108 protein-coding genes and 2 riboswitches (1 of these 110 cut by a window edge) are annotated in these 111,534 nt (G+C 69.3%); of the genes, 63 read left to right on the top strand and 45 right to left on the bottom strand.

The window, feature by feature from the left end:
• Positions 1 to 657: the 3' portion of an SAM-dependent methyltransferase gene (locus ACZ5IK_RS33685; RefSeq protein ID WP_465491409.1), read on the top strand. Its footprint begins 192 nt before the window's first position; the window shows 657 of its 849 coding nt (coding positions 193-849); its start codon lies beyond the left edge, outside the window; it ends in the stop codon at positions 655 to 657.
• A 58-nt stretch (positions 658 to 715) separates the two neighbouring features.
• Here the strand turns inward: ACZ5IK_RS33685 and ACZ5IK_RS33680 are convergent, their stop codons facing one another.
• Complete coding sequence (locus ACZ5IK_RS33680) at positions 716 to 1,852, bottom strand: S1 family peptidase (protein WP_465491408.1); 1,137 nt, start codon at positions 1,850 to 1,852, stop codon at positions 716 to 718.
• A gap of 240 nt (positions 1,853 to 2,092) precedes the next feature.
• Positions 2,093 to 2,809 (bottom strand): TioE family transcriptional regulator, encoded by a 717-nt coding sequence (locus ACZ5IK_RS33675; protein ID WP_465491407.1) that lies wholly within the window; start codon positions 2,807 to 2,809, stop codon positions 2,093 to 2,095.
• Positions 2,810 to 2,867: 58 nt separating this feature from the next.
• Between ACZ5IK_RS33675 and ACZ5IK_RS33670 the strand changes: the two genes are divergently transcribed.
• Positions 2,868 to 3,428, top strand: coding sequence for a putative immunity protein (locus ACZ5IK_RS33670; protein WP_465491406.1), 561 nt, complete (start codon positions 2,868 to 2,870; stop codon positions 3,426 to 3,428).
• On the opposite strand, the gene ACZ5IK_RS33665 is transcribed toward ACZ5IK_RS33670, so the two are convergent.
• Positions 3,425 to 3,901: a DUF6194 family protein gene (locus ACZ5IK_RS33665; RefSeq protein ID WP_465491405.1), complete on the bottom strand. Its 477-nt coding sequence runs from the start codon at positions 3,899 to 3,901 to the stop codon at positions 3,425 to 3,427. The two genes, ACZ5IK_RS33670 and ACZ5IK_RS33665, sit on opposite strands and share 4 nt — an antisense overlap.
• Positions 3,902 to 3,963: 62 nt before the next feature.
• On the opposite strand from ACZ5IK_RS33665, the gene ACZ5IK_RS33660 reads away from it, so the two are divergent.
• Positions 3,964 to 4,674 carry a MerR family transcriptional regulator gene (locus ACZ5IK_RS33660; protein ID WP_465491404.1) on the top strand — a complete coding sequence of 237 codons (711 nt, stop codon included), beginning with the start codon at positions 3,964 to 3,966 and terminating at the stop codon, positions 4,672 to 4,674.
• Here ACZ5IK_RS33660 and ACZ5IK_RS33655 read toward each other — a convergent pair.
• Together ACZ5IK_RS33655 and ACZ5IK_RS33650 are read right to left on the bottom strand one after the other, a co-directional pair.
• Positions 4,671 to 5,132: a peroxiredoxin gene (locus ACZ5IK_RS33655; RefSeq protein WP_465491403.1), complete on the bottom strand. Its 462-nt coding sequence runs from the start codon at positions 5,130 to 5,132 to the stop codon at positions 4,671 to 4,673. The genes ACZ5IK_RS33660 and ACZ5IK_RS33655 overlap by 4 nt on opposite strands.
• Before the next feature lie 44 nt (positions 5,133 to 5,176).
• Positions 5,177 to 5,428: a hypothetical protein gene (locus tag ACZ5IK_RS33650; RefSeq protein WP_465491402.1), complete on the bottom strand. Its 252-nt coding sequence runs from the start codon at positions 5,426 to 5,428 to the stop codon at positions 5,177 to 5,179.
• Positions 5,429 to 5,545: 117 nt separating this feature from the next.
• On the opposite strand from ACZ5IK_RS33650, the gene ACZ5IK_RS33645 reads away from it, so the two are divergent.
• From ACZ5IK_RS33645 to ACZ5IK_RS33630, 4 genes are all read left to right on the top strand, one after another.
• Positions 5,546 to 6,349: a class I SAM-dependent methyltransferase gene (locus ACZ5IK_RS33645; protein WP_465491401.1), complete on the top strand. Its 804-nt coding sequence runs from the start codon at positions 5,546 to 5,548 to the stop codon at positions 6,347 to 6,349.
• Between the two features lie 127 nt (positions 6,350 to 6,476).
• Positions 6,477 to 8,039 (top strand): adenylate/guanylate cyclase domain-containing protein, encoded by a 1,563-nt coding sequence (locus ACZ5IK_RS33640; protein WP_465491400.1) that lies wholly within the window; start codon positions 6,477 to 6,479, stop codon positions 8,037 to 8,039.
• 335 nt (positions 8,040 to 8,374) lie between these two features.
• On the top strand, positions 8,375 to 8,989 hold the full coding sequence (locus tag ACZ5IK_RS33635; RefSeq protein ID WP_465491428.1) for a papain-like cysteine protease family protein: 615 nt from the start codon (positions 8,375 to 8,377) through the stop codon (positions 8,987 to 8,989).
• A gap of 9 nt (positions 8,990 to 8,998) precedes the next feature.
• On the top strand, positions 8,999 to 9,772 hold the full coding sequence (locus tag ACZ5IK_RS33630; RefSeq protein WP_465491399.1) for a hypothetical protein: 774 nt from the start codon (positions 8,999 to 9,001) through the stop codon (positions 9,770 to 9,772).
• Here ACZ5IK_RS33630 and ACZ5IK_RS33625 read toward each other — a convergent pair.
• The 4 genes from ACZ5IK_RS33625 to wecB form a co-directional block, all read right to left on the bottom strand.
• Positions 9,759 to 10,709: an XRE family transcriptional regulator gene (locus ACZ5IK_RS33625; protein ID WP_101608977.1), complete on the bottom strand. Its 951-nt coding sequence runs from the start codon at positions 10,707 to 10,709 to the stop codon at positions 9,759 to 9,761. The two genes, ACZ5IK_RS33630 and ACZ5IK_RS33625, sit on opposite strands and share 14 nt — an antisense overlap.
• Positions 10,710 to 10,806: 97 nt before the next feature.
• Entirely contained in the window at positions 10,807 to 11,994 is a 1,188-nt protein-coding gene (locus ACZ5IK_RS33620; RefSeq protein ID WP_465491398.1) for a cytochrome P450, read from the bottom strand.
• 248 nt (positions 11,995 to 12,242) lie between these two features.
• A complete protein-coding gene (locus ACZ5IK_RS33615) occupies positions 12,243 to 13,970 on the bottom strand; it encodes a DUF2334 domain-containing protein (protein WP_465491397.1) in 1,728 nt (575 codons plus the stop codon).
• Between the two features lie 4 nt (positions 13,971 to 13,974).
• Positions 13,975 to 15,189, bottom strand: coding sequence for a non-hydrolyzing UDP-N-acetylglucosamine 2-epimerase (gene wecB / locus ACZ5IK_RS33610; RefSeq protein ID WP_465491396.1), 1,215 nt, complete (start codon positions 15,187 to 15,189; stop codon positions 13,975 to 13,977).
• A gap of 250 nt (positions 15,190 to 15,439) precedes the next feature.
• Between wecB and ACZ5IK_RS33605 the strand changes: the two genes are divergently transcribed.
• From ACZ5IK_RS33605 to ACZ5IK_RS33575, 7 genes are all read left to right on the top strand, one after another.
• Positions 15,440 to 15,595, top strand: coding sequence for a hypothetical protein (locus tag ACZ5IK_RS33605; RefSeq protein ID WP_168214352.1), 156 nt, complete (start codon positions 15,440 to 15,442; stop codon positions 15,593 to 15,595).
• 11 nt (positions 15,596 to 15,606) lie between these two features.
• A complete protein-coding gene (locus ACZ5IK_RS33600) occupies positions 15,607 to 16,908 on the top strand; it encodes a glycosyltransferase family 2 protein (RefSeq protein WP_465491395.1) in 1,302 nt (433 codons plus the stop codon).
• Positions 16,905 to 17,495 carry an RlpA-like double-psi beta-barrel domain-containing protein gene (locus tag ACZ5IK_RS33595; protein ID WP_465491394.1) on the top strand — a complete coding sequence of 197 codons (591 nt, stop codon included), beginning with the start codon at positions 16,905 to 16,907 and terminating at the stop codon, positions 17,493 to 17,495. The genes ACZ5IK_RS33600 and ACZ5IK_RS33595 overlap by 4 nt, the downstream gene beginning before the upstream one ends.
• A 20-nt stretch (positions 17,496 to 17,515) precedes the next feature.
• The gene (locus ACZ5IK_RS33590) at positions 17,516 to 18,592 is read left to right on the top strand and encodes a M20 family metallopeptidase (protein ID WP_465491393.1); all 1,077 of its coding nucleotides are present in this window, start codon (positions 17,516 to 17,518) and stop codon (positions 18,590 to 18,592) included.
• 200 nt (positions 18,593 to 18,792) lie between these two features.
• The gene (locus ACZ5IK_RS33585) at positions 18,793 to 19,053 is read left to right on the top strand and encodes a hypothetical protein (RefSeq protein ID WP_101608972.1); all 261 of its coding nucleotides are present in this window, start codon (positions 18,793 to 18,795) and stop codon (positions 19,051 to 19,053) included.
• A gap of 58 nt (positions 19,054 to 19,111) precedes the next feature.
• Positions 19,112 to 20,932, top strand: coding sequence for a glutamine--fructose-6-phosphate transaminase (isomerizing) (glmS, locus tag ACZ5IK_RS33580; protein WP_410599339.1), 1,821 nt, complete (start codon positions 19,112 to 19,114; stop codon positions 20,930 to 20,932).
• Positions 20,933 to 20,999: 67 nt separating this feature from the next.
• Complete coding sequence (locus ACZ5IK_RS33575; RefSeq protein WP_465491392.1) at positions 21,000 to 22,133, top strand: serine hydrolase domain-containing protein; 1,134 nt, start codon at positions 21,000 to 21,002, stop codon at positions 22,131 to 22,133.
• A gap of 617 nt (positions 22,134 to 22,750) precedes the next feature.
• On the opposite strand, the gene ACZ5IK_RS33570 is transcribed toward ACZ5IK_RS33575, so the two are convergent.
• The gene (locus ACZ5IK_RS33570; protein WP_465491391.1) at positions 22,751 to 25,153 is read right to left on the bottom strand and encodes a beta-L-arabinofuranosidase domain-containing protein; all 2,403 of its coding nucleotides are present in this window, start codon (positions 25,151 to 25,153) and stop codon (positions 22,751 to 22,753) included.
• Positions 25,154 to 25,412: 259 nt separating this feature from the next.
• Here ACZ5IK_RS33570 and ACZ5IK_RS33565 point away from each other — a divergent pair, with 259 nt between their 5' ends.
• The 3 genes from ACZ5IK_RS33565 to ACZ5IK_RS33555 are packed head-to-tail and all read left to right on the top strand — an operon-like array spanning position 25,413 to position 27,895.
• Positions 25,413 to 26,174 carry a DeoR/GlpR family DNA-binding transcription regulator gene (locus ACZ5IK_RS33565; protein WP_465491390.1) on the top strand — a complete coding sequence of 254 codons (762 nt, stop codon included), beginning with the start codon at positions 25,413 to 25,415 and terminating at the stop codon, positions 26,172 to 26,174.
• Positions 26,171 to 27,064 (top strand): carbohydrate ABC transporter permease, encoded by an 894-nt coding sequence (locus ACZ5IK_RS33560; protein WP_465491389.1) that lies wholly within the window; start codon positions 26,171 to 26,173, stop codon positions 27,062 to 27,064. Before ACZ5IK_RS33565 ends, ACZ5IK_RS33560 begins: the two co-directional genes overlap by 4 nt.
• 3 nt (positions 27,065 to 27,067) lie before the next feature.
• Positions 27,068 to 27,895, top strand: coding sequence for a carbohydrate ABC transporter permease (locus ACZ5IK_RS33555; RefSeq protein ID WP_410599335.1), 828 nt, complete (start codon positions 27,068 to 27,070; stop codon positions 27,893 to 27,895).
• 414 nt (positions 27,896 to 28,309) lie between these two features.
• On the opposite strand, the gene ACZ5IK_RS33550 is transcribed toward ACZ5IK_RS33555, so the two are convergent.
• From ACZ5IK_RS33550 to ACZ5IK_RS33535, 4 genes are all read right to left on the bottom strand, one after another.
• Positions 28,310 to 29,710 carry a GH1 family beta-glucosidase gene (locus ACZ5IK_RS33550; protein WP_465491388.1) on the bottom strand — a complete coding sequence of 467 codons (1,401 nt, stop codon included), beginning with the start codon at positions 29,708 to 29,710 and terminating at the stop codon, positions 28,310 to 28,312.
• A gap of 11 nt (positions 29,711 to 29,721) precedes the next feature.
• The gene (locus ACZ5IK_RS33545) at positions 29,722 to 30,981 is read right to left on the bottom strand and encodes an ABC transporter substrate-binding protein (protein WP_465491387.1); all 1,260 of its coding nucleotides are present in this window, start codon (positions 30,979 to 30,981) and stop codon (positions 29,722 to 29,724) included.
• 113 nt (positions 30,982 to 31,094) lie between these two features.
• Positions 31,095 to 34,751 (bottom strand): BTAD domain-containing putative transcriptional regulator, encoded by a 3,657-nt coding sequence (locus tag ACZ5IK_RS33540; RefSeq protein WP_465491386.1) that lies wholly within the window; start codon positions 34,749 to 34,751, stop codon positions 31,095 to 31,097.
• A 104-nt stretch (positions 34,752 to 34,855) separates the two neighbouring features.
• Positions 34,856 to 36,940, bottom strand: a complete 2,085-nt coding sequence (locus ACZ5IK_RS33535) for a BTAD domain-containing putative transcriptional regulator (protein ID WP_465491385.1) — start codon at positions 36,938 to 36,940, stop codon at positions 34,856 to 34,858.
• A 319-nt stretch (positions 36,941 to 37,259) separates the two neighbouring features.
• On the opposite strand from ACZ5IK_RS33535, the gene ACZ5IK_RS33530 reads away from it, so the two are divergent.
• Together ACZ5IK_RS33530 and ACZ5IK_RS33525 are read left to right on the top strand one after the other, a co-directional pair.
• Entirely contained in the window at positions 37,260 to 37,511 is a 252-nt protein-coding gene (locus ACZ5IK_RS33530) for a hypothetical protein (protein WP_101613313.1), read from the top strand.
• Between the two features lie 83 nt (positions 37,512 to 37,594).
• On the top strand, positions 37,595 to 38,230 hold the full coding sequence (locus ACZ5IK_RS33525; RefSeq protein WP_101608961.1) for a helix-turn-helix transcriptional regulator: 636 nt from the start codon (positions 37,595 to 37,597) through the stop codon (positions 38,228 to 38,230).
• A gap of 92 nt (positions 38,231 to 38,322) precedes the next feature.
• On the opposite strand, the gene ACZ5IK_RS33520 is transcribed toward ACZ5IK_RS33525, so the two are convergent.
• The 5 genes from ACZ5IK_RS33520 to ACZ5IK_RS33500 all read right to left on the bottom strand — a co-directional run bounded on the left by ACZ5IK_RS33520 (position 38,323) and on the right by ACZ5IK_RS33500 (position 43,760).
• Entirely contained in the window at positions 38,323 to 38,922 is a 600-nt protein-coding gene (locus ACZ5IK_RS33520; RefSeq protein WP_465491384.1) for a helix-turn-helix transcriptional regulator, read from the bottom strand.
• Positions 38,919 to 41,510 (bottom strand): ATP-binding protein, encoded by a 2,592-nt coding sequence (locus ACZ5IK_RS33515; protein WP_465491383.1) that lies wholly within the window; start codon positions 41,508 to 41,510, stop codon positions 38,919 to 38,921. Before ACZ5IK_RS33515 ends, ACZ5IK_RS33520 begins: the two co-directional genes overlap by 4 nt.
• A 129-nt stretch (positions 41,511 to 41,639) precedes the next feature.
• Positions 41,640 to 42,167 carry an EF-hand domain-containing protein gene (locus ACZ5IK_RS33510; RefSeq protein WP_465491382.1) on the bottom strand — a complete coding sequence of 176 codons (528 nt, stop codon included), beginning with the start codon at positions 42,165 to 42,167 and terminating at the stop codon, positions 41,640 to 41,642.
• 81 nt (positions 42,168 to 42,248) lie between these two features.
• Positions 42,249 to 43,286, bottom strand: a complete 1,038-nt coding sequence (locus ACZ5IK_RS33505) for a hypothetical protein (RefSeq protein WP_465491381.1) — start codon at positions 43,284 to 43,286, stop codon at positions 42,249 to 42,251.
• A gap of 78 nt (positions 43,287 to 43,364) precedes the next feature.
• Positions 43,365 to 43,760 (bottom strand): helix-turn-helix transcriptional regulator, encoded by a 396-nt coding sequence (locus ACZ5IK_RS33500; RefSeq protein ID WP_465491380.1) that lies wholly within the window; start codon positions 43,758 to 43,760, stop codon positions 43,365 to 43,367.
• A gap of 88 nt (positions 43,761 to 43,848) precedes the next feature.
• Between ACZ5IK_RS33500 and ACZ5IK_RS33495 the strand changes: the two genes are divergently transcribed.
• From ACZ5IK_RS33495 to ACZ5IK_RS33460, 8 genes are all read left to right on the top strand, one after another.
• The gene (locus tag ACZ5IK_RS33495; RefSeq protein ID WP_465491379.1) at positions 43,849 to 45,138 is read left to right on the top strand and encodes an MFS transporter; all 1,290 of its coding nucleotides are present in this window, start codon (positions 43,849 to 43,851) and stop codon (positions 45,136 to 45,138) included.
• 164 nt (positions 45,139 to 45,302) lie between these two features.
• On the top strand, positions 45,303 to 45,656 hold the full coding sequence (locus ACZ5IK_RS33490; RefSeq protein WP_465491378.1) for an STAS domain-containing protein: 354 nt from the start codon (positions 45,303 to 45,305) through the stop codon (positions 45,654 to 45,656).
• A complete protein-coding gene (locus ACZ5IK_RS33485; protein ID WP_465491377.1) occupies positions 45,656 to 46,987 on the top strand; it encodes a PP2C family protein-serine/threonine phosphatase in 1,332 nt (443 codons plus the stop codon). Before ACZ5IK_RS33490 ends, ACZ5IK_RS33485 begins: the two co-directional genes overlap by 1 nt.
• Positions 46,984 to 47,400, top strand: coding sequence for an ATP-binding protein (locus ACZ5IK_RS33480; RefSeq protein ID WP_465491376.1), 417 nt, complete (start codon positions 46,984 to 46,986; stop codon positions 47,398 to 47,400). Before ACZ5IK_RS33485 ends, ACZ5IK_RS33480 begins: the two co-directional genes overlap by 4 nt.
• On the top strand, positions 47,397 to 47,603 hold the full coding sequence (locus tag ACZ5IK_RS33475) for a hypothetical protein (RefSeq protein ID WP_101608948.1): 207 nt from the start codon (positions 47,397 to 47,399) through the stop codon (positions 47,601 to 47,603). The genes ACZ5IK_RS33480 and ACZ5IK_RS33475 overlap by 4 nt, the downstream gene beginning before the upstream one ends.
• 83 nt (positions 47,604 to 47,686) lie before the next feature.
• Entirely contained in the window at positions 47,687 to 48,085 is a 399-nt protein-coding gene (locus ACZ5IK_RS33470; RefSeq protein ID WP_465491375.1) for an ATP-binding protein, read from the top strand.
• 97 nt (positions 48,086 to 48,182) lie between these two features.
• Positions 48,183 to 48,359: a CsbD family protein gene (locus tag ACZ5IK_RS33465; RefSeq protein WP_101608946.1), complete on the top strand. Its 177-nt coding sequence runs from the start codon at positions 48,183 to 48,185 to the stop codon at positions 48,357 to 48,359.
• A gap of 322 nt (positions 48,360 to 48,681) precedes the next feature.
• Positions 48,682 to 49,341, top strand: a complete 660-nt coding sequence (locus ACZ5IK_RS33460) for a pentapeptide repeat-containing protein (RefSeq protein WP_465491374.1) — start codon at positions 48,682 to 48,684, stop codon at positions 49,339 to 49,341.
• A 6-nt stretch (positions 49,342 to 49,347) separates the two neighbouring features.
• Here the strand turns inward: ACZ5IK_RS33460 and ACZ5IK_RS33455 are convergent, their stop codons facing one another.
• Positions 49,348 to 49,683 carry a cupin domain-containing protein gene (locus ACZ5IK_RS33455; protein WP_465491373.1) on the bottom strand — a complete coding sequence of 112 codons (336 nt, stop codon included), beginning with the start codon at positions 49,681 to 49,683 and terminating at the stop codon, positions 49,348 to 49,350.
• Positions 49,684 to 49,754: 71 nt separating this feature from the next.
• On the opposite strand from ACZ5IK_RS33455, the gene ACZ5IK_RS33450 reads away from it, so the two are divergent.
• Both ACZ5IK_RS33450 and ACZ5IK_RS33445 read left to right on the top strand, forming a co-directional pair.
• Positions 49,755 to 50,699 (top strand): helix-turn-helix domain-containing protein, encoded by a 945-nt coding sequence (locus ACZ5IK_RS33450; protein WP_465491372.1) that lies wholly within the window; start codon positions 49,755 to 49,757, stop codon positions 50,697 to 50,699.
• Between the two features lie 46 nt (positions 50,700 to 50,745).
• Entirely contained in the window at positions 50,746 to 51,093 is a 348-nt protein-coding gene (locus ACZ5IK_RS33445) for a helix-turn-helix domain-containing protein (RefSeq protein ID WP_465491371.1), read from the top strand.
• Positions 51,094 to 51,101: 8 nt separating this feature from the next.
• Here ACZ5IK_RS33445 and ACZ5IK_RS33440 read toward each other — a convergent pair whose 3' ends face one another.
• The 3 genes from ACZ5IK_RS33440 to ACZ5IK_RS33430 are packed head-to-tail and all read right to left on the bottom strand — an operon-like array spanning position 51,102 to position 53,607.
• A complete protein-coding gene (locus ACZ5IK_RS33440) occupies positions 51,102 to 51,692 on the bottom strand; it encodes a ClpP family protease (protein ID WP_465491370.1) in 591 nt (196 codons plus the stop codon).
• On the bottom strand, positions 51,689 to 52,315 hold the full coding sequence (locus ACZ5IK_RS33435; protein WP_465491369.1) for a ClpP family protease: 627 nt from the start codon (positions 52,313 to 52,315) through the stop codon (positions 51,689 to 51,691). Before ACZ5IK_RS33435 ends, ACZ5IK_RS33440 begins: the two co-directional genes overlap by 4 nt.
• Positions 52,316 to 52,371: 56 nt before the next feature.
• Positions 52,372 to 53,607 (bottom strand): serine/threonine-protein kinase, encoded by a 1,236-nt coding sequence (locus ACZ5IK_RS33430; RefSeq protein WP_465491368.1) that lies wholly within the window; start codon positions 53,605 to 53,607, stop codon positions 52,372 to 52,374.
• Positions 53,608 to 53,724: 117 nt separating this feature from the next.
• Between ACZ5IK_RS33430 and ACZ5IK_RS33425 the strand changes: the two genes are divergently transcribed.
• On the top strand, positions 53,725 to 55,287 hold the full coding sequence (locus tag ACZ5IK_RS33425; protein ID WP_465491367.1) for a PucR family transcriptional regulator: 1,563 nt from the start codon (positions 53,725 to 53,727) through the stop codon (positions 55,285 to 55,287).
• Here the strand turns inward: ACZ5IK_RS33425 and ACZ5IK_RS33420 are convergent.
• From ACZ5IK_RS33420 to ACZ5IK_RS33410, 3 genes are read right to left on the bottom strand one after another with little or no spacing between them, the layout of a single operon-like run.
• The gene (locus ACZ5IK_RS33420) at positions 55,275 to 56,144 is read right to left on the bottom strand and encodes a polysaccharide deacetylase family protein (RefSeq protein WP_465491366.1); all 870 of its coding nucleotides are present in this window, start codon (positions 56,142 to 56,144) and stop codon (positions 55,275 to 55,277) included. The genes ACZ5IK_RS33425 and ACZ5IK_RS33420 overlap by 13 nt on opposite strands.
• Entirely contained in the window at positions 56,141 to 57,268 is a 1,128-nt protein-coding gene (locus ACZ5IK_RS33415; RefSeq protein ID WP_465491365.1) for an oxidoreductase, read from the bottom strand. Before ACZ5IK_RS33415 ends, ACZ5IK_RS33420 begins: the two co-directional genes overlap by 4 nt.
• Positions 57,265 to 57,870, bottom strand: coding sequence for a DUF1989 domain-containing protein (locus ACZ5IK_RS33410; protein WP_465491364.1), 606 nt, complete (start codon positions 57,868 to 57,870; stop codon positions 57,265 to 57,267). The genes ACZ5IK_RS33415 and ACZ5IK_RS33410 overlap by 4 nt, the downstream gene beginning before the upstream one ends.
• 140 nt (positions 57,871 to 58,010) lie before the next feature.
• Between ACZ5IK_RS33410 and ACZ5IK_RS33405 the strand changes: the two genes are divergently transcribed.
• From ACZ5IK_RS33405 to fahA, 3 genes are all read left to right on the top strand, one after another.
• Positions 58,011 to 58,544: a MarR family winged helix-turn-helix transcriptional regulator gene (locus tag ACZ5IK_RS33405; protein WP_465491363.1), complete on the top strand. Its 534-nt coding sequence runs from the start codon at positions 58,011 to 58,013 to the stop codon at positions 58,542 to 58,544.
• A gap of 92 nt (positions 58,545 to 58,636) precedes the next feature.
• The gene (locus ACZ5IK_RS33400) at positions 58,637 to 59,482 is read left to right on the top strand and encodes a hypothetical protein (RefSeq protein WP_465491362.1); all 846 of its coding nucleotides are present in this window, start codon (positions 58,637 to 58,639) and stop codon (positions 59,480 to 59,482) included.
• Positions 59,479 to 60,654: a fumarylacetoacetase gene (gene fahA / locus ACZ5IK_RS33395; RefSeq protein ID WP_465491361.1), complete on the top strand. Its 1,176-nt coding sequence runs from the start codon at positions 59,479 to 59,481 to the stop codon at positions 60,652 to 60,654. Before ACZ5IK_RS33400 ends, fahA begins: the two co-directional genes overlap by 4 nt.
• Before the next feature lie 9 nt (positions 60,655 to 60,663).
• Here fahA and ACZ5IK_RS33390 read toward each other — a convergent pair whose 3' ends face one another.
• Positions 60,664 to 61,380, bottom strand: a complete 717-nt coding sequence (locus ACZ5IK_RS33390; protein ID WP_465491360.1) for an ANTAR domain-containing protein — start codon at positions 61,378 to 61,380, stop codon at positions 60,664 to 60,666.
• Between the two features lie 78 nt (positions 61,381 to 61,458).
• Positions 61,459 to 61,881, bottom strand: a complete 423-nt coding sequence (locus tag ACZ5IK_RS33385) for a DUF6292 family protein (protein ID WP_465491359.1) — start codon at positions 61,879 to 61,881, stop codon at positions 61,459 to 61,461.
• A gap of 175 nt (positions 61,882 to 62,056) precedes the next feature.
• Between ACZ5IK_RS33385 and ACZ5IK_RS33380 the strand changes: the two genes are divergently transcribed.
• Complete coding sequence (locus tag ACZ5IK_RS33380) at positions 62,057 to 62,509, top strand: hypothetical protein (RefSeq protein WP_465491358.1); 453 nt, start codon at positions 62,057 to 62,059, stop codon at positions 62,507 to 62,509.
• A 20-nt stretch (positions 62,510 to 62,529) separates the two neighbouring features.
• Positions 62,530 to 63,081 (top strand): GNAT family N-acetyltransferase, encoded by a 552-nt coding sequence (locus ACZ5IK_RS33375; RefSeq protein WP_465491357.1) that lies wholly within the window; start codon positions 62,530 to 62,532, stop codon positions 63,079 to 63,081.
• 206 nt (positions 63,082 to 63,287) lie between these two features.
• Here ACZ5IK_RS33375 and ACZ5IK_RS33370 read toward each other — a convergent pair whose 3' ends face one another.
• On the bottom strand, positions 63,288 to 63,500 hold the full coding sequence (locus ACZ5IK_RS33370; RefSeq protein WP_465491356.1) for a hypothetical protein: 213 nt from the start codon (positions 63,498 to 63,500) through the stop codon (positions 63,288 to 63,290).
• Between the two features lie 9 nt (positions 63,501 to 63,509).
• On the opposite strand from ACZ5IK_RS33370, the gene ACZ5IK_RS33365 reads away from it, so the two are divergent.
• Positions 63,510 to 64,001 (top strand): pentapeptide repeat-containing protein, encoded by a 492-nt coding sequence (locus ACZ5IK_RS33365; protein ID WP_465491355.1) that lies wholly within the window; start codon positions 63,510 to 63,512, stop codon positions 63,999 to 64,001.
• A 70-nt stretch (positions 64,002 to 64,071) separates the two neighbouring features.
• Positions 64,072 to 64,941 (top strand): aminoglycoside phosphotransferase family protein, encoded by an 870-nt coding sequence (locus ACZ5IK_RS33360; protein ID WP_465491354.1) that lies wholly within the window; start codon positions 64,072 to 64,074, stop codon positions 64,939 to 64,941.
• A gap of 9 nt (positions 64,942 to 64,950) precedes the next feature.
• Here ACZ5IK_RS33360 and ACZ5IK_RS33355 read toward each other — a convergent pair whose 3' ends face one another.
• The 3 genes from ACZ5IK_RS33355 to ACZ5IK_RS33345 are packed head-to-tail and all read right to left on the bottom strand — an operon-like array spanning position 64,951 to position 67,306.
• Positions 64,951 to 65,187 (bottom strand): hypothetical protein, encoded by a 237-nt coding sequence (locus tag ACZ5IK_RS33355; protein ID WP_465491353.1) that lies wholly within the window; start codon positions 65,185 to 65,187, stop codon positions 64,951 to 64,953.
• Positions 65,188 to 65,243: 56 nt separating this feature from the next.
• Positions 65,244 to 66,086 carry an acyl-CoA thioesterase gene (locus tag ACZ5IK_RS33350; RefSeq protein ID WP_465491352.1) on the bottom strand — a complete coding sequence of 281 codons (843 nt, stop codon included), beginning with the start codon at positions 66,084 to 66,086 and terminating at the stop codon, positions 65,244 to 65,246.
• Positions 66,087 to 66,106: 20 nt separating this feature from the next.
• On the bottom strand, positions 66,107 to 67,306 hold the full coding sequence (locus ACZ5IK_RS33345; RefSeq protein WP_465491351.1) for a cytochrome P450: 1,200 nt from the start codon (positions 67,304 to 67,306) through the stop codon (positions 66,107 to 66,109).
• A 100-nt stretch (positions 67,307 to 67,406) separates the two neighbouring features.
• Here ACZ5IK_RS33345 and ACZ5IK_RS33340 point away from each other — a divergent pair, with 100 nt between their 5' ends.
• Positions 67,407 to 68,066, top strand: a complete 660-nt coding sequence (locus ACZ5IK_RS33340; RefSeq protein WP_465491350.1) for a TetR/AcrR family transcriptional regulator — start codon at positions 67,407 to 67,409, stop codon at positions 68,064 to 68,066.
• A 661-nt stretch (positions 68,067 to 68,727) separates the two neighbouring features.
• A complete protein-coding gene (locus tag ACZ5IK_RS33335; protein WP_465491349.1) occupies positions 68,728 to 70,878 on the top strand; it encodes a putative bifunctional diguanylate cyclase/phosphodiesterase in 2,151 nt (716 codons plus the stop codon).
• 48 nt (positions 70,879 to 70,926) lie between these two features.
• Here ACZ5IK_RS33335 and ACZ5IK_RS33330 read toward each other — a convergent pair whose 3' ends face one another.
• Positions 70,927 to 71,748, bottom strand: a complete 822-nt coding sequence (locus ACZ5IK_RS33330; protein WP_465491348.1) for an SAM-dependent methyltransferase — start codon at positions 71,746 to 71,748, stop codon at positions 70,927 to 70,929.
• A 156-nt stretch (positions 71,749 to 71,904) separates the two neighbouring features.
• On the opposite strand from ACZ5IK_RS33330, the gene ACZ5IK_RS33325 reads away from it, so the two are divergent.
• From ACZ5IK_RS33325 to ACZ5IK_RS33315, 3 genes are all read left to right on the top strand, one after another.
• Positions 71,905 to 73,230 carry a cytochrome P450 gene (locus ACZ5IK_RS33325; protein WP_465491347.1) on the top strand — a complete coding sequence of 442 codons (1,326 nt, stop codon included), beginning with the start codon at positions 71,905 to 71,907 and terminating at the stop codon, positions 73,228 to 73,230.
• A gap of 58 nt (positions 73,231 to 73,288) precedes the next feature.
• On the top strand, positions 73,289 to 74,317 hold the full coding sequence (locus tag ACZ5IK_RS33320; RefSeq protein WP_465491346.1) for an alpha/beta hydrolase: 1,029 nt from the start codon (positions 73,289 to 73,291) through the stop codon (positions 74,315 to 74,317).
• Between the two features lie 139 nt (positions 74,318 to 74,456).
• A complete protein-coding gene (locus ACZ5IK_RS33315) occupies positions 74,457 to 75,077 on the top strand; it encodes a hypothetical protein (RefSeq protein ID WP_465491345.1) in 621 nt (206 codons plus the stop codon).
• Positions 75,078 to 75,180: 103 nt separating this feature from the next.
• Here the strand turns inward: ACZ5IK_RS33315 and ACZ5IK_RS33310 are convergent, their stop codons facing one another.
• Positions 75,181 to 75,570 (bottom strand): cupin, encoded by a 390-nt coding sequence (locus ACZ5IK_RS33310; RefSeq protein ID WP_465491344.1) that lies wholly within the window; start codon positions 75,568 to 75,570, stop codon positions 75,181 to 75,183.
• A gap of 78 nt (positions 75,571 to 75,648) precedes the next feature.
• Between ACZ5IK_RS33310 and ACZ5IK_RS33305 the strand changes: the two genes are divergently transcribed.
• Complete coding sequence (locus ACZ5IK_RS33305) at positions 75,649 to 76,221, top strand: TetR/AcrR family transcriptional regulator (RefSeq protein ID WP_465491343.1); 573 nt, start codon at positions 75,649 to 75,651, stop codon at positions 76,219 to 76,221.
• A gap of 58 nt (positions 76,222 to 76,279) precedes the next feature.
• Positions 76,280 to 76,903: a TMEM175 family protein gene (locus ACZ5IK_RS33300; protein ID WP_465491342.1), complete on the top strand. Its 624-nt coding sequence runs from the start codon at positions 76,280 to 76,282 to the stop codon at positions 76,901 to 76,903.
• On the opposite strand, the gene ACZ5IK_RS33295 is transcribed toward ACZ5IK_RS33300, so the two are convergent.
• From ACZ5IK_RS33295 to ACZ5IK_RS33280, 4 genes are all read right to left on the bottom strand, one after another.
• Positions 76,900 to 77,028, bottom strand: a complete 129-nt coding sequence (locus ACZ5IK_RS33295; RefSeq protein WP_465491341.1) for a hypothetical protein — start codon at positions 77,026 to 77,028, stop codon at positions 76,900 to 76,902. The two genes, ACZ5IK_RS33300 and ACZ5IK_RS33295, sit on opposite strands and share 4 nt — an antisense overlap.
• Before the next feature lie 20 nt (positions 77,029 to 77,048).
• Positions 77,049 to 77,669 carry an erythromycin esterase family protein gene (locus tag ACZ5IK_RS33290; RefSeq protein ID WP_465491340.1) on the bottom strand — a complete coding sequence of 207 codons (621 nt, stop codon included), beginning with the start codon at positions 77,667 to 77,669 and terminating at the stop codon, positions 77,049 to 77,051.
• A 162-nt stretch (positions 77,670 to 77,831) separates the two neighbouring features.
• On the bottom strand, positions 77,832 to 78,797 hold the full coding sequence (locus ACZ5IK_RS33285) for a hypothetical protein (protein ID WP_465491339.1): 966 nt from the start codon (positions 78,795 to 78,797) through the stop codon (positions 77,832 to 77,834).
• Between the two features lie 50 nt (positions 78,798 to 78,847).
• Positions 78,848 to 79,861, bottom strand: coding sequence for a metallophosphoesterase family protein (locus ACZ5IK_RS33280; RefSeq protein WP_465491338.1), 1,014 nt, complete (start codon positions 79,859 to 79,861; stop codon positions 78,848 to 78,850).
• A gap of 164 nt (positions 79,862 to 80,025) precedes the next feature.
• Between ACZ5IK_RS33280 and ACZ5IK_RS33275 the strand changes: the two genes are divergently transcribed.
• Positions 80,026 to 80,883: an aminoglycoside phosphotransferase family protein gene (locus ACZ5IK_RS33275; RefSeq protein WP_465491427.1), complete on the top strand. Its 858-nt coding sequence runs from the start codon at positions 80,026 to 80,028 to the stop codon at positions 80,881 to 80,883.
• Between the two features lie 7 nt (positions 80,884 to 80,890).
• Here ACZ5IK_RS33275 and ACZ5IK_RS33270 read toward each other — a convergent pair whose 3' ends face one another.
• Genes ACZ5IK_RS33270 through bdeA form a run of 6 tightly spaced genes read right to left on the bottom strand, consistent with a single transcriptional unit; the run spans position 80,891 to position 86,483 of the window.
• A complete protein-coding gene (locus ACZ5IK_RS33270) occupies positions 80,891 to 82,210 on the bottom strand; it encodes an ABC transporter substrate-binding protein (protein WP_465491337.1) in 1,320 nt (439 codons plus the stop codon).
• Positions 82,207 to 83,214: a branched-chain amino acid ABC transporter permease gene (locus ACZ5IK_RS33265; RefSeq protein ID WP_465491336.1), complete on the bottom strand. Its 1,008-nt coding sequence runs from the start codon at positions 83,212 to 83,214 to the stop codon at positions 82,207 to 82,209. Before ACZ5IK_RS33265 ends, ACZ5IK_RS33270 begins: the two co-directional genes overlap by 4 nt.
• A gap of 1 nt (position 83,215) precedes the next feature.
• Positions 83,216 to 84,094, bottom strand: coding sequence for a branched-chain amino acid ABC transporter permease (locus ACZ5IK_RS33260; protein WP_465491335.1), 879 nt, complete (start codon positions 84,092 to 84,094; stop codon positions 83,216 to 83,218).
• An 11-nt stretch (positions 84,095 to 84,105) separates the two neighbouring features.
• A complete protein-coding gene (locus ACZ5IK_RS33255) occupies positions 84,106 to 84,810 on the bottom strand; it encodes an ABC transporter ATP-binding protein (RefSeq protein ID WP_465491334.1) in 705 nt (234 codons plus the stop codon).
• Positions 84,797 to 85,567: an ABC transporter ATP-binding protein gene (locus ACZ5IK_RS33250; RefSeq protein ID WP_465491333.1), complete on the bottom strand. Its 771-nt coding sequence runs from the start codon at positions 85,565 to 85,567 to the stop codon at positions 84,797 to 84,799. Before ACZ5IK_RS33250 ends, ACZ5IK_RS33255 begins: the two co-directional genes overlap by 14 nt.
• Positions 85,568 to 85,625: 58 nt before the next feature.
• Positions 85,626 to 86,483 (bottom strand): bis(hydroxyethyl) terephthalate hydrolase, encoded by an 858-nt coding sequence (gene bdeA / locus ACZ5IK_RS33245; protein WP_465491332.1) that lies wholly within the window; start codon positions 86,481 to 86,483, stop codon positions 85,626 to 85,628.
• 140 nt (positions 86,484 to 86,623) lie between these two features.
• Between bdeA and ACZ5IK_RS33240 the strand changes: the two genes are divergently transcribed.
• From ACZ5IK_RS33240 to ACZ5IK_RS33230, 3 genes are all read left to right on the top strand, one after another.
• A complete protein-coding gene (locus ACZ5IK_RS33240) occupies positions 86,624 to 87,220 on the top strand; it encodes a QsdR family transcriptional regulator (RefSeq protein WP_465491331.1) in 597 nt (198 codons plus the stop codon).
• Positions 87,221 to 87,269: 49 nt separating this feature from the next.
• Positions 87,270 to 89,648 (top strand): helix-turn-helix transcriptional regulator, encoded by a 2,379-nt coding sequence (locus ACZ5IK_RS33235; protein ID WP_465491330.1) that lies wholly within the window; start codon positions 87,270 to 87,272, stop codon positions 89,646 to 89,648.
• An 80-nt stretch (positions 89,649 to 89,728) separates the two neighbouring features.
• Positions 89,729 to 90,568: an LLM class F420-dependent oxidoreductase gene (locus ACZ5IK_RS33230; RefSeq protein WP_465491329.1), complete on the top strand. Its 840-nt coding sequence runs from the start codon at positions 89,729 to 89,731 to the stop codon at positions 90,566 to 90,568.
• Between the two features lie 242 nt (positions 90,569 to 90,810).
• Here ACZ5IK_RS33230 and ACZ5IK_RS33225 read toward each other — a convergent pair whose 3' ends face one another.
• A complete protein-coding gene (locus ACZ5IK_RS33225; protein WP_465491328.1) occupies positions 90,811 to 91,818 on the bottom strand; it encodes a peptidase in 1,008 nt (335 codons plus the stop codon).
• Positions 91,819 to 91,852: 34 nt separating this feature from the next.
• Positions 91,853 to 91,978, bottom strand: a riboswitch (cobalamin riboswitch).
• 81 nt (positions 91,979 to 92,059) lie between these two features.
• Positions 92,060 to 92,201, top strand: a riboswitch (cobalamin riboswitch).
• 83 nt (positions 92,202 to 92,284) lie between these two features.
• Here ACZ5IK_RS33225 and ACZ5IK_RS33220 point away from each other — a divergent pair.
• The 15 genes from ACZ5IK_RS33220 to ACZ5IK_RS33150 all read left to right on the top strand — a co-directional run bounded on the left by ACZ5IK_RS33220 (position 92,285) and on the right by ACZ5IK_RS33150 (position 111,290).
• Positions 92,285 to 95,008 carry a prenyltransferase/squalene oxidase repeat-containing protein gene (locus ACZ5IK_RS33220; RefSeq protein ID WP_465491327.1) on the top strand — a complete coding sequence of 908 codons (2,724 nt, stop codon included), beginning with the start codon at positions 92,285 to 92,287 and terminating at the stop codon, positions 95,006 to 95,008.
• Positions 95,005 to 95,859 carry an ABC transporter substrate-binding protein gene (locus ACZ5IK_RS33215; RefSeq protein ID WP_465491326.1) on the top strand — a complete coding sequence of 285 codons (855 nt, stop codon included), beginning with the start codon at positions 95,005 to 95,007 and terminating at the stop codon, positions 95,857 to 95,859. Before ACZ5IK_RS33220 ends, ACZ5IK_RS33215 begins: the two co-directional genes overlap by 4 nt.
• A gap of 14 nt (positions 95,860 to 95,873) precedes the next feature.
• Positions 95,874 to 96,791 carry an ABC transporter substrate-binding protein gene (locus ACZ5IK_RS33210; RefSeq protein WP_465491325.1) on the top strand — a complete coding sequence of 306 codons (918 nt, stop codon included), beginning with the start codon at positions 95,874 to 95,876 and terminating at the stop codon, positions 96,789 to 96,791.
• Positions 96,791 to 97,918, top strand: coding sequence for an energy-coupling factor transporter transmembrane component T (locus ACZ5IK_RS33205; RefSeq protein ID WP_465491324.1), 1,128 nt, complete (start codon positions 96,791 to 96,793; stop codon positions 97,916 to 97,918). Before ACZ5IK_RS33210 ends, ACZ5IK_RS33205 begins: the two co-directional genes overlap by 1 nt.
• Positions 97,915 to 99,510 carry an ABC transporter ATP-binding protein gene (locus tag ACZ5IK_RS33200; protein ID WP_465491323.1) on the top strand — a complete coding sequence of 532 codons (1,596 nt, stop codon included), beginning with the start codon at positions 97,915 to 97,917 and terminating at the stop codon, positions 99,508 to 99,510. Before ACZ5IK_RS33205 ends, ACZ5IK_RS33200 begins: the two co-directional genes overlap by 4 nt.
• Positions 99,507 to 100,355 carry an ECF transporter S component family protein gene (locus tag ACZ5IK_RS33195; protein ID WP_465491322.1) on the top strand — a complete coding sequence of 283 codons (849 nt, stop codon included), beginning with the start codon at positions 99,507 to 99,509 and terminating at the stop codon, positions 100,353 to 100,355. Before ACZ5IK_RS33200 ends, ACZ5IK_RS33195 begins: the two co-directional genes overlap by 4 nt.
• 761 nt (positions 100,356 to 101,116) lie before the next feature.
• Positions 101,117 to 101,254: a hypothetical protein gene (locus ACZ5IK_RS33190; RefSeq protein WP_465491321.1), complete on the top strand. Its 138-nt coding sequence runs from the start codon at positions 101,117 to 101,119 to the stop codon at positions 101,252 to 101,254.
• Complete coding sequence (locus ACZ5IK_RS33185; protein WP_465491320.1) at positions 101,254 to 102,426, top strand: methyltransferase domain-containing protein; 1,173 nt, start codon at positions 101,254 to 101,256, stop codon at positions 102,424 to 102,426. Before ACZ5IK_RS33190 ends, ACZ5IK_RS33185 begins: the two co-directional genes overlap by 1 nt.
• A gap of 179 nt (positions 102,427 to 102,605) precedes the next feature.
• Positions 102,606 to 103,460, top strand: coding sequence for a siderophore-interacting protein (locus ACZ5IK_RS33180; protein WP_465491319.1), 855 nt, complete (start codon positions 102,606 to 102,608; stop codon positions 103,458 to 103,460).
• A 25-nt stretch (positions 103,461 to 103,485) separates the two neighbouring features.
• Positions 103,486 to 105,177: an ABC transporter ATP-binding protein gene (locus ACZ5IK_RS33175; RefSeq protein WP_465491318.1), complete on the top strand. Its 1,692-nt coding sequence runs from the start codon at positions 103,486 to 103,488 to the stop codon at positions 105,175 to 105,177.
• Positions 105,170 to 106,858 (top strand): ABC transporter ATP-binding protein, encoded by a 1,689-nt coding sequence (locus tag ACZ5IK_RS33170; protein ID WP_465491317.1) that lies wholly within the window; start codon positions 105,170 to 105,172, stop codon positions 106,856 to 106,858. The genes ACZ5IK_RS33175 and ACZ5IK_RS33170 overlap by 8 nt, the downstream gene beginning before the upstream one ends.
• On the top strand, positions 106,858 to 107,901 hold the full coding sequence (locus tag ACZ5IK_RS33165) for a FecCD family ABC transporter permease (RefSeq protein WP_465491316.1): 1,044 nt from the start codon (positions 106,858 to 106,860) through the stop codon (positions 107,899 to 107,901). Before ACZ5IK_RS33170 ends, ACZ5IK_RS33165 begins: the two co-directional genes overlap by 1 nt.
• On the top strand, positions 107,898 to 108,953 hold the full coding sequence (locus ACZ5IK_RS33160; protein WP_465491315.1) for a FecCD family ABC transporter permease: 1,056 nt from the start codon (positions 107,898 to 107,900) through the stop codon (positions 108,951 to 108,953). The genes ACZ5IK_RS33165 and ACZ5IK_RS33160 overlap by 4 nt, the downstream gene beginning before the upstream one ends.
• Before the next feature lie 91 nt (positions 108,954 to 109,044).
• Positions 109,045 to 109,272 (top strand): MbtH family protein, encoded by a 228-nt coding sequence (locus tag ACZ5IK_RS33155; RefSeq protein WP_465491314.1) that lies wholly within the window; start codon positions 109,045 to 109,047, stop codon positions 109,270 to 109,272.
• A complete protein-coding gene (locus ACZ5IK_RS33150) occupies positions 109,269 to 111,290 on the top strand; it encodes a multicopper oxidase family protein (RefSeq protein ID WP_465491313.1) in 2,022 nt (673 codons plus the stop codon). Before ACZ5IK_RS33155 ends, ACZ5IK_RS33150 begins: the two co-directional genes overlap by 4 nt.
• Positions 111,291 to 111,534: the final 244 nt, after the last annotated feature.

Genomic DNA, 111,534 nt, shown 5'->3' with positions numbered 1-111,534 from the left:
CTCGGCCGCGCCGTTCGCTACATGGTCGATCAGGGCATCCGGCAGTTCGTGGACATCGGTTCCGGGCTGCCGACCCAGGGCAACGTGCACGAGGTCGCCGAGGAGGTCGCGCCGGGCGAATGCCGGGTCGTCTACATCGACAACGAGCCGATCGCGCAGGCGCACGCGGAGATCCTGCTGGAGCAGACGGCCGACCCGGCCCGGCACACCGCGCTGGACGGCGACTTCCACGACGGTCTCCGGCTGTGGAAGAAGGTGCTCGGCACCGGGCTGATCGATCCTGGACAGCCGATCGGCCTGCTGGCGGTGGCGTTGCTGCATTTCATGCCCGACGAAACCGCCCCGCACGTCACCCTCGGCCGCTATCTGGAGCAGTTGCCTTCCGGCAGTCTCATGGCACTTTCGCATATCCACGTTCCGGTCGAGGACACCGTGCTGCACGCACAATCGGCGAACGTCGTCGATTCCTATCGCCGCCGGACCAACAGTGCCATCACGCTTCGCGGGCGGGAGGAGATCGCCGCATTCTTCACCGGACTGCGGCCGGTCGAGCCCGGTCTGGTGTGGTTGCCGGAATGGCGCCCCGAAAGCGAACCGCTGCACGAGGACGATTTGGTGGGGTCTCGCGGATTGGCGGGCGTGGCCCGTAAGCCCTGAGCCTCGTGAGTGGTAAGGACGGTTAGAACCGTCCTTACCGCTCACGAGGCTTTGTCGGTCAGGAACGGGTCAGCGTGACCCCGTAGGTGTTCGCCGCGTCCACGACGGGCTGGTAGTAGGAGTACGAGCCGGTGGCGTTGGAGCCCTGGTTGTACCCGCAGTCGTGCCCGTCGTCGGGGCCGCCGGAGGTCATGCCCTGCGCGGTGTTGCCCGCGATGTAGGCGCCGCCGCTGTCGCCGCCTTCGGTGCAGACCGTGGACTTCGCCAGGCCCTTGGTGGCGACGCTTTCCCCGTTGTAGCGGACGGTCTGGTTGTAAGCGCTGATCTTGCCGCAGGTCCAGCCGGTGGTGTTGCCCGCCTTGCACAGCGTGGTGCCGACCGGCGCCTTCGAGCTGCCGGTGATCCGCACCGTGGTGCCCTTGCGGGTGTCTACGTAGCCGCGGCCGGTGTCCTCGTCGTCGATGTCCATCAGGCCCATGTCGGCCGACGGGAACTCGGTGGCGACGCCCTGTCCGATGTGGACGCCGTTGCGGTCGAGGATGTCCGGGTTCCCTTCGACGCAGTGCCCGGCGGTGAGCAGCACGTTGTCGCCGTCACTGGTGGTGCCGGGGAAGCCGAGGGAGCAGTTGGTGCCGGGGTCGAGGTCCATGATCTGGCCGGGGATGACGTCGGCCTGGGTCGTGTTGCCGTTGGCGACCCCGGTCCGGACGGTCACGCCGGGCAGCGCCGAAAGCCTGCGGACGAGGGCACGGTCCGCGCCCTGCTGCACGGTGACGACGACCTGGTCGGCCGCGAGTTCCGGACCCCAGGACTGCACCTGGGCGACGTCCTTGCCGATCACGCTGCCGACGGTGGCGGTCAGGGCGTCCAGCGCTTTCTCGCCGCGGGCGCCGGTGCGCGCGGTCAGGCCCGCCGCGCGGAGCGTCTGGGCGGATCCGGCGTCGGAGTTCACCACGAGGGCGCCGGCGTCGTCGAAGTACGCGCCGTCGGTGTGCAGGCCACGTGTTCTGATGCTCTCCAGCGACGAGATCAGGTTCTTCTCGTGGTCGAGTTTCTGCGCCGCCTGAAGCGGGCTGACCTGGAGCTGGGCCGCGAGGGTCTCGAGCATCGTCTGGTCGTAAGCGGTGACCGGAGCGGCGGTCGCCGGGACGGCGAACGCGCCTATTCCGGCGCAGACGCTCAAGAGAGTGAGCATGACGGGTCCGCGAATTCGCATGCGAATTTCCTTCGATAAGGAGGGAACGACGAACCGCCGGAATAGGTGGAAAAGGCAGGGACCGGGCGGCTCATCTCGACGTCACGCAGATTACGAGCGGGTGACTATCGTGTCGTAGCGCCGAAAGTAGGTTCCGCTGAACCGGTCCTACTTTCGTATGCGGAAAACGTGAATTGCCTGCGTATTCTATTGCGCGGAAGTGTCAATGGCGCAAAAGTGTCAGCGATTCGGGTTCTCGCCGAGATAGGCGTCCAGCGCGGCGGCGCCGGAGAGCAAGGCACGGCCCCTCGCCGAGAGCCGGGTGTGCCAGTCGTGCAGTGTCGACTCGAGGGGCACGACACCTCCGGCCGAACGGACCTGCTCGATCAGCGGCGCGATCCGCTCCAGGAGATAGCCGCCCCGCCTGAGCTGATGGGTCAGCTTGGCGTCGCGCACATCGGCCGGGCCGTACACGCGGTAACCCGTCCGCGGGTCACGCTCGGGCCGGAGAAGGCCGGCGCGTTCCCATTTCCGGAGGGTGGCGGGCCGGACGCCCAGTTTCCGCGCCAGCGGGCCGACGAACAGGTCGCCCCGCTCCTGCGGCACGGGCTCGAGCTCGCGGAGCGCGGCCGCGACGGCCTGGAGGGTGCGGCGGTCGTCGAGCAGCTGGGCGTGACTCTCGTCGACGAGCCGGAGCGCCTCCTCGACCGCTCCCCGGTTGACCGCGGTCATGATCGACGTCGCCGTCGCGTGGCCGTGTCCCGGCACGAGCGCGAGGAACGCGCGCAGGGCTTGCGCGTGCAGCGGGGTGTAGGTGCGATAGCCCTGCGGACCGCGTTCGGCCGCGGGGAGGATGCCGTCCGCTTCGTAGTTGCGGACGGCCTGCGTCGACAGACCGTGCTCACGCGCGAGGTCGACCGGCCTGAGCCGTTCGCGGGTTTGAGGGTTTCGGCCCACTGTCCTGCCATCGTCGCTGCGAAGTGCCAACCGGCGATTCAACGATACAGTCGAGTGAATGACAGCGGCGGAACAGAACCTCACGATCGACCTCGACCTGGCGGAACTGCGTGCCGTCACGGCCTTCTCCGTGGCCTGCGCGGAGCCTGCCCTGGCGATCTTCGAGCGCGAGTGCCCGGAGGATCCGCGTCCGCGGGCCGTGCTCGACGAGGCACGCCGGTTCGCGGCCGGGGGCAGGCGGACGAAGGCGTTGCGGGTGACCTCGCTGGACGCGCACCGGGCGGCTCGGGCCGCCAGGGAAAGCGGTCGTGAAGCCGCGTTCGAAGCGGCCCGGGCCGCCGGCCACGCGGGAGCGTCCGCATATCTACATCCGCTGGCGAAAGCGACCCAGGTCCCGCACATCCTGGGAGCCGCCGCGAACGCGGCGCGCGCCTGGGAACTTGAAGCCGGTGATGATCCCTCCGTCGGCGCCGGGTACGTCGAGAAGTTTGCCGCTCTCGCCGATTCTGTCGTCGTGGACGTCCTGAAGCGCTACCCGGACGCCCCGGGCGGCGGCCGCCGGGCAGGGGAGTTGCTGCGGACGCTGGACGCGTCGTTGCGGTCGCGTTCAGTCCTCTAAACGCGGGGGGAGTCCGCTCGCCGCTCGTACCGCGCCCGCGCTCGCTGATAGGCGGTGCCGAGCAGTTCGCGAGTGACCTCCTCGGTCCGGGACGCCGGGTTCACCACCGCCAGCCAGCCCGCGGTTCCGTACACGGGATGGGCGATCACGGTGTCGGTGACGGCGGGGTCGACGTCGGTTCCGGCCGCATCCCGGGGGGCGCGGCCGAGCAGCCGGGCGAACTCCTCCTTCCCGGCGTGGATGTTCACGCGGAAGGTGTCCGGCCGGTCCAGGCGCGAGGTCTCGTCGCCGGGGTAGTTCTTGGTCACGACCGTCGCGAAGGGCTGGACGTTCGTGGGGACGACGCCGTCGGGTGAGTAGTAGAAGAACGCGTCGCCCCAGCTGAGCTCCGGCCAGTCGTCGCCGGGCACCGGCGTGAGGGCCAGGACGCCGTCGAGGTCCGACACGAGGCTGATGATCTCTTCGATGGTCATGTGCTCAAGCGTCACATTAAAGTGCTTATGGAGGGTTCGACGACGTTTTCGACGGAGTGAAGGTGTCAAGTCTCAAATCGCCGGGGATGCGCACCGCGGAGGTCGCGCGGCGGGCGGGGTACTCCGTCCAGCAGGTGCGCAACCTCGAACGCGACGGCGTGCTCCCGGCGGCGACGCGGACGGCCGCGGGATACCGGAGCTACGGGGAGGTCCATCTCCGGTCCGCGCTGGCCTATCGCGCGCTCGCCGCCGGGGTGGGGCCGGTCGAGGCCAAGAAGATCGTCCTCGCGCTGCACCGCGACCCACTCGCCGAGGTGCTCGCGCTCCTCGACGCGGCCCATGCCCGGCTCGACGCCGAACGCGCGGATCTGAGGGAGGCCGCGGAAGCCGTCCGGGTGATCTCCCGCGAACCGATCGAAGACGTGCGCGGGTCGGACTCGATGGGTGTCTCCGAACTCGCGTCGGCGCTCGGCCTGCGTCCGTCGACGCTGCGGCACTGGGACGCGGAGCGACTCGTCGTCCCCGGCCGCGATCAGCGGGGGACGCGGCGGTACACGCCGTCCCAGGTGCGGGACGCGCGGATCGTGCACCAGTTGCGGCTCGCCGGATACCGCGTCGCACCCCTTCGCGCGCTGATGCCGGAGCTGCGGCGATCCCGGCGACTGGAGGACGTCGCCTCCGCGCTCGCCGTCCGGGATGCCGCGATCACGGCCCGCTCGCGAGCGCTTTTCGACGGCACCGCCGCGCTTTCGCTCATCGCCGCGCGGGGCTAGGCGGCGGTCTTCCGTTCGCGCAGGGCCGCGAGCGCCTTGTCGGCGTGGACGTCGAACTTCAGCTCGCTCTTGATCACCGCGAGGACCTTGCGGTCGGTGTCGATCACGAAGGTGCGCCGTTTGGCGTGCAGCGGGCTGAACCTGCGCCAGACGCCGAACTGCTTGGCGACGGCACCCTCCACATCGGACAGAAGCGGGTAGTCGAAACCGTGCAGGGTGGAGAATTCGCGCTGTTTGGTGACGCCGTCCGGGCTGATCCCGACGCGGTGGGCGCCGACGTCGGCGAATTCCGCGGCGAGGTCGCGGAAGTGGCAGCTCTCGGCGGTGCAGCCACCGGTCATCGCGGCGGGGTAGAAGAACAGCACGACCGGGCCGGTGGACAGGAAGTCCGACAGTGTGCGGTCCTGGCCGGTGTCGTCGGGCAGGGTGAAGTCCGGGGCGAGGTCTCCTTGGTCCATGTCCGGCTTTCGGAGCCGGGTGCGCGCCGGATTGGTCCCGGATCTCAGCGGGTGCAGCGCCAGAAGACCGTCGCGTTGTAGGGGAAGAGGATCTTGTCGTACTCCACGCAGTCGGTGAAACCGGCCCAAGTCGCCTGGTTCCTGGCGTCTTGTCGGGCGTAGATGAGTTCGAGGCCGAAGTCGCTCGACCCGTGCCCGACGAACTCCCTGGTCTCCTGCGTGCTCGCGGAAGCGGGGGTGGCGATCGTGACCAGGACGGCGGCCGCGCCGAGCAGCGCGAGCAGTGTTTTCCTCATCCGACCACGGTAGGGCGGGAGCGGTCCGCGGTTCGCCCGCTGGATGGGCGTTCTCGCGGCCTCCGTCCGTCGTAGGTAACGAGACCCGGAGGGTGCGAAAACGGATATCGTCGCGGCATGTCCACTCGCAAGGTCGGCACGCAGCGTGCCTTCGACGAAGCGGCGGCCGACTTCGCCGCGTTGGGGCGCTATCTCTGGGAGCCGATCGGCGCGGCCACGGTGGCGGCCGCCGGACTCGGCCCCGGAGCCCGTGTCCTCGACGCCTGTTGCGGGACAGGCGCGTCCGCGATCCCGGCGGCGCGGGTGGTCGGCGCCGGGGGAGTGGTGGACGCGCTCGACCTCTCCGGTCCGATGATCGGCGAGTTGCGCCGGTTGTCGGCGGACCTGCCGCAGCTTCGCGCGCACCAAGCCGACGCGACGGCGTGGGAAACCGGCGGCTACGACGCGGTGCTGACCGCGCTCGGCATTTTCTTCTTTCCCGACATGACGGACGGCACCGAGCGGCTGATCGGCCGGGTCCGGCCCGGCGGGCGGGCCGTGTTCACCATCTGGCGCGGCGGATCCATGGTGACGGCGGGCCGGTACGTCGGCCGGGCGATGGCCGCGGTGACCGATTCCGCGCCGCCGCCGGAGCGCGAGCCCGGGTTGATCGACCGGATCAACCAGGCCGGGAGCTACGCCGAGTGGCTTTCCGCGCGTGGTCTGTCCGATGTGGACGTCGTGGTCAACGAACTGCGGCTGACCATGACGCCGGAAGTGGCGTGGCTGGTCATCATCGGCTCCGGCTTCCGGGGCCTTCTCTCCGATCTCGAACCCGGTGTCGTCGAGCAGGTGCGCGAGCGGTATCTCGACTCCCTGCGCGACGAGGGCGTGACCGAGCTCGACGTCACCACGCTGATCGGCTCCGGCACCGTCCGCTGACCTCGCGTTTAGTCCTCTTGATGCGGTAGTTGCCGGCGCAACCACCGCATCAAGAGGACTAAACGCGAGGGGTGGCGGGTTTCGGTGTACAGTCGTTCACTCAAACCGGGTGAACGGCGGGTACGGGGTGCGACCAGTCAAGGACTCCTCTGTTCGGGACCGCGGGCAAGGGCCGTTCGGCTCCTGGCTGCTCGGTCCGCTCGATCAGGACGCGGCCGTGTTGCGCCGTCGCGTCCAGGGACTGCTCACCGGGACGCTGATCGCGACCAACGTCATCGGCGCGCTGGTCGTGGTCGGCCTGGCGGCGCTGCTGATGCCCTCACCCGGCATGTCCGGCGAACTCGTCCGGGTCACCGCGATCGCTGTCCCCGTCTATGTGGTCTCCGCCGTCGTCGTGGGGGCGATGTGGGGCACCCGCGGCGCGCTGCGGACGTTGCGCTGGGCGGCGGACGGCCGGACGCCGACCGACGCGGAGCGCGCCGCCTGCCTCCGCGTCCCGTTGCGCCTGACCTTGGTCCAAGCGGTGTTGTGGGGCATCGCGACCGTGGTGTTCGGCGTGCTGGCCGCGCTGGTGCAGCCGCGGGTCGCGCTGACCGAACTGCTCGTCGTCGCGTTCGCGGGCGTGGTCGTCTGCGCGATCGCTTATCTGGCAGGGGAGTTCATCCTCCGGCCGTACGTGGCCCTTGCCTTGGCGGGCACCTCGCCCGAGCGGCCTCTCAGCGGTGGGGTCAACCTGCGGATGCTGCTGTTCTGGTGCCTCGGCACCGGCGTGCCGGTCGCCGGGCTGGTGGTCACGGCGGTGCTGGCGTGGGTGCGCGGCGACGTGTCGACCACGAAGCTCGCGGTCTCGGTCGTCGCCCTCGGCCTGGTGGTGCTGTGCTTCGGCCTGCTGGTGACGGTGTTCACCGCCCGCGCCGTGGTGAACCCGATCCGGTCGGTGCAGCACGCGCTGGGCCGCGTGCGGGCCGGGGACTTCGCCGTGGAGATCCCGGTCTACGACGGCACCGAACTCGGTCTGCTGCAGGCGGGTTTCAACGGGATGGCCGTCGGTCTCGCCGAACGCGAACGTTTGCGGGACCTGTTCGGCAGGCACGTCGGCGAGGACGTCGCGATCGAGGCGATGCGCACGTCCGCCGAACTCGGCGGCACGGTGCGGACGGTGTCGGTGCTGTTCGTCGACCTGATCGGCTCGACCGCGCTGGCCGCGAGCCGTCCGCCCGAGGAGGTCGTGGGCCTGCTCAACCGGTTCTTCGCGGTGGTGGTCGACGAGGTCGACCGCAACCACGGGCTGGTCAACAAGTTCGTCGGTGACGCCGCGCTCGCGATCTTCGGCGCACCGGTGCGGCTGGACGACCACGCGACCCTCGCGCTGTCCGCGGCCCGCGCGATCGGGCGCAGGCTGGCGGCGGAGGTGCCGGAATGCCCGGCCGGGATCGGCGTGGCGACGGGCGAGGTGGTCGCCGGGAACGTCGGCGACCCGCGGCGGTTCGAGTACACGGTGATCGGCGATCCGGTCAACGAAGCCGCCCGGCTCACGGAACTGGCGAAGAACGTCGAAGCCCGGTTGCTCGCTTCGTGGGCGGCGATCGAGTCGGCGGCCGAGGCCGAGGCCGCACAGTGGAAGGCGACGGAGGACGTCACCTTGCGAGGTCGGACCCGCCCCACGACGCTCGCGACCCCGCGTCCCTGAACCTTTGGTGGCGGATTCACAGCTCTTGTGAACGGACAGTGAATCTTGCGCGTGTCCGCGCGTCGTGAGGCCGTGGACCCGCGCTTTCCTGCCGTCCCGACGTCGCGCTTCCTGTGAACGATCACAGCGTTTCCTCGCCGTCGTGCGAGGGCGTTGTCCCCGGGGGCGCCGCGGCGCACGGTGATCTCGGCCGGGAGCACCTCATCCGGCCGGCGGCCACCTTTGGTGCGCCTCTCCCCATCCCCATGTCAAAGGAGACATCTGTGAAGAGCTTATCGAGTCGGCGGGTGACCCGGGCCGTGCTGGCGACCGGTGCCGCGGTCTTCGCGTTGAGCATGGTGCCCGCCGCCGCCCTCGCACAGCCCGGCGGGGACGGTGACCGGCCCAGCGGCCTGATCAAGACCGAGACCCACACCCAGGTGCGCGAGATCGCCCCGGTCGCGGGCACGGCGATGACGGTCGCCTCGACCGCGGCCTCCAAGCAGTTGAACTACACCCAACAGGTGCAGCAGTACAACCAGTGGTGCTGGGCCGCGGACGGTTCGAGCATCGAACGCTCGATGGGCGGAAGCGCCACGCAGGCCCAGTTCTGCGCGGCGGGCAAGGGAACGCAGGCGGGGTACTGCCCGAACCAGGCGGCACAGATCTCCGAGATCATCCGCGGGTTCCGCGGTACCGGCTTCTCCGCGCAGGACGCCGGTGGCCCCATCGGTTTCACCTCGGTCGTCAGCCAGGTCGACTCCGGGATCCTGAACCTGACGGGGATCTACTGGACTTCGGGCGGCGGCCACGCCCAGGTGATCTACGGCTACGACACCACGAGCCAGTCCATCATGGTCGGTGACCCGTGGGCGTCTTCCCCGCGGTACAAGACCTGGAACTACAACCAGTACCGCAGCAACGGCCAGTTCCGCTGGAACGACACCATCGTCAACATCCGGAAGGGCTGAGACGCGGTCATGAACAGGATCTGCCGGAAGTTCTCCGGTTGTCTCGTGTTGGCCGTCGCGGCACTCTTGCCGGTCACGTCGCCCGCCGCGGCGAGCGAAGGAGTCGTCCCGCCCTCGGCCGACGATCTCGCCGCCGCTGTGCGCGTCGCCGGTGAGCCGGGCGCGATCGGTCTCGCGAAATCGAACTTCCGGCAGGTCGACCACATCGAGCCGCAGCGGATCACGGTCAGCGAGCGCGGCGTGGCGGTCTACACGCTCAATCCCGATTTCGTCCGCGGCACCGCCGGAGCCCCGGCCGGTGCTTTGAGTTCCGTCGCCGTGACGGCCACCGCCGACTCCGGCCAGAAGGCGACTCTGCAGGCGATGCCGGACGGCCCGGGAAAGTGGGTCGCGGCCGGCGCGTTCTCCGGGAACGACGAAGAGACCTTCAGCGCCCGGCTTCGGCCCGGTTCGGTCCTGCTCAACGAGCCTCAGATCGACGGCTGGTACGACCTCGGCGCGGACGACGTCGTACTCCTGCGGGCGAGCCTTCCCCAGTCTGAGGTGGGAAAGCCCCTCTCGCTTCCCGACTACCAGCGGAAGGTGCACGACCGTTACGGCGACAAGATGCCGGGCTCGGACTATCAGCGCAATCAAGGAATCGGCTTCGCCCCGGCCGGCCCGCAGCCCGTCGACGACGGTGTGCCCGTCGCGATTCTGGCCGGATCGATCGCCGGGGGAGTGGCCGTGCTCGCCCTCGCGGTGTTCTTGGTGTGGCGCAAGCGCCGGCTCACTCCCAGATGAGGTCGATTCCGGCGATCCCGACGCCGAGGTCTTCGAAATACGCGCTGACCGTGGCTCCCGGACCGCAGAACAACGGTTCGCTGACCACGGGAGGAAGTTCTTCGCGCTCGCGGACGGTTTTGACGCAGCGGGCCGGGATCGCTCCGGCGTCGAACCGCATCCGGAGAAGGTAGGCGGACATGCGAGAGCGCACTGTCCGGTGAAAACAGGTCGAACGGACGGACTCGGCCAGGTGCAACGTGAAGGCGAAGGTGTGCGTTTCCCCTTCGGCCAAGCCCCGGTCGAAGAGGAGCTCAAAGACCATTCCCGGTGATGAGGTGCTTCTTCGCACTCTGCCTCGTCGACAACCGTCGACGGCGACGACGGACGTGGCCTCCATGTCGGTGCCGGGTTCGTCCTGGTGGGTCACCACGAAGCCGTCCGCTCCGGTTTCCCGCGCCCGGACGACCATCGTCGAGGTGATCTCCACGATCCGGCCTTCCACCGTCATGGTCAGCACGTCGACGACGGTCACGACGTCGACCTTCGCGTTTCCCGCCGCACCGGGTGACTCGCTCAGTTCGTCCAGCAGCGAGCAGGTTTCGGCCCAGCTCTGCCGTAGTTCCGGCAACGACGGCCTGCGGTCGCCTTCGCCGGGAGACCGCCGCTGCGGGCCGATCAGGACGACCAGGCTGTCCGCGGGCAGGCCCAGCACCGCTTCGAGCGCGCGGACGATGTCGAGCGACCGCGGCGTCGACGGATGCCGGAGTCCGCGCTGCCAGTAGCTCAAGGTCGATTCGGCCACGGAAACCCCGCGTGCCGCCAGATGCGCCCGGATCCGGGACAGGGAAAGGCCGCGGTGATCCACCGCCTCGGAAAGCGCGCGGTGGAAGGGGCCGGACCTGACCGCGTCCGGCACCGCTCGCCGTGCGCTGGGCTCCTTGGTTTCCTGGTACATAGGGCACCCCCACCGGGACCGGGTCGGGCGCACAGCATGTTGCAGTCCGGTGGCGGACGGCAACCGTCGAAGGTCGAGAACCGGACTTTCCGCCCCCTCAGGCGAACTCGAGCCGCAGGCCGGAGAGGCCGCGCAACGTCACCTGCTTCACCCAGGCAGGCTCGGAGGTCCGGTGGAAGGCGCGGCCCGCGCCGAGCAGCGCTTCGAACACCGTCCGCCCTTCCAGCCGTGCCAACGGGGCGCCGAGGCAGAAGTGGATGCCCTGTCCCAGCGCGAGATGCCTCGGCGAGGGCCTGTCGACGTCGAAGCGGTCCGGGTCCTCGTGCGCGCGAGGGTCACGGTTGGCCGCTCCCAGCAGAACGACCGTCTGGGCGCCTTCGCCGACGAACCGGTCGCCGACGGTCGCGTCCCGCAAGGCGATGCGGGTGGTCAGCTGGACGGGGGAGTCGTACCGGAGCATCTCCTCGACCGCGTTCGGGATCTTCGACCGGTCCTCGGCCAGCTTCCGGAGCTGCTCCGGGTGGTTCAGCAGCGCGAGGATCCCGTTGCCGATCAGGTTGGTCGTCGTTTCGTGCCCGGCGACCAGCAGGAGCATCGCGGTGATCACCAGCTCGCCCTCGCTGAGCCTGTCGCCCTCGTCGGACACCGACACCAGGTCGGAGAACAGGTCGCCGGTCGGCCGCTTCCGCCGGTCCTTCGCCAGTTCGCGGAAATAGGCGACGAACTCGCGGCGGGCGGCGACGGCCGCGGCGACGGTCTCCTTCGCGATCAGGAAGGACGGGTCGAGCGCGCGCCCCATCGCGTGCGACCAGCCCTCGAACCGGTCGCGATCGGCGAGGGGCACGCCGAGCATCTCGCTGATGACGACGACCGGCAGCGGCTTCGCGATCTCGGTCATCAGGTCGAATTCGCCCATTTCGAGCGCTTTCGAGACCAGTTCTTTCGCCAGTTCTTCGACTCGCGGGGCGAGTTGCTCGACCATCCTCGGCGTGAAGGCCTTGGAGACCAGCCGGCGCAGCCGCGTGTGATCGGGCGGATCGAGCCCGAGGAACGACCGGATCACGCGGCCCTCGTCGTCCACCGGCTCGTTTTCGTGCGGATCCGGCAGCACCTCCGGCTCCGAATGCCCGAACGCGGGGTTCTTCAGCAGCGCGGAGGCCTCCTCGAACCCGCTCACCACGAAGAACCGGTCGGCGGCCTCGAACACCGGTCCGCGGCCGAAGACCTGACGGTAGAACGGGTACGGATCGGTCCTGGTCTCCGGCGTGAGCAGGTTCTCGAGCATGGCCCGATCCTATGCTCAGCCGTCGAGGATCTCCGTCAAGTAGCGAAGGCCTCCTTCGCGAGCTTTGCCAGCCTGGGGCCGGTGTCATGAAAGGGGCTTTCAGGACGAAATTCGTCTTGAAAGCCCCTTTCATGACACACGGGGGAGCCCAGGTGCGGCCATCGTGAGGTAGCGAAGGCCTCCTTCGCTACCTTCAGGGTAGGCAAGGAGGCCTTCACGGCCAGGAAACGTGCGTCAGGGTGACCCGCTCAGCCGTCGAGGATCTCCGCCGGTGTGACGAAGCGGTACCCCAGCGCCCGCAACGAGTTCACCAGGTCCCGCAGGCCGCCCTCGCCGAGGAACGGGTGGTAGAAGAAGCTCGCCACGTTGTCACGGACGACGAGCGCGCTCTGGGCGTCGGCGAGCATGTCGACGGCGGTGCGGGCGGCGTGCTGGTTGAACGCGATGGGTGCCACGTTGCCGATGTTCTCGGGGACGACGTTCGCGCCGTAGACGTCGCGTACCGGATACGGGAAGAACTGGCCGTACACCTGTTCCGACGTCGCCGTGGCCGTCGAGCCGCAGCGGCCGCCGGGGCAGAAGCCCGCGTAGTAGCTGCCGCGGTCGTAGCGTCCTTGGAAGAGCGCGGTGGTCTGCTGGTAGTCCACGGCGGAACCGCCGTAGTGCGGGAACTCGAACATCGTCGGCTCCGGGAGGCCCACCCGCCGGAATTCCCCGAGGCCGGTCGCGATGCGCTGGTCGAACCACTGCGCCGAGTCCTCGGGCATCGGCCCGTCCATGTGGACGACGCCTTCGCCGTCGACGCCGGCCTTGTAGAACTCGAAATCGCTCGCGCTCACCCCGTCGTACGGGTTCGGGCCGCTGTCGCTCTGGTGGCTGTAGCCGTGCATGATCAGCGTCGCGCCCGCCTGGACGGCGTCCTTGAGCACGCCGACCAGTTCCGGCGAGTCCACCAGTCGCGCGGAGGTCGGGTCGCCGTTGTTGGCCCGGCCCTGCGGATCCGAGTAGTACGGATAGACCGCGAGGGAGAACGGGACCTGCTGCTGGATCAAGAAGTCCGTGATCCGCCGGAGTTCCTCGGGCTTCGTCCGCGGGCCGACGTCTTCGAGCCGGACCAGTGCGCGGTGTCGGTCCGGCGCCCGCGGCGACAGGACGCCCAGCAGGATGTCGGCCGCGGCGAGGTAGCGGTCCTGTGCTTCGGCGTAGGCGTAAGGAACTTCGGCCAGGTACGTCAACTGTCCTGAATGGACCGCCCAGGGTGACGGCGTGCCTCCCGGCGCGCTCGCTTCGGCCAGGATCTGGACCTTCGTCCGGTCACGGACGTCGATCGCGACGACCCCGGTGCCCGAACGCGGATCGCGGCGCAGGGGAGTGCCCTTGTAGGTGACGGTGGTGGGGTTGTCGTCGCGGTATCCTTCCGCGCGCCAGCCGGGACCACCGGCCGCCTTGCCGGAACTGGCGTGCAGTTGCCAGATGTTGGCGCCGATCCAGACCACGGGGATCCGGGTCGCCGTGACGTCGGTCAGGAACGCCTTCGGCAGCGACGCGTCGTAGATCGAGCCGAGGTACACGATGGCCTGGAACTCGTCCGCCTGGCGCGGCCGGTAGTCGGCGGCGGGCTGCAGTTTCCAAGCGGTGCCACGGGAAACGAGGTTCGCGGTGAACATCGCGTACGCCTCGGCCGTTTTGACCTCGTCGGGCGGGGAAGTGGTTCCGTCCTTCTTCCGCCCGTCGTCGTAGAGCACGAGGGTCCGCCGGTCCGGGTCGCCGCCGGGGCCCGGCAGTCCCGCCTTGCCCGCCTCGGGAACGCGACCGGAGAGCGAAACCGGCGTTGCGGGCGGCGACGCCGTGACCGGGGTCTTCTTGGTGACCTGGACCAGGACGACCACGGCGACCGTGACCGCGACGACCGCCACGACGGCGAGCCGGAACCAAGCGGGCAGGCGAAAGCGCTGCGTGCCCTTGTCCTTCGTCATCGGGTCAGACCTCGGCCAGATCGCTCGCGGAGGCGGGCCGGAACGGGGCGGGCAGATCTGCGGTCAGCCCCAGCAGATGCGCGAGTGCCTGCTCGGTCCGTTCGGCGGCGGCGCCGTCGCCGAAGGGGTTGCCGCTGCTCATCATCCGCGTGCGTGCCGCCGGGTCGTTCAGCAGTCGCGTGGCGGTGGAGACGATCTTCTCGCGGTCGGTGCCGACGAGCAGCGCGCAACCGGCGTTCACGGCTTCCATGCGCTCGGTGACGTCACGGAGCACCAGGACCGGGACGCCGAAGGTCGGGGCCTCTTCCTGGATACCGCCCGAATCGGAGAGCACCAGCGTGCTGGCCGCGAGGGTCGCCGCCAGTTCGGGGTAGGGCAGCGACCCGGTGATCAGCACGCCCGGCGTCGTGGCCAGTTCCTCGCGGACCAGGGTGCGTACCTGAGGGTTCGGATGCGCGGGAAGCACCACCCGCAGTTCCGGATCCGAGGCCATCAACTCGGCCACCGCGCGCAGGACCCGGCGCATCGGCTCGCCCCAGGATTCGCGGCGGTGCAGGGTGACCAGCATCAGTTTGACCACGCCGCGGGTCGCGTTCTCGAGCAGCGTCGCCAATTCGGGATCGTGCACCGTGGTGGATTTGTCCGTCACCGTGAGGATCGCGTCGACGACGGTGTTGCCCGCGACGAGCACGTTCTCCTCGGGCACCCCTTCGGCCAGGAGGTTCGCGGCGGCGTCGGGAGTGGGGGCGAGATGGAGCGCGGCCGCCTGGGTCACCAGTTTCCGGTTGAGCTCCTCGGGGAACGGCGCTCCCAGGTCGAACGAGCGGAGCCCCGCCTCGAGGTGCACGACGGGAACACGCCGCCAGAACGCCGACAGCGCCCCGGCCAGCGTCGTCGTCGTGTCGCCCTGGACGACCACGGCGGCGGGCGGGCGTCGCCCGGCTATTTCTTCCAAACCCAGGAGGAGTCCGGAAAGGAGTTCCGGTTGGGACCCCGTTCGTCGGTTCAGTGTCAGCCGTTCATCCGCCGTCAAGCCGAAGGTCGCCAAGGCCTGGTCGACCATTTCGGGATGCTGGCCTGTGGCCACGACCACGGGCCGCATCCGGCCTTCGGAAATCAAAGCCCTGGCCACCGGGGCCAGTTTCACGGCTTCCGGGCGGGTTCCCGCGACCAGCCAGATTTCGGGCACGCCGGCGGTTTCGTTCTGTGCGTTACGCACCTGGTCCTTCTTCCGGGTTCGCGCTTGGTACGGCGTGAATTCGTCGTTGAAGTCACGAAGGAGTGGTAGGTGAGGCGAGGATCACTAACTGATGCACCTTTACGGGGGATCGCCGCCCGCAAACGTTAACACAGACGGGGTAGTGTACCCACCCGAAAGGCTGAATCCCGCTTCACAGGGTGACCCGAGGCTCACGGTCTGAAAACTATGAGTAGATGTTTGGGGCGGCCCGCTGTCCGGAGGAAAAGACATGTCGATGGTGCCGGTGGGCCCGGTCAAGGTTTCCGCGCTCGGAATCGGCGCGACGATGGCGGGCGCGACGGTGAGCACCGTGCTCGCCATGGTGATCGGCGCGATCGCCCTGCTGCTCATGGCGCGTTCGCTACATCTTCGCTTGAAGGACTGAACCACCCGCCCATGACGAACCCCGCCTTCGCCGCGACCATGATGCTGTTGCTCCTGTGGTGGCCGGCGCACAACATCCTGCTCGCGGCGTTCGCGTGGCGCACAGGTCGCCCGCGCCGGTCGGTGGCCGCGCGCGGGGAAGGGATGGAGTTCTGGATCGTGATCCCGGCGCTCAACGAGGAGCGGGTGGTCGGAAACACCGTCCGCACCGCGCTTTCGCTTGGCACGACGCGGAATCCGGTCCGTGTCCTGGTCATCGACGACGGGTCGGACGACGGTACGCCGGGAGTCCTCCGCGAAGTGACCGACCGGCGTCTGCACGTCCTGCGCCGTGATCTCCCGCTGGCCCGGCAAGGCAAGGGGGAGGCGCTGAACGCCGGCTACCGCTACATCCGCCGGTTGTGCCAGGCCGAGGGAAGCGTGCCGCGGACGATCGTCGGCATCATCGACGGGGACGGCCGGGGCAGCCCGGGAATGCTGCGTGAGGTGGCCGACGTGTTCGGCGACCGTGGAATCGGCGCCGTGCAATGCCGGGTGCGTATTCACAATCGGCGCAGCATTCTGGCCCTGTTGCAAGATTTGGAGTTCGGGGCGGTCGCCGACGCGTCGCAAAGCCTGCGCGATCTCGCGGGCAGTGTCGGAATGGGCGGGAACGGGCAATTCACGAGACTCGGCGTGCTGCGCCGTTTCGATCCGGCCCCTTGGTCGGACTGTCTGGTGGAGGACCTCGAACTCGGGCTGAGGCTGCATGTCGCCGGTATTCGGATGAGGTACGTGAAATCGGCGTGGGTGACGCAGCAGGGTCTCGTCGATCTGCGCAGGCTGCTGCGGCAACGTACTCGGTGGGCGCAGGGCAATTTGCAGTGCGCAAGGCATTTGCGGGAATTGCTGGCCTCGCGTCACGTCGGCAGTATCGGTCTCTTGGACTTCCTCGCCTATCTCGTGACGCCTTGGTTGACGGTGCCGTTGTCCTTGGTGATTTCGCTGTTGTTCGTGGGCACGCTCGTCGCTTCGTGGTCGGGCGTCACCTTGGGCGGGCTGATCGCGCCGCCGTCGGCGTTGCCGGGCGCGGCGTTGATCGGCGTGATCGTGTTGCTGGTCCCCGGTGTGGTGTGGGCGATCGTGCACCGGCTGCGGCTCGGTGAGGAACCGTTCCACCGCTGCCTGCTCGCTGGCCTTCTCTATCCGGGATTCCTGGTGCTCGGCGTGATCGCCACCTGGCGCGCGCTGTTCCGCGTGCTGGCCCGCCGCAACAGCTGGACCAAAACCGAGCGGCTGAACGAGGACGAGACCGTCTCCGCCGGAGTGGCGTGACCCGGCGAGGTCGCCTGCTCGCCGCGGTGCTCCTGGTGTGCTCCCTCGCCGGTTGCGGGGTGGAGGAATCGACAGGCTGGACGGCGACCGTCTACTACACCGCCGTCGAGGAGTTCCACGACGAACCCCCGGTCGGCGTCCGGGGCTGCCCGGACCGCGACTGTGCTTTCGGCGACGCCGATCTGGGGCGGCATCCGGCGGGCTTCGTCGCGGCGGTGCGCGAGGAGGGAACCGGCCGCCTCGAAGCGGGCGGGTATCTCAACTGGTCCCACAACGTCGGCTATTGGCTGGACTCCGAGCCCCGGGACGCGGCCGGTGACGCGCTGCGCCCGTTCGTCTCGGCTGCCGCTGATCCGGGAGTGCTCGCCAGGGGGACGGCGTTCCGGCTTCGGGACTGCGGCCGTCTTCCGGCGGGCGAGGTGTGCGCACGCCTGCTCGACGCGCGCTGGGTGGTCGTCGACGAGTTCACCCCGGGCTTCGGCGGTGACCGGCACGTGGATCTCTACCTCGGCGAGGAAACCGGACCCGGTTTCACCACGGGCCCGTGGTACGCGACGTTGGCCGGGGCCACTGTCGCGCAGGAGTGAGCATGCGCGAAGGTGTTCGGATGACTGCCGACGCGATGATCGAAGACCTCAGGACACTCGTCGAAATCGAGTCGCCTTCGGGGGACCTCAAGGCTTTGACGGCCTCGGCCGAGGCCGTCGCCGCCCTCCTCGAGAGCCGCCTCGGCGGTACGGCGACCCTGACGGAGAGCGCGGCCGGGCCCCACGTCCGGTGGTCCGGAGGTGGTGAGCCCCGTGTGCTGATCCTGGGGCACCACGACACCGTGTTCCCGATCGGCACGCTGGCCCGCCGCCCGTTCGCGGTGACCGGAGGCAGGGTGACCGGCCCCGGGGTGTTCGACATGCTCGGCGGGCTGGTGCAGGCGATCCACGGCCTGGCGGCACTCGACGATCTGACCGGTGTCGAGATCCTGGTGACGGCTGACGAAGAAACGGGCTCGCACGAATCCCGCGCGCTCATCGAGGAACGCGCCCGCGCGTGCGGCTCGGTGCTCGTGTTCGAAGGGGCGGCCGACGGCGGCGGCCTCAAGATCGGGCGCAAGGGATGCGGCAAGTTCGAGGTCGTCATCACCGGCCGGGCGTCGCACGCCGGTCTCGAACCCGAAGCCGGGGTGAACGCGCTGACCGAAGCCGCGCATCAGGTGCTGGCCATCGCCGCGCTCGGCAGGCAGGCGGCCGGGACGAGCGTCACCCCCACCGTCGCTTCGGCGGGAACCGCGAGCAACGTCGTTCCCGCCTCCGCGACCGTCGTGGTCGACGTCCGCGTCGAGTCCTCCGAGGAGAAGGAGCGCGTCGAAGCGGGGTTCGCCGCGCTGACCCCGCGTCTCGACGGGGCGGAAATCCTGGTACGAGGCGGGATCCACCGGCCGCCGATGCCCGAGTCGGCCGCCGCGGAGCTCTTCGCCGTGGCGGAACGGCTGCTGCCCGGTGTCGCCGGGGTCGCCGTCGGCGGCGGGAGCGACGGCAACCTCACGGCCGCGATCGGCGTCCCGACCCTCGACGGGCTGGGCGCCGTCGGCGGCGGCGCGCACGCTGATCACGAGTACCTGCTGGTCGAGTCGATGGTGGAGCGGGCGAACCTCGTCACCGGGCTCGTGGCGGCGATCCGGGACCGCTGACCGCTGACCACTTCCCCTGTGTCATGAAAGGGGCTTTCAGGACAAATTTCGTCCTGAAAGCCCCTTTCATGACATCCGGCCACCCAGGTTGCACCGGCGTGCGACGGCCAATTGCGACTACGAGCGGGCCAATTAGCCAGTTTTTGCCCGATTTCGGGCAAGAACTGGCGTTTCGGGACCCCGCTGTGCATGATGGGGGTGTGGAGGACGCGGACATCGTCGAGCAGGTGGCCCTGTCGACGGGTCTGTCGACGGCCATCGCCGCCCGTGTCGTCGAGGACGTCCTGGCGTTCTACCGGCAGCCGGTCGAGCAGTACGTCCGGTCGCGGCACGCTCAGTTGCAGGGCGAAGGCAGGAAGAATCCCGAGATCTTCCCCCTCATCGCCGGGGAACTGGGCGCGCGGCTCGTCGCGCCTCCCGAACTGTCCGAGCGGCAACTGCGCCGCATCGTCTACGGCTGACGGAGCACGCCCGGTCTCGCGTGCCATTCGTCCGTTTTCTTTGTGAGGTTGACTCGTCATGTGCGGAATCGTCGGCTACATCGGCGGTCAGAACGCCGCCCCGATCCTGATCGAGGGGCTCACGCGGCTGGAATACCGCGGCTACGACTCGGCCGGGATCTCCGTCCTGGGCGGTAAAGGCGCGCAGGTGCACCGGATCGTGGGGCGGGTGCGGAACCTGACGGCGGCCCTGCCCAAGCGGCTCGCGGGCAAGGTCGGCATCGGGCACACGAGGTGGGCGACGCACGGCCCGGCGACCGAGGCGAACGCCCATCCGCACGTCTCCGAGGACGGGCGGATCTCCGTGGTGCACAACGGGATCATCGACAACGCCGACAGCCTGCGCGAGCAGCTCGGCCAGGCCGGGGTGACGCTGACCTCCGAGACCGACACCGAAGTGCTCGCCCACCTCATCGCGAGGTCGGGTGCGAAAACCCTCGAAGACGCCGTCGTCGAGGCCGTTTCCCGGGTCACCGGTACCTACGCGATCGCCGTGACCGACACCGAGCACCCCGACCGCGTCGTGGTCGCGCGGAACGGTTCGCCGCTGATCATCGGAGTCGGCGACCGGGAGATGTTCGTGGCCAGCGACCTGTCCGCGCTGGTCCGGCACACCTCGCAGGTGGTGCACCTCGACGACGGCGAGTTCGCCAGTGTCTCGGCGACGGGCTACCGCACCTTCACCGTCGACGAGAGCGACACCGGCAAGGCCGCGACGGCGATCGACATCAAGGCGGACGACCTCGACCTCGGCGGTCACCGGCACTACATGTACAAGGAGATCCAGGAGCAGTCGGAATGCCTGGAGCGCATGATCCGGGGCCGCCTGGACGACCGCTTCGGAGTGTCCCGTTTGGACGGTCTGAACCTGACTCCCCGTGACCTGCGCGGTTTCGCCAGGGTGAAGATCCTCGGTTGCGGCTCGGCGTACTACGCCGGGCAGATCGGCGCGACCATGATCGAGGACCTGGCGCGGGTCCCGGCCGACGCGGAGGCCGCGTCCGAGTTCCGCTATCGCAACCCCATCATCGAGGCCGACACCCTCTACATCGCGGTCAGCCAGTCCGGCGAAACCGCGGACACCGCCTTCGCCGTCGAAGAGGTCAAGCGCAAGGGCGGCCGGGTGATCGGTCTGGTCAACGTCGTCGGCTCGACGATCGCGCGGGCCTGCGAGGGCGGCCTGTACCTGCACGCGGGGCCGGAAATCGCCGTCGCTTCGACGAAGGCGCTCACCAACATGGCCGTCGGTTTCGCGATGATCGCGCTGGCGCTGGGCCGGGTCCGCGATCTGTCCAATGCGGACGGACAGCGGATCGTGGCCGCCATCCGAGCCCTGCCGAAGCAGGTCGCGTCCATTGTGGAGGCGGAGTCGCAGATCGCCGAGCACGCCAAGACCTGCGCGGACGCGCGGAGCCTGTTCTTCATCGGCCGCGTCCGGGGTTTCCCGGTGGCACGGGAAGGCGCGCAGAAGTTCAAGGAGATCTCGTACCGGCACGCGGAGGCCTACCAGACCTCGGAACTCAAGCACGGCCCGCTCGCGCTGATCGACGAGTCGCTGCCCACGGTCGCGATCGTGCCGTTCGACGACCTCGCCGACCGCAACCTCGCCGCGATGCAGCAGATCAAGGCCCGCAAGGGTCCGGTCCTGGCGATCACGCACGACGACGTCGACTTCGGCGACCTCGACGTGCCGCGGTTCGTCGTCCCGCGTTCGGAGCCGGAACTCGACCCGATCCTGCTCACGATCCCGCTGCAGTTGCTGGCCTACCACGCCGCGCTGATCCTCGGCCACGACATCGACAAGCCGCGGAACCTCGCGAAGTCGGTCACCGTGGAGTGACCCTGATCTTCGAAGATCAGGCATCTCCCTGATGTCCCCGGCGTCTCACGCGGACATCATCTGTGACATGAAACTTCCAGTTGTCACAGCAGTCGCCGTCGTCGCGGCGGTCCTCACCTCGGTGCCGGCCGCCGCGACACCCTGCCTCGGAAAGCCCGATCCCGCCGCGTTGTCGGCGGCGATCGCGGGTCTGCCGGACAAGGACACGACGGGTGCGCTGGTCCGGGTCACCGGCCGGTCCGGTGCGTGGTCCGGCACCTCGGGGGAGTCCGACGTTCGCACGCATGCCCCGGTCCGGCCGGACGGGTTCTTCCGGATCGGCAGCACCACCAAGGTCTACACCGCCGTCATGGTGCTCCAGCTGGCGCAGGAGAACAGGATCGACCTCGAACAGCCGGTTCAGCGGTATCTCCCCGGGCTGCTCCCGGCGGGCTATCCGCCGGTGCCGGTGCGCACCCTGCTCGACCACACCTCCGGGTTGCCGTCGGTGGACATCCCCGGTCTCTACGAGCCGGAGTGGATCCTCGCGCATCGCTACGAGCACTGGAGCCCGCGCGAGGTGGTGGACACCGCGCTGCGCCATCCGATCGACTTCCAGCCCGGTACGGCCCAGAAGTACACGAACACCGCTTACGTCACGGCGGGAATGCTCGTCGAGAAGGTGACGGGACAGTCCTACGCCCGCAATCTGCGCGATCGCATCACCGTGCCGCTCGGCCTTTGGGAGACCTTCTACCCGGAGGACGACCCGCGTCTGCCGAACCCGGCCGCGCGCGGTTATCTCGACGTGGACGGGGAACTGGTCGACGTCACCGAGATGAACCAGTCCATCCCCGGCGCCGCCGGCGCGATCGTCTCCACGGCCGGGGACCTCGACAAGTTCATCACCGGTCTGTTCGGGGGCCGGCTGCTCGGTCCCTCGGTGATGCCGCGCCTGTTCGCCGTGCCGGACGTGCCCATGGCCGACGGCAACGGCCGGGCGAGCTACAGCCAGGGCTTGATGAAGCTGACCCTGAACGGGCTCACCGTCTGGGGAAAGACCGGCAGCCGGTACGGCTACGCGAGCGGGATCTTCGCCACCCAGGACCTTGCCAGGGTGGTGGCCTACTCGGTCAATCCCACGGTGAAATCCCCGGACGGCCAGCCGCTCATCGTGCAGAAGATCGCGGAAGCGGCGAGCAGGAGCCTGCCGAAGAACTAGGGTCGTGAGTGGCGATTCGGGTCAGGGCCAAGGGTATCTTGGTCGCCTACCGGCTTCTGGCTGCGGTCGTTCACGGGGGCGGGCTGTGAAGGGCCCCTTGCCTAACCTTGACAATAGTGATGGGGGCCTTCACCACTGTCGTGATCGCCACGGTCGCCACTTTCACCCACGCCCGCAGTCATAGCAACTGCGTGTGAAGGCCCCCTTCCCTCGGCTAGACGTCAGGGTTCCGGCAAAGTCGGCTATCCGCTGGTCGCAGGGGTGAGGGAGTGGGCTCGTAGCCCGTGGCCTGACACGCTCCTCGGATGTCCACAGAGGACAGTCTCGGCGCATATCTGCCCGATTTGAGCGGTTTGCGGGGAGGTCGTGAGCGGTAAAGGTCGTTCTAACGCTTCTTGACACTCACGACCCTCGCGTGAAACCGCGCAAAGCGCCTGAATCAGGCATCAGGACCATCCTTCAGTCCCTTGTGGACAGTCGCACCCCACCGGGCGACAACCAGCCCGCTGGAAGCCCTCGAAACCTGACACGTGCGGATGGCCGACTTTGCCGAGACCCTGGCGCCTCACGTACTTCCGGGGTGACCAGGGCGCCGGTACCTGGTGTCGCGAAAGCGCCTAGTCCAGCAGGCGCCACAGGTGGTCCGCGGTCCCGTTGTCGTCGAACTGCACGACGATCGCCGAGTCCGCCGTGGACATGAGGTCCACGCCGAGGACCTTGCTCGAATTGCGGTTCTGGAGTCGGAACCACCCGTCCCCGTTGTCCAGGAACCGCCAGAGGTGGTCGGCGGTGCCGTTGTCGTCGAATTGGACGACCCGCGCCGAGTTCGCCGTGGACATCTGGTCCACGCCCAGGACTTTGCCGGAGTTGCGGTTCTTGACGCGGAACCAGCCATCGCCGTTGTCGATGGTGCGCCACAGATGGTCCGCGGTGCCGTTGTCGTGGAACTGCACGACCTGCGCCGAGTCCGCCGTGGACATCCGGTCCACGCCGAGGAGCTTGCCGGAGTTGCGGTTCTCGATCCGGGTCCAGCCGGTCCGCCACGGCCGTGATCCACCGGTCCGCGGGAACGACGTCACCCGCAGTCGCGCGGCGCCCATCGGGATCAGGGTGACGCGCTGGACCGGTGTGGTCACGGCGACCGGGCTGTCGGCGAGTTCGTCGATCACGTTCTGCTCGCTCGCCTGCCACGCGTCGATGCGCTGGGCGTCGGTGGTGAGCCGGACCGGGCTGTTCGCCGGGGTGAACGGGTCGAGCGGGTTCCCGCCCGTCGTGACGACCGTGAACGCGGCCTGCGGCACCAGGCCGTAGTTCCACGCGGAGCCGGGCCGGACCTCGTGGACGGGCCATTGGTCGTCGCCCGCGACCCGGCTCCAGTTCTCCTGGATCGCGAGGGAGAACGTCAGCGGCCCGCGGTCGACCGAGACGGAACCGTGGTTGCGGGCCCAGACCCGTGTGCGGGTGGTCATCGGCAGCCGCAGGGTGACGCGGTCGCCGGTCCGCCAGACCCGGCGGACGGTTTCGTACCGCGGACCGCCGCTCACGGCGACCGTGCCGCCGTTCACCGACAGCGCCGGTGCCGGGCACCAGCCGGGAATCCTGACCTGGAAAGGGAAATCCGTCGGCTTCGGCAGCGAGAAGGTGAACGTGATGGTGTCGGAGAACGGATAGCCGGTCGTCTGCGTGATGGTCACCGGAGTGCCGCCGGCGACTTTCGCGGTCACCGCGGACGCGCCGTACAGCATCGCGCAGAGACCTCCGCCCGCCGTCGCCTGCCACATCTCTTCGACGTAGTACGGCCAGCCCATCCCGTAGTTGTGCGGGCAGCACCGGTAGTTGTCGATCCCCGGTTCGTACGCCTGCATGGTGAAGTCGTTGTCGAACTGGCTCAACGTCTTCGGCTGCCGATCGAGCTGGATCCCGTTCGCCGAGGTCACGTAGTGCACGCCTCGCCCGGCCGGATCCAGCGCGGCGGGAAGCAGATTGAAAGCGAGCTCCTCGACGCGGTCGGCCCAGACGGGATCGCCGGTCGTCCTGGCGAGGATCTCGTGGCTCATCATGTACTCGACGATCCCGCAGGTTTCGAAGCCCTGCCGGGGATCGTCGTAGCCGGGCCGGACGTTCTCGTCACCGGCGAAACCGCCGCCGGGGAACTGGCCGTAGCGGCCCTGGATCCGGTCGTAGTTCGCGTACGCGCTCGCGCGATGCGCCGGATCGCCGGAGAGGACCCAGAACTGGCCCGGTTCGCGGAAACCCTGGGTGATGTTGACGTTGTGCGCGGTGGGCAGGTTGTCCACCCAGTTCGCCGAGTGGCGGTGGATGGTGCGGACGAGATCCAGCAGGAACGGCTCGCCGGTGCGATTGTAGAGCCAGTAGACGACGTCGATCGTGTCGGCCCAGCGGGTGTTGCCCCAGCCGTCGGTGTACACGGACACCGGTTGTGCCGCCATGAAACGGAAGTAGCGGCTGAGGAACGGGACGACCCGGGCGTCCTTTGTGTACTCCTCGTACGAGCGCAGCGCGTGCAGCATCGGCATGTGCGGCCAGAGGTCCGCGTGGCCCGACTGCCGGGTGCGCAGCTCGGACGGCCCGAAGAACCCGTCCGGGGCCTGGGTGGCGAGGATCGCGTCGATCCAGCGGCGCGTGTCGGCCAGCACGCGGGCGTCGCCGGTGACGTAGCCGAGGTCGCCGTAACCGCGCAGCCAGTACGGCACCTCCTCCCAGCCTCTCAGCTCGGGCCGCGTCCAGCCGGTCTTGTCGAACGCGAGGTAATGCGAGACCTCCTGGTAGCGGCCGTTGAGGCCGTCGAGCTGCTTGCGGAGCTGGGTGGCCAGCCAGCCGCCTGCCTTCGCCGAGCCGGGCGGGAGCCGGACCAGGGGAGCGGGCAGCAGCGGCGCGCGGTTCGCCACATAGGGCGTGGCGGCCGCTGCTTCGGCCGTGGCTGTGGCTTGCGTGCCGACGCCGACGACAAGGCCTGTCGCGAGGGTGGCTTTGAGGAAGTTGCGGCGGGGGACTGACATGGGGTTTCCCCTTTCCTGGCCCGGTGCGACCAGATTTACATCGTTGATACAACGTTGTAAATCCGCCGTTCGGTCGGTCCGAACGGGCAAACCAGCCGTCGATTCGGGCAACACCGCAGGAAACTCCACCCGGCGTTGTGTCCTCAATGGACAGTGCGCTGCGGAGAGCGCCCGGTTACCGAGGGGTTCCGTTGTCGGACCGGTGAGAAAGCAACTATTGTCGCCATGACCGCTCATCCGCCAGGGCAGGAGGTGACCGTTGTACGCCGAGGAGCGGCAACGCGCCATTCTCAAGCAAGCCCGGCAGGACGGCCGCGTCGACGTGGCGACACTCGCGGCCGCTTTCGAGATCACCAGCGAGACGGTCCGCCGTGACTTGACGGCGTTGGAGCGCAGCGGGGTGCTGCGCCGGGTGCACGGCGGCGCGATCCCGGTCGAGCGGCTGGGCATCGAGCCCGGCCTCGACGCCCGCGACACGGTGATGACAGCGGAAAAGGACCGCATCGCCGCCGCCGCGCTGGACGAGATCCCCGCCGAGGGCGCGATCCTGCTGGACGCGGGCACCACCGTGGGACGCTTGGCGGGCCTCATCCCCGCCGACCGCGAACTGACCGTGGTCACCCCGTCCCTGCCCAACGCCTGCGCCCTCGCCAACCGGCCCGGCATCACGCTGATGCTGGTCGGCGGAAGACTCCGAGGCCACACTATGGCCTCGGTCGACAGCTGGGCTCTCGACACCCTCAAGGACACCTACGTCGACGTCGCCTTCATCGGCGCCAACGGCCTTTCCGTCGAACGAGGGCTCACCACGCCGGACACCGCCGAGGCGATGGTCAAGCGCGCGGCCATCGCGTCCGCGCGGCGGACGGTGCTGCTGGCCGATCACACCAAGATCGGCAACGACCACTTCGCCCGGTTCGGTGACCTCGGGGACGTCGACACCCTGATCACCGACGCCGGCGTCGATCCCCGGATCGCCGACGAGATCACCCAGACCGGCGTCAAGGTGATCACCGTTTGAGGCGAACGGGCGAGCGGCTCGCCGGATACCTGATGACAGCGCCGTTCTACGTCCTGTTCGGCGTTTTCGGCCTCTTCCCCCTGCTCTACACCGCCTGGGTGGCGGTGCACCACTGGCATCTGATCAACGGCGACACCGGGTTCGCCGGGCTCGGCAACTTCGCCGTCCTGCTCCAGGATCCGCACTTCTACAACGCGCTCTTCAACACGGTCAGCATCTTCTTCCTCTCCACCGTCCCCCAGCTGCTCGCCGCGCTCGGGCTCGCCGCGCTGCTCGACCGCCCGTTGCGCGCGCGGACCCTGTGGCGGGCCAGTGTGCTGTTGCCCAACGTCGTCTCGGTGGTCGCGGTGGCGCTGGTGTTCAGCCAGCTCTTCGCCGAGGACTACGGCGTCGTCAACTGGGCGCTGGGCCTGGTCGGTCTGGACCCGGTGGACTGGCGGTCGGACCGGTTCGCCTCGCATGTCGCGGTGAGCGTGATGGTGATGTGGCGCTGGACCGGCTACAACGCGCTGCTCTACCTCGCGGCCATGCAGTCCGTGCCGCAGGAGCGCTACGACGCCGCCATGCTCGACGGCGCCTCGCGCTGGCGGACGTTCTGGTCGATCACCGTGCCCGCGATCCGGCCGACCATCGCCTTCACCGTCGTCGTGTCGACCATCGGCGGGCTGCAGCTGTTCGCCGAACCTCAGTTGTTCGACGACACCGGAACCAACGGGACCGGCGGCGCCGACCGGCAGTTCCAGACTCTCGCCATGTACTTGTACGAGAAGGGGTTCGGCGAGTTCGACGCCGGATACGCGGCGGCCATCGCGTGGCTGCTCTTCCTGTTCTCGGCGGGCTTCGCGCTGGTCAACTTCTCGCTCGTGCGCCGGATCCGGGGCGGTGAGTGAGGCGTGGCGGCCAGGGAACGGACCGGGTTCGTCGTCTACGGGCTGCTGCTCGCCGTCGGCATCGCCTCGATCTTCCCGCTGTACTGGTCGTTCGTGGTGTCCTCCAAGGACAATTCCGCCCTCGGCGAGACCACCCCGCCGCTGCTGCCCGGCGGCAACCTGATCGAGAACGTGGGCAAGGTCTTCGAGACGGTCGACTTCTGGCTGGCGATGCAGAACTCGCTGATCGTCGCCGGAACGGTGACCGTCTCGAACGTGCTGCTCTCCAGCATGGCCGGATTCGCCTTCGCGCGCCTGCGGTTCCCCGGCCGCGACTCGCTGTTCCTGGTCGTCATCGGCACCGCCATGGTGCCCGCACAGCTCGGGGTCATCCCGCTCTACCTGGTGGTCGGCGAACTCGGCTGGTACGGGCGGCTGGAGGCGGTGATCGTGCCCGGCCTGGTCGGCGCCTTCAGCGTGTTCTGGATGCGGCAGGCGTGCGAAGAAGCGATCCCGGGCGAACTGCTTGACGCCGGCCGTGTCGACGGCTGCTCGACGGCGCGGCTGTTCTGGAGCGTCGCCATGCCCGCCATCCGCCCCCAGGCCGCCGTACTCGCGATGCTGACGTTCATGACCGCGTGGAACGACTTCTTCTGGCCCTTGATCGTGCTCGATCCCAACGCGCACCCGACGGTCCAGGTGGCACTGTCGCGGCTGGCCAGCGGCTACTTCACCGACTACTCGCTGATGCTCACCGCGGCCACGCTCGGTGTCCTGCCGGTCATCGTGCTGTTCATCCTGCTGGCCAGGAAGGTGGTCGACGGCGTCATGCGCGGCGCGCTACGGGGTTGACGCAACCCTCGGCTCGTCGATATGTCATGAAAGGGTCTTTCAGGACATATTTCGTCCTGAAAGACCCTTTCATGACACTCGGGTCAGGTCGCGGCGCTCGGTACTGACTTCGGACGGCATTCACAACCCCCGGGTGTTATGAACGGGACTTTCATTGCAAAATTTGCAATGAAAGTCCCGTTCATAAACCTTCGAGGAGCTGTGACCGGACCGGTCACGATCAGCCGTGCTACGTCGAGCACGCCGGGAGCTTTCCAGGTAGCCCTTCCGTAGCGCCTCGACCCGCTCGAAACCGTGTGGATTTTGGTGCGTTGGACGACCAGCAATCCACACGGTCCCGCCTGACCGGTCCGATCATGACGGCAGGGCAGCCGGACACGGTGAGGTGTGTGGAAATAGGGACACTCAACGTCCCTATTTCCACACACCCTCACCTGGGTCGCTCACGACTCCCTCGAGCCCGTTGCGCGCCACCACGTCCGCGTAGAACCGGGCGCTGTCCTTGAGCGTCCGCTCCTGGGTGCCGAAGTCGACGTGCACGAGGCCGAACCGCTGCGTGTACCCCATGGCCCATTCGAAATTGTCCAGCAGCGACCAGGCCATGTAGCCGCGGATGTCGGCGCCGCGTTCGATCGCGTCGTGGACGGCGGCGAGGTGCTCGGCGAAGTACCGCACGCGTTTCGCGTCGTGCACGCGACCGTCCACGACCTCGTCCTCGAAGGCGGCCCCGTTCTCGGCGATCACGAGCGGCAGGCCGGGGCAGTGGTCACGCAGCCACAGCAGCAGATCGGTGAACGACTCCGGTCGCTGCTCCCAGCCGAGCGAAGTCAGGTCGCCGCGTGGTGGGGTGACGTCCATCCCGCGCAGGCCGGGCAACGGGCAGTTGCTGTCGGCCTCGGGGTCGGCGAGCGGGACCGCGCGGGCCGGCGCGTAGTAGTTGACGCCCAGGACGTCGAGCGGCTGCGCGACGAGCTCCAGATCGCCGTCCGCGATCGCCGCTTCGAGCGTGCCGAGATGCTCCAGATCCGCCAGCAGTTCGGGCGGATAGCCGCGGCCGAGCAGCGGGTCGAGGAAGAACCTGTTGTGCAGGAAGTCGAATTTGCGCGCGGCCTCACGGTGCTCGGCGTCGTCCACATCGGTCAGCACCGGCGCGAAGTTGAGCACGATGGACACTTCCTGCTCGCCGCCGCCCGCGCGCAACGCCTGCGCTGCCAGCCCGTGCGCGAGCATCAGGTTGTGCCCCGCCACCAGCGCGGCGCCCTCGTCCTGGATGCCCGGCGCGTGGTCGCCGTTGCCGTAGCCGATGAAGGCGGCGCAGAACGGCTCGTTGATCGTGGTCCATTGCCGGACGCGGTCGCCGAGTGCCTTGTGGACGGTCAGGGTGTAGTCGGCGAAGAGGCTCGCGACATCGCGGTTGGGCCAGCCGCCTTCCTCCTGCAACGCCTGCGGCAGATCCCAGTGGTAGAGCGTGACCATCGGGGTGATCCCGTGCTCCAGCAACGTGTCGACAAGGCGATCGTAGAAGGCGAGCCCGCGCGGTTCGACCGTGCGGCCGTCCGGCATGACCCGCGACCACGCGACCGAGAAGCGGTAGTACGGCACGCCGAGTTCGCTCAGCAGGCCGACGTCCTCGCGATAGCGCCGGTAGTGGTCGCACGCCGGGTCGCCGGTGGCGCCGTCGAGCACCAGGCCCGGTCGCGCGGTGAAGGTGTCCCAAATGGACGGTCCGCGGCCGTCGGCGGTCGTCGAGCCCTCGATCTGGTACGCCGCCGTGGCCGTTCCCCAGCGGAACCCGGCCGGAAACCCGCGTGTCACGCCGTCCCCGCTCATTTGGCGGCCGCGGCGCGGCCTTCGGTCGCGGCCTGGGTCCAGGCCTGATCGAGCGTCTGCCTTCCCTCTTCGACCCGGCCGAGCGCGTGCCCGTACACGGGCCGCACCTCACCGTCGCGCAGCCCGCGATAGTTCGGGCGCAGGGCTTCGGCGGACGCGGCGAAGATCTTGCCGACCGGGGCGTCGCTGAAGTACTTGCTGGTGTGGGAAAGCACGGCGCCGTCCTGGTAGGCGCCCAGCGCGCTCGGCAGCAGGCCGCTTTCCAGGAAGATCCGCTTCTGCTGTTCCGGCGAGGTGAGCCAGACGGCGAGGTCGTAGGCCTCCTTGCGGTGCTCGCCCTGTTTCGGAACGGTCAGGAACGACCCGCCCCAGTTGCCCGCCTTGCCGGGAACCGAGGTGACGTCCCATTTGCCCGCGAGTTCCGGGCCGCCCGCCTCCTCGATCTGGGTGAGCATCCAGGCGGGGCAGGTGATGGCGGCGAACCGGCTCTGCTTGATCGCCACCGTCCACGGCTGGGTGAAGGTGGTGACGGCGGCCGTCTCCTTCTTCAGCGCCATCCCGCCCGCCAGGTCGAAGGCCTTGCGTACGTTCGGGTTCGTGTCGCCGACGAACGTGTCGTCCTTGGCGAAGTAGTTCTCCTGAGCCTGGTTGAGCATCGCCGTGTAGATGGTGCCCGCCGAGTCGGCGAACTTGACGTCCGGCGCCCTCGAGCTGAACTTCTCGCCGGTTTCGGCGAACTTCTCCCAGGTCGGCCACAGCGCGGCCACCTGGTCGCGGTCGGTCGGCAGACCGGCGTTCGCGAACAGATCGCGGCGGTAGCAGAGGGCGAGGCTACCCATGTCGGTGCCGAGGCCCATCACGAACTTCCCGTCGTTCGCGGTGCCCTGGTCCCATTTCCAGCCTGGCCAGTTCGCGCGGAGGCCCTGCGCGCCGAATTCGGACAGATCGGTGAACTTGTCCGTGGACTGGCGGAACTTGGGGAGGTACTGCTCCTCGATCGCCACCACGTCCGCGCTGCCGCGTCCGGCGCCGAGGCCGGTGGCGAGCTGACGGTGGTGCGTCTCGAAGTCGGCGACCCGGCCCTCGACCGTGATCCCCGGATGCGCCTTCTCGTACTCGTCGAAGAGCTTCTCGTAGCCGAATTCGCCGAAGGTGGCGACGGTCAGCTTGATCGGTCCGCCGGATTCCGCCGGCTTTCCCGAACAGCCGGTGAGCAGCAGCGCGACGGCCGCCAATCCGGCCAGCAGGCGGGTCATGGCTCTCCTCGGTCGTGCGCGATTCACGGACTGCAGGCGAATTATGTCGTGGTGATCCGGCGGTGGCAGCGCGTGCCGTCCGTTGGGACAACGGCGCTGCCCGAAGAGACGGCTCACGCGAGCCGTCTCGGCAACTGATCGCCGACGGTCAGCCGGGAATCGGCGTGCAGTTTGGTCAGCACCCGGGACACCAGCGACTGCACCGTCCGCCTCGGCAGGCTCAGTTCCGCGGCGATCTCCGGATTGGACAGTTTCGCCGCCACCAGCCGCGCGACCCGCAGTTCCAGCGGCGACAGCGCCCCGGCGTGGCGGGGACCCTGCTCGGCACGGCTCAGCACGCCGTGGCGGCGCAGCCTGTTTTCCGCCCGGCGGATGTTCCAGCCCGCGCCGACCTGCCCGAGTACCTCGCACGCCTCGGTGAGCGCTTGGGTGGCGGCTTCGAGATAACCGTTGCGGCCGAGCAGTTCGGCGGCGTCCTCCAGCGAGGCCGCGAGTTCGATCGGGCGGCGGACCTCGCGATAGTGATCGGCCGCGGCCAGCACGCCTTCGGGATCGCCGTCGATCAGCGCGCGGCACCGCGCGGCGGCCGCCGCGGCCCTGGCGGGCACGGTCTCCTGGCTCGCTTCCTCGGCGCAGACGGCGAGCGCTTCCCTTGCGAGGTCGTCGTTCCCGGCCGCGAGCGCGATCCGGACGACGTCGGGGAGCCATTGGTGGCGCAGCATCATCTGGGCGTAGTCGGGGCGCAGCACCGGTGCGAACAGCCGCAGCGCGTCGTCGAGCCGGTCGCGCTGCTCGGCGGCCATCGCCTGGGCGGCGAGGTAGAAGTCGCAGCTTTCGCGTTCGGAGGAGTTCGACGGCGAGTGTGCCTCGGCCGCTTCCAGATGGGCGCGGACGGAGACGCGTTCGTTCCGGTGGCCCGCGATGAGGGCGGCGACCCCGTGCAGCAGCAGGGCGGCGGCGCCTGGCTCGCGCACGCCGTAGAAGGTGATCGCCGGGCCGTCTTCGGTGACCGAGTCCAGTTCGGCGAGCGCTTCGTCCCAGCGGCCGGTCCAGTAGTAGTGCACGGCCGCCGAGACCTGCGGGCCGGTCGGCAGGCCGTGCCGCGCCGCCGTCTCGTACCCGGCGTGCAGCGTGGCGTCGGCCTCGTCGAGACGGTCGAGGTTCTGCAGGGTGAAGAGGCGGTTGTCGAGCAGGTCGAACCGCAGCGTCGCCAGATCGGCTTCGTCCCCGGTGGTCTCGAGCGCGGCGTCGATCGCGGTCAGCGCCCGGTCGTGCTCGCGGCGGATCGAATGCACGAGCCACAACGTCTGCTGCGCGTGCGCGGCGGGATACCGTTCGCCCGCCTCGACGGCCTCGGCGTGCAGGCCCCGCGCGATCCGTTCGGTCTCGCCGAGATCGTCGAGCGTGCCGCGCCGGAAGTTGGCGAGCAGGGTGCGGGTGCTGGTCCGCCACAGTTCCGGCATCGACGGGTCGTCCGCGGTGTCGGCGAGCGCCTCGATCGCGCCGGGGGTGTCGCCCCGGCGGTAGCGCAGCGCGGCGAGGACGTGCCGCATCTGCGCCAGATCCGCCTTGTCGCCGACCGTCTTCACCGCCTGCTCCGCCTCGGCCTCCGGATCCTGTTCGAGCCGGAACAGCACGCGGACCAGCGCGGCGATCAGCGTCTCCCGTTGCTCGCGGGTGGGCACCGTGCTGTCGAGCGCGCCGCGGAGGAGGTCGGCCGCGATGTGCGGGGCGCGGTTGGACACCGCGATGTGGTTGCCGGTGAGCCAGCCGACCAGCCACGGGTCGACCGGCACCGGCTCGGCCGCCAGCTGCTCGGCGACCCGTTTGATCGGCGCGCCACCGCGTGCGAGCGCCTCGGCGGCGCGCCGGTGCAGCGCGGCGCGGACCGGTTCGGCGATGCCGCCGTAGAGCGCCTGCCGCTGGAACGGATGGTGGAAGGCGAGTTTGTCGCCCGCGTACTCGATCACCCCGGCGGTGGTGGCGGGTTCGAGATCCCGCAGGACCTCCAGCGGGCTCTTGCCCGCCAGTGCGGCGAGGTCTTCGACCGCGAACTCCGCGCCCAGCAGCGAGGCGGTGCGCAGGATGTCGGTCGTGGCCGGGTCGAGGCATTCCAGCGTGCGGCCCACCGCCGCCAGCAGTGACCGCGGCGCGTTCTCGGTGCCGTTCAGCGTCACCTCGGCCACGCCCGCCTTGATCCGCAGCGAGCCGGTGCGGACCAGGTCGTGCGCGATTTCCCTGGCGTAGAGCGGGTTCCCGGCCGCGCGCCGGACCAGCGGGCGCAGGCTCGGCCCCAGTTTCGCCGCGAGGATCACCTCGAAGACGGCGGTGACCTCGTCGTCGGTCAGCACCTCGACCGGCATGATCTCGCCGTCCCTCGCCTCGATCCCGCGGCGCAGCTGGGCGAGGTCCCGGCGGCCGTGCCCGGTGCGCGTGGCGGCGACCAGCAGCAGCGGCAGCTGGCGGGTGGCGGCGGCGAGGCGCTGCCACAGCAGCACGCTGGCCTCGTCGGCCCAGTGGAGATCGTCGATCACCAGCACCAGCGGGCCCGCCGCGCAGGTCTCGTCGACCAGCGCCAGCAGTTTGTCCACAGTGGACAGGATCGGGTCGGTGGGGCCCCAGTTCCCGTGCGCGGGCTCGGCGTGCAGCTCACCGGCCAGTTTGGCCTTGGCCGGATCCGCGGCGCCGTGGTGCACCCCGAGGCATTCCATGATCACCTGCAGCGGGAACCGTTGCTGGAGCTCGTCGGCCGCGGTCCAGGCGAGCTGGCAGCCGCGTGCCGCCGCGCCCGCCAGCCCGGCGATCAGCAGCTCCGACTTGCCGATCCCCGGTTCGCCTTCGAGCCAGACCGGACGGCCGCGCCCGGCGAGCAGGTCGGTGACGAACCCGTCCAGTCGTTCGACCTGACGGGCCCGGCCGGGCAGATACCCCTGGCCGCCGCGTTCGATCGCCTTGGCCACGGGCGGCGGCACGACGCGCACCGGAACCGGTTTCGATCCGGTGACAGGTTTTTCGGTGCCGTCAAGGATGCGCTGATGGAGTTCACGCAGCGGGGCGCCGGGTTCGACGCCGAGTTCGTCACGGAGCACGCGCCGGGCATCGCGGTAGACGGTCAGCGCTTCGGTCTGCCGCCCGCTGGCGTGCAGCGCGCGCATGAGCGTCTCGTGCAGCGACTCGCGCAACGGGTGCCGCTGGACCAGCGCGGTCAGCTCGGCCACCAGTTCACGGTGGTCGCCGAGGCCGAGCAGCGCGGTGGCCCGCAGTTCGGTGGCGGTCAGCTGGAGTTCGGCGAGCCGGACGCGCTCGGCTTCGGCGAACGGGCCCGGTACGCCGGAATAGGCCTCGCCGCGCCAGCGGCCGAGCGCGGTGGTGAGCCGCGCGGCCGCGCCACGCTGATCCGCGTGGGCCAGCAACATTTTTCTGGCGTCGGCGGCGTCCCGTTCGGCCAGGTGGACGTCGAGCGCCTCGCGGTCCAGCCGCAGCACGTAGCTCGATCCGGACGAATGCAGCACTTCGTGCGCGGCGCCGCCCGCCTTGCGGATCGCCCCGCGCAGACCCGAGACGTAGGTGTGGACACTGCCGGTGGCGCTGGCGGGCGCCGAACCGCCCCAGACGTCAGCGATCAGTTCACCGAGCGAAATGGACTGGCCGCACCGCGCCGCGAGGGTGGCGAAAACCGCGCGCTGGCGGGCGGGCCCGAGCTTCAGCTCGACGTCTGCGAGCCAGGCACGGGGCGGCCCGAGCAGCTCGACGCGCAGCCCGTTCGTCACGCCGGCTCCATTTCTCGTTCTCACCGAAAGTGGCCGGATCACTACCGTGGTCCCCGCAGTTTAGGACGTCCGCGTGGCGGTTCGGTTGCGCACCCGGGTGTGGGTCAAACGACCCCGCGCTGGGGCGGGACACCGGGGCGGGCGAGGGCGTGCAGCGGAGCGCACCAGGGCTGCGCGGCCCCTTTCGTGCGCGCGGTGGGCCAGGACGTCTCCGTGCCCGTTTCGGGCAGCAGAAGCGCGGCGAGTTCGCCTGCCAGGCTCTGGTGCTGCTCCTCGGTGAGGTTCCGCTGGTGCGAAAGCAGGTGGAGCAGTTCGACCGCGGGCCCGGTGGACAGCAGGCCGACGTTGTCGAGCAGCCATTGCGGGATCCACCGCGCCGTCAGCTCGTCGCCCACCTGGAGCAGTTGCTCGGCGACGCGGTCCGCGGGCGCGCCGGAGCCCACCATGGTCGCGGCGATCTCCTGGTGCAGCACGGCGCGGATGGCGGGCGGGGTGTTCGCGGCGAACACCGAACGCACCAGGGGGACTCGGAACCGCAGGCGGTCCCCTTCGGTTTCCAGCACGCGCGCGGCGAGCGCCTCCTCGACCGCTTCGATCAGCGCCCGCAGCTCGCGGCCGGTGACGCCGGTCAGGTCGGCGACCGTGAACGACGAGCCGAGCAGCGCGGCCGAAGTCAGCGTTCGCTTGCACGCCACGGAAAGCGTGGCGAGATGCTCTTCCACCACGGCGGTGATCCGACTGTGCGGCGCGGCTGCCAGGTCGTGGCCGTCGGCGAATTCGGTGAACAGCTCGCACAGGTAACCGGCGTTGCCCGCGGTGTACTCGGCGGCGAACCCGAGGAAGTCCTCACCGGGATCCCTGGCCAGGGTCTCCTCGGCGAGCGCGGCGACGGCCGGGCCGTCGAACGGCGGCAGCGAGACGATCTCGCCGTCGAGCCGGGAGCGGAGGACGTCGAGCGTGCGGCGGCGGGGGAGGGGGCGCGCGGAGCCGATCAGCAGCAGCGGCAGGTGCGCGGTGAGCCGGTGCAGGCGCTGCCAGGCGAGCAGGCTGTCCTCGTCGGCCCAGTGCAGATCCTCGAAGACGAGTACCCGCGGCCCGTCCTCGCACAGGTCGCTGACCGTTTTGGTGAGATTGTCGAGCGCCTCCCCGCCTAGGCAGTCGGCGATGAGGCTCAGCGGGACCGCGCTGGTCAGTTCGTCGGCTTCGACCCAGCGTGTCCGGTTTCCCGCCGCGGCGAGGGCCTCCGCCAGGAGCGCGCTCTTGCCGCTGCCCGCCTCGCCGTCCAGCCACACCGTCCCGCCGCGGCCTTCGTCCAGCAACGCGGACAGGTGACGGCGCAACCGGCCCAGTTCGAACTCGCGGCCGACGAAGGCGGACGGCCGTTCGGGCAGCGCCCGCGTCGGCCGGTGGCGTTCCGGCTGGTCCTGGTGGTGCAGCGACGGGTCGCCGTCCAGGACCCGCTGTCGCAGGGCCAGCAGCTCCGGACCGGGTTCGAGCCCGGACTGCTCGATGATCGCCTCGCGGGCGCTGTCGAACGCGGCCAGCGCTTCGGCCTGCCTTCCGGACCGGAACAACGCGGTGACCAGCATGCGGTGGAGGCCTTCGTGCAACGGATGGCGCTCGACCAGCACGGCCAGCTCACCCACGAGCTCGCGATAGCCGCCCAGGTGCAGCGCGACCTCGGCCTGGCGTTCGAGGGCGCCCATGCGCAGTTCGTTCAGCCTGGCGCGCTGGGTTTCGGCGAAGGGACCGGGGATCCCGGTCAGCGCGGAACCCCGCCACTGAGCGAGCGCGGAGCGCAGCGACTCCAGCTCCCGGTGGTGCTCGCCCGCGAGCCGATAGCTGCGGGCCCGTTCCAATTCGGCTTCGAAGACGTGGACGTCCACCTGCTGTCTCGGCAGGTCGAGGCTGTAACCGGCGCGGGTGGCGACGAGCGGCTCGCCCACGGGCTCCAGCGCGCGGCGCAGCGCGGAGACGTAGGTGTAGACGATGCCGGTGGCGCTGTCCGGGGGCCGTTCACCCCAGACGGCGTCGATGATGTCCTTGCGGGAGACGAACTGGCCGGCGTGCAGGGCGAGCGCGGCGAAGACCGCTTGCCGCTGAGCGGGACCCAGGGCGATCTCGCCGGAGCCGTGCCGGGCGGGGGCGCCGCCCAGTAGCCGCACCGTCAGCGAGGGAACCTCGTCCATGACCTGCCGCCTGTGCGTCCGACTTCCGAAAAGGGCATCGCGCCCGGGGAAAATCCTAGTGGGGCCGTTGTGGGTTTCGCAATCAATCGGACACTCAGCGTGTGGGTTTCGTCCGCTGGTCATGAGACATTCTCGCGTTTTGCCAGGGCGGTCCGGTTCAGGGGGTTCACCACCGTGAACGGGCTCGAGGTCAGTGCCCGTTCATGTGGTTTTCAGGGGCCGGACAACCGAGGGGCGACTGGGCAAAGCCGGACGTTCTCGGGGGCAGACTGTCTTCCGGCCCTGTTCCCTGGCATGCGTGGCTGTGCATGCTGTGTCGGTGAGCCAGGATCAGGAGCGATTCGCCGGTGATGTCCTGCTCAGCCTCGCCCACGACGGCAGGCTGATGCTCGACGCCGACGAAGCCGAAGCGCGCGTCGCCGAGCTCCGGCGGACGCTGGCCTACGGGTACGCCCTGCTCGCCGACCCGGACTACACGGGACCCGAGGACAGGCTCCGCGAGATCCTCGACGAACTTCCCAAGTACGTGGAGGCGTTTCAGCTGGCCACGAAGTTCTTCACGCCTCGTTGAGAACTCGTGGAGAGTTCGTGAAGAGCTCCTTCGCAGACTGTGTCCCATCCGACTGGGGCCGCGGATCAAGCGGAGGGGACAGAGTGGACACGGAAACCCGACAGATCACCGTGGCGGTGCACGCGCCCGATCCGATCACCACGGCGGGCCTGGCCAGTCAGCTGGGCACGCAGCAGGGGATCGACATCCGGGACTGGGAGCAGCGCGCCGACACCGACGTACTGGTGTTCGCCGCCGAATGGCTCACCCCCGAGATCGTGCTGTGGTTGCGACGGCTCGCCTCCGAGGACGGCAAGCCGGTGGTGCTCGTGGTGAGCCAGATCAGCGAGGCGGAACTGGTCCCCGCGATCGAATGCCGGGTGGTGGCGGTCCTGCCGCGTTCGGCGACTACCGGTGAGCGGCTCGCGCACGCCGTCCGCGCGGCGGCGTCCGGCGGCGGGGTGCTCCCGCCGAGCCTGCTCGGCGAACTGCTCAAGCACGTCGAACGGCTGCAACGCGAGGTGCTCGACCCGATGGGCGTCAACACCGCCGGGCTCACCACGCGGGAGATCGACGTCCTGCGCCTGATGGCCGACGGCAAGGACACCGTCGAGATCGCGGGCGAGCTCTGCTACTCGGAGCGCAGCGTGAAGCACATCATCCAGGGCATCACCGGACGGCTGAAGCTGAAGAACCGGCCGCACGCCGTCGCCTACGCGGTGCGGGCCGGGGTCATCTAGAACGGGGTGAAGGGGCCCATGGCCGCATGTCACGCGGCGAAGGGCGCTTTCGTCGCGTCGGATGCGGGGAAAGTCCCCTTCAGCTCACGGCCTCAGATCAGCCCGGCCCGGATGGCGGCGGCCACCGCCTCCGCCCGGTTCCGCAGCGCCAGCCGGTGCTGGGCCTGGTGCAGGATGTTCTTGATGGTGCGCTGCGAGTAGCCCATCGCCGCGCCGATCTCGCCGGTGTCCTTGCCGTCGGCGATCATCCGCAGCACCCGGATCTCGCGTTCGTGGAACCGCGAAGCTTCGTCGGGGCCGCCCACCATGGCGTCATACCCGGCGGCCAGCCTCGCGGCGGTGGTCGTGACCGCCGTCCGCGCGGCCAGGACCTCCGCGATCAGCAGTTCCGTCCCAGCCGCCTGATGCGGCAGCGCGCGGCGCACCCCGGCGGCCGCGGCCGAGCGGTAGCCCTCCGGTGGCAGCGGCCCGGTGATCAGGACGCCGGGCAGGCCGCCCTGTTCGGTCACCGCGCGCCGGAGAACCGGGAGGTCGTGGTCGACCGGATCCTCGGCGGCCACCAGCACGTCCGCGCCCCGGGTACCGGCCGGGACGACTTCGAGCGCCTCGGCCTGCGACAGCATGCCGACCAGCCCCGCCAGGGTCAGCGGGTCGGCCGCGTGGACGGCCACCCGGAGGTCCGGCCCGCTCACGAGGCGTATCGGCCGTTCAGCAGCGCCGTGGCCAGTTCGATCCGGGAGCGGTAGCCGGTCCGGCTGAAGAGCAGGCTCAACCGTCCCTCGACGCTTTTCTGGCTCGTCTGCAGCGCCGTCGCCAGTTGTTCGTTCGTCAGCCCTTCGCCCGCCAGCAGCGCCAGCAGGTGCTCGTTCTCGGCGACCGTCTCCTGACCGCCGGGAATCTCGATCCCGTTCTCCCGCATCAGGTTCCGCAGCCGCGCGCGGTACAGCAGCGCGTCCAGCGACCCGAGCACCTCGTACACCTCGGTGAGCACCTTCGGATCCGTCGCGCCGTGCCGGACCAGCCGTTCGGCCGCGACGGCCAGTTCGAGCGGTTGCGCGCGTTCGCGGGCCAGCCAGAGACATTCGCCGGCGGGCTCGCGGCCGAGGCAGGCCCGGACCAGATGGCGATGCAGCAGCACCCGCCCGGTCGGCATCGCGGAAGCGAGGTCCTCCAGCGCGTCGAGTGCCTTCTTCGCCCCCGCGCGGTCGTTGTTGCGCAACGCCAGTTCGGCGAGATCGGCCCAGGCGATGTCCGTGCCGACGGCGAGCCCGCAGGTGGCCGCGTGCAGGCGTTTGGCGGCGCGGTCGGTTTCGCCCAGCGCGGTGTCGACCCGCGCTTCGGCGATGTCGAGCAGATGCGCCAGCATCGGTGCGGTCGCGCGGGCTGCGGTCAGCAGTTCCCGTGCCGCGCTGAACCGTCCCTGCGACAGCAGGACCGAAACGGTCGACAGGTGCATCGCGGCCGAGCCGGTGTCGTAGCCGCGCCGAGAACGGTCGGCCACGCTGCGGTGGGCGAAGTCGACCGCGCGGGCGGAATCGCCGCGCATGGCCGCGAGCAGTGAACGTTCGCTGTCGCGCAGGCCGGTTTCCGGGAAGACCTCGTCGGCGAGCAGCTTTTCCGCGCGCGCCCGTTCGCCCAGCACCAGCAGCGCGGTGACGTACGACGTGATCTGGTCGTTCCGCGGCCGCCTCGCCGTCCTCAACGGCCACCGCTCGCGCTCGGTCAGGTTCGCGCCGAACCGCGCCGAGCGGCCGGCCCAGAGTTCGGCCAGGCCGCCGAAGAGTTCGCCCAGCATCGCGGAAACCGTCGACTCGGTGCGCCACGAATCGTTCTCCGCCAGCAGTTCGGCGGCTTCGGCCCACCGGTCCAGCAGGCTCAGCGCGATCGCGCTCGACGCCACCGACCATTCCGGCGGGTTCGTGGCGATCCTCGCCAGCTCGGCCGTGTTGCCGGAGTTGTGCAGCGCGCAGACGGCGATCGACTGCGCTTCCTGCGCGGCGTCGGCGGAAAGCCGGTCGGGGAATTCCTCCAGCAACCGCCGTGTGCCCGCGAGACTCTGTTCGTGATCGCCGTTGAGGTGGCACCACATGGTGTGGAGGAGGGTCACCCTCGCGCGTTGTGGTCGGTCCTCGGTCAGTTCGGCGGCGGCGCGCAGCCACCGCGCGCCGCGGGTGGTCTGGTCGTCGGGCAGGAAGGCCGCGTTGTCGAGCAGTTCCGCGAGCGCGCGCCGCGGATCGATCAGCTTGCCCGCCTCGGCGATCCGGTCGGCGAGATAGTACGGGTCGGACGTGTGCGCGGTCCCGTTCCACAACGCGGTGACGGCGGCCGCGGAGAACCGCCGTCGCTCGAAGGGGCCGAGTTCGGCGATCAGCGCGTAAGCCACCACCGGCACGGTGAACCGCCATCCGCGGCCGCGGTGCAGCACCCCGTCGGCGCGCAGGACCTCGAGGATCGCCAGGGTTTCCGCGGGATCCTGTGCCAGCACCCCGCTGATCAGCGACGGCATCGCCTCGCCGAGCGGATGCAGGACGGCGGCGGCCTTCGCGACCGCGAGCCGCTCGGAATCCAGCGGCACGGACCGCAACGGCACCGCGGTGCCGGGGACGAGATACGCGCGCCGGTCGACGATCCGGATCGCGCCCTGCGCGCGCAGCAGGTCCAAGGCCTGGCGCAGCGCGGCGGGCACGCCCCGGCTGAGTTCGTGCAGGCGGTCCCGCAGCGAAGCGCTCGGAACGGCGCCCAGCGCCTCGACGACCGGCCGCGTGATCTCCTCCGCCTTCAACGGCAGCAGCCTCACGGGATGCACCAGGCCGTCGGCCCGCAGCCGCCGCACGAGGGCGAGTCCTTCGGCCACCTCACGGACCGGGGTGCGAGTGGCGCAGATCAACCGCGCGGAAGTACCGTCCAGCCGCCGGATCAACGCCTCCAGGACGGCCAGCGAGTCGCGGCCCATCCACTGGGTGTCGTCGAGCATCAGCACGTGCCCGCCACCGCCGAGGATCGGCACGGCCACCGCCCGCGCCGCACGCCCGGCCACCGCGGGATCGTCGGCCGCGCCCGTCGCCGGGGCGGGCCAGGGAAAGCCGCCGGGAGCCAGGTCACCCGTCGGCGTGAAGCGCGCGCTCGAAACCCCTTGCCCTGACTCGGAAAGCCGCTCGCGCAGCCGGGCGAGCAGCGTGGTCCGGCCGACACCCGCCGGTCCGGTCACCCATACGCAGGGGGCGCCCGAGCCGGTGACACGCTCCAGGATCTGCTCGGTCACCTCGTCCACGTCCGCCATCCTGAGCCGACCCGGCGGCCGTGACGTGGACGTCCGGCGGGTTCTGGCCCGTATGGACGGCGGGTCCGCCCGAAAGCCGCGACTGGATGCGCGTAGCCGGAGGCACTGACCGGAAAGGCAGCGCGGGGGTCAGGCCGCGAGCGGGCCGAAGACGAGCGTGCCCGGCGCCCCGGCGTCGTCACCCGCCCAGAACTCCAGCCACAGCGCGGCGAACTCGTTCCGGGACAGCATCCCGTCGCCGTCGGAGTCCAGCAGCGGGAACGTGGCGTCGGTGTCGGTCGGGCGGCCGTTCCAGACCTCGATCAGCCGGCGGTACTCCGCCGCGGAGATCAGGCCGTCGCGGTTCTCGTCGATCGCTTCGAACATCGCGTCGGCGGTCGCGATCACGGCCTCGGGCGTGTCCGGCAGCTTGTCCACCACCAGCAGGACTTCGTCGAGGGAGACCTTGTCGTCGCGATCGAGATCCGAGGCCGCGAGCAGCGTCGTCCACCAGCTCAGCATGATGCCGGTCAGGCGCGGCCCGTCGCCGGGGCCGCGCTGTCGCGCCCACCGGTCGGCCAAGGCCCGGAAGTCCCGCTCCTGAAGGAAACCGTCGCCGTCGACGTCCATCGCGGCGAAGACACCGGAGATCTTGCGCCGCTGCAAGTCGCTTGCCATGCGTCCGAACGATAGAACCGACTCCGGAGGGACACATCGGCCATTCAGGGCCCCGGCGAACCACGATCGGGGGACGGGCCCTCACTCGGATTGCGGCGGCTGCGCCGAAGGGGGAAGGCCCTTGATGATCTTCGCGACGAGGACTTCGAGTTCGGACCGGATCTGGTCGGTGGTGGAACCGGCGGCGATGCCCCTGGTGACCCGCAGCAGGTCCGTCACCGTTTCCGTCTTGTGGTCGAAGATCTCGGCGGACGCCCGTGCCTTGGTGGCGAGTTCCTGCGCCGCGACCAGTTCGTCACCGGAGCCTTTGATCAGCGCTTCGACGGTGCTGACCAGACGTTCCAGGATGCGGTACACCGCCCGCGCCGAGAAACCGCCGAGGAGCGCGAGCAGCGGGCGGGTCAGGAGCACGCTGACGCTCGTGGAGGCGGGAGCGTTCGCGGTGGTCGCCGCGGGCTCCACGATGAGGAACGCCAGCGCCGTCCCGGCGAGGCCGCCGAGAATGATCAGGTTGGTGTATCTGCCCTCCAGGCCTCGTTCGAAGGAACCGCGGGAGAGCTGACGGCTCAGGGCGAACATGACGTAGAAGATCCCGCCGATGACCGAGGCGAGCGCGGTGACGAGGATGTCCAGCCAGAGCGGGGCGCCCGTGCTCGTCCGCCAGATCTGGAGGACCACGAAGGTGGTGAACAGCGCTATCGCGAGGAAGGCGAGGGAGCGCGCGTATCTGGTGGCACCGAAGTAGCGGCGGACTCCGTGGGCTTCTTCGTCGGCTAGGAGTTCGATCGTGTTCGGGTTCGCCGGCGCCACGGCGGCGACGAGTTGTTTGTGGGCTTCGGTCAGTTTGCTGAGGGGCAGCGGGGTGTAGAGCGTGTCATCGAATTGGGGATCCGCTTCTCTCCGTGCCACGTCCACGATGTCGACCGCGTCGGCGGGGAGGGACAAACCGATCTTCGTGCCGAAGCGGATCATCGCGAGGCACTGGTCGAGGACGGTCAGGCGGGGGTTGTAGGCGTCGTCACGGTCCCGCTTGCCCCGTGGTTTCCACTCCGCGGATCCACCCCAGCGCCGTTCATGCGCGTTCGGCTCCTCGAATTCGGAACTGTCGTTGGGGGACATGGCGCGCCTCGCATCCGGAGAATGACCTGCCTGGCAGTCGTCGATTCCCTGTCGTGCGTTGCGTGCCTGCCCGGATCGTTATTCGGTGAGCGCGTCGAGGATCTTGCCCAGCGCGGACTGCGCCACCGCCGAGGTGTACGGGCCGACGGCGACCAGCGAGGCGATGAGCGCCGAGGCCTCGCCCGGGGTCAGCGAGATCGGCGGCAGCACGGACCGCGCGTCGATGCCGTAGCCGCCGCGTGGCCCGCGATGGATGGTGATGGGAACGCCCGCTTCGCGCAGGCGCGTGATGTCACGTTCCACGGTCCGCAGGCTCACCCCGGTCGACTCCGCGAGGCTCGCGCCCGTCACCCGGCGAGGCGCCCGCACTCGCAGCAGTTCGATGATCGCGTGCTGCCGTTCGATCAGGGGCGCCGCCTGGTGTAACTGGGTCATTCCCGCGATTCCCGCGGAACCGACCAGTCGCTGACGCATTTCCGCTCTCCTCGAGTTCGAATAACCGACCCGGCTGTGACGCCTATTGGATCTTAGGCTCGTTTTCCCTTCTCATGATCGGATTTCGATGACTCCACCTTTCGCTTTCCCCGGTGACTTCCGGCGCCTGTGGATCGGCCAGACGATCAGTGCGTTCGGAGACAAGGTTTCGCGGGTGGCGTTGCCGTCGGTCGCCCTGCTCGGACTCGGCGGGACCGCCTGGGACATCGGACTGCTGGCGGCGTTGAGGTTCGTGCCGTTCGTGCTGATCGGTTCGGTGGCAGGTGTGTGGGTCGACCGGTTCTCGCGCCGCGGGACGATGATCTGGGCCGACGCCGGCAGGCTGATGGCGATGGGGTCGATCCCGGTCGCGTATCTGTTCGGTGTGCTCACGCTCGGCCAGTTGTTCGTGGTCGCGGGGGTGGTCGGCGTGCTGACGGTCTTCTTCGAAGTCGCCGCGCAGTCGTATCTGCCGGTGCTGGCCGGACCGGAAGGGATCGTGGCGGGCAACGAACGGTTGCAGACCTCCCGCGCGGTCGCCGAGGTCGGCGGCGCGGCCGCCGCGGGCGGGCTGATGCAGGTCCTCGGGACCGCGCTCGCGATCCTGGCCGACGCCTTGTCCTTCCTCGCTTCGCTGGTGTCACTGCTGCTGATGCGTCACCGCGAGCAGTCGGCCGTCAAGCCGGAAAAGCCGCGATCGGCGCTGGCGGAGGCCAGAGAAGGGCTGGCAGTGTCGCTTTCCGACCCTCGGCTGCGCAATCTGATGTTCGCGAGTACCACGGTGAATCTCGGTGTGGCGACGGCGACCGCCCTCGTGCTGGTTTTCGCCTACGACCATGGGAAGCTGAGTCCTGGCGCAGTCGGCCTCGCGTTCGCGATCGGCACGGTGGGCCTCATCCTGGGCGCGGTTTCGTCCGGCGCGATCGCCCGCGGGCTCACCCTCGGCCGGACACTGGCGACCTCGATCCTGATGACCGGTCTGGGTTTCCTGCTGCTGCCCGTAGGCGGGCAGGGGGCCGCGCTCACCATGCTGATCGTAAGTCAGTTCCTCATCGGTTTCGCCGACTCGGTGTTCAACATCCACGTGCTCAGCCTGGTCCAGCGCATCACACCGCCGGAAATGATGGGCCGGGTCAATGGGACCGCGCTCTCGGTGGTCTTCGGCACCGGGACGCTCGGCGGCCTGGCCGCGGGCTTCGTCGGCACGGTCTTCGGCACTCTGCCCGGGCTGGTGCTGTCGGCCGGGATCATCTGCTGCGGCTCGGTGTTCGTCCTCGTCAACCCCTTGCGGACGATTCGGTCGGGAGCGGACGAGGAGGTGCTTCAGCAGCCCGGGGCGAGCGCCACCAGGGATAAGGCACCCCGAACAGCTTGTTGACCAGTGGTGGGCCCGAGCGAGGGAACAGCAGAGGAGCGCCCGAAAAGATCGCGCAGAGGCCGATGAACACGATGCAGCCAAGTATGTATAACGACCTATACCGGCGCGCTTCGGTCGGACCTGTCCGGATGGCGGCCCGCCGCGTCCCCCGGCAAAATGAACCGGTGACGGAATCGGGAAGAGCCGAGAGCGGCGGTGTCGCGTTCGAGGGCACTGACGACACGGCCGTACTGGAGGTGTCCGGCGCGCTCGACCTCGCCCTCGCGCCCCGGCTGCGGCTGATGGTCGAACGGGCCTTCCGGCTGCGGCCCGCGGTCATGGTCGTCGACCTGACGGCCGTGGAGTTCCTGGCGTCGGCGGGAATGGCGGAGCTGGTCCGGGCGGACCGGCTGTGCGCGGGTGTCACCCAGGTCCGGGTCGTGGCGGGCAACCGGGTCGTGCTGCGGCCGCTGGAGCTGACCTGTTTGACCGACGAACTGGCGGTCTATCCGACGAGGACCGCGGCGCTGGAGGCCTGATGGAGCCCGGTACCGACGTGGTCGCGGAGGTCGTCCGCCGGATCGCCGCCGGCGACCAAGAGGCCGTTTCCCCGCTCGTGGAACTCGTCGACCGCCTGCGTGCCGAGGCCGCGCTGCTCGACGGGCTGCACTCGGTCGGCAGGCGGCTGACTTCGCAGCTCGACATCGACCGGATCGTGCAGGACGCGACGGACTCCGCCACGAAGGCGACCGGGGCGGCCTTCGGCGCGTTCTTCTACAACCTCGTCGACCAGTTCGGCGAGTCCTACACCCTCTACACGCTGTCCGGGGTCCCCCGTGAGGCCTTCTCCCGGTTCCCGATGCCCCGCAACACCGAGATCTTCGCGCCCACCTTCGACGGCGTCCGCACGGTCCGCAGCGACGACATCACCAGGGATCCCTGCTTCGGCAAGAACCCGCCCTATCGCGGCATGCCGGAAGGACACCTCCCGGTCCGCAGCTATCTCGCGGTGCCGGTGCTGAGCCCGACCAGTGGAAAGGTCCTCGGCGGGTTCTTCTTCGGCCACGCCGAACCCGGCCGCTTCACCGAACGGCACGAGTACCTCGCCGAGGGCATCGCGGGCTATTCCGCGATCGCGCTGGACAACGCCCGGCTGTACGAACGGGAGCGCACCCTCGTCACCGAACTGTCCCGCAGCATGCTGCCGGAGGTGCCCGGCATCCCCGGCCTGCGGATCATCACCCGCTACCTGCCCGCCGCCACCGGGATCAACGTCGGCGGCGACTGGTTCGACGTCATCCGGCTGCCCTCCGGGCGCACCGCGTTCGTGATCGGCGACGTCGTCGGGCACGGGGTGCCGGCGGCGACCGTGATGGGCCAGACCCGGACGGCCATTCGCGCCTACGCCCTGCTGGAACTGCGGCCGTCGGAGCTGCTGCGCCGGGTCTCCCAGCTGACGGAGCCCGGTTTCGTCACCTGTTTCTACGCTGTCCACGACCCTGAGGACCACTCGCTGACCTACGCCAACGCCGGGCATCTGCCCGCCGTGCTGAGACATCCGGACGGCCGGATCGACCAGGTCGGCGAGGCGCTCGCGCCGCCGCTGGGCGTCGGCTCCTCCTTCGCCGAGGAACGGACCGGTTTCCCGCCGGGCGCGGACCTGCTGCTGTACACCGACGGCCTGGTGGAGAGCCCCGCGAGGGACATCACGCTGGGCATCGAACGGCTGCTCGGCGCGTTCGCCGCGTACGGCGACCGGCTCGGCGACGCGGCCGCCTGGGACGACCTCATCGAGGAGATCACCCACAACCGCCACGACGACGACATCGCCGTGATCCACGTCCAGCACACGACAGGCGGCGAAGAATGAAGCACATACCCGCACCGGTATCGCGGGAGTTCCGCGATCGGGTGCCCGCCGAACCGGGACGGCTCGTCGGGCTCCGAAAACAGCTCACGGGATGGCTCGCCGGCCTCGGCGTCGACGGGGAACGGCAGGAGGACATCGTCCTGGCGAGCAACGAAGCGCTGGCCAACTCCGCCGAACACGCCTACCGGGGCACGGACGGCGTCATCGACATCCACGCCACCGCCGTCCGTGACGAGATCAGGATCGTCGTCACCGACTACGGGGCCTGGAAGCCCGCGGACCCGGCCGACACGATCCGCGGCCGCGGCCTGCTGCTGATCGACCGCCTGGCCGACCACGCCGAGTGCGAATACCGGGGCGATGGCACCACGGTGACCATGACCTGGACGAGCCTCCCCGAAGGAGCGAGATGACCACCGAAATCGAGCGGGCGGCGCACGCCTACTGCCCCGTGTGCACTCCGGATCCCGGCCGCGGCGACCAGGTCACCGCGCTCTGCGGGGCCACCCACCCCTTCTGGGGTCGTCGTGAGCGGCCGGTGAACAACTGCCCGTCGTGCGAAGCCCTGGCCGCGGGCACGGTCTACCCGTGTGGTCACACGGGTGGCGAGCGATGACGTGATGATCGTTAAAGTTCGCGGCATTCGGGGTACTAGGTCCTCGCGAGCCCCCGACAGGCAGCAGAAACTTGGAGGTCCCCGTGTCCACCGATCAGGCCGCGTCCGCCGGTGCCAAGGTCGAAGTATCGACCTTGGACGTGGGCGGCGACCTGAGCGAACTGGCCAGGGTGCGGGCCTGGGCGCGCGCGGAACTGCGCGTCCTCGCCGAAGAGGACCTCACGGACACGATCCTGGTGCTGGACGAACTGGTGTCAAACGCGGTGCGGCACGGCAATCCGCCGCGGCAGGTGCGCCTGCTGCGGAGGCCGGGCCGCCTGCGCATCGAGGTCGACGACTCGGGTACGGCGCCCGCCACCCCGCGTCCGCCCTCGGAAACCGGGGGCCGCGGCCTCGCCCTCATCGACGCCTGTGCCACCGAGTGGGGCCAGGAGTACCGCGAAGACGGCAAGACCGTGTGGGCCGAAATAGCCCGGTCCTGACGAAGTCAAACGTGTCCGGCGCCACGTCGAACCGGCCGTTTCGAGCCCGGTTCGACGGGTATCCGAGAAGCAGCGGACGACAACGAATGGAGGCCCGATGAACGACAAGGCCGAGAACAAGGTCGACGAACTCAAGGGCAAGGCGAAGGAAGCCGTCGGGAACGCGACGGACAACGAGCAGTGGCAGGCCGAAGGCAAGGCCGAGCAGGGCAAGGCCAACGTCAAGCAGGCCGGCGAGAAGCTCAAGGACGCCGTGAAGGGCGTCAAGGACTGACTTCGCGACTGTGAAAGGGGCCTGCCTTCGGGTGGGCCCCTTTTTCGTGCCGCCCGGTCACCGCCGCTGGGCGTCACGGACCTGCGATCACTCGCACCAGGATCCACTAGGTACCTAAGACACTCTTGGTTCTGCACCGGACCTCTGGCACCGACTGCGTGGATTTTGGTGCGTCAGATGACCAGAAATCCACACAGTCTCGCGTGACCGACCCGGCCACTGGTCACCGCCGCCCCTACGCTGACCGGGCCGTCGCCTGAGCGACTCGGTCGCACGCCACTCACGACCAACCCCGCCCAAGCCCTGCGGTACGGTCCGGGCCATGGAGTTCCGCGATTTCGACGGTGTCAGGGTCCGGCGGCCGTCGGTCGAGCGGGACGAGCTCGCGAGCGAACCGGCGGTGTTCGACGGCGACTTCGATTTCGACACCGTCCACCTCGACGGCGGCGAGCAGGACGGGGTCCGCGGGGGCGGGGAGATCGCGCATTCCCTCGTCTCGGAGGTGAACCTGGCGAACGCCCGGCTCGGCAGGCTGACGCTGTCCGACGTGATCCTCGAAGGCGTCGACCTGTCCAACGCCGCGATCCGTGAACTGACCGCGCGCCGCGTCGAGATCCTTCGCAGCCGGGCGATCGGGCTGGGTGTGTCGATCACCTCCGCCACCGATCTGTACGTCGAGAACGCGCAGTTCGACTACGCCTCGGTGGTGGTCGAGCGGGTGAAGGGCGCCGCCGTGTTCTCCGGATGTTCTTTCCGGGAAACGGTGTTCTCCGGCGACCTGTCCCGTTTGACCTTTGTGGACTGTCAGTTCACCGACACGGAATTCGCCGCGACCGGTGCGGCGGGTTGCGATCTCCGCGGCTCACGCTTGTCCGGCGTCCGGGGGCTGCTCACCCTGAGCGGAGCGAAGATCACCAGTGAACAGGCCGTCTCGATCGCGGGGATCCTCGCGGCCGAGAGCGGCTTGTCGGTCATCGGCTGACGCGGTTCACCCCTCGGGATAGAAGACGAAGAGCGTGCACCCCGTCGCCGTCGCGGGTACGTGCCACGAGCCGGCCGGAGCGTGCAGGAAGGTTCCCGCCGGATAGTCGCGCGCGCCGTCGTTGAACGTGCCGGAGACGACGTAGACCTCCTCGGGTCCCGGTTCGTGGACGTCGCGGCGCGGCCACGAGGTGCCGGGGTCCATTTCCAGCACGTTGGCCTGCGACCCGTCCGTGCCTGTCCGCAAAGGACGCAGCCGGATTCCGGGGAAGAGCTCGCGCACGGGGGATTCCTTGACGGAGACGGAAGTGTAGCCCTCTTGGGCGAGGATCTCGGGGTGCATGAACCCCAGGTTCCGCGATCGGCGTGCCGCCGGACAGTGTCCAATAAGACACCATGGGGTACTTTTCTGCCATGCATCGCGTGAGGGCACTGGTGCGGCCGGTGCAGTCGACGTTCGAACTCGGTATCGCCGCCGAGGTCTTCGGCACGGAACGCGCCGGGGTGCCGCGGTACTACGAATTCGACGTCTGCGCGGAGAAACCCGGACCGGTGCCGACCACCGCCGGGTACGCGATGTCCGTGACACGCGGCCTTTCCGCGCTGGCGGAGGCGGACACCGTGCTCATCCCGGGCTGGACTCCGGTGGAGGCACCGTTGCCGGTCGCCGTGCGCCGGGCGCTTCTTCGCGCGCACGCCAGGGGCGCGCGGCTCGTCACGATCTGTTCCGGCGTTTTCGCGCTGGCCCGCACCGGGTTGCTGGACGGCAGGGCGGCGACCACGCACTGGGCACGCGCCGCCCGGCTGCAAGAGGAATTCCCCGAGGTGCGCGTGGAACCGGACGTGCTCTACGTGGACCACGGCGATGTCGCCACGAGCGCCGGGGCGGGCGCGGGGATCGACCTCTGCCTGCACCTCGTCCGGCGAGACCACGGGGCCGCGCACGCCGCGCTCGTCGCACGGCACATGGTGATGCCGCCGCATCGGGACGGCGGTCAGGCGCAGTTCGTCCCGTCCCCGCCGCCCGACGACGAGCTGGACGGCCTCCTCGAGTGGGCGGCCGCGCGTCTCGGGACATCGTTGTCGGTGGGCGAGCTGGCCGCGTACGTCAATGTCTCGCCCCGCACCCTGGCCCGCCGGTTCGCCGATCGGCTCGGCACCACGCCGGGCGCCTGGCTGCTGGCGCGCAGGGTGACCGAGGCGCGCACCCTGCTGGAGGAGACCGGACTTCCGGTGGAGGCGATCGCGGCCCGCGTCGGCCTGACGTCGGCCGTCAACCTCCGCCGCCGTTTCCGCGACCAGGTCGGCACGACGCCGGGCGCGTACCGGCGGGCGTTCCGGGGCTCGGTTTCGCCTTGAGCGGAACAGCGCGCACGGGCCCCGGCCCGAATGTCACGATGACCGTATGGCGGACATCCTCCCTTTCCACCCGAAGCGTGCTTCCACCGCGGACAGCGAGCCGGAACCGCTCTGGCGTGACGTGCTGGGCCAGAGCCTGCGCGCGGCTAGGGAAGAACAGGGTGGCCGTCTCATCGACGTCGCGGAACGCGCCGGCATCTCGCCGCAGTACCTCTCGGAGATCGAGCGCGGCCGCAAAGAGCCTTCCAGCGAAATGATCGCCGCGGTCACCGGCGCGCTCGGGATCGACCTGGCGGATCTCCTCTTCGGTATCGCGGGCACGGTCCGGCGGGGCGGCAGCACGGGCCTCGCGGTCGGCCGCCGCCCGTCCGGACCCGTGCTCATGGCCGCCTAGAACACGGCTTAGCCCCGGCTGTCGAGGACCTGGTCCGCGAGCCCGTAGGCGACGGCACCCGCCGCGTCGAACACGCGGTCCCGGTCGGTGTCGTGCCGGAGATCCGCGACGGCGCGGCCGGTGTGCGAGGAAAGGATCTCCTCCAGCTGCGTCCGCACGCGCACGACCTCGTCGGCCTGGAGGATGAGGTCCGGGATGGTGCCGCGGCCCTGCGCGGCCGGCTGGTGCAGCACCACGCGGGTATGGGGCAGCACGAACCGGTGCCCGGCTTCGCCCGCGGCCAGCAGGATGGCGCCCGCGGCCACGGCCTGCCCGACGCAGGTCGTCGCCACCGGCGCCTTGATGAAGCGCATGGTGTCGTACAACGCGAGCATCGCCGACGGGTCGCCGCCCTCGGTGTTGATGTAGAGGTTGATCTCCTGTTCGGGGTTGTCCGCTTCGAGGTAGAGCAGCTGCGTGATCAGCGCGTTCGCCACGCCGGAGTCGATCGCGGTCCCGAGGTAGATGATCCGCTCGGACAGCAGATGCGAGTAGACGTCCATGATCCGCTCGCCCGCGGGACTGCGGGAGATGACGTTGGGGATGGTGTAGGTGCTCATGCGCCGGCACCCCTTTCCGAGCCGAGGCCGAGTCTGTGGGTGCGCACGGGAACGACCTGGTCGAGGCTCTCGACGACGTGGTCGATGAAGCCGTATTCGCGGGCCTGCCCGGTGGTGAACCAGCGATCGTGCAGGGAGTCGGCGAAGATCCGGTCGACGGGCTGCCCGGTGTCTTCGGCGATGAGGCCGAGCACGGTGTCGCGCGTGTAGCGCAGATCGTCCGCCTGCACCTCCACTTCGACGGCCGAGCCGCCGATGCCCGCCGAACCCTGGTGCATCAGGATCCGCGCGTGCGGCAGGGCGAACCGTTTGCCCGGGGTGCCTGCGGAGAGCAGGAACTGCCCCGCGCTGCACGCCAGGCCCAGCGCGAGGGTGGCGACGTCGCACGGCACGAGGCGCATGACGTCGCGGATGGCCAGCATCGAAGGGACCGAGCCACCCGGCGAGTGGATCCACAACGCGATGTCCTTGCGGGGATCCTCGCTCGCCAGCGACAGCAGCTGGGTGGTGAGCACCGTCCCGTTGTCGTCGTCGAGCGGGCCGTCGAGGACCAGGACGCGCTGGCTGAAGAACCGTTCCCGGAGTCGTTGGTCGAAGAGTGGTTGCTTCTCGTGGTCGGTCATGCCCCGACCATGCCGCCGGGGACCCGTCCTCCGCCGTTTTCTCTGCTGTGAGCGGATCAGCCCACAGCAGGACGGTCCACTGTGGATCGCCGGACCGGGACGAACCACACGGCGATCGTCAAGACGTGGGCGAAGACGAGGATGAGGAGATCCACGGTGAAACCGGGCTGGACCGGAAGGCCGAGGTGTACCCGGTCATCGCCGATGAAGGTCAGCAGACAGGTGGAGATCAGCGTCAGCAGCGCGGAGGCACTGAGCATGATCTGTCCCGCCCGGACCCTGGCGAGCAGGCTCGCGCCGCCCGCCACCGCGGCCACCCCGGCGAGGATCAAGCTGAAGTCTCCCACCATGATCGACAGCTCGGAGAAGTGGAAGAAGTAGTACGCCTGGTGCATCAGCATCGCGTTCGCGAGCAGCGCGAAGCCGAGCACCATGCCCGCCACCCCCGCCAGGACCGCGAACACCGAAGGCATGGCGATCCCGGGAGAAGGCGGCCGCGGCGCGGGGTTTTCGACCCCGCTCACGGCCTGTGCCAGGAGCGGGAGCGCGTGGTCCGGCAGCATGCGCGCTTGCGGCGCTTTCGCCAGCAGCCCGCGGATGACGTCCGCCAGCGGCCCGTGCGTCCGGTGGAACGGAGGCTGCTCGTTGACGACGGCGTACAGCGTGGCCGCGATGTTCACCCGGTGGAAAGGATTCACGCCTTCGCTCGCGCTGAGGAGCGTCACGCCGAGCGACCAGAGATCCGAGTGGGGAGTGCCTTCGTGGCCCGCGATCCGTTCGGGGGCGAGGAAGGCGGGTGAACCGGACGGGTCGAGGGCGCCGGCGATCCCGAAGCCGGTCAGCTTCACCGTGCCGTCGGGGCACACCAGGATGTTCGCGGGCCGGACGTCCCCGTGCACGACGCCCGCCGTATGCGCGGCGGCGAGCGCGCCGAGCACCTGCCTGCCGATGTCGGCGACGAACCGCGGCGGCAGCGGCCCGGAAGAGGTCACCTCTTCCAGCGTCCGCGCCTCCACCGGGTCCATCACGAGGTACGGCACCCCGTCCGTCACGACGACGTCGTGCACGGGCACCACCGACGGGTGATCCACCGCGACACCGGCCTCACGCTGGAGCCGTTCCACGACGACCGCGCGGGCGGCCTCGTCCAGCGGGGGAAGCACCAGTTCCTTGATCGCGACCTGACGGCCGTCGGTGCCGTCTTCCCCACGCCACAGCACGGCCACCCCGTCGCCGCCCAGCTTCTCGAGCAGGGTGTAGCGCTCGGCGATCGTGCGTGAAACTGCCGTCACAGTGGATCTCCTCGAATCCTGAAGGGTCTTCGAGGCACGCTAATCAGCGATCATGAAAAACCGATGAAATGGCGGATCATCCATAGCGACCCTGCTTCACTGGATATATTCACAGTCATGCTGAGCTTGGCGGCGCTGGTCGAGGATCCCGATCTCGAACTGCGGGTGGTCGTCCCCGGCCGCGACGGGGCACTGGCCGACCAGGTGCTGTGGGTGCACAACACCGAGCTGCCCGATCCCGCGCCGTACGTGCGGGAACACGAGGTCGTGCTGACCAACGGCCTGTGGCTGGACCGCACCGGCCCGGCGGACTTCGTCGCGCGGGTGGTCCGCGCGGGAGCGGCGGGGATCATCTTCGGCCTGCGCGTGGAGCAGCGTGACACTCCGCCGGAGCTCGCCGAGGCGTGCCGGGAAGCCGGGCTGCCCCTGCTGGAGATCTCGGTGGCGGTGCCGTTCACGGCGGTCACCCGCGCGGCGGCGGCGATCCAGGCCAGGGGCAGGCAGAACGCGCTGATGTCGTTGGTGCGCCGAGGGGACGAGCTGACCTCGGCGCTGTCGAGGGGCGCCGGAGCTTCCGGGGTGCTCGAGGTCCTTCGCCGTGAACACGAGCTGCCGCTGGCGGTCGTCGACCGGATGGGCCGGGAGCTGGCGGCCGCCGGTGCCGACCTGGACGCCGGCCAGTCGCGTGCCGCGGCGGAAGCCCTGGCCAGGCGTCCGCCGCCACTGGAAGCGGACCTCGGAGCGGGGACGCGGGCGGCGCTGTTCCCGGTCGGCGCGATCGGGGACGCGGACGCCGTGCTGCTCTGCCTGCGTCCCGCGGCCGAGCTGACGCAGGGGGAGCGGGACGCGCTGGAGCAGACCGCCCGCTACCTCAGCCTGGAGGTGGCCCGGCACCAGGCGGTGCAGGCCATCGAGATGCGGTTCGCCGTCGAGCTGCTGGACATGGTGCTTTCCGGTGCGCAGCGCGCCGCGGAGGTGCCCGGCAGGTTGCGGGCTTTCGGCGTCGACCCGGACGGGCCGCTGGCGGTGCTCGCGCTGGCGTTCGCGGGTGACGACGCCACCGCGACCCTGCCGGGGATGGCGGAGGCCGTGACGGATTTCCTGCTGGCGGACGGCTTGCCCGCGGTCGTGGCGGCGGGCAGCCGGGACGTCGTGGCTGTCCTGCCCTGGCGGTCGGGAACGCACGCGCCCGCCGCGCTCGCGCCCCGGCTGGCGGCCGCGGTGTCGCATCGGTTCTCCGGCGCGCGAGTGGTCGTCGGGCTGGCCGATCCCGTGTCCGGCGCGGCCGAACTGCGCGCGCCGTTGTCGCGCAGCCGCGAAGCCTGCCGCGTGCTCCGCGGCAGGCGCGGCGGACCGGTGGCCGCGAGTTTCGCCGAGCTGGGCAGCTATCGGCTGCTGCTGGAGTCGCACGACGAGCAGTGGCGGCACACTTTCGCCGACGCCTTGCTCGGCCCGCTGCGTGAGCACGACAGAGCCCGCGACGGTGACCTGGAGACGACCCTGCGGGCGTTCCTCGACCACGACGGCCAATGGGCGGCCACCGCCGCGGCCCTGTTCGTGCACGTCAACACCTTGCGCAACCGGCTGGCGAAGGTCACCGAGCTGACCGGCCGCGACGTCGGGCGGACCGCGGACCGGGTCGACCTGTTCCTGGCGCTGGAGGCCGCTCAGTCCGGATAGACCGCAGGATCGACTTCGAGGCGCCGCAAGGGTTCCGAAGGCAGGGCCGGGTCGGCGAGCGCCGCGGCCGCCACGTCCCGGCACCGGGCGAACCGGACGTCACCGAGGCCGAGCCCGAACTCGACGAGCTCGCGCACGGCGGCCAGCCGTCCCGGCCTGCCCGACAGGAACGGGTGCAGGCACAGGTTGAACAGGCAGCGGTAGCGGCGCATCGCGTCCAGTTCCGCGCGCCACATCTCCAGCACCCGCACCGGAGAGGTGATCACCGATCCGATCTGGGGCGCGGGAAGGAACGCGTACTGCTCCCAGTCGTCGAGCGACCAGTGCACGGGGAGCTCGGCGATCCGGCCCGCGCCGGTTTCGATCAGGTAGGGCCGGTCGTCGGCCATCAGCGACGAGTCGTAGCTCAGCCCGTGCTCGGCCACCAGCCCCGGAGTGTCCCAAGTGGACTCCCAGCCCGCCGCCCGGTGCCCGCTGATCTCGATGCCCTGGCTCGCGAAGACCGCCATGCCCCGCTCGAAATCGGCTCGCTGCTCGGCGGCGGTCATCGTCGTCGGCGGCCGGTGGCTGTAGGAGTGGTGCGCCACCTCGTGCCCCCGCTCGACGATCTCGGCGGCCAGGCCGGGCCGCTGTTCGGCGACCCAGCCCGGGACGAAGAACGTCGCCGGTACGGCCAGTTCGTCGAGCAGGCCGAGGATGCGCGGCACCCCGACCCGGGGCCCGTACGCCTGATGGGACATGGTCGACAGGTGATCCGCGTAGCCCCGCCCTCGCGCGAGGATCGGGGACTCCGCGTCCACGTCGAAGGTCAGGGTCGCCACCGCGGCCGCGCCGCCGTGCCAGCTTGTTTCCGTCACGCTTGCCGACTCTCCCGCCAGCGGCGCGCGTTCGCCACCGTGACGGTCGGGGAGACCATCGCCCGGTCGAATTCTTCCAGCGGTTCCGCCGCGGCGACGCGGGCGGGCAGATCGGGGTTGGCGAGCGCGCCGTGCCCGAGTGAGAGCACGTCGGCGTGCCCGCCGGCGAGCACCTCGTGTGCCTGCTCGAGGTCGTGCATCCCGCCGTTGGCGATCACCGGCAGAGCGGTGACCCGCCGGGCGAGGGCGGTGATGGTGCCGCCGTCGGGCAGCTTCGCCGTCTCCAGCCAGTTCCGGCCCTCGCTGGCGATGTGGAGGAAGTCCGCGCCCGCCTCGGCGACAGCGGCGAAGATCACCTCGGCGTCTTCGCGGCCCCCTGGCCAGCGATAGGTGAAGTCGTTGACCTTCGTCTGCGACAGCCGCACCCCGGTCAGCAGATCCGGCACGGCTTCGGCGACGGCGGTCACGACGCGGGCGGTCAGCCGGATCCGGTGCGCGACCGGGCCGCCGTACTCGTCGGTGCGCTGATTGATGTAGTCGGTGAGGAACTGGTCCAGCAGGTAGCCGTTGGCGGCGTGCACCTCGACACCGTCGAACCCGGCCAGGCGGGCACGCACGGCCGCGGCGGCGAACCCCTCGACGATGTCGTCGATCTCGGCGACGGTCAGCTCACGGGGTACGGACCATGGCCCGGAACCGCCGTACGCGGGCATCATCTCCCGGAGCGGCTGGACGGCCGACGGGCCGACGGTGTGGTCCCGGTGCGGATTTCCCTGAGAGATCGCCCCGGCGTGCATGAGCTGGGCGATCATCCGGCCGCCCGCCGCGCGGACTCCGGCGGTGACCACACGCCAGCCCGCGACGTGCTCGTCCCGGGCGAGGCCCGGCTGGTTGAGGTACCCCTGGCTGGCCGCCGTGTCGGGATAGGTGCCCTCGCTGAACACCAGGCCGAAGCCGCCACGGGCGAACTCGGCGTAGTAGTCGGCCATTTCGCCGGTCGGGGTGCCGTCGGAGCCGGCCGAGACCCGGGTCATGGGGGCGACGGCGTAGCGGTTGCGCAGCGCGAGACCGCCGAGCGTGATCGGGGCCAGCGCGGGGTGGGTGTGGCCGACGGTGGTGGTCATGACTGGTTTCCTCCATTGTGGACGATTTCGATGGCGAGCGGGGAGAGTCCGGCGTCGCTGATCCGCACGAGATCCTGCGGGCAGGCGGAGACCACGACGACGCAGTCCATTTCGGCCCGCAGGGTCACCGCGTCGCCTGGCCGCGAAGACGCGGTCAGCCAGCTGAGCCGTCCGTCCTCGCCGACCGGGATGCGCATGAAGACGTTGATCGGCTGAGGAGTCGGACCGGTGAACACCAGGCCGGTTTCCTGCAGCGCTTCGAGCAGGTTCGTCGCGCAGGACCGGTGACCGGGGGCTCCCAGCGCGGCGTAGCGGGCCGGGTCGCAGGCCGGGATGAGCATGTCGTGCTCACCGGGGGAGGTGTCCTCGACCAGGGTCAGGATCGGGCGGCGCCGGTCGGTCACGAAGGGCTCGCCGACGGCGGGGAACAGCCTGTCGTTCGTGGCGCGAGTGTGCGCCGCGCTGTGGTGCTCGTTCCCGCTGCCGGTGAACGCGAACACGTCACCGACCTGGCCTCCGTCGACGTCGATCACCCGCACCAGGTCTCCCGCGGTGACCCGGACGGCCTTGGCGGTCCCCGGGGCCACTTCCGTTCTGCTCATGCCTTCAGCAAACCGGTGATCGTGGTGCGCCCGCCATGGAGGAATGTCCATGATCACGGCTGGGGGATGGATGAATCTCCAGGGGTGCGAAACTACTTTCGACTTTGACCATTTTCGAGGTTCGGGGTTAGTGTTCGGCGATGGAAGACGGGGACACGGCCGGACGGGACTTCTGGTCGTTCGTGGCACTGGCGAACCGGCGGCTCGCGCAGGAGTACGGCTTCCGGCACCAGCTGGCGACCGAGGTGCTGCTGACCCTCAACCGCGCCTCGGACCTGGTGACCTACGACCTCGAAGCCGCGGTGCACCGGCCGCGCGGCCGGTCTTGGTCGGCGTTCCGGCTGCTGTTCGTGGTCTGGCTCGCCGGGCCGCTCGAACCGACGAGCGCGGCCCGGCTGACCGGGATGAGCCGGGCGGCGGTGTCGAACCTGGTCAAGACACTGGTCGCGGAGGGGATGCTCCACCGGGCCCCCGACGAGCGGGACGGCCGTTCGGTGCAGCTGTCGCTGACCGAGGCCGGGCAAGAGGAGATGGTCTCGGTCTTCCGCGAGCACAACGAGCGCGAGTTCGGGTGGACGAACGCGCTGACCGAGACCGAACAGCGCATCCTCGTGATGCTGCTGGGGAAACTGATCACGAGCCGCGAGGAGTTCGGCGCCCGGAGCCGCAACTAGGCTCCATCGGACCCTTCCCGTCACCCGCAAGACCGGACTACGCTGCCCGAAGAGTAGTAAAAGTGTGAACTAAATCGGCGAGGAGGAGACCCATGGTGGACGTCGGGCGGATTCCCGCGCTCTTCGCCGGGTTGTGCGACGACGCCGCGGTGTTCCCGCCGGGCCTTGCCCCACTGCCGGACGCCGTCTTGGCGCACGACGAGCACGTCTCCGCCTGGTACTCGGGCCTCGTCGGACCGCTCGTGGTCGCCGTCACCGCGCTCGACGACCTCGCCGAGGTCCTGCGCGAGCGGGCCACCCCGCTCGCGGTCGCGGTGACCTTGCCGGGCGGCCCCGAACAGCTCGACGGCGTGCTCAAGGCCGTCGACGCGCTGCCGGTGCGTCTCGACGCGCTCGAAATCGCCGTCCCAGACGGAATGGGACCGGACGAGCTGCTCGCCACGATTTCCGGTGCCACCGCGCCGGTCTACGTCGAGATCCCGCGTGACGACCGGCGCCTCCCGTTGCTGGCCGCCCTTTCCGGCACCGGCCACCGCGCGAAGTTCCGCACCGGTGGTGTCCGTGCCGAGCTGTACCCCGGCGAAGCCGAACTCGCCGCCGCCGTCCGGGCGGCCACCGGGGCCGGTGTCCCGTTCAAGGCCACCGCCGGGCTGCACCACGCGCTCCGCAACACCGATCAGGAAACCGGCTTCGAACAGCACGGATTCCTGAACCTGCTGCTGGCCACCGACGCCGTCCTCCATGCCGACGGCGACCCCGAAGCCCTGCTCGCCGAGCGGGACGGCGCCGTCGTCGCCGACCGCCTCCGGGCGCTGGACGCGGATCGTGCCGCCGCCGCCCGCGCGGGCTTCACGTCGTTCGGCACCTGCAGCATCACCGACCCCCTGACCGAACTGGCCGGACTCGGCCTGCTCGCGACGCCCCGAGGAGAGGCATGACCACGATCGACATTCCCGCGGATTCCCTGTTCGGGATCGGCAACCTGCCCTACGGCGTGTTCTCCGTCGACGGCGATTCCCCCCGTGTCGGCGTCCGTGTCGGCGACTCGGTCCTCGACCTGGCCGAGGCGCTCGGCGACGACGTCTTCGCCGCGCCGACGCTGAACCCGTTCATGGCACAGGGATACGACCGCTGGGTGGCCGTCCGGGAGCGGATCCGCGAGCTGATCACCGGCGAGATCCCCGACGGCGCGGTCCATCCCGTCGCGCGGGTGACCCTGCACCTGCCGATCGAGGTCGCGGACTACGTCGACTTCTACGCCTCCGAGCACCACGCTTCGAACGTCGGCAGGCTGTTCCGCCCCGACGCGGAACCGTTGCTGCCCAACTGGAAGCACCTCCCGGTCGGCTACCACGGACGCTCCGGCACGGTCCTGGTCTCCGGCACGGACGTCGTGCGCCCGAGCGGTCAGCGCAAGACCCCGGCCGACGTCGCGCCGGTGTTCGGGCCGAGCACGCGGCTGGACATCGAAGCGGAGATGGGTTTCGTCGTCGGCACCGGAACCCCGCTGAACACCCCGATCTCCCCGGATTCCTTCTCCCGCCACGTTTTCGGCGCGGTCCTGCTCAACGACTGGTCGGCCCGCGACATCCAGGCGTGGGAATACGTCCCGCTGGGCCCGCACCTCGGCAAGAGCTTCGCGACCTCGATCTCCCCTTGGGTGGTACCGATCCTGGCGCTGGAGGCCGCGCGGATCCCGCTGCCGGGCCAGACGGATCCCTTGCCGCTGCCCTATTTGCAGGAGCGGAAACCGTGGGGCCTCGACATCGACCTGATCATCGAATGGAACGGCGAGGAGGTCAGCCGTCCGCCCTTCCGCGAGATGTACTGGTCGCCCGCCCAGATGCTCGCGCACCTGACGGTCAACGGCGCTTCGTCGCGCACAGGAGACCTCTACGGCTCCGGGACGATCTCCGGACCGGAGAAGCACCAGCGCGGCGCTTTCCTCGAATTGTCCTGGGGCGGCAAGGAACCGCTCACGGTCAAGGGGGAGGAGCGCACCTTCCTGCTCGACGGTGACGAGGTCGTGATCACCGGGACCGCACCCGGCACGGACGGCGCGCGGATCGGGTTCGGCGAGGTGCGGGGCCGCGTGCTGCCCGCGAAGTGACCGGGTCGCTCACTCCTGGGGTGACTCGAGGCGCAACTGCCGGTTGAGCACCGCCCGCGCGACTTCGGTCACCGGAAGCCGGTGGCTGAAGGCGTGGGCGCGCAACCGCACCAAGGCGTCTTCGAGGCTGATCCGGAGCTCGGTGGCCAGCATCCCGGTCGCGACGTTCACGTCGTCGTAGTGACCCGCGACGTCGGGCCGCGCCCAGCGCGCGTGCGCGTCTTCCCCGCCGTTGCTGTCGGTCAGCAGCGCGGTGGTGGCGATGGTGGCCAGCGCGAGCGCGTCGCCCAAGCCCTCCCGGCTCAGCGTCCCGGGTTCGCGACGGTAGAGATCCAGGGTGCCGAGCCGGAGCGCGCCGACCCCCAGCGGGAAGGCGAACGCCGCGCCGACCCCGCTCGCCGCCGCGCCGTCGGCGAATCCGGGCCAGCGCTGCTCGTCGGCGGCGAGTTCGTCGACCAGTACGGGATCGCCGACGGTGAAGGCTTCGACACCGGGGCCTTCACCGACCGTGTACTGCAGCTCCTCCAGAGACGTGGCCCAAGGTCCGTCCGCGGCGACCAGCTCTTGGTCGTGATCCCGCAATCGCAGGGAGACCGCCGCCCCGTCGACGTCGAGCTCCTCGACGGCGACCGCGCAGACCACGCCGACCCATCCGGTGTCCGGGGCGCGATCCGCCCCGTGGTCGATGACGAGCCGCCACAACCGCTCCCGGCGCCGACCGTCCACCGTCGCCACCTCCGTTCCGCCGACTCCGGCCTCATCATCACCCACCGGAACCTGGGGCCGCAGCGCGGGACGAGACGCTCACCCACCCCGAGGAAAGGCGGGCTTCGGGTACGCCGCCAGCCGGTGCGCCAAATCCGCCCCGCCGTCGAACAGGGGCGGCGGCTCGGGGCGCGGCGAGCGTTCGCCCGAGAGCAGCCCCTGGGCGAACTCGGCCACGACCCGGGGCGCGGGGAGTGGCTCGGCGGTGAGGTAACCGGCGACGACGAGTTCCTCGCCGGCGTGCGTCTCGATGGTCAACGCCCATCCGTGCCGCTCTGTCCAGAGCAGCGCCACATCGCGGTCCGGCCGGTCGGGAAGCCGCCGCTCCAAGGCGATGTACGCGCTCACCGTCGGTTCGGCCTGCGTGTAGAACGCTTCGCCTTGCAGGCCCAGCTCCTCGTTCACCCGGCGCACATACCGCTGGAGGCCCTGCAGGGCCGCTTCTCCGAAGTTCGTTTCCATCCGATCGCCACCTCACGGTCGGTGTACTGGATGTCCGGAAACGCACCGGTTCAAACCGACTCAGCGAAGGTGTTGGGAGCGATCTTCGCCGAACATGCCACGCGGAGCGTTGCCACCTCATAGGATCTGTCCGGCCAGACGTCTCGATCCCCGGCGAGAGTTATGGAAGGCGCGCATGTCCCCCTTGGCGTACACGAGCATCGAAGCCGTCCCGCGAGTGTTGCTGCTCGTGGTCGGGCTGCTTGGCCTGATCTTTTCGATCAAAGGACGCTCCAGGGGTGTCTCCGGCCTGATGGTGGGCGCCTTCGCGGTCCTGCTCCTCACGACGGTCGCGAGCATCGTGTGGCAGTTCGTGGTGGCGAACCTCTCGTCCTGGGCGGGCGAACTCACCGCCGACGAGATCCGCCTGGTCTTCATGGGCGTCGGCATCCCACTCGAACTCGCCTCGCTGCTTTCCTGGCTCCTGGTCGCGATCGCGGTCGTCAAGCACGGCCGTCAGCACCGGCGACCCGGCCCGGCGCCGCACCCCGGGTCCTTCGAGTACCCGATGGCCGCACAGCCGGGGTTCCCAGCTCCTCAGCCCGGCCAGCCGCAGCCCAACCCGCCGGTTCAGCAGCCACCGAGCTAGCGTGCGCTAGGTTGCCTGCCATGACCGACCTCGGCTCTGTCGCCTGGCCACCGGCTCCGATCAGGACCGAGCGGCTCGTGCTCCGCGAGTCCGAGGCGCGGGATCGTGCGGTGTTCATCGACTTGTTCGCCTCGCCCGAAGTGGGCACCTACATCGGTGGCGCTCAATCGCGTGAGGAGCTGGAGCGCACGCGACCTGAGATTCCCGGGCGGCGTCCCGGCCTGTTCGTGGTCGACCTCGACGACGCGATGATCGGCATGATCACGCTCGATCAGCGTGACGCGGAGCGCCCTGGTCTCCCCCGCCCGGAGGCGGGGGAGACGGAGCTCGGCTACTTGTTCCTACCGCAGGCGTGGGGACACGGGTACGCCGCCGAGGCCTGCGCGGCGGCGCTCGACTGGTTCGCCGACGCGGTTCCCGGTGAGCCTGTGGTGCTTTGCACCCAGATCGCCAACGACCGCTCGGTGCGTGTCGCGGAGAAACTGGGTTTCGCCGAAGTGGAGCGGTTCGAGGAATATGGCGCCGAGCAGTGGTTCGGTGTCTGGTATCCAGTCCCGTCGCCCAGCTTGTAGCGCGTCTGCGGAGACATCCGATCGAGTGCCACCCGGCGTCATTGTCCACATCCGGCAAGGACTTCGGCAGAATCGAACGAGTGCCGCTCACTTCGAAGCATCGATCTCCGCACAGGATTGCCGGAATTCGGCGACCGCGATCCCGGCAACGCCCGGCACGTGGCTTCTCCAGGCTGCTGGGCTGGGATGGCTGGCTCAAACTGGGTTCACTGCTCACGGCTGTCGCCGCCGTCGCGGCCCTGTGGTTCACCGCTCAATCCCTGCGGACCACCCAGAATCAGGTCGCGCTCTCCGAACAAGGTCAGCTCACCGACCGATTCGGCAAAGCCGTCGAGCAACTCGGGTCGGACAAACTCGACGTGAGGCTGGGCGGGATTTACGCCCTCGAACGGCTTGCCCGCGATTCGCGCCGCGATCACCCCACCATCATGGAAGTCCTCACCGGCTTCATCCGCGGTCACGCACCCAGTACTTCTTGTCCCGGACCGACTCCCGCTTATCAACCGCCGACCGATGTCCAAGCCGCGATCACCGTCATCGGCCGTCGCACCGTCGACCACGACATCGATGTCCTGAACCTGGCGCGCACTTGCTTGGCCAAGGTCGACCTCGAGGAAAGCGCGCTCGCGTCCGCCCACCTCTCGGGCGCGAACCTCGCCGAAGCGGTCCTTGTTCGCGCGAACCTGACCGGCGCGAACCTCCGCGGCGTCCGGCTCGACGGCGCGACACTCCACATGGCGGCTCTCGTCCAGGCACGATTTCCCCGCGCGAGCCTGACCACGGCTGATTTCTCCGACTCCGACCTCACCGACGCCAGCCTCGACCAGACCGACCTGACCAACGCCGATTTCACCAACGCGAAACTCGTGCGAACCGATTTCCGTGGAGCGATCCTGACCGAGGTACGCGGACTGAAGTGAAACCTGGTTGAACACCTCGCGAGGCCATGACACGCTGCCGACAGCCACGGCCTACCCACAGGAGCTGTTCTTGACCGTCGAGACAACCCCGGCGATCGACGCCGCGCTGGCGAGGCGTCTGGTCGATACGCAGTTCCCTCAGTGGGCCGAGTTGCCGCTGCTTCGGTTCACCCCGGCCGGATCGGACCATGTGATCTACCGGCTGGGCGAGGAACTGTCCGTTCGGATCCCTCGTCACGCCGGTGCGATCACGCAGGCGAGGAAGGAAGCCGAGTGGTTGCCACGGCTCGCCCCGCACCTGCCCCTGGCCGTCCCCGTACCGGTGGGGGTGGGAGAGCCGGACTTCGGCTATCCGTGGCCGTGGTCGGTGTCGCGCTGGTTGGACGGCGAGGTGGCGACCGTCGATGCTCTCTCCGGTTCGCACGAGGCCGCTGTCGCGCTGGCCGAGTTCCTGACCGCACTCCACCGGTTCGACTCCGAAACGACCGAGGACCTCACCGGTCAGCCACTGTCCACACGGGACACGGCGACCCGATCCGCCATCACGAAAACCGGTGACGCCTTCGACGCCGCGGCGATGGGCGAGTTGTGGGACTCGGCGCTCGCCGCCCCGGCCTGGGATCGTCCACCGGTCTGGTTCCACGGCGACTTCCACACCGGCAACCTGCTGACGAGCAAGGGCCGCCTCAGCGCTGTCATCGACTTCGGCGAACTCGGCATGGGCGATCCGGCCCGCGACCTGATCATCGCCTTCACCCTCATGTCGGCCGAAACGCGAGCCACCTTCCGCACCACTCTTGACGTGGACGACGCCACCTGGACCCGCGGTCGCGGCTGGGCCCTGGCCACCGGGTTGAATGCCTATACTTCTTACGCCGCAGTCAATCCGCGCGTCGCCGCGCAGACGACCCGCCAGATCACCCAAGCTCTCGCCGGCTGAACCCGCCCGCTATTCGGGGTGGGTGAACCACGGAGTCACCACGTTCGTCAGGTAATTCGGAGCGATCCGCGGTGCACTGGCGGGCTCGCCGGCCGTGTAGGCCCCGACCGGGCGGCCGTCGGAGTCCTCCACCTCGATCCTTTCCGGGATGGGGCTGCCGCCCGACACGATCAGTACCGGGCGGCCCTCCCGGTACTCCAACGTCAGGGGGCCCGTCTCAGGCTGCGGCAGTTCCTTGATCACCATCTGAAGCAACCTACTGCCGGTGGACCAGGGCTGCCATGCGCCAAGGCCGGATTCACCTACCCCGGCGGTCGCCCTGTCAGGGAAAGCGCCCCGCGCGGTGCGGAGGCGTCCGCCGTCCCCAGGCATCGGCCGCCGTCGAACAGTCCCAGTTCGTAGTGCACGGTGTGCTCGTCGTGTCCGCCGACGGCGATCCCGATGTCGTAGGTGCCGGGGTAGAGGACCTCGCCGAGGTAGTTCACCTCGTATCGCCAGGGGAGATACCGAGGGAGCTTCTTGACGGCGCTGTCTCCCAGGAGGCCCTGTGCGTGGGACGCGATCGCCTCGTCGTAAAAGCCGAGCTGGGCGATGTAGTTGACGTGCCGGTTGAGGTCGACGTCCCCGACGCGGGCGCGGACAGCGGACGTGGCGGGGTAGTAGTCCCGTTCGCGGCGGCGTGGATCGGGTTTCGCCGTGGCTGCCGCACTTGTTTCCGGCAGCCGCAGCTCCTCGAGATCGGCCAGCAGTTCGTCCGGTAAGGCAAGCGGCCCGGACCTGTCGGCGAGCACGATGGTGGCGCCGGCCGTGGCGACGAGCTGTCCGTCGGCGAACATGCCCTGACCGTAGGTGTAGGAGGTCCGGCCGATCGCCCGGATACCGGTGCCGATCCGGAGGGTCGCGCCGGTCTCGCCGAACGCCGCTCGCCGTTCGACCCGCTGGCCGACGAACAGGATGTGGAAGGGCCCGAACCCGCCGTCGGCCACGAGCCTTTCGAAGCGGGAGAAGCGAAGACGGACCCGGGGGTACTCGAACAGGCGCGCCAGCGCCACCGTGCTCGTCGTGCCGTCCGGTGCGAGGTCCCCGAACCGTTGCACCACTTGCTGATGGTCAGGAAAGGCGGACGGCTGTCCGTCGATGGTCAACGTCGTTCCCTTCGGAATGATCACCAGGTCACGTGCAGGGACCGCAGGCCGTGGATCAGCGCGCGGTCCTTGAAGTCGGGTGCCGCGGCGGGATCGGCAAGGCGCAACCCGGGGAATCGCCGCAGCAACGCGGGAAGCGCCAGCTGTAGTTCGAGACGGGCCAACGTCGCGCCGAGACAGTGGTGGATACCGTGACCGAAGGCGACATGCGGGCAGCGGGCGCGAGTGACGTCGAGGGTGTCCCCGTCATCCAGCAACGCCGGATCACGGTTGGCCGCGGGCAGCGAGGTCACCACGTGTTCGCCACGCCGCACCGGATGCCCGCCGATCGTGGTGTCCTCGACGGCCACCCGGACGAAGCCGGCGTGCAGGACCGAGGTGAAGCGCAGCAGCTCCTCGACAGCGTCTTCGACCGCGCTCGGATCGTCGCGGACGAGCGCGAGCTGGCCGGGGTGCCGCAGCAACGCGAGCGTTCCGAGCGAGATCACGTTCGCCGTGGTCTCGTGGCCGGCGATCAGCAGCAGATCCGCCAGGCCCACCAGCTCGTCATCGGAGAGCGCGCCCGCGCCGTGCTCGCGGAGCAACAGGCTCAGCAGGTCGTCTCCCGGATTCTCCCGGTGCCGCGCGACCAGCGTGCGCATGTAGGCGTCAGCTTCGGCGTCCAGCCGCAGCCGTTCCCGCGGGTCCATGGTCGTGTCGAAGAGCCGGTTGCTGCGCGCGCCGAAGTCGGCCCGGTCGGCGTAGGGCACCCCGAGCAGTTCGCAGATCACCAGTGAAGGCACGGGAAGCGCGAACACGGAAACCAGATCCGCGGCCGGACCGGCGGCCTCCATCGCGTCGAGGCACGCGTCGACGATCGCCTGGATCCGCGGAGCCATCGCCTGTGCACGCAGGGCCGTGAACGTCGCGGTCAGCAGCCGTCGCAGGCGGGTGTGCTCGGGCGGATCCAGCATCAGCAGCCGCCCCGCGCGACGTCGCTTCATCTGCTCGTCGTCCACGCCCGCCGCGGCCAGACCGGGCGACGGTCCGATCGCGTCGAGCCGCAGGCGCTCCGCGTCGCCGTGCACTGCCCGGACATCGGCATAGCGGCTGAAGAGGGTGGCCTCGTGTCCCAACGGCGACCGCACCCGGTACACCTCGCCGTCGTCGCGTCGGCTCCGCACACCCGGGTCGATGTCGAATCCGTTCCGCAGGGCGGCCAGCTCGTGCAGTTCGGTCATGGCCTCATCGAACCACGTTGCACGCACCGCGTGCAACGTTGCGTGCAACGCCGCTGTCGTCAGCTGCGGAGTGCTCGCTCCGCTGGTCTAAGCTGCTGCCATGCGTCAGCGGTGGAGCGAACAGACCATCCTGGATGCCGCCGTGGAGCTGATCTCCCGCTCCGCGGGGGACGACGCGTTCAGCATGCGCAAACTGGCCGCCGAGCTGGGGACCGACTCCTCCAGCCTGTACCGCCACTTCCGCAACCGCACCGACCTGATGCTCGCGATCGTGGACCACGTGCTGGTCCAGGCCATGCACGGCTACCAGCGGCAGGGAACCTGGCGTGCCCGGCTCGTCGACCTGATCCTGCGCTCGTGGGACGCCTACGCCGCGCTGCCGCAGCTCGCGAAGGACGCCAGCCACTACCCGGGCAGCGGGCCCGGCAGCCAGCTGGTGATCGAGGAGACTCTGCAAGCCCTCGACGACGCCGGGGTTCCCGAGGAGCTCATCCCGGAGTGGTACCACCGGCTGGTGACCTTGTCCGTGTCCCTGATCTCCGCGCACGCGGCCGGCCGATCCAGCGGCCCGGCCGAACAGAAGCGGAGACTGGAAACCTTCCGCGTGACCACCCTGGGCGCAGACCCGGCGGACTTTCCCGCGCTGGCCCGCTACGGCCGCCGCATCGAACCCGTCGGCTTCACCCGTGAGAGTTTCCTTGCCACCGTGGAGCTTGTGCTGGACGCGGTGCCGGCGCGCCAAGAACGAAGCCGTGCCTAGTACTGGGGGAGTCGGCTGCCGCGCTGAGAACGCCGCTAATCGTAGGGCGGCGCATCGGCCGAATGTGCGGTTCGCGGCATGAATTGACAGCGGCTTTCGACGTCATTGAAGATTCTTTCGGGAAACGCGATTTTCCACGCTGACAACGATGGGCGATCGGCGACTGTCGAAGATGATGACTTTCGAGAGGTCGGTTCCCTGGCGACGAGAATGCGATTCACCAACTTCGGGACCGTCGGGAAATATCTCCAGCACCCTATCGGTTGATGCGCCGTCACACCGATGGACCAGCCGCGACTCGGCGGTAGCGAGTAGGCTTTTCGCCTCACGGCGAACGAGCCACGTGGTGACGACGCCACGAAGAATCAGGACGGGTTCCTCCGGGAAATCGGCATGACGAGGCCGGATGACGCCCGAAAACGCGACTATCCACCGGGGGCGCGCACATTTCCAAGTCGATCGGGACGACGCGAAGCAGGCCGAGCGGGCGATATTTCGGAAAATCCCGAAATCGATTCGCATATCCACGGTGGCGTCGCCAGGAAGATCCGTTAGAGCATCACCCTATGGTGGGCTTGCCGTACCCTGACCGGCTTCGGGCGAAAAGCCGGATCGGCGCGAGTGGCCGGTCGAGGACACGGAGATCAAGGGGTCGATCGTCATGACCAGGCCACTACCTTCCGGCGGGCAGGAGCGGCCTGCCGGAACGCAGCCTCTCGCGTCGCGGCGGGAACGCGTCAAGGTCGCGCGAAAATGGGCCTATCTCGTCAGTAGCACCACTTATCTCCCTTTGTCGCACGACCAGATCGAACGAGAATTGCTCGGCCTGCTCGATCGGCTGCTCGAGGCGGTGGCCGGGGACCGGCCCGCCACTGAGAGCGCGGCGGAGGTCGGCGCTGAGCTCGTTCGGCTGCACTGTGTCGGCAAGACGAGCCTGCAGTGCACGGTGGACGTGCTCGCCGCCGCCTTGCTGGCGCCGGCGGATTCAGCCTCCGCCGATCGGCTACCGGAGCGCGTCGCCAGGTTGCTCGGTGCGCTGGCGTCCGGTTACGTGGAAGCGATCCGTTCCGCGGCCGTCGAACAGCGGGACACGAGTGACCAGGCTTTGCTCAACGCGGTCCGGGAGTCGCAGCGTGAGTGGCGGGCCAGTGAAGCCCAACTGGACGAGATCTTCCTCGGTTCGCCGAGTGGGATCGCGGTCACCGGGCTCGAGGGCCAGCTCATCCGCACGAATCTTGCCCTGCACCGGATTCTGGACCGGGCGTCGAGCGAGGTCGACGGCGGCACCCTGTTCGACTTCGTGAAAGAGGCGGATCGGCAGCTCCTGAAGGACGGCTACCGCGATCTCCAGGACGGAAAGATCGACCGGCTGCGATCACGCCCGTGCTTCGTCACCAAGGACGGCGACCCGTTTCAGGCCACGCTGACCGCTTCGCTCCTGCGCGATTCGCACGGCTACGTGACGATCGTGACCGACGACGCGGAGTTGGCGCTCCTGCAGAACCAGCTGCGACACCAGTTGTTGCATGACATGCTCACCGGTCTGCCGAACCGGCAGTTCTTCAGCACGCACCTCGAGCACGTGTTGCACCTGCCGAATCCGGCGACGCTGTACCACGTGGATCTCGACGGGTTCTCGTTGGTCACCGATGGTCTCGGCAGGAAGGCGGGAGACAGCCTGCTGCGGACCGTCGCGGAACGGCTCAGGTCCGTGGTGGCGGGTGAGAACGCGATGGTCGCACGGTTCGAGAGCGACAAGTTCGGCATTCTGATCGAGAATTCGGCGAGCACGCCGGACATCGTCACGATGATCGAGCGGATCAACGAGACGCTGTCGGAGCCGGTCTACATCGACGAAAAGGGCCTGGCGGTGACGGCGAGTTTCGGCGTGGTCGAAGACCTTCCCCGCAACGTCGAACCAGCCGAGTTGTTGCGTTCGGCGGATCTGGCGATGCGGCGGGCCAAGAGCAAGGGACCTGGCCGGTGGGAGCGCTACGACCCGGTATGGGACAACCAAACCAGGGAGTCCATCGGCCTGGTGGCCGCCATGCCCGGCGCCTGGGAGAACGGCGAGCTGGGCATCGGCTACGAGCCGCTGGTACGTCTGGCCGACGGCGAGATCGTCGGGGCCGAGGCGCGGCTGAGGTGGGAACATCCGGAACTGGGACTACTGCCAAAGGAACGGTATCTCGAGCTCGCCGAGGGCACCGCGCTGATCGGCGCGCTCGGCGCGTGGCTGGTCAGGCGTGGCTGGACGGACAAGGCCGCGGGCGGCGGCGCGGACATGCCGCTGCTGGTACCACTCACACCGAACCAGCTGGCCGATCCTCGGCTGGCCGAGACGATCCGGGAAATTCTCGACAGCGCCGCGCCGACTCCCGACCGGTTGTGGCTCGGCCTGCCGGCCGGGGCACTGCTCGTGGCCGGGCACGAGATCGTCGACAACACGCGCTTGCTCGCCGACCTGGGGATCGCAGTGGTACTGCACGACTTCGGCGTGACGCCGGGCGAGCTGGCGTTACTGGAAGACCTTCCGGTGCACGCCATACGCCTCGACTCTCGTCTCATGTGGCAAGCCGTCGACAAGGAATCGATGGTCCTCGCCGGGGCGAGGACCATGATCGCGCTGGTTCGTCAGGCCGGGATCACCGTGCTCGCCGGTGATCTCGAAACCAGCGCGCAGGCACGGTGGTGGCAGCGAGCGGGAGCCGAGCTGGGAATGGGCCCGCTGTTCACAGGTGACGAGGGACCGGTGACCGACATCGGATCCCTCATCGGCGGTGGACGGGCCGGTCCGCTTCAAGGCCGGTGAGTTTCAGTGTCCTGAGTGGACAGTCGCCTCGGCGGCCGGAGTCCCGCTTCAGGATTTGCGTGCCATTCCGGCGTAGAGGACCTGGTTCAGTGTCGGATCTTCGGCGATGTCGCCGGGCCCGGCGGGGCGCCAGGTACCGCATCCGACCAGGCCGGGTTCGAGCAGTTCGAGGTCACCGAACATGGTGAGCACCTCGTCGTAGGGGCGTGACGTGACCTGGTCGCCGCCCTTTGTCGCGATCCTGAGTCCTTCCCGAACCTGGTAAGGCAGGTAGTCCTCGGTGATGTGTGTGATCGCCAGGTAGCTTTCGGAAGCCATCGCGTCGATGTAGTGGCGCATGAGGCCACCCGGGTCGGATTCGTCCGGGATCCAGTGCAGCATGCACAGGAACAGCATGCCGATCGGCTCGTCGAGATTCAGCTGCCGACGCAGCTGAGGATCGCTGAGGATCCGTGAGGGGTCACGGGCGTCGGCCTTGAGCGCGGTGGCGTGGTCGTTCCCGGCGAGGATCAGTTGGCTGTGCGCGACCGCGACGGGGTCGTGGTCCACATACACCACCCGGCATTCCGGGTCGGCGTCCTGCGCGATTTCGTGCACGTTGCCGACGGTCGGCACGCCCGAACCGATGTCGAGGAACTGGCGGACGCCCTGGTCGATCATGAACCGGACAGCCCGTCGGAGGAACGCGCGGTTGAGTCTCGCCACACCCCGGGCGTAGGGCACGACTTGCTCGGCCCGCGTGGCGGCTTCGCGGTCGACGGCGAAGTTGTGGCCGCCGCCCAGCATGTAGTCGTACATCCGGGCGGCACTGGGCACTGTTTCGTCGGTGCCCGATGGGACCCAGTCCGGAAGTCGCGTCAGTGTCAACACCTCGATCCCATTGCTTTTCTTTGGAGAGCCGTCGAGCTTACTCAGCCTGCCATGTGATCGGATGGCGGCTGCGTAGTCACCCGATTGAGCGCTGTGGGCTGCCGTCGAATGGCGCTAGCGTGTTCTGTCCCCTTCCGCGTCGGCGATGGAGTCCGGATGCCCGTACCGGTTGCGCCCGGTCGATGGCCGTTGATCGGACACACTCCGGCGATGCTGCGGCGTCGCTTCGGATTCACGTCGTCGTTGTACGCGCACGGAGACGTGGTGCGGGTCTACCTCGGCCCGATGGAAACGTATTTCCTGACCAGTCCGGAATTGACGCACCAGGTGCTGGTCGCCGACGGGAGCAATTTCCGCAAGGGTGCGATGTTCGAGAAGTTCCGCCCGTTCGTCGGCAACGGGCTCGCTCTCTCCGACGGTGTTCTTCACCTGCGGCAGCGCCGGTTGATGCAACCCGCTTTCCACCACGCCACCATCGCGGGGTACGCCGAGATCATGACGAGAGCGGCCGCCGATCTGGTCAGACCGTGGAGGCCGGGCGAGGTGCGCAGGGTCGACCACGACATGCAGGCACTCGCGGTCACCACCGTCGGCGAGGCGCTGTTCTCCGCCGAAATAGGCGAAGCCGCGACCGAGGAGGCCCGCAGGTCGATCCCGATCATCCTCAAGTACGGCATGATCCGCGTGCTCTCGCCCGCGTTCGTGGAAAAGCTCCCCATTCCGGCCAACCGGCGGTTCGACAGGGCCGTCGACCGCATGCGCGCGATCGTGGAGGAACTCATCGGCAACTGGCGTGCCGAGCAGGCCGACCGGAGCGACCTGCTGTCCATGCTGCTGCTGGCCAGGGACGCCGACACGGGCGAGGGGATGACCGACGAGCAGGTGCGCGACGAGGTCATCACCCTGCTCACCGCGGGGATCGAGACCAGTGCGCTGGCGCTTTCCTGGCTGTTCCACGAAATCGCCCGCCACCCCGAGGTCGAGCAGAAGCTCCACAACGAGGTCAACGAGGTGCTCGGCGGCGGGCAGGCCACCGCCGAGGACGTGCCACGGCTGGTCTACACGCGGCAGGTCATCAACGAGGTCCTGCGGATGTATCCACTGTGGATTCTCATGCGCCGGGTCGCCACGGAAGTCGATCTCGGCGGTGTGCGCCTGTCTCCGGGCGCCGAGGTGATCATCAGCCCGCACGCCATGCATTTCGATCCGAGGTTCCACGACCACCCCGATCGTTTCGACCCGGACCGCTGGGCGGGGGAACGAGCCAAGGATCTGCCCCGCGGGGCCTACATCCCGTTCAGCGCGGGTGCCCACCAGTGCATCGGGAATTCCTTCGCCATGACCGAGATCGCGATCGTCGTGGCCACGATCGCCGCGCAATGGCGGTTGGTTCCCGTCCCGGGTAAGCCGGTCCGGGTGAAGTGCACGACCACCGCGTACCCGAACCGGCTGCCGATGACGGTCGTCCCGCGCTTCCGATAATCATCGAAACACGCTATTTCAGTGGAGGTTCGTTTTTATGTATCGGCGTCATGGCAGAGTGAAGCGCCGTGCCGGCGCGGCGTTTTCCGCCATCCTGCTGGCCGGGTCACTGCTGACGCCCGCGCAGGCTCAGGCTGATTCTGCGTCCTGCCAGGACGTGACCGTCCCGGTGCGGCTGGCCGGGCTGCTTCCCCAGACCGTGCACGGCAGGCTGTGCGAACCGCCGCGAGGCGCGCGAACCGTTCAGGTGCTGGTCCCCGGCGCCACCTACAACAGCGCGTACTGGGATTCCGCACGCACCCCGGAAACGCATTCGTTCCGGCTCGCGATGAACAAGGCCGGCTACGCCACCCTTGCCATCGACCGGCTCGGTACCGGCGCCAGCTCCAAACCACCCAGCGCACTGCTGACCGCGTTCACCGAAGCCGACGTGGTACACCAGGTGATCCAGGCGATCCGGCACGGCGACCTCGGCTCGCGGTTCGACAAGGTGATTCTCGGCGGACACTCGCTCGGCTCCGCCATCACCGTGCTTGAAGCAGGCACTTACCACGACGTGGACGGTGTGCTGATCACCGGGCTGGCACACCGCATCAATCCCCCCGGCGCGCTGATCGTCTTAGGCTCGTTCATCCCCGTCGCGCTCGACCCGGTGATGTCGCAGCTGGGGCTCGACCCCACCTACCTGACCACCCGGCCAGGCACCAGATACGCGGCATTCCACGCACCCGGACCCGACGTCCCCGGGATGACCGCCTACGACGAGGCCACCAAGGACGTCGTCGCTCCCGGCGAGCTGCTCGACGCCGCCGCCCTCGCCACCGTGCTCCCGTACACCAGACGGATCACAGTGCCGGTACTGGTCGTACTCGGCGGCGGGGACGTCGGCCTCTGTGGCCCGCTCGCGACCGACTGCACCTCCTCGGCCGGCCTACGCCAATCCGAGGCGCCGTACTACTCCGCGGCGGCACAACTGCGAACCTACGTACTGCCGGGCTTCGGCCATTCGATCAACTACGCACCCAACGCACCCGACTACCACCAAGCCGTTACGCAGTGGGCCGACACCATGGGACTGCCTCAGTAACAGCGTGCTCAGCCTGGTATCGGCCACGCCGACATCCTGCGACCGTACTGCTCCAGCAGAGTGACATGTGGCGTTGATCTGTCACACTATTTGATGATCTTTGCTAGCGTCCGGGGAATCGACTTGAGGAGGCTGGGCGATGGCAGGGGATCTCGGGCGGCGGGCCGCCTTTGGGGTGGCGGCGTCCGCGGGTGGCGTGTTGCTGGCCGGTGGCACCGCGGGCGCGGCGGAGTCCGCTGTCGACTCCACGGTGAACGACAAGCAGCAGGTGAGCCCGTCGTTCACCGTGGTGGACAAGAGAGGGCGGCAGCGGTTCCTGCTCGACAGCCGTAAGCCGCCGGTGATCATCGACGGTCAGACCTACCCGCCCGAGCGGCGCTCCGGGCCGGAGAACGGCTCCTATCTGATCTTCAACGACGAGACCGGTGACGAAAAAGGCGGCCTGCTCGTCCACCCCGCCGGCGGCCGCATCGCTTTCGACTATCCGCACGCGGTGGACGGGATCAATCTCAGCCTGTCCGCGAAGGGCGGCGTGGGTGGCGCGGGCCTGACCATCAACGGTATTCCGGATCCCGACGCCGGGCCCGGCGTCCGTGCCACCCCGCGAGCGCTTTTCGGCTGTCACACCACCTTCGGCGCGCAACTGGCGTTGTGCGATTCACAAGGACGTCCGAGAATCGTGCTCCAGGTCGACGAGAACGACCGGCCGACCATCAAGATCCTTGACAAGGACGGCACAACGGTCAACGAACTGGCCTGACGCCGCAACAGCGGCCAGTGGTGCTGTTGCGGACCATTCTGGTGGTAGGAATTCCTGGAAGAGATGACCCGACGAAAAGGGGTCGCCATCGAGGCGGCCCCTTTCACTCGGCTTCGTGGAAGTCGTTCAGCCGGTGCGCTTCCGCCGAGGCTTCCGTGGTGGCGAGCCAGTGCGGATACGTGACGTAGACCAGTTCGGTGTCCTCGTCGGCCACGTAGACGACCTCGGTGTCGGCCCGCAGGTAGATCACCTCGCCCGCCCGGGCCGTCACCGAGCCCGACGGACCCTCGACGGTGAAAGCACCGGAAGTGATGACCAGTGCCTCGTCATAGGTCACCTTCCACGGGTTCTTCTCGCCTCTCCGGTAGCGCCCGAATCCGACGGACATCGCCGCGCCGCTGTCCTGGTCGACGACATCGGCGAGGAAGATCTGCTGGTCAAGCCGCTGGAACCAGGTCGAAGCGCCGGAGCTGGTGAAGTGTTCGACGGACATTCGCGTCTCCTTAAGTGGAATTTCCTCCGCTTAGTTAACTGGAGAAAGTTCCACTTGTCCACCGGTTAAGCTCGACGAGTGCTTCCCATCGCAGGATCCGGGCCGGTAGAGCGGGCGGACGCGGCTCGCAACCGGCAGAAGATCGTCCGGGCCGCGGCCAGACTCGTCGCGGCCAAGGGGATCGAAGGACTCGCGCTGGACGAGGTCGCGGCGGAGGCGGGTGTCGGGATCGGCACCGTGTACCGGCGGTTTCCGGACAAGGGCGCGTTGGCGCAGGCGCTCCTGGACGAGAACGAGCGCGAGTTCCAGGAGGCGTTCATCGGCGGGCCGCCGCCGCTCGGTCCCGGTGCGCCGGCGCGCCAAAGGCTCAAAGCGTTCCTGAGCGCGTACGTGGACAGGCTCGAAACACACGGACGGCTGCTGATGGTCGCCGAGACCGAAACGCCGATGGCGAGGTTCGTCACCGGCGCTTACCGGCTTCACCAAAGTCATCTGGTCGCGTTGATCCGCGAGATCGAGCCGGACATCGACGCGCACTTCAGGGCCGATGCGCTTCTCGCGCCACTGGCGGCCGCGCAGTACGTCCACCAGCGGCAAAGCATGACGCCGGAGCAGATCAAGGACGGACTCGAACAACTACTCGGCAGCTGACGGGGCGCGGGCCGGTTCTCCCATCGCCGGACATTGCCGAACCGCTTACGCTCCCCGAATGCCCCAGAACAGGTCTCCCGAACGACTGGTGTTCTTCACCGACGCCGTCGTCGCGATCGCGATCACCTTGCTGGTCCTGCCGCTTGTGGAGGCCGTTTCGGACGCCGTCGCGCAGCACCTCGACCCAGTGGCCCTGATCGGCGAGAACCAGTGGAAGATCTACAGCTTCCTGCTCAGTTTCGCGGTGATCGCCCGGCTCTGGATCGTGCACCACCACGTGTTCGAGCAAGTGAAGGCGTACAGCAAGCCGTTGATGGTGGCGAACTTCGGCTGGGTACTGACGATCGTGGTGCTGCCGTTCCCGACCGAGGTGGCGGCCTCGTACGGCAACGACCGGTTCACCTCCTCGCTCTACATCGGCACGATCCTGGCCGCGTCTCTGTTCCAACTGCTCATGGTGCTGATCATCCGCCGCGACCCGGCCCTGCGGGACGAGGACAGCGAACTGGCCCGGGCACCGCTGTTCGACACGGCCGTCAACACGGCTTTGCTGGCGGCCGCGTTCATCGTGGCCGCGCTGGTGCCGCACGCGGGGTACTACATGCTTCTGCTCCTGCTGCTTCCAGGGATCGTCGCGCGGTTCCGCAAGACCAAGAAGGCCGCGGCGGAGGCGGATGCCTAGCGCTCGAGTGGGTGGGCCGGCGTCACCTCTTGGGTGTGGACGATGACGTCGAACCACTCGGCGAGCGAACCGCCGGAGAGGTGGTGGACGTCATCGTCGACGGGGTTGTAGCCAGGGCCGATCAACCGGGTCTTCGCCGGCAGGCTCAGCCATGTCCGGACCGGGTCCGGGCCTGGGCACGAAGATCCAGCAGATAGGCGTCCATACCGGTACTTCCCAGTGTGCCCTCGGCGAACCCGGCCGGCGGCGCGGGGACGGCGTAGGACGCCGACCCGTGGTGGAAGGTCAGCCCCACCGAAAGGTGACTGGAGCCGAAGTGCTCCCTGAGGTAGCTGCCCGCGCTGCGATGGATCTGCCGCGGCGTTTCAATGGAGAGGGCGCGCGTCCTGCCGTTCACCATATGCGCCATGCCACCCCAGTAGACGATCTTGTGTCCGGTGTGTTCGTGCCACCGGATCGTGTCCTCGGCCAGTAGCCGTTCGATGTCGGCGAGGTTGTCGGGTGGAGGCCCCACCTGTGAGAACCCGGCCATGTCGGCGATCCGGACCGGGTCGGCCGGATTTCGCTCGTTGTGGCGACGTATCCAGCCGACGACATCGAGGAGTTCTCTGGTTCGCCAGAACGACCTGGCGCCGGCCAGCAATGCTCGGGGGTCGCCGATTCCGCGCTCGACGAGTACGTGCGAACCGCAATATCCGCTGGAAGACGACGGAGAGCTCGTGCGTGTCGCGGGCCGAGGCGCCGAGTACGACCAGATTCGCGTCACGCACAATGCCGTGCAGTGGCGCCAGATCGGTGAGTGGTCCTTCGGGATCGAAGGTGGGCAGGGGATGCGCGTGCCGGTGGATCCACCGAGTCGTCGAGGTCGTCATGGACTCAGTCTCGTACCTGCACCATGGTGGAGGTCTAGTCGTGACGCCTAGACCGGTCAGTCGAGGTGGACGATCGCGACGTCTTCGCCGTCGGTGACGGCGAACCGCCGGTTGGTGTTGTCGACAGCGATTCGCGCGGGTCCGGAGAAGGACTTCCCCCAGACGATCGAGCTCTCCGCATGGCCTGTGGCGAGCTCGGGCCACTCCGCGAGCAGCTCTCCACTGTTCCCGTCGTACAGGCGCGGATGTCCGTAGAGGGCCAGGATGTCTCCGGCCACGCAGACCAGATCACCCGCGGGGTGGTCGAGTTGCTTGCGCCACAAGAATTCCTTCGTGGTCATCGACCAGCGGGCGAGCATGGTGGCCGCGAATTCGTCCGGCTCGGTGGGCTGCTCGAGATCCGAGGAGGTGCTGATCGCGACGTCGTCTCCGATGAAGCACGCGCCGCTGACGTCGGGAAGAATCAGTCTTGCCGGCGGGTGATCGTCGTCCGTCGAGTCGAGAACGCCCGGATCGGTCAACGCGCGGTGCAGGTCGAAAGTCATCACGCAGTCGACAGGGTGCCAGACCCACCCGGCACTGAGGAGATAGCGGCCGCTGGGCGAGACGGCCAGCCGCGAGTGGAAGACATCCGAGGGCTCCCGGTCCTCACCGGCGCCCAAGCGCTCGCCGGTGAAGGCGTCTTCGATCTCCAGCCTGTTGTACTCGTCCGGACAGTGCACGACTCCGGTCCGGCCGTCCGGCAACGTGAACAACTCCAAGGGATACCGGTATGCGTCGGCTTGGTAGTCGCTGCGCCCGAGCTCGCGGATGAGTTCTCCGTCCGCTGTCAGCAACAAGCCGTCCGTGCCGGTGCTCGCCAGTAGCGCGACGACATCGCCACGCGGCGACACCTTCACCGCGTCGAATTGTCGCCCGTAGTCGCCGGACCTCCGGCTGCCGGAGGACCCGTCCACCGGGATGGCCCGCCAGCCGGCGGCGACGTCGTACAGGGTTCCCCCGACCCAGACAAGAGTCCGCATTCGGTCAGTGTCGCAACCCCGGACACCGTTGTCCTGCGAATATCCGTCCTTCAGAGGCTGTCGCGCAGCGGCACGGTGATCTGCTTGAGCCAGGTTCCGCTGGTGAAGTCGCGCGCTTTGATCACCACGGCCCGGTGGTACACCTCGATCTGGAGGCCCTGGTTGAAGCTGCCGCCGAGCGAGACCTCGCCGCCCTTGCCGTCGTCCACCCAGCCGGTCTGCACGGCGCCGGTGTTGACCACGGTGAAGCCTTCGAGGTTGCCGCTGCCGGGGACGACCCGGCGGGTCACCCAGTCGGACAGGGTGAGGTCCCAGTGGGTGTGCCCGGAGAACAGGAACACGTCGCGGTACTTGCCGAGCACGCCGAGCAGGCGGTCGGCCTGGAGGTAGTCGTTGAGGTAGAGCTTGTTGCGGGTGCCGGACACGGTGTTCGGCAGCGGGTGGTGGGTCAGCACCATCACCGGCTTGCGCCACCGGTCCCAGTAGGCCAGCCGCTGTTCCAGCCAGGTGAACTGCTGGTCGCTGAGCCACACCTCGTCCCACAACTTCGGGTCGTGGTACTTGGCGTAGCGCTCGGTGCCCAGGCACAACACCGGTACGCCGCCGAACGAGGTCTCCGAGTAGGCCGTGTTGCGCCCGGCGAACTTGTAGAAGCTGCGGAACAGCGATTCCTCGGTGGTGCCGTTGGGCCAGGTTTCCTGCGCGAGGGTGTCCGGGTCCCGCCACTTCGGCACGTAGAACTCGTGGTTGCCGATGGCCCAGGCGACGTTCCTCGGATGCGGGTGCTTGTTCAGCATCGCCCGCACCTGGGCGTATTCGAAGTCGTAGCCGCGCGGGGTGATGTCACCCGCCACGCCGAGACCGGCGCCGCGCGGGTTGGTGGCGTTGATGTCGTCCAGGGCCTTGCCGAGATCAACGAGGTCGCCCTGGATGTCGCTGATGATGTTGAATCGCACGGCCGGGCCGAAGGGGTCCCGGGAAGGGGTGGCCTCCGCCGGGGTGCCCAGCACGGTGGTCGCGGCCACCGCGCCACCCGTGGCCAGCATGAACGACCTGCGATCCATCAGAACACCCACATTCGGTTCCACCAGTAGCAACGGGCCAAAGGTAGGACGTCTGAGGTGATCATCGGTGACTTGGCGCCAGCCGGGGGGTGTACGTGAAGAAAATTTCAGGTTTGAGCCAGGAAGGAGGGATTCCCGTGAGCGGCACTCCGGATCTCGGTCCCATGCCCCAGCGCGTCACCGTCGGCGTCGACCAGGTGCGACGGCTGGTCGCTGACCAGTTCCCGCAGTGGGGCGCCCTTCCGGTCCGGCCCGTGGACGAGAGCGGCTGGGACAACGTCACCTTCCGCCTCGGCGACACGATGGTGGCGCGTCTGCCGAGCGCGGCCGAGTACGCCTTGGCCGTCGACAAGGAACAACGGTGGCTTCCGGCGCTCGCTGCCCGGCTGCCGCTGCCCGTCCCCGTCCCGCTGGCGAAGGGACGCCCTGACGACGGCTATCCCTTCTCGTGGTCGATCTACCGATGGCTCCCCGGCGACCCCGCGAGCGCGGACGGGATTTCCGACCCGGTCCGCTTCGCCCTCGACCTGGCCGGGTTCCTGGCCGCGTTGCGGAGCGTCGATGCCACTGACGGTCCCCAGCCGGGTAAGCACAATTGGTTCCGGGGCGCCACCTTGCGTACCTACGACGGATTGGTCCAGCGCGCGTTCGCGACCTTGGACGGCCGAATCGACGTCGGCTTGGCGCGAGAGATCTGGGAGACCGCGCTGGGCGCCCCTTGGGACGGAGTGGACGTCTGGTTCCACGGCGACGTCGCACCGGGGAACCTCCTGCTCGACGGCGGGGAACTCGCCGCCGTCATCGACTTCGGGACCTGCGGTGTCGGCGACCCGTCCTGCGACCTGGCCATCGCCTGGACGCTGCTGACCGCCGACGGCCGCAAGGCGTTCCGCGAGCGCCTGTCCGTCGACGACGCGGCCTGGGCACGCGGGCGCGGTTGGGCCCTCTGGAAGACGCTGGTCGCCTGTACTCAGGCGGACAAGGAAGCACGTCGAGTCCTCGACGAGATCTTCTCCGGCTGAGACCCGCTCAGTTGCCCGCCTTCGCCTCCGGGATCCCGTTCGCCGGTGGCGCGTCGTTGGCCGCCGAATCGTCCGCCTCGATGGGGGCTTCGCCGATGTCGGTCACCAGGACCGGCGTCAGATCCTTGCCCGCGCCGCCGTGGAGCTCGACGACCGACATCCCGGAGATGCCCAGGTGACTGTCGCCGGTGTAGCGGAACGGCGCGAGGCCCGGCCCCGCGAACGTCTTCCCGTTCTGCTGCAATACCTCGACGACACGCTCGCGGGTCAGGTCCCGCCCGGCGGCCTGCAACGCCTGGACGAAGGTGTACGCCTGCGCCATGCCGTAGATGCGGTAGTTGGTCAGGTCGCCGCCCTTGCCGTGCTCGCTCCAGATCTTCCGCCACAGCTTCGTCCACGCGTTGTCCGGAGCGTCGACGCCCGGCAGGTACTCGGTGGTGACGACGCCGTCGATGAGCGACGCGCCGTTGGTCACCTTGCCTTCGGAGAACCGCGCGAGCAGCGAGCCGACCAGGGCCGGATCGGAACCGACGTTGCTGTAGAACCATTTCGGCTTGAAGCCGATCTTCAGCGACGCCAGCTGGGACAGCGCTGTGTAGGACGGGACGGTGAAGCCCAGTACCAGATCCGCCCCCGCGGCCTTGAGTTTCGCGATCTGCGGCGCGATGTCGGTGTTGCCGGGCGAGTACTTCGCGACCTCCACGATCTGCTTGTCCAGATAACGCCGCGCGCCTTTCTCGCCGTCGCGGCCGAAGTCGTCGTCCTGGACGAACAGGCCCACCTTGGCACCGGGCAGGTTTTTCCGCACCCAGTCGCCGATGGTCTTGCCCTCGATCTCGTAGTCCGGCTGCCAGCCGAAGGTGAAGGGCGCCTTCTTAGGATCGTCGCCCCAGCGCAGCGATCCCGACGACACGAACAGATCCGGGACCTTCGAGCTGTTGAGGAAGTCGACGACGGCGCTGTGCGTCGGCGTGCCGAGGCCGCCGACCATCGCGAAGATCTCCTCCTTGAGCACCAGTTCGTTGGTGACCGCGCTGGTGTTCGTCGGGTTGTAGCCGTCGTCCTTCGCCACGAACTCGATCTTGCGGCCGTTGATCCCGCCGTTCGCGTTCACGTAGCCGTAGTAGGCCTGATGACCGCTCGGGATTTCGCTGTAGCCCGGCGCGGCGACACCGGTCAGCGGGAAGTGCGCCCCGATCTTGACGGTCGTGTCGGTGACGCCGACGGCCGAGCCCTTCTCTTCGCCCTCGGGTCTGCCTCCCGCGCCGCAGGCGGTGGTGACCGTGACGGCCAGGAAGAGGGCCACGGCCTTGGTCCAGCGTTTCATGAATTTCGCCTCCGGTGAGTGAGTTTCCGCAGTCCGCCGGCCAGGCCGGCCGGTGCGAGCAGCACGATCAGGACGGTGACCAGGCCGTAGATCAACGGCGCCAGATGCGCGGCCTGGACGTCGGACAGGCCGAGATCCGTTCCCGCGCCGGTCACCAGCGGCGGCAGGAACGTCAGGAGCGCGGCTCCCGCGAGCGCGCCGGTGAGACTTCCCAGACCTCCGAGCACCACCGCGGAAACCAGCAGCAGCGACAACGTCAGCGCGAACCCGCTCGGCGCCGCCAGCCGCGCCGACAACGCCATCAGCGCCCCGGCGAGCCCGGCGCAGCCCGCGCTGACCACGAAAGCCAGCACCCTGGTCCGGCCGAGGTCGATCCCGGCCAGTCCGGCGGCCACGTCCTCGTCGCGGACCGCTTGCCAGTCGCGGCCGACGCGGCTTCGGGACAGATTCGCCAGCAGGACGAACACGACGATCACGGCGAGCCAGGAAAGGTAAGCGAGATAACGGATCTGCGTGAGGTCCTGGCCGGTGACGAAGTACGCGGCGTCCGCCAGCCGGCCGGGGATCTCCGGCATCCGGACGGTCAAACCCTGCTCGCCGCCGAGCGCTTCGCTGAAGAACAAAGGGATCCCGGGCACGGCGACGGCGAGTGCGAGCGTCGCGCCCGCGAGGTATGGCCCGTGCAGCCGAGCGGCCGCGACGCCCACGAGTGCTCCGACGGCCAGCGTGATCACCATCGCCACCAGGAGGATCACCGGCAGTGGCAAGGCGGACTCGGGTGATTTCAGCAGGAGCGCGGCCGAATACGCTCCGACCGCCATGAGTGCCCCGTGGCCGAGCGACAGTTGCCCGTTCAGTCCTGTCAGGACGGTCAAGCCGCCCGCGGCGATCGCGAAGTACGCCATCGTGGTGAACTGCGCGGTGAGGAACGGGCCGGTGTTCTCCAGGACGAGTACGACGACGACCAGTCCGGCGAGGGCGAGCGACAGATGTCGGCGCGGCATGTCAGACCCTCCGTTCACGGACGCTCGCGAACAGCCCGCCGGGTTTGAGCAGCAGGACCACCATGAGGATGGCCAGCGCGGCGAGCGGGACCAGTTCGGCGCCGACGTAGCCGCTGACCAGGCTCAAGGACAGGCCGAGCACGACGCCGCCGACGACCGCGCCGACCGGGCTGTCCAGGCCGCCGAGCACCGCCGCGACGAAGCCGTACACCACCACACCGTCCATATAGGACGGATGGACCAGTCCGCCGCCGGCGATCAGCAGTCCCGACAGCGAACCGGCGAGGGCGGCGAGCGCCCAGCCGAGTGTCAGCATCCGCCCGACCCGCACTCCCAGCAGGCGCGCCACTTCCCGGTCGAAGGCCGCCGCCCGCATCCGCAGGCCCAGATCGGTGCCGCGGAACAGGAGCACGAGCCCGATCAGCACCACGCCGACGGCGGCGATGGTGAACACTCCGAACCCGGTCAGCGCGATCGTCGTGCCACCGACCTCGAAACCGGTGAGCCCGAACGGCGCCGGGAACGACCGGTACCGCGAGCCGAACACCAGTGCCGCCAGCGCGTGCAGCACGATGAACAACCCGAGGGTGAGGATCACGGCGTTGATCTCGGGTTTGCCGGAGACGAACCGGACCACGAAGCGTTCCACCAGCGCGCCGAGCAGCAGCCCCGAAAACAGGGCGACGGCGAAACCGAGCCAGTACGACCAGCCCGCGTCGATCAGCACCAGCGCGAGGTACGTGGTGATCATCGCCATCGGCGCCTGCGCGAAGTTCACGATTCGCGTCGCCCGCCAGATCAGCACCAGCGCCAGGGCGAACGCGGCGTAGACCGCGCCGAGGGTCAGCCCGGTGAGCGCGGTGGTCAGCAGTTGCTGCACGAGGCTCCCTTTCAGAATCCGAGGTAGGCGTGCCGGAGGTCGTCGTCCTCGACCAGTTCGGCCGCGTCCCGCCGGACGACGACCTCGCCGAGGTTGAGCACGACACCGTGGTCGGCGATGGACAGCGCACTGCGCGCGTTCTGCTCGACCAGCACGACGGCGAGTCCCTCGTCGCGGACGAGACCGCGCAGCAGGGCGAAGATCTGCGCCACGATCCGCGGCGCGAGCCCGAGCGACGGCTCGTCGAGCAGCAGTACTTTCGGCCGGGACAGCAGTGCGCGGCCGATCACCAGCATTTGCCGCTCCCCACCGGAAAGGACGTGCGCGAGCCCGTTCTTGCGTTCGGCGAGCACGGGGAAGAGTTCGTAGATCCGCCGGAGCTGGGAGACCGTCGCGCGGCTTCCCGATCCGAGCGCGCCGAGCCGCAGGTTCTCCTCGACGGTCAGTTCGGCCAGTACGCCGCGCCCCTCGGGCACCTGCGCGAGACCGAGGGCCGGGAGGTCCTCCGTGGACACCCGGCTCAGGTCGCGGCCCGCGAGCGTGACGCGGCCGCCCGTCGGCCGGACGAGGCCGGAAACGGCGCGCAGCAAGGTGGTCTTGCCCGCGCCGTTCGCGCCGAGTACCGCGGTGATCTCGCCGGGGGAGGCGGACAGGCTCACGGAATCGAGCGCCCGGACGGGGCCGTAAGCCGCCGAAAGGTTCTCAACGGTCAGCACCGGCCACCTCCTCGCCGAGGTAGGCCGCCCGCACCGCCGGGTCCGCGCGGATCTCGTCCGGGGTGCCGCGGGCGATCACCTTGCCGAAGTCCAGTACGACGATCTCGTCGCACACTCCCATCACCAGATCCATGTGGTGCTCCACGAGCATCACCGACATGCGCTCGGTCAGGCCGCGCACCAGGGTGCCGACGTCGGCGATCTCGGCCGCCGAAAGCCCGCCCGCCGGTTCGTCGAGCAGCAGCAGATCCGGTTCCCCGACCAGCGCCCGCGCGAGCGCGACCCGCTTGCGGACCGGGTACGGGAGACTCGCGGGATAGCGGTGGGCGACGTCGGCGATGTCGAAGTCTTCGAGGTACGCCATCGCCCGCTCGGTCAGGGCCTTCTCGTCCCGTGTGCGGCCCAGCATCGAGGACCAGAAGCCGGCTTTCGCGTGCTTGCCCGCGCCGACGAGTACGTTGTCCAGCACGGTCATCCGGCCGAAGAGACCGAGTTCCTGCAGGCTGCGGGCGATCCCGAGGCCCGCGAGGTGATGCGGGCGCAGCCGTCGCAGTTCGGTGTCGCGCCAGGTCAGCGTGCCGGTGTCGGGGCGGACGAAACCGCACGCGACGTTGAAGAGCGTGGTCTTGCCCGCCCCGTTCGGGCCGATCACCCCGAGCACGCGGCCCGGTGCGACGGTCAGGGAGACGTCGGACAGCGCGACGAGACCGCCGAAGGTCACCGATACGCCGGACATCTCGAAGGTGGACAGGGTCACGCGGGAACTCCCAACGGGGAAAGGGGTCCCGGCGCGGGTGCGCCGGGACCTGGACGCCTCAGGCGTGCGGGCAGGTGTCCCGGTAGTCGCTGATCGCGCGGTCGTCCGGGGCGGGGCAGAGGAACTGCTCGTAGCGGGTGTCGTTGTCCACGAACCGCTTCAGCCACGAGATCGTGTACTTGGCCATGGTCGTGTTCGCCGTGTTCGGGAAGAAGTGGCTCGCGTTGTCCAGTTCCATGTACGCCTTCTCCGCGGAGGCGGGAATGCTTGTATAGAACGGGATCGAGTGCGAAGCCACCGGCGCGACCGCGTCGGACTCGCCGCCGATGACGAACGTCGGCACCCGCAGCGAGGACCACGACTTCTGCGTGTTCCACGGCGCGAGCGGGACGGCGGCCTGCAGCGACGGACGGTCCTGCGCCGCCTCGAGCGAACCGCCGCCGCCCATCGAGTGCCCGGCCACCGCGAGCCGGGAGGTGTCGATGCGGGACCGGACGCTGCTGCGCTGGGTCAGGTAGTCGAGCGCGGCGAGGAGCTGGTCACCGCGGCTGGCGGGCTGGTCGTAGATCGTGTTCGTGTCGATGGTGAACACCACGAAGCCCTGCGACGCCAGCCGCGGGCCGATCCACGCGATGCTCGACTGGGTCGCGGTGTAGCCCGGCGAGATGGCGACAGCGCCGAAGGTGCCCTGCGCGGTGCTGGTGGGGTAGTAGATGGTGCCGCCGCCGAAACCGGTCACGGCCAGGCTCGAGACCGAAATCTGCGACACCGCGAACGAGCCGCGAGAGGCTTCGATGCTGCTTTCCGTCGGGGCCGGGCCTCGTTCATAAGGGTTTTCGGCCGCGTAGGCCGTCGGCGCGGCAGCGAGTGCCGCGACGGTCGCCAGTCCACAAAGAATCCGGGTCGTACTACGCATGGTGCCGTCTCCGTTCGCCGGTGAACACAGTCCGTGGTGATGGACTGTGGCAAACGGCCGCGACGGACTGCATCGGTGAAATCGCCAGTCTTCGTCCGCGGCGGCGCTCCCGGTCATGGACGCCCGTACGATCGGCGATCGTGAATCCCTCAGCCGAGGACATAGTCCGCACCGCGGCGCGGTGGATCGATCGCGGCGTCCGCGTCGACACCTCAGCCTTCGCCCAGGAACTGGGCATTTCCCGCAGCACCCTGTTCCGCCGCGTCGGCAACCGGGAAGACCTGCTCGGTGATGCCCTCTACTACCTGTCCGAGCGCACCCTGACGGCCGCCACGCGCACCTGGGAGCGCGATGAGGGCGATGTGGTGCGCAACGCGGCCGGTGAACTGCGCTGTCTCGCGATCATGCGCGAGTACCGATCCGTGCTCGCGGCGAGCGCCGGGTTCCGCCGGTTCCTCGACGACGAGCCGGTGCTGGCGATCCGGCTGCTCACCGACCCGGACGGCCGCGTCCAGCCGAGGGTGATCGCGGCGCACGTCGAGCTCCTGCGCCGCGATGTCGACGACGGCGGATTCGTGCCCGCGGTCGGCCTCGACAGCCTCTGTTACGCGATCGTCCGGCTGGGGGAGGCGTTCCTGTACTCGGACGTCCTCGCGTCCCGGACGCCGGATCTCGACGCGGCTTCGACGCTGCTCGGAGCACTCGTGGAAGGACGGGTGCCGAGCAGGACCTTGTGAAACACTTGCGCCTGGTGTTTCATCGAAAGGGATTTTCGAGGAGGCGCCGATGCCTGTCCGGGACGTCGTGTACCCGCTGCGGGGCAGGGACGACCTCTTCGGCGGGCTGCGCTCGATCGCCGGGCGCGCCGTGCTGGTCCGCGGGGCGGAGGGGCTGGGCAAGTCGGCGCTGCTCACCGCGCTGCGCGCCACCCTCGGTGTCCGCCTCGTCGGGGTGCGGGGCCTGCGGGCCGAACGTTCGTTGCCCTACGGCGCGCTGCATCGGATGTTCGGCGCTCCCGTTTCCAGTGGTGCGGAGGCGCGTGATCGGCTCACCAGCCTTCCGTCACCGGCGATCTGCTGGGTCGACGACGCGCACTGGATCGACCCGGAATCCCTGGCGGCGCTGGGTTTCGCGGCCCGGCGGCTGGACGGGGCCCCGGTCGGGATGGTGCTCGCTTCGCGCGCCGGATCCGACGAGTTCGACTCCGTCGAGCTGACGCCGTTGACCGATGCCGCCGCCTGCCGGCTGTTGCGCGATCGAGGTGTGCCCGCCGGGGTGCGTCCTCAGCTGGTCGAACTGGGCGAGGGGAACCCGGCCGATCTGGTCGCGCTGGCAGCATCGCTGACGCCCGCGCAGGCGGCCGGGCGGGAGCCGGTGTCGCCGGTTCTTCAGGAGCGTTTGCCTCGCTACGCGGCCGAGCTCGACGCGATGCGGTTCGAGGAGCGAGTCCGGTTTCTCGTCACCTGTATGGACATTTCCGCGAGGAAGGCGACGTGGTACGCGGCGGCGTCACCGGCGGACCGCCGGGCGGCGCACGCGCGGCTGGCCTCCGCCGAGGAGGGCCCGGACGCTCTCTGGCACCGGGCGATGGCGACGGCCACGCCGTCCGCACCGCTCGCCGACGCGCTCGCCGCCGCCCCCGCGGTGGATCACGCGGCCTCGGCGCGGCAACTCGAACGCGCCGCCGCGCTGACCGCCGATCCGGCCAGGCGGGTGACCCGGCTGCTGGCCGCGGCGGACGCGGCCTGGCAGGCGGGCAGACCGGGGTGGGCGCGGCTGCTGCTGTCCAGAGTGGACGCCCGGCCGGGAGCGGTGGCGTTGCTGCACGGCGAAATCGAACTGCGCGACGGCGACCCCGCTGTCGCCACCCACGAACTCGGCACGGCGGCGGAACTGCTGCCCGATCCCGCGGCCGCGCTCCTGCTGGCCGGTGAGGCACGCAGGCTCGGCGGCGATCTGGGCGGTTACCGGGCGCTGGCGCGGACCGTCCCGGTCGGGGACGGCTTGGTCTTCGCGCACTTCCGCGGTCTGACCTCGGTTTACGCCGGACGTCACGACGACGCCGACCTGCCACTGGAGGACGCCGTCCGCAGGGGGATGTCCGGCACCGACGTCGCCGGAGCCGTGTGGGCTGCCGAAGCCGCCTTCGCCCGCGGGCACGCCGAACGGGCGCACGAGTACTCGGCCGCGGCCGTGAGCCGCGCGCGCCTCGGCAGGCGGCACGCGGAACTGCCGTGGGCGTTGATCTACCTGTCGCTCTCGGCCATCGCGCTCGACCGGATCCCGTGTGCGCGGGCGGCGTCCCGTGAAGGGCTGCGCGCACCCCACAACCTGCGGATGGAACACCTGACGCTGCTGGGGCTGGCCGCCGCGCTGCTGGGCGACCGCGTCCCGGAGCTGGACGAGGCGACCGACGGGATCGCCGAACGCGGTCTCGGCAGGCCCGCCGCCGTCGCGGCGTGGGCGCACGCCTGCCTGGACCTGGCCGAAGACCGGCCGGACGACGCCTTGAGCAGGCTCGAAGATCTCGCTTCCGGCGTTTCCGGCGACCAGCCGGTGATCCGCGTGCTCGCCACCCCGCAACTCGTCGAAGCGGCGGTGCTCTCCGGGCGGCCCGAGCGCGCGCGGACCGCGCTGGAGGTGTTCGACCGCTGGACGCTGGCCGGCGCGGAACCCTGCTGGCTCGCGCTGAGCCACCGGTGTCACGCGCTGACCGCGCCGGATCCCGAGGTGGCGGAACGGCACTTCCGGCTGGCCGTCGAAGCGCACCGGCGTGCGGGCGGCGCGGTGGAACTCGCCAGGACCCGGTTCGCCTACGCCACCCTGCTGCGACGGCACCGGCGGAGCCGGGACGCCCGAGACCAGTTCCGCGATGCCCTGCGCGGCTTCGAAAACGTCGGCGCGACACGGTTCGCCGATCGCGCCCGCGCCGGGCTGCGGGCGACCGGTGAGACCGTCGACGCGCCGCACCGCTCGCTCGCCGGGCTCACTCCGCAGCAGGACGCCATCACGCGGCTCGTGGCGGCGGGGGAGACGAACAAGGAGATCGCGCGGCGGCTGGTGATCAGCCACCGGACCGTGGATCACCACCTGCGGAACATCTTCACGGCCCTGGGCGTCCGGTCGCGAGTGGAACTCGCGCGCCGCGTGGCCGCCGGGGAATGAGCTTTGCCCCTTCGCGCAATTAGTCCTCTGGTTGCGGTCTGGAGGGAATACCGGGTCCGCCACGGGAGTCGTAGCGAAGTATGGACTTCGGGATCGCGACGGCAGTGACCGACGAAGGAATCCGGCCCCACGTGCTGGGGGCGGCTCTGGAGGAGAAGGGGTTCGACTCCCTCTATCTCCCCGAACACTCCCATATACCGGTCAGCAGGGAGTCTCCTTACCCCGGCGGTGAGCTGCCGCGAGGGGCCCTGCGCAACTTCGACCCGTTCGTGGCGCTGGCCGCCGCCGCGACGGTCACGTCGAACCTCCGGCTCGGCACCGCGGTCGCCCTGATGATCCAGCGCGACGTGCTCTACACGGCGAAGGAGGTCGCCAGCCTGGACCTGCTCTCCGAGGGGCGGGTGATCTTCGGTGTCGGGGCGGGCTGGAACATCGAGGAGATGCGCAACCACGGCGTCGACCCGCGGACGCGGGGCGCGCTCCTGACCGAGCAACTCCAGGCGCTCAAGGAGATCTGGACCAAGGACGAGGCCGAATTCCACGGCGAGCACGTCGACTTCGACCCGGTTTTCGCCTGGCCGAAGCCGGTGCGGAAACCGCATCCGCCGATCTACGTCGCCGGTCAGGGCCCGGCCGGGCTCAAACGGCTCGCCGAGCACGCGGACGGCTGGCTGCCGCATTTCGTGACACCGCCGGAGGAACTGCGCCGGGTCCGGTCCTGGCTCGCCGACCAGGGCCGCGAAGACGTCCGGATCAGCGTGTTCGGCGCCCCGGCCGATCCCGAGTTGCTGCGGCGCCTCGAAGGCGCGGGGGTCGACGAAGTCTCCCTCCTCCTGCCGACGCTGCCCGAGGCCGAGACCTTGGAGCTCCTCGACGAGTTCGCGAAGGTCGTGAGGCTCGTGAGTGGTGAGGACGGTTAGAGCGGACCGGGTCGAGGGGGGTCGGTCCGGTCTGGGTGCTTGATCGACGGAGGATCGGGGACGCTCAATGTCCCCGATCCTCCGTTGATCAAGACCGTGCCATCCCCGTGACCTCGCGGACGGCAGCCGTGTGGGGAAGATTTAGGACGTTCAGCGTCCCAAATCTTCCCCACTCACCCAGGATCCAGTGGGTAGGCAAATACGGATCCACCAGAACCGCCCTTACCACTCACGAGGTGACCTCAGGAGCAGGCGAGCACCGGCGCCTGCGGACGGCCACCGCCGTGCAGGTCGCTCAGCGGAACCCGTGCCAGGCCGAGGATCGCCTGCGCGGTCGCGCGCGGGGCGGTCGCCGGGTTCAGGCCGGTGGCGTCGTAGGCGATCGCGCCGCGGTCCGCGACGGCGCCGGTGCAGCCGGTCTGCAGCGTCCGCAGGAACTCCCGCGCCTTGACCGCGGCGGCGGGACGGTGCCCGGCCAGCGCCTCGGCGGCGAGGCCGGTGCTGTTGGAGTTCGGCGCGTTCGTGCCGACGCCGAAGCCGCCGTTCGCGTGCTGCTTGGTGACCAGCCAGGAGGTGCCTTCACCGGCGTTCACCGCGTCACCGGTGGCGCGCAGCGCCTGCACGACCATCGCGGTCGAGTCGACGTCGCTCGCGCAGGTCGCTTCGCCGAAGTTCAGCGGGAAACCGCCGTCCGCGCACTGGGTGCCCGCGAGGAAGGTCACGGCCGACGCGGGGGCGCCGGCGGGGGTGCGGTCCAGCGCCAGCAGGGCGAGCGACTGCGAGAAGGCGTTGGAGTAGTCGCCGTACTCGGACCGGTCGGAGAACCGGCCGGACGGCGTGAGCAGCGAGAGTAGTCCCGCCTTCAGGTCGACGCCGCCGAACGACGCCGGGTTCTTGCCCCGGATCTGCGCGGCCAGCAGCAGTTTGGCGTGCGCGCCCGCGTAGGCCTCGGTGCCGCTGCCGACGTAACCGGTGGTGATCTCCGGCTTCGCCAGCCAAGTGATCGCCTTGCCCGCGTTGGTGTCCGACACCCCGGCCGCGGCGAACGCGAAGATCGCGTCGATCGTCAAGCCCTGGTCGGGGTACTTCTGGCCGCCGAAGTCGGCCTCGAACCTTTCCCCGTCGGCCATCTGCCTGGCGAGCCAGCCCGCGGCGGCGTCCGCCTTGTTGTGGGTGGCCGCGGTCGCCGCCGGAGCGGCGACCAGTCCGATGCCGCACAGCATGGCGACAGCGAGGACCAAACGTCTCATGAGAACCCTTCCCGCATTTCCACGACAGGAGTCGGTGGTGACACCGCGCGACGTGGGTGACCGGGCTCGCCCGGAGGGCATACCGTTGCGGGACAGCGCCGGATTCTCACCGGACTTCCCCCACGACCGCGCTGAATTGACGATCCGAAGAGTCTCATCCCGGTCAAGCGCCGGGATACCGCCGAGCGCGAGTCGCGATGTGATCCTGGCAACCGACCTGGTCAGCGGTGCCTGTCGCAAGTAATCGGGTGTTAACCTCGGCGGGCTCGACAACTGAACACCGCCGCCCGTGACGGGGAAGCCGGTCGAAATCCGGCGCTGTCGCGCAACCGTGGGCCCCTCACCAGGGCGAGCCGGGGTACCGCACGAGTGGATGAACGATCAAGAAGTCCGAACCACTGTCGCGATAAACAGGGGTGACTGCGGCGTCCCGCGCCTGTCCTCCGTCATGCCGCAAGGAGGAGCCATGCGCCGTGGGTACCTGGCCGCATCGGCGTTCACCGTCAGCGTCGGCGTGGTCGCCGCACTGCTCACCGGGACGGCGACAGCCGCCAACGACCCCGGAGCGGCGAAGTCGAACTCCGGCTGGCTCGCGACGAAGCTGAAGCCGGACGGCACGCTCGAGAACCCCAACGGCGGCGATCTGCCCGACCACGGGCTGATGATCGACGCGCTGTTCGCGATGTACGCCTCGGGCGAAGGCGCGAAGGCCGAGCCGATCGTGAAGTACCTTGACGAGCAGGGCCACGCGACCGACTACTTCACCTGGGACGGGCTCATTCCCGACGGTGGCGAGTTCGACTTCTCCAACATCATCGTCGGCGGTGCCACGGCCAAGACCCTGGTCGCCGCCGAGGTCGCGGGCCGGAATCCCCGGAACTTCGACGGCTACGACATGGTCGCCGAGACCAAGGCCGCGATCATGCGCAAGGGTCCCGACATCGGCCGGGTCAGCGACTACTCGAAAGATCCCCGACTTGCCGATTCCGTGAGCAACAACGCGAACATGTTCGGCCAGTCCCTCGGCGTGATCGGGCTCGCCGCGGTGGGCCAGAACGACCAGCTCGCCATCGACAAGCTGCTGACCCAGCAATGTTCCGAGGGCTACTTCCGGGTCTTCTTCGCCTACATCCCGACGAGCGAGACCGGCGACCACGTCACCTCCGACCGCCACAAGGTCTCGACCTGCGACGAGGGCAAGCCGTTCGACCTGTCTCCCAAGGACGGCGACGCCACCGGTTTCGCCCTGTCGGCGATGCTGGCCGCGCGGAAGGCGGGCGCCGCGGGACTCGACGGCCCGATCGCGAAGACCGTCTCGTGGCTCCTCGCGAATCAGGATCCCGGCGGTGGCTGGGGTGGCGGCGTCGGTACCGAAGCCCCGAACACCAACAGCACCGGGCTGATCCTTCAGTCGCTCGCCGAGGTCGGCGGCGCGGACGCGGCGGTGGACAAGGGCGTGCGGTTCCTCAAATCCGCGCAGGCGACCGCCGCGGCCGACTCCGGCAACCGGCTCGCCGGTGACATCGGCGCGATCGCCTACAACCCGGAGTCCTACGTGGCCGCGCGCGCCAACGGGATCGGCGGTCTCGACACCTGGATCCGCGCGGGCGCCCAGGCCTCGCTCGGGTTGTCCCAGGTCGGCTTCTCCGAGCTCACGAAGGGCGGCGGGCCGCCGACGAGCAGCAGCGTGTCGGAAACGCCGACCTCCACGCCGTCCGAAACGAGTTCGGCCACCGGCACCCCGACCTCGACCACGAGCGAGCCGGAGCCGACCAGCACCACGACGACCACGACGACCACGACCACCACTACGACGACCAAGACCACCACGACGTCGGTGACGCCGACGCCGGGCACGTCCTCGTCCTCGGCGACCAGCCCGCCCGCGCCGAGCACGGTCACCGTCACGAACACCCCGCCCGCGGCCAAGCCGCAGGAGAACAAGCCCGCGCCGAAGACCACGACGCCGAAACCCAAGAAGGCCGTCACCCCGCGGGCGTCCACCGGCGCCCGGGTCCGGCCGCCGACGGCGATCGCGACCCCGGTCGCCATCCCCGGCACGGCGACACCGGCCTCCCGGCTCGGCGCGTACCTGACGAACCGGCTCGTCGGCGGTGACCACGTCGAGGTCACCGAGGACGGCAAGACCTACGTCGACTACGACGCCACCGCCGAGCTGGTGCTCGCGCTGAGGGCGCTGGACGAGCAGCCGGACACCGTCGCCCGCGCTTCGAAGTTCCTGCTCACGCCGGAAGCCGTGCAGGCCTACGCCCACGGCGCACCATACGAACAGAGCGGGGCCTCCTACGCAGAACCGCTCGCGAAACTCGTGCTCGTCGGCGAGTTCGCGAAGGCGGACGTCGGCCAGTTGCGCGCCGATCTGGTGAAGCTGCGCGGCGCGGACGGCAAGTTCACCGACACCGGGTCCTTCGCCGACGCAGACGAGACCGTCGAGCGGCACGCGTGGGCGCTGCTCGCCACCACCGCCGACCCCGGCCCCGCGGTCGAGCTGTTGCTTTCACGCCAGTGCGCAGACGGAACCTTCCCGAAGCACCTCGACACCGCCGAATGCGGCTCCGGTGACCTCGGCGCGACTGCCGCCGCGGTCACCGCGCTGGCCGTCCGTCCGCACACCGACGCCGCGCCGTCGGCCAAACGGCCGGACGGCTGGACCGAGCGGCGCGTGTCGGCGTTCGTCTCCGCGGTGAGCGCGCTCGGCGTCCGGCCGACCGGCGAGGGCATGGTGACCGGCGAGGCGGGCGAGCCGGACGTCGCGCTGAGCGCCGCCGTCGCCACCGCGCGGCAGATCGCCGGGCTCGACGCGAGCGGAACCGCGCGGTCGCTGGGCAAACTGGTCCAGGCCGACGGCGGTTTCGCCAAGGGATTCGTGGCGGCGAGCGACGGGAAGACCGATTTCCCGACGAGCCTGGCCGCCGCGCAGGGTGTCGCGGGCCGATCCTGGCTCACCGCCGCGGATTCGCCGCTGTCGCCCGCCGTGCGGCTGCCGCTCTCGGACGTCAGCGCCGAGAACGCCGTGTCCGGTACCCAGCTGCAGGCCGCCGCCCAGACGACTCAGCCGCCGTGGATGACCTGGGGGCTCATCGGTCTCGCGGTGCTCCTGCTGGCCGCCGCGATCGTGCTCATCTTCCTGCTTCGCCGCTTCATCAAGACAAAGGGGGCAACACCATGAGAAGACTGCTCGCCGTCACGTCCGTCCTCATCGGACTGATCGGGCTGTCCGCCGCACCCGCGCAGGCGGTCGATCCGGCCAAGGGCTACAACGGGATCTGCACCGGCAACGACGCCCTCACCGGCGTCACCGTCGTGGTCGACTTCCAGGAACTGGACGGTAACGGCGGGACCGCCGCGCCGACGATCACCCGCTGCTCGCCCAACGCGAACCCGGGCACCGACCGCACGGGCATCAAGGCGTTGCAGGACGCCGGGATCGCCGTCGCCGGCACCGCCCGGTGGGGGCTCGGTTTCGTCTGCCGCCTGGAAGGCCGCCCGTCCGCGACGGAGGTCCTGCCGTTGTCCAGCAACCCGAACTACAAGGAACCGTGCGTCAACACGCCGCCCGCCGGCGCGTACTGGGGCTACTGGCACGCCGCCGGTTCCGGTTCGACCTGGACCTACAGCAGCTACGGCGCGCTCAACCGCACCGTCGTGCCCGGCGGGTTCGAGGGCTGGTCGTTCTCGCTGAACAAGTCCGCGACGACCAACCCGCCGCCCGGCGTCACTCCGACCAACCCGGCCGTGAACGCGAACAATCCGACGATCGCGTTGTCCGTCGACGATGTCGACCGCAAGATCACCCTCGGCCAGAGCACCTCGCTGACCTGGACGACGACCAACGCCACGGGGGTCACCGCGGGTTCGGTGACCCCGGCGAGCGGTGGCGGCGCCTGGTCGGGCTCGCTGGCGGCGCCCGGCGGCACGCAGAACATCACGCCGACCGCCGCGGGCACCTACGTCTACACGATCGCGGCGACGGGTAACGGGGTGACGGTGTACTCGAGCGCGACCTTGACCGTCCAATGAGGAGGGTCTTCGGGATGGTGGCGGCGATCTTCCTGATCGCCGCCATCGCGCCGTCCGCGCACGCCGTCGACCAGGGCAAGGGCTATCCGGGGTTCTGCAAGGACACAGGCGGGGTCACCGTGGTCGTGGACTTCCAGGGACTCGGCGGCACGACCATCGTGCGCTGCAACCCCCAGACCACGCGCGGCACCGGACTCGACGCGCTCAAGGGCGCCGGTTTCCAGATCGCCGGGGTGCAGCGGTGGGGCGAGGCGTTCATCTGCCGGGTCGAGAACCGCCCGTCGGCGGCCGAGAACGTCCCGATCGCGGGTCGCGAGAAGTACCGTGAGCTGTGCATCGACACACCTCCGGCACAGGCTTACTGGTCTTATTGGCACGCCTCGAACAACTGCGCCTGGGACTACAGCCAGTGGGGTGTCAAGAACCGTGACTTCATCCCCGGCGGTTTCGAAGGCTGGTCGTTCTCGCTGAACGCCACCGCCCAGACGAATCCGGTCCCGCGGGTTTCCGCGGTGCGGCCGGGTACCGAGGGCCAGCCGTGCGTGCCGCGCGAGGAGGCCAAGCCGGTCACCAACGATCCCAACGAGCGGCAGCAGCAACCGCAAGGCGGGCAGCAGCAGCCGGGAGACGGCCCGCAGCCGACAGCGGAAGCAGAGGCTGGGCCAGGGGAAACCACGGCCGCGGGCCCGAGTTCCGGCGCGCTGCCGCCGCCCAAGCCGCGTCCGAGCGCGTCGGCACGGCCGCAGGCGAAGGACCCGTCGATGAACGTCGCGTTCACCGGCGGCGAGAACGCCGAGGACGTCAACGCCGTGATCCAGCGCGAGTCCGGTGCTAGCGACTGGGCACCGTGGGCGGCCGGTGGCGCCGTCCTGGCGTTGTGCGTCGCCGGCTTCTTCCTGGCACGCAGACGCAAACGCGCGCAGGGAGTTTGATGACGTCCTACTTCCTGCCGCGCGACCTGCACCCGGCCGCCTGGTGGGTGTGGGCGCTGGGGCTCGCCGTCGCGGCGACCCGGACGACGAACCCGTGGCTGCTGCTGACGATCGTGGCCGTCGCGGGATACGTCGTCGTGGCCCGGCGCAGTGAGGCGCCGTGGGCGCTGGCGTTCCGGCTCTATCTGTACCTCGGCGCGTTCATCGTGGCGATCCGCGTGTTCTTCCGCGTCGTCTTCGGCGGTGCCGAGGGTTCGACGATCATCCTGCGGCTGCCCGAAATCCCGCTGCCCGAATGGGCGGCGGGCATCCGGCTGTTCGGCGACGTGTCCGCGGAATCGTTGCTGGGCGGGCTTTACGACGGGATGCGGCTGGCGACGATGGTGATCTGCCTCGGCGCGGCCAACGCGCTCGCGAACCCGAAACGGCTGCTCAAGGCGATGCCACCAGCGTTGTACGAGGTGGGGACGGCGGTGATCGTCGCGCTGTCGGTGTTCCCGCAACTCGCCGAAAGCGTGCTGCGGGTCCGGCGCGCCCGCAAACTGCGGGGCGGTTCGGGCAAGAAGAAGGTGAAAGCCCTGCACACCGTCCTCATCCCGGTGCTGGAGGACGCGCTTTCGCGGTCGCTGCAACTCGCGGCGTCCATGGACTCCCGTGGTTACGGCCGCGCGGGACTGGTCGAGGCGCGGGCCCGGCTGATCACGGGAACGCTGATGATCGTCGGCCTGATCGGTGTCTGTGTCGGCGTCTACGCCACTTTGGACGGTTCGACGCCCCGGTATCTCGCCGCGCCGGTGCTTTCCGTGGGGGTCGTGATCGGGCTGATCGGGTTCTGGTCGGCGGGCAAACGGGTCCAGCGCACCCGTTACCGGCCCGATCGCTGGCAGCTGCCGGAGATCGTCGTCGCCACCAGCGGGCTCGCCGTCGCGGCCATCCTGTTCACGACGTCCAGCGTGAACCCGATGAACATGAACCCGTCGCTGATCAACCTGTCCTGGCCGCTGTTGTCGTGGGGGCCGCTGCTCGGAGTGCTGATCGGTGTCCTGCCCGCGTTCCTGAGCCCGGTCCCCGAAGCCCCGTACGCCGCGCTCGAAGAAGAAGCGCACGAAAAAGAAGCGCACGCATGATCGAACTGAATCAGGTCTCCTTCACCTACCACGGCCGCTCCGAGCCAGTGCTGTCCGATGTGACGCTGTCCATCGGTGAAGGCGAGCTCGTGCTGTTCGCGGGCCAGACGGGCGCGGGCAAGTCGACGCTGCTCGGCACGATCAACGGTCTCGTCCCGCATTTCACCGGCGGCCACCTCGAAGGGACGGTCTCCGTCGACGGCGTCACGACGAGATCCCGGCCGCCGCGCGAGTTCGCGCATCTGGTCGGCGTCGTCGGGCAGGACCCGCTGGCGGGATTCGTCACCGACACCGTCGAGGACGAACTCGCGTACGGCATGGAACAGCTCGGCCTGAGCCCGCAGGTGATGCGCCGCCGGGTGGAAGAGACCCTCGACCTGCTCGGCATCGCGGAACTGCGCCGTCGCGCGCTGCGGACGCTGTCCGGCGGGCAGCAGCAGCGGGTGGCGATCGGCTCGGTGCTGACCACCCATCCGAAGGTGCTCGTCCTGGACGAACCGACGTCGGCGCTGGACCCGACCGCGGCCGAGGAGGTGCTGGCGACGCTGGCCAGGCTGGTGGAGGACCTCGGCACGACGGTGCTGATGGCCGAGCACCGCATGGAACGCGTGATCCCGTTCGCGGACCGGATGATCTACGTCCCCGGTACCGGGGGAGTGGTCGACGGGACACCGCCCGAGGTGCTGAAGGACATGCCCATCGCGCCACCGATCGTCCACTTGGGACGGTTGGCGTCGTGGGACCCGCTGCCGATGTCGGTCCGCGACGCCCGTCGTCGCGCTTCGTCGCTGACGCTGGGGACTCCGCCGGCGCGGACCACGACCGCGGGCGAGGAACTGCTGGCCGCGTCCGAGGTCGTCGTCCGGTACGGGCCGAAGGTCGCGGTGCGCGAGGTCGACCTCAGTCTGCGCGCCGGTGAGGTGCTGGCGATGATGGGCCGCAACGGTTCCGGCAAGTCGTCGCTGCTGTGGGCGGTGCAGGGCTCCGGCCCCCGGCAGGGTGGCAAGGTCACCGTCGAAGGCAAGGATCCGAAGACGCTGAAGAGCGCCGCGGCCCGCGCGCTCGTCGGCATGGTGCCGCAGACCGCGAGCGATCTGCTGTACCTGCAGACCGTCGCCGCCGAATGCGAGGCGGCCGACGCGGAATCGGGCGCGGAACCGGGCTATTGCCGCGGCCTGCTCGACAGGCTCGCCCCGGGGATCGACCCGGCCTCGCATCCGCGTGACCTGTCCGAAGGCCAGCGTCTCGCGCTCGTGCTCGCGGTGCAGCTGTCGGCCGCGCCGCGGATCATGCTGCTGGACGAACCGACCCGTGGTCTCGACTACACCGCGAAGGCCGCGCTGGCGCAGATGATCGCGTCGCTGACGGCCGAGGGCAAGGCGGTCGTCGTGGCCACCCACGACGTCGAATTCGTCGCGACCATCGCGCACCGCGTCCTCGTGATGGCGGAAGGCGAGGTCGTCTCCGACGGCCCGACCGGCGAGGTGCTCGGCGGCTCCCCGGCGTTCGCCACGCAGGTCGCCAAGATCCTCGGCGAACCGTGGCTCACCGTCGACGACGTCCGCGCGGCCCTTCCGCAGGAGGTCCGGTGACCACGGCCTCCGCGGTCCGGCTGGGCCCGCGCTCGGCGACGGTGCTCGGGCTCGCGTCGCTCGCGGGACTGATGATGTTCGTCTGGCCGCTCCTCGTCCGCGTCGAACCGCAGTCGATGCAGCACGGCCCGGACGCGCCGTTCGTGTTCATCGGGATCCTGCCGATCCTGATCGTCATCGTGCTGGCCGAAATGTCCGAAGGGGGCATGGATTCCAAGGCCCTCGCGATGCTCGGCGTCCTCTCGGCGGTGAACGCGGCCCTGCGGCCGCTGGGAGCGGGGACCGCGGGCATCGAGACCGTGTTCTTCCTGCTGGTGCTGGCCGGGCGGGTGCTCGGGCCGGGCTTCGGTTTCGTGCTGGGCTGCACGTCGCTGTTCGCGTCGGCGCTGCTGACCGCCGGGGTGGGACCGTGGCTGCCGTTCCAGATGATGTGCTCGGCGTGGATCGGGATGGGCGCGGGACTGCTGCCGCGCCGCGTCACCGGCAAGGCCGAGATCGCGATGCTGGTCGGCTACGGGATCTTCGTCGCGTACGTGTTCGGATTCCTGATGAACCTGTGGTTCTGGCCGTTCATCACCGACGCCGAAGTGCCGTACCACGACGGCCACATTTCGTACGTGCCCGGCGCTCCGCTGCTGGAGAACCTGCACCGGTTCGCCGTCTTCACGCTGCTGACGTCCACGGCGGGCTGGGACACGGGACGCGCGATCACCAACACCGTGGCGATCCTGGTACTCGGGCCCGCCGTGCTCGCGACTCTGCGGCGGGCTTCGCGGAAGGCCTCGTTCGGCGTTGTTCCGTCGTTCACGGACGGCAAGACGCTCGTGAGTGGCAAGGAGCGGTAGCGAGGTCTGCCGCTACCGGCTGTGGCCCCGCCGCCCGCAAGTCCGTGAAGGTGGTTCGCAAGGGGGTCGTGAGCGGTAAGTGTCGTTCTATTGAAGGGTAAGCCAACGGTGGCGTGACCGAGCCTTTGCAATAAAGGGGCCCCTTCGCTGGCTTCAAGGCTGAGGGTGGCCTTCGCGGCGTGGTTGCGGACCGGCCGCCGGGCGCCGGTCGTTCCCTGAGTGTCCATAAGAGACACTTTCTAGCGGCTGCATGTCCGGTTGATGGCTGGATGTGCGGTTTGCCAGGGGGTCGTGAGTGATAAAGAGCGTTAGAACGCGCATTACCACTCACGACCCCTGTCGCAAAGCGTTCATATGGGCATCAATCGGACAATTGTCCGCCTGAAAGTATCCCTGTGGACAGTCGGAGCGCATCCGGTCCAGATCCCCGACGCCGAAGGCGTCCTTCACCGCATCGGACGCGGCGAAGGGAGCCTTCGCCCCGGCGTGGCCCGCCCGCGAACACGACACGTTTGCCCTTCTCCCCAAAAAGCACTCTTTATCGCTCGCGACCCCCCCGCGCGAAACCGCGCGAAGCGCACTTTGTCGAGACCCTGGCGTCTAGCGCAGTGAAGGGGGCTTCACAACAGCTGGTCAGATCCGACGAGGTTTCACCCGGCTGATTCGGCGCGTCGGCCAGGCGTGCTACGGCGCGCGGGTGATAAGGGTTCCGCGCGCCCCGCGTGGATACATAAAGTGATGATTGATCGGGAGGGTTGTAGATGGCCAAGGACAAGAATGACAAGGACAACGACAACGACAACACGGACGGCGGTCGGCATGACGTGACGCGGGACGGCCAGACCGGCAAGACGGCCGACGATATCGACCCGGAGAAGTACGGCGAGGGAAATAAGTAGTGAGTGACGCTTACGCGGCCGCTGACGTCGCGGACGGACTGATCTCGGCGGACGCCATGTCCGCCGAGCACCGTCCCGCTTTTCTTGCTGCCGCGCGGGAATGGTTCGCGCCCGCACGGTTTTGGTACAAGGAAGACAACGATGCGAAAGATGTAGCGGTGGACCGTGCCGACGATCCGGACCGCTGGATGTCCATTGTGTACTCTAATCGTGCCTTGGTTACACAGTTCGACGACGGCGATACCGTTTGGCCGAACATCGGCCATCGGCCGACAAGTTCGGCGTCGATGCCGTCCGTGGTGGCCGGAATGCTCAAAGCGCTTGACGTCCACACGGGGCACTCAGTCTTGGAGATTGGCACTGGAACCGGCTGGAATGCCGCACTTCTAGCGGAAATCGTTGGTGAGAACGGCCGTGTGTCCTCGGTCGAAATCGATCCGGTTGTGGCCGAGCAGGCCCGCCGGAACCTCGACGCGGCCGGTTACGGCACGGTGGAAACCGTGGTCGCTGACGCTGCCATCAGCGTCGGTGGCGGTAGCCGGTTCGATCGGATCATCGCGACGGTGGGTGTCCACGTTGGACAGTTGCCGTATGCGTGGGTTGAGGCGGTGAAGCCTGGCGGTGTCATCGTCGCGCCGATGCGTGCGGACATGGCGTCCGGTCCGCTCGTGCGATTCGTCGCGAACGAGGACGGCACGGCGACCGGTCACGCGGTGCCGTGGCTACAGGTCGGTTTCATGGATATGCGTACTCATCGTGTGCCGGCCGCTGATCTCGGGATGTTGCGGTGGGACGATCCGGCGGCGGACCTGACGGCCACGGATCTGTCGCCCTGGGTGCCGTTGCTCGCCGACGATCACCGATGGCCGATCGCGGTAGCGCTGTCCGATTGCCGCTACGACGTGTGGGAACGCACCGACGACCGGCCGCACGGCGTTGCGTGGCTGTGTCATGTCCTGTCCGGGTCGTGGGCGAGCGTCGTCCCGGCCGGAGACGAGCGGTACGCGGTCAGGCAGTACGGACCGCGCCGGTTGTGGGACGAGGCGGAAGCGGCCTACCGGTGGTGGCAGCGACGCGGTCAACCCCCGTTGTCGGCGTGGCGGTGGACGATCACCCCTGAACGGCAGAGCATCATGCTCGACAGCTTGAGTTCGCGCAGGTCAGAGGTTTAACCGGCACGCTCCGTGCTAGGGGAGTCCCCTTCACGCTGCTTCCAGAGCCAGTGTGGCGCAGCGCACCAAAACGCCCGCCCCGATGATCCGTTCGGAGCTAGCGCACCCACCCACTCGCCCATATGGTTAGGCTAACCTTTGTAGTCCAAGTCAGGGTGCACAAGAGGGATGGGTTCCGCATGACCGCCGGCAAGACCGACCTGCTCAGGAGCGAGCCGTTCCTCCACTTCGACGCCGTGGTGCTGGCGACGGCGCCGGTCGGGGAGAGTTTGATCCGGGTGACCTTCGGCGGACCGGGGCTGCGGGACATCACCACCTGCGGACCGGATCAGCGCATCAAGGTCTTCCTGCCGTCCGCGCCCGGCGCGAGCCCGCGGGTGCCGACCGGTGAGGACTGGTACGCCCGTTACCGCGAATTGCCCGAAGACGGCCGTCCCGCGATGCGCACGTACACGATCCGCGCGCTCCGGCCCGGCGAGATCGACGTCGACTTCGTGCGGCACGGTGACGTCGGCCCGGCGTCCCGGTGGGCGGGCGCCGCGAAGCCCGGCGACGAGGTCGTCATCTACGGTCCGAACGCCCGCTTCCCCCACGAGGAAACGGATCCGACACGCCGCGGGGCGGACTACCTCCCGCGTCCCGGGTCCGCCTGGAAGCTGATCGCCGGTGACGAGACGGCGCTCCCGGCCATCGGCGGCATCGTCGAAGGACTCGCCGCGGGGGAGCGCGCCCAGGTCTTCGTGCAGGTGCCGGTCGACGGCGACCGCCAGCAGTGGCGGACCGACGGCGAGGTCGAGGTCACCTGGCTGACGCCGGACGGCGGGGGCGCTCCGCTGCTGGACGCCGTGCGCGCCGCGGAATTGCCCGAGGGCCCCGGATACGCCTGGCTGGCCGGTGAGGCCGGCGTGGTGAAGGAACTGCGCAGGCATCTCGTCCGTGAGCGCGGTGTCGACCGCAAGCGCATCGACTTCTGCGGGTACTGGCGCAAGGGGAAGTCCGAAGACGCCCCGTACGACGCGGAGCAGGAAGACTGACCACGGCGCCTTTGCGGAACTGAAGATGGGGCAGGGAATGAAGGTGCGCGGCGAACGCAGGGCCGCCGTCCGGCTGCTGGCGGGCGCACTGGGCCGCAACCGGGGCCGGGTGCTGGCGGCGGTCGCCGGGGGGACGCTCTTCCAGCTGGCGACGGTGGTGTTCCCGCTGTGCGTCGAGTACGCCATCGACGACGGCATCAACGTCGGGAACCAGTCGGCGACCCTCGGCTGGGCGCTGGCCGTCGTGGGCGCGGCGGTCCTGCTGGTCGCCGGGCTCGCGCTGATGCAGTGGCAGATCACCCTCGCCGCGGTGTCGGCGTCGAACGAACTGCGCGGCAGGCTGCTCGACCAGGCCTTGCTGCTCGACCGGCGGGATCGCGCCCGCTTCGGTCGCGGCGATCTCGCGATCCGGGGAACGCGCGACGTCGACTTCGTGCACAACTGGCTGGCGGGTTCCGCCTCGATGGTGACCGGTATCGCCGGGTTCGCCGTCATCCTCGTCCTCATCGGCAGGCTCGACCCGTCGCTCGCCGTGGTCGGGCTGGCCACGGTCCCGGCGCTCGTCGTGCTGAACATCGTGCTGCCCAAACGGTTCGCGGCCGCCAACGACCGGCTCGCCGCCGCGCACGGCGCCCGCGCGGACACCGTCGAGGAACTGCTCACGGCCAGCGTCGCGATCCGCGGGATCGGCGGCGACGGGCCGTTGCTGGAGCGGCACGCCGAGCACAGCAGGACGGTCACCGTCGAGACCATGTCGACCGCCAAGGTGGCCGCCAGCTGGGCGGCGACCGGTCCGTTCGTGCCAGGGGTGGCGACGGCGATCGGCCTGCTCGTCGGCGGTGGCGCGGTGATCGACGGTTCGCTGACCGTGGGCGGGCTGGTGGCCTTCACGACCTGGATGGCGATGCTGGGCACCTGGATCGGCGTGGTCACGCACCGGTTCACCCAGCTCGGCGAAGCGCTGACGGCGGCGAAGCGGATCAGCGAGGTGCTCGAGACCGTCCCCGGTGTCGCGGACCCGGACGCGGGCGTGCCGCTCCGCACGCCCGCCGACCTGGTGGCCACCGGGGTCGAGGTGCACTCCGAACACGGTCGCGTGGTCGGCCCGCTCGATCTGACCGCCCGCCCGGGTGAGTTCCTCGCCGTGACCGGGCCGTTGGGCTCGGGCAAGTCGACGCTGCTGCGGTTGCTCGCGCGCCGCGACGATCCCGACGCCGGCACGGTCCGCTACGGCGACGTCGATCTGCGCGAGGCCGCGCTGCGGGAGGTCCGTAGGCGGCTGGTGTTCGTGCCGCAGCGGCCCGACCTGATCTCCGGGACGATCCGCGAGAACCTGCTACTGGGCCGTCCGGGACTGACGGAGGAAGACATGCGGGCGGCGTGTGCCGCGGCGGCCATCGACGAGCACGTCGCCGGGCTGCCCAACGGTTACGACACCGAGACGGGCGAAGGCGGGGCGACCCTGTCCGGCGGGCAGTTGCAGCGCCTCGCCCTGGCGCAGGCCCTGCTGCACGGCGCCGACGTCCTGCTGCTCGACGACATCACCTCGGCGGTCGACGCCGGAACCGAACAGAGTGTCCTCAAAGGACTGAGGGACTGGCTCGACGAGGCGGGACACGTGCGGACGATCGTTTTCGCCAGCCACCGGGCCGCGGTGGTGGACGCCGCGGACCGCGTCGTCGCCCTGCCGGTGCGGGAGGTGGCTCCGAGTGCCTGAAGCCATCGTCCTGAGCGAACGGCCCGAACAGAAAGGCGTGCTCCGGCGTGCCCGGCCGTTCTTGAAACCGCACCGCGCGATCCTTTCCCTCGCGATCGGTCTCGGCACCGCCGCGACGCTGGCGCTGACCCTGATCCCGTCGGTGGTCGGCTGGGCCGTCGAGCGGGTGGCGCAAAAGGACCTCGTGGGCCTGTACACGGCGGCGGGTGTCTTCGCCGTGCTCGTGCTGGCCCGGCTGATTCTCCTGCGCACCGGGGAAATCTGGCTCGCGAAAGCCGGGGAACGCGTCGTGGCGTCGTTGCGCGACCTCGTCGTGTCCCGGCTCGCGACGGCGCCGCTGAGGTTCCTCGAAACGCAGCGATCCGGTGATCTGCTCCGCCGCAGCACCGCGGAGATCGCCGATCTCGCCTCCTTCGTCCGCGCGGATCTCCCGGACCTGCTCTCGGTCACCGGCTATCTGATTTTCACCACGGTCCTGCTGCTGCTCTACTCGTGGCAGCTCACCCTGGTCGTGGTGCTGGTGTTCCTCCCGCTGTCGGTGCTGATCATGCGGTGGTTCCAGCGCGGGGCCACGACGGCCTTCGCGGCGGAGGCGGCGGCGCAGGGTGCCGTCGCGGCGACCTACCGCGAGGGCATCCAGGCCCGCGAGCTGCTCACCTCCCGCGGCGCCGAGCAGGAGTGGCGCGACCGGTTCGACCGCGACAAGGAAACGTTGCGGCGCACCACCTTGCGGTCCGAGTTCGTCGTGCTGCGCACCGGCGGCGTGACCTTGGCGCAGGCCCTCGCGGACGCCACGATCCTGGTCGTGGGCGGTGGCCTCGTCCTCGCGTGGGGCATGCCGCTGAGCACGGTCGCGGTGTTCGTCGTGGCGATGCGGCAACTGTTCGACTCCACCAACCAGCTGACCAACCTGATCGGCCAGCTGCAGACCTCCAGGGTCGGCCTCGCCCGGCTGCTGAACCTGCTCGACACCACCGAGCGCCCGCCTCGGGCCGGCAACGGCACGGTGCTCCCCGAACGCGGGACGCTGGAGGCCTCCGGACTGCGGTTTTCCTACGTGGACGGGGTTTCGGTGCTCACCGACGTGTCGTGCACGTTCCCGCCGGGGGCGCGCACGGGCCTGGTGGGGCCGACCGGATCCGGGAAGACCACGCTGGCCAAGATCCTCGCCGGGCTGTATCCCACGGACGGCGGAACCGTGCGCTACAGCGGGATCCCGCTCGACGAGATCGCCCCCGACGAGCTGCGCAGCCGCATCATGCTGGTCCCGCAACGCGTTCACGTCGTCACCGGCACCCTGCGGGAGAACTTCCGCCTGGTGCCGGAGCCGCCGCCGGACGACCGGATCGACTGGGCGCTGGAGCGGCTCGGACTGCGGGAGTGGGTGGCCCGGCTGCCGGAAGGACTGGACACGCCGGTCAGTGCCGCCGCGGACACGCTGTCGGCGGGGGAACGGCAGCTGATCGGCCTGGTCCGCGCCGCGCTGGTGGACCCGGCCGTGCTGATCCTCGACGAGGCCACCGCCGACGTCGACCCGGAGACCGGTGACCGGATCGAACGCGCGCTCGACCGGCTGCACGCGGATCGGTCGCTGATCATCATCGCGCACCGGCAGTCCACGATCGACCGGCTCCCGCACGCCGTCCGGCTGGACGCGGGCCGCGTGAAGGTGGGGGGCTGATGGCCGTCGTCTCCCCGCCCCGGCCTGAACCGGCCGTCCGGCCCAAGGCCGCCATCGCCCGTGGCGCGGGACTCCTCCTCGGCCTGGGACTGATCGGCGTGGCCGTGATCGTCAGTGTCGCGGTCGGCGCCAAGGACCTCCCGATCGGCGTGGTGTGGGACGCGCTGTTCCACTTCGACGGCTCCTACGACGCGAACCTGGTCTGGGACCAGCGGATCCCGCGCACGCTGCTCGGTGTCGTCGTCGGCGCCGCACTGGGTACGGCGGGCGCGCTGATGCAGGCGGTCACCCGGAACCCGCTGGCCGATCCCGGGCTGCTGGGCATCGAATCCGGCGCCTCCGCGGCCGTCGTGGTCGCCATCGCCGTCTTCGGGGTCACCTCGCTCAGCGGCTACGTGTGGTTCGCCCTCGTCGGCGCCGCCGTCGCGAGCGTGGTCGTGTACCTGCTCGGGTCCACCGGCCGCGGCCGGGCGAATCCGGTCCGGCTCGCCCTGGCGGGCACCGTGGTCACCGCCGTGCTGACCGGGATCATCTCGGCGTTCACCACGATGAACGCGCGGACGACGCAGTCGATGCGGTTCTGGACGATCGGTTCGCTGATCAACCGCGGCTACGACGTGCTGTTCGACGTCCTGCCGTTCCTGGTGGTGGGCGCGGTGATCAGCCTGCTGCTCACCCGCTCGCTGAACGCGCTGGCACTGGGCGATCAGGTCGGCCGCGCGCTGGGCGCGCATCTCGGCCGCACGCGGCTCTTGAGCGTGATCGCGATCGTGCTGCTGTGCGGCGGGGCGACGGCGGCCGCGGGACCGATCGGGTTCGTCGGTCTCGCGATCCCGCACGCGGTCCGCGCGGTGGTCGGCCCCGACTATCGCTGGGTCGTCCCGTACTCGATGGTCTCGGCGCCGCTGCTGGTCCTCGGGGCCGACGTCCTCGGCCGGGTCGTGCTGCCGACCGGCGAACTGGAAGCGGGCGTCGTCACCGCGGTGATCGGCGCGCCGGTGTTCATCTACCTGGTCCGCCGGAAACGGCTGGGGGAGCTGTGACCGTCACGTCGAGTCCTCAGTGGACGGTCCGCAGCCGGAGCGGCCGGATCTCGTTGCGCCTGCACCGCCGGACCGTCTGGGTCGCGGTCGTGCTGGTGGTCCTCTGCTTCGCGGTGGTACTGGCCAGCCTGCTGTCCGGCAACTATCCGATCAGCATGCCCGACGTCTTCCGCGCCCTCGGCGGGCACGGAACGTTGCAGCAGCGGTACTTCGTGAACGACGTCCGCCTGCCGCGGGTGCTGGTCGCCTTGCTCGTGGGGGCCGCGCTGGCGGTGAGCGGGGCGCTCTTCCAGAGCCTTTCGGCCAACCCTCTGGGCAGCCCGGACATCGTCGGCTTCAACAACGGGGCCGCCGCGGGCGCGCTGGTGTGCATCCTCCTGCTGAAGGATTCCAGCCTGGCGGCCACCGGTATCGGCGCGGTCGCCGGCGGCGGGGTCGTGGCGGTGCTGATCTATCTGCTGTCCTATCGCGGCGGCGTGCGCGGGTACCGGCTGATCCTGGTCGGAGTCGGCGTGAGCGCGCTGCTGAGTGCGGGAATCGCGTACCTGCTGAGCCGGGCCAACCTGAACGAGATGCTCAACGCGCAGATCTGGCTGGTCGGCAGTCTCAACGGGCGGTCGTGGGAGCACGCGTGGATCCTGCTGACGGTGCTGGCCGTGGTGCTGCCGTGCGCTTTCCTGCTGAGCAAACCGCTGCTGACCCTGGAACTGGGCCCGGATTCGGCCACTTCGCTCGGTTTGCCGGTAGGGGCGGTGCGCCGCCGGGCGATCACGGTTTCGGTGTTGCTGAGCGCGGTGGCGATCGTCTGCGCGGGCCCGATCTCGTTCGTCGCGCTCGCGGCGCCGCAGGTCGCGAAACGGCTCGCCCGCTCCGTCGGTCCCTCGTTGTCCATCTCCGCGTTGTCCGGTGGTTTCCTACTGGCCTTCGCGGACTTGGTCGCCCAGCGGCTCATTCCGGGTTCCCAGCTGCCGGTCGGGGTGACCACACTCGTACTCGGCGGGCTGTATCTCGGCTGGTTGCTGGCCGGTGAGATGCGCCGTGGCCACGCCTGAGTGGAAATGCCGCCACCGTCACGTTTTCGGCCTATGGCCATGGGTAAATCATTAGGCTAGCCTTCCCTAAGTTTGCTGAGGGAGCTGTGTGATGACGAATCCGTTCGACAACGAAGACGGCCGCTTTCTGGTGCTGGTCAACGACGAGAACCAGCACTCGCTCTGGCCCTCGTTCGCCGAGGTGCCCGACGGCTGGACGGTGGCGAAGACCGAGGCATCCAGGCAGGAGTGCTTGGACTACGTAGAGGCGACGTGGACCGACCTGAGGCCCACGAGTCTCATCGAGGCCATGGCGGCCGCAGAGGCCGACAGGACGTGAGCGACGGCGAAGGCGTCGACCGCCGCGGCTTTCTGCTCAAGGCGGGTTTCGCGGGCGCTCTGGCGCTGGGGATCGGCTCGGCGACGATCCAGTCCATGCCCGGCCGTGAACGCGGCCCGGTCACGATCGATCCCCGTGCCTACGCCCGGCCCCGGGCCCAGGGCGATCCGGTCGGCCAGTCCGGTCAGGTGCGCCCGGTGGCCGCCACGGCGCCGCGGCCGGGGACGCCGTTCCGGGGGACGGTCACCCAGCTGACGCCGTTCCGGGATCCGCTGCCCACCATGGCGACGGCGAGGGGCGACCGGTTCGGCGGTGTCGACAACCTGACGATCCGCATGCGGCCCAATTTCGTCCGGCTGCACTCGCAGCTCCCGCCCACGAAGATCTGGGGCTTCGACGGCCGGTTCCCCGGCCCGATCATCGAAGCCCGGCGCGGGAAACCGTTGCGGGTCACCTGGACCAACGAGCTCACCGGTCCGTATCCGTTGCCGGTGGTGGAGATCCTGTTCGACGAGAACGCCGATCCCTACCAGTGGGACGTTCCCGGCCGTGAAGGGGTCGCGCCGCGGGCCGACGTCGCCGCGCTGCCCGGCTGGACGTCGGTCCACCTGCACGGCCACTTCAGTGACGGCGGCAGTGACGGCTGGGCGGAGGACGCGGTCCTCGCCGGCCGCAGCCAGCTGGTGGAGTACCGCAACGACCAGCCCGCGACCACGCTCTGGTACCACGACCACGCGATGCACATCACGCGCTGGAACGTGATGTCCGGCCTGCTCGGGATGTACATCCTCCGTGACGACGAAGAGGCGTCGCTGCGCCTGCCGTCCGGGGACCGCGAGGTGCCGCTGCTGATCTGCGACCGGAACTTCGACACCGACGACAAGAACCGCCTCACCGGCACGATGCTGCACAAGACCACGGTGATGAGCACGGACCCGCTGCGGCAGGTGCGCTCGTTCGCCGGGCCGTACACGCTGGTGAACGGGGCGATCTGGCCGTTCAAGGACGTGGAACCGGACTGGTACCGCTTCCGCATGGCCAACGCGTCCAACACCCGGCCGTACGTGGTGCAGGCGGTGACGGAGGACGGGAAACCCTTGCCGCCCAACACGATCTTCATGATCGGCTCCGACGCGGGACTGCTCGGCGCGCCGGTGGACGTCGCGGGCGGCTTCAGCCTGGCGGCGTCCGAACGGGCCGACGTCCTGATCGACTTCCGCGCGCTCGCCGGCAAGAAGGTGTTGCTGCGCAACATCGACTACGACCCCGGGCCGTGGCCGGACTTCCTGCAGTTCCGGGTCGCGCAGCGCGGCAGGCAGAGCGGCTTCCGCCTGCCGAAGACGCTGGCGAGGTCGTTCACCCGCGTCACCGAGAAGCAGCCCGTCGAGGCCGAGCGCATGGTCATGCTGACCCCGGTCGGCGTCTCGCACGCCCGGCTGTGGGAGATGCAGAAGATCGAGGCGCCGCCGGGACCGTTCCCGATCGACGGCGTCGTGCAGCTCAAGGAACAGGACGGTTCGGTCACCACCTGGAAGCGCATGGCCTACCAGTGGACCGATCCCACGCAGTACACCGTCAAGGCGGGTTCGTGGGAGCGCTGGCGCTTCGTCAACCTCGACTGGTCCGGCTGGCCGCATCCGATGCACGTCCACGTCTGCGCCTTCCAGCCGGTGAAGCGCGGCTTCTACAACATCGACGGGTTCCAGTTCATCGACCTTCCCGGCGGCGGTATCGGCGGTGGCACCACGACGCCGGTCTTCTGGGAGAGAAGCGAACCGGTCGCCCCCGACCAGGCGGGCTGGAAGGACGTCGTCAACGTGGCCGCGGGCGAGTCGGTCGACGTCGTCGCCAAGTTCGCCGACGTGACCGGCAAGTTCGTCTACCACTGCCACATGCTCGAACACGAGGACATGAGCATGATGCGGCCGTTCCTGGTGCAGCCGAAGGAGGTCATCGCGATCGCGAAGTCGATGGCCCACGAGCTGCCACCGACGGCCGGCGGCGGACACGGTCACTGAGCGGTCGCGGTGGTGAGTGGCTAGGACGGTTCTCTTGAGAGGTAAGGCAAAGATGTCGGGTCGGGTCGCTCGCCTGGATATCGGTTCCGGGTGTCGCGAAAGCCACTTTCGGGACGTCTGGTGTCGCGAAAGCCACTTTCGGGACGTCTGGTGTCGCGAAAGTGGCTTTCGCGACATCGGCGTGGCGGTGAGGTGTCGGTCGCGGTGGTCGTGAGTGGCGTTTCGGGTTAGAACCCGAAACGCC

This window comes from Amycolatopsis sp. NPDC031561, from assembly GCF_055580625.1.
Note: the sequence above shows the minus strand (reverse complement) of the source record. Positions and strands in the feature narration are given on the sequence as shown.

Bases quoted from the DNA above. Each gene is read 5' to 3' on its own strand.
- ACZ5IK_RS33205 (WP_465491324.1), top strand. From the start codon at position 96,791: ATGACGTCCTACTTCCTGCCGCGCGACCTGCACCCGGCCGCCTGGTGG.
- ACZ5IK_RS33325 (WP_465491347.1), top strand. From the start codon at position 71,905: ATGCCCGTACCGGTTGCGCCCGGTCGATGGCCGTTGATCGGACACACT.
- ACZ5IK_RS33625 (WP_101608977.1), bottom strand. From the start codon at position 10,709: ATGTACCAGGAAACCAAGGAGCCCAGCGCACGGCGAGCGGTGCCGGAC.
- ACZ5IK_RS33545 (WP_465491387.1), bottom strand. From the start codon at position 30,981: ATGACCCGCCTGCTGGCCGGATTGGCGGCCGTCGCGCTGCTGCTCACC.
- ACZ5IK_RS33475 (WP_101608948.1), top strand. From the start codon at position 47,397: ATGACCACCGAAATCGAGCGGGCGGCGCACGCCTACTGCCCCGTGTGC.
- ACZ5IK_RS33235 (WP_465491330.1), top strand. From the start codon at position 87,270: ATGCCTGTCCGGGACGTCGTGTACCCGCTGCGGGGCAGGGACGACCTC.
- ACZ5IK_RS33285 (WP_465491339.1), bottom strand. From the start codon at position 78,797: ATGCGGACTCTTGTCTGGGTCGGGGGAACCCTGTACGACGTCGCCGCC.
- ACZ5IK_RS33380 (WP_465491358.1), top strand. From the start codon at position 62,057: ATGTCCCCCTTGGCGTACACGAGCATCGAAGCCGTCCCGCGAGTGTTG.
- ACZ5IK_RS33280 (WP_465491338.1), bottom strand. From the start codon at position 79,861: ATGGATCGCAGGTCGTTCATGCTGGCCACGGGTGGCGCGGTGGCCGCG.
- glmS (WP_410599339.1), top strand. From the start codon at position 19,112: ATGTGCGGAATCGTCGGCTACATCGGCGGTCAGAACGCCGCCCCGATC.
- ACZ5IK_RS33180 (WP_465491319.1), top strand. From the start codon at position 102,606: ATGACCGCCGGCAAGACCGACCTGCTCAGGAGCGAGCCGTTCCTCCAC.
- ACZ5IK_RS33225 (WP_465491328.1), bottom strand. From the start codon at position 91,818: ATGAGACGTTTGGTCCTCGCTGTCGCCATGCTGTGCGGCATCGGACTG.
- ACZ5IK_RS33460 (WP_465491374.1), top strand. From the start codon at position 48,682: ATGGAGTTCCGCGATTTCGACGGTGTCAGGGTCCGGCGGCCGTCGGTC.
- ACZ5IK_RS33440 (WP_465491370.1), bottom strand. From the start codon at position 51,692: ATGAGCACCTACACCATCCCCAACGTCATCTCCCGCAGTCCCGCGGGC.
- ACZ5IK_RS33425 (WP_465491367.1), top strand. From the start codon at position 53,725: ATGCTGAGCTTGGCGGCGCTGGTCGAGGATCCCGATCTCGAACTGCGG.
- ACZ5IK_RS33590 (WP_465491393.1), top strand. From the start codon at position 17,516: ATGACTGCCGACGCGATGATCGAAGACCTCAGGACACTCGTCGAAATC.
- ACZ5IK_RS33345 (WP_465491351.1), bottom strand. From the start codon at position 67,306: ATGACCGAACTGCACGAGCTGGCCGCCCTGCGGAACGGATTCGACATC.
- ACZ5IK_RS33355 (WP_465491353.1), bottom strand. From the start codon at position 65,187: ATGGTGATCAAGGAACTGCCGCAGCCTGAGACGGGCCCCCTGACGTTG.
- ACZ5IK_RS33670 (WP_465491406.1), top strand. From the start codon at position 2,868: ATGACAGCGGCGGAACAGAACCTCACGATCGACCTCGACCTGGCGGAA.
- ACZ5IK_RS33335 (WP_465491349.1), top strand. From the start codon at position 68,728: ATGACCAGGCCACTACCTTCCGGCGGGCAGGAGCGGCCTGCCGGAACG.
- fahA (WP_465491361.1), top strand. From the start codon at position 59,479: ATGACCACGATCGACATTCCCGCGGATTCCCTGTTCGGGATCGGCAAC.
- ACZ5IK_RS33310 (WP_465491344.1), bottom strand. From the start codon at position 75,570: ATGTCCGTCGAACACTTCACCAGCTCCGGCGCTTCGACCTGGTTCCAG.
- ACZ5IK_RS33465 (WP_101608946.1), top strand. From the start codon at position 48,183: ATGAACGACAAGGCCGAGAACAAGGTCGACGAACTCAAGGGCAAGGCG.
- ACZ5IK_RS33375 (WP_465491357.1), top strand. From the start codon at position 62,530: ATGACCGACCTCGGCTCTGTCGCCTGGCCACCGGCTCCGATCAGGACC.
- ACZ5IK_RS33405 (WP_465491363.1), top strand. From the start codon at position 58,011: ATGGAAGACGGGGACACGGCCGGACGGGACTTCTGGTCGTTCGTGGCA.
- ACZ5IK_RS33410 (WP_465491364.1), bottom strand. From the start codon at position 57,870: ATGAGCAGAACGGAAGTGGCCCCGGGGACCGCCAAGGCCGTCCGGGTC.
- ACZ5IK_RS33155 (WP_465491314.1), top strand. From the start codon at position 109,045: ATGACGAATCCGTTCGACAACGAAGACGGCCGCTTTCTGGTGCTGGTC.
- ACZ5IK_RS33270 (WP_465491337.1), bottom strand. From the start codon at position 82,210: ATGAAACGCTGGACCAAGGCCGTGGCCCTCTTCCTGGCCGTCACGGTC.
- ACZ5IK_RS33275 (WP_465491427.1), top strand. From the start codon at position 80,026: ATGCCCCAGCGCGTCACCGTCGGCGTCGACCAGGTGCGACGGCTGGTC.
- ACZ5IK_RS33500 (WP_465491380.1), bottom strand. From the start codon at position 43,760: ATGCGTCAGCGACTGGTCGGTTCCGCGGGAATCGCGGGAATGACCCAG.
- ACZ5IK_RS33215 (WP_465491326.1), top strand. From the start codon at position 95,005: ATGAGAAGACTGCTCGCCGTCACGTCCGTCCTCATCGGACTGATCGGG.
- ACZ5IK_RS33385 (WP_465491359.1), bottom strand. From the start codon at position 61,881: ATGGAAACGAACTTCGGAGAAGCGGCCCTGCAGGGCCTCCAGCGGTAT.
- ACZ5IK_RS33300 (WP_465491342.1), top strand. From the start codon at position 76,280: ATGCCCCAGAACAGGTCTCCCGAACGACTGGTGTTCTTCACCGACGCC.
- ACZ5IK_RS33365 (WP_465491355.1), top strand. From the start codon at position 63,510: ATGGAAGTCCTCACCGGCTTCATCCGCGGTCACGCACCCAGTACTTCT.
- ACZ5IK_RS33445 (WP_465491371.1), top strand. From the start codon at position 50,746: ATGGCGGACATCCTCCCTTTCCACCCGAAGCGTGCTTCCACCGCGGAC.
- ACZ5IK_RS33655 (WP_465491403.1), bottom strand. From the start codon at position 5,132: ATGGACCAAGGAGACCTCGCCCCGGACTTCACCCTGCCCGACGACACC.
- ACZ5IK_RS33600 (WP_465491395.1), top strand. From the start codon at position 15,607: ATGACGAACCCCGCCTTCGCCGCGACCATGATGCTGTTGCTCCTGTGG.
- bdeA (WP_465491332.1), bottom strand. From the start codon at position 86,483: ATGCGTAGTACGACCCGGATTCTTTGTGGACTGGCGACCGTCGCGGCA.
- ACZ5IK_RS33665 (WP_465491405.1), bottom strand. From the start codon at position 3,901: ATGACCATCGAAGAGATCATCAGCCTCGTGTCGGACCTCGACGGCGTC.
- ACZ5IK_RS33510 (WP_465491382.1), bottom strand. From the start codon at position 42,167: ATGGCAAGCGACTTGCAGCGGCGCAAGATCTCCGGTGTCTTCGCCGCG.
- ACZ5IK_RS33495 (WP_465491379.1), top strand. From the start codon at position 43,849: ATGACTCCACCTTTCGCTTTCCCCGGTGACTTCCGGCGCCTGTGGATC.
- ACZ5IK_RS33230 (WP_465491329.1), top strand. From the start codon at position 89,729: ATGGACTTCGGGATCGCGACGGCAGTGACCGACGAAGGAATCCGGCCC.
- ACZ5IK_RS33175 (WP_465491318.1), top strand. From the start codon at position 103,486: ATGGGGCAGGGAATGAAGGTGCGCGGCGAACGCAGGGCCGCCGTCCGG.
- ACZ5IK_RS33505 (WP_465491381.1), bottom strand. From the start codon at position 43,286: ATGTCCCCCAACGACAGTTCCGAATTCGAGGAGCCGAACGCGCATGAA.
- ACZ5IK_RS33220 (WP_465491327.1), top strand. From the start codon at position 92,285: ATGCGCCGTGGGTACCTGGCCGCATCGGCGTTCACCGTCAGCGTCGGC.
- ACZ5IK_RS33615 (WP_465491397.1), bottom strand. From the start codon at position 13,970: ATGACGAAGGACAAGGGCACGCAGCGCTTTCGCCTGCCCGCTTGGTTC.
- ACZ5IK_RS33415 (WP_465491365.1), bottom strand. From the start codon at position 57,268: ATGACCACCACCGTCGGCCACACCCACCCCGCGCTGGCCCCGATCACG.
- ACZ5IK_RS33515 (WP_465491383.1), bottom strand. From the start codon at position 41,510: ATGGCGGACGTGGACGAGGTGACCGAGCAGATCCTGGAGCGTGTCACC.
- ACZ5IK_RS33485 (WP_465491377.1), top strand. From the start codon at position 45,656: ATGGAGCCCGGTACCGACGTGGTCGCGGAGGTCGTCCGCCGGATCGCC.
- ACZ5IK_RS33265 (WP_465491336.1), bottom strand. From the start codon at position 83,214: ATGCCGCGCCGACATCTGTCGCTCGCCCTCGCCGGACTGGTCGTCGTC.
- ACZ5IK_RS33605 (WP_168214352.1), top strand. From the start codon at position 15,440: ATGTCGATGGTGCCGGTGGGCCCGGTCAAGGTTTCCGCGCTCGGAATC.
- ACZ5IK_RS33400 (WP_465491362.1), top strand. From the start codon at position 58,637: ATGGTGGACGTCGGGCGGATTCCCGCGCTCTTCGCCGGGTTGTGCGAC.
- ACZ5IK_RS33650 (WP_465491402.1), bottom strand. From the start codon at position 5,428: ATGAGGAAAACACTGCTCGCGCTGCTCGGCGCGGCCGCCGTCCTGGTC.
- ACZ5IK_RS33200 (WP_465491323.1), top strand. From the start codon at position 97,915: ATGATCGAACTGAATCAGGTCTCCTTCACCTACCACGGCCGCTCCGAG.
- ACZ5IK_RS33340 (WP_465491350.1), top strand. From the start codon at position 67,407: ATGCGTCAGCGGTGGAGCGAACAGACCATCCTGGATGCCGCCGTGGAG.
- ACZ5IK_RS33620 (WP_465491398.1), bottom strand. From the start codon at position 11,994: ATGCTCGAGAACCTGCTCACGCCGGAGACCAGGACCGATCCGTACCCG.
- ACZ5IK_RS33575 (WP_465491392.1), top strand. From the start codon at position 21,000: ATGAAACTTCCAGTTGTCACAGCAGTCGCCGTCGTCGCGGCGGTCCTC.
- ACZ5IK_RS33450 (WP_465491372.1), top strand. From the start codon at position 49,755: ATGCATCGCGTGAGGGCACTGGTGCGGCCGGTGCAGTCGACGTTCGAA.
- ACZ5IK_RS33635 (WP_465491428.1), top strand. From the start codon at position 8,375: ATGGTGCCCGCCGCCGCCCTCGCACAGCCCGGCGGGGACGGTGACCGG.
- ACZ5IK_RS33435 (WP_465491369.1), bottom strand. From the start codon at position 52,315: ATGACCGACCACGAGAAGCAACCACTCTTCGACCAACGACTCCGGGAA.
- ACZ5IK_RS33315 (WP_465491345.1), top strand. From the start codon at position 74,457: ATGGCAGGGGATCTCGGGCGGCGGGCCGCCTTTGGGGTGGCGGCGTCC.
- ACZ5IK_RS33645 (WP_465491401.1), top strand. From the start codon at position 5,546: ATGTCCACTCGCAAGGTCGGCACGCAGCGTGCCTTCGACGAAGCGGCG.
- ACZ5IK_RS33570 (WP_465491391.1), bottom strand. From the start codon at position 25,153: ATGTCAGTCCCCCGCCGCAACTTCCTCAAAGCCACCCTCGCGACAGGC.
- ACZ5IK_RS33455 (WP_465491373.1), bottom strand. From the start codon at position 49,683: ATGCACCCCGAGATCCTCGCCCAAGAGGGCTACACTTCCGTCTCCGTC.
- ACZ5IK_RS33165 (WP_465491316.1), top strand. From the start codon at position 106,858: ATGGCCGTCGTCTCCCCGCCCCGGCCTGAACCGGCCGTCCGGCCCAAG.
- ACZ5IK_RS33535 (WP_465491385.1), bottom strand. From the start codon at position 36,940: ATGGACGAGGTTCCCTCGCTGACGGTGCGGCTACTGGGCGGCGCCCCC.
- ACZ5IK_RS33680 (WP_465491408.1), bottom strand. From the start codon at position 1,852: ATGCTCACTCTCTTGAGCGTCTGCGCCGGAATAGGCGCGTTCGCCGTC.
- ACZ5IK_RS33190 (WP_465491321.1), top strand. From the start codon at position 101,117: ATGGCCAAGGACAAGAATGACAAGGACAACGACAACGACAACACGGAC.
- ACZ5IK_RS33630 (WP_465491399.1), top strand. From the start codon at position 8,999: ATGAACAGGATCTGCCGGAAGTTCTCCGGTTGTCTCGTGTTGGCCGTC.
- ACZ5IK_RS33480 (WP_465491376.1), top strand. From the start codon at position 46,984: ATGAAGCACATACCCGCACCGGTATCGCGGGAGTTCCGCGATCGGGTG.
- ACZ5IK_RS33210 (WP_465491325.1), top strand. From the start codon at position 95,874: ATGGTGGCGGCGATCTTCCTGATCGCCGCCATCGCGCCGTCCGCGCAC.